The sequence below is a fragment of the Microbacterium sp. IO18 genome (assembly GCF_049099505.1).
In the GTDB taxonomy this organism is placed as follows: Bacteria; Actinomycetota; Actinomycetes; order Actinomycetales; family Microbacteriaceae; genus Microbacterium; species Microbacterium aurugineum.
In genome coordinates this window covers 158254-272187 of the sequence record NZ_JBMJAF010000001.1, presented here as the reverse complement: position 1 = coordinate 272187, position 113934 = coordinate 158254, and the positions used below count along the sequence as shown (strand labels likewise).

Sequence of the window (113934 nt, the reverse complement as noted above, 5' to 3'; positions counted from 1 at the left end):
CACCCACCAGCCGATCGAGCAGCTCGCCACCCTCCGCGCGATCCCGAACTTCACGGTCGTGCGCCCCGCGGACGCGAACGAGACCTCGGCCGCATGGCTGGAGATCCTGCGTCGCCACGGGGGCCCCGCCGGCATCGCCCTGACGCGGCAGAACATCCCGGTGTTCGAGCGCGGCGACGGTGCGGCCTCGGGTGACGTGTTCGCCTCCGCGGACAACGCGTCCAAGGGCGCCTACGTCCTGGCCGAAGCACCGAGCGGAACGCCCGACGTCATCATCATCGCGACCGGCTCGGAGGTGCAGCTCGCCGTGGGCGCCCGCGAGGCACTGGCCGCGGAAGGCGTGAACGTACGCGTCGTCTCCGCTCCTTCGCTGGAGTGGTTCCACGAGCAGGACGAGGCGTACCGTGAGAGCGTGCTCCCGGCTTCCGTCACGGCCCGCGTCTCCGTGGAGGCGGGATCGGTGCTCGGCTGGCGCGAGATCGTCGGCGACCGCGGTCGCTCGATCGGCATCGACCACTTCGGTGCCTCCGCCGACTACAAGACCCTGTTCGAGAAATTCGGGATCACGACTGAGGCCGTCATCGCGGCAGCACGCGAGACCATCGCCGCACACAGCACCAAGGAGAACGCATGAGCACCCCCACCGCACAGCTCGCCGCCGCAGGTGTCAGCATCTGGCTCGACGACCTCTCCCGCACCCGCATCTCCTCCGGCAACCTCGCCGAGCTGATCTCGTCGCGCAACATCGTCGGAGTCACCACGAACCCGACGATCTTCGCGAACGCGATCACGGACAAGAACGACACCTCGTACGACGCGCAGGTGACCGAGCTCGCGGCATCCGGGGCGAGCGCCGAGGAGGCGGTCTTCGCCGCCACCACGCAGGACGTGGCCGCGGCACTCGACGTCTTCCGTCCGGTCTGGGAAGCGTCAGACCACGTCGACGGTCGTGTCTCGATCGAGGTCTCCCCCGACCTCGCCCACGACACCGCGGGCACCGTGGCACAGGCGAAGGAGCTGTGGGCGAAGATCGACCGCCCCAACCTGCTCGTCAAGATCCCGGCGACCAAGGCGGGTCTCCCGGCGATCTCCGAGGCGATCGGCGCCGGGATCAGCGTCAACGTCACGCTGATCTTCAGCCTCGAGCGCTACGCCGAGGTCATCGACGCCTACCTCACCGGACTCGAGACCGCGAAGGCAGCCGGCATCGACCTGTCGACCATCCACTCGGTCGCCTCGTTCTTCGTCTCCCGGGTCGACACCGAGACGGACAAGCGTCTCAGCGCCATCGGGACCGACGCCGCGGAGGCGCTCAAGAGCAAGGCGGGCCTGGCGAACGCCCGCCTCGCCTACGAGCTCTTCGAGCAGAGCTTCGCCGGTGACCGCGCCAAGACCCTGCTCGATGCCGGAGCCAACCCGCAGCGTCCGCTGTGGGCTTCGACGGGCGTGAAGGATCCCGCACTCCCCGACACCCTCTACGTGACCGAGCTCGTCGCTCAGGGCGTCGTCAACACGATGCCGGAGAAGACCCTCGAGGCGACGTTCGACCACGGCGTCGTCACCGGCGACACGATCACGGGCGGCTACGAAGCGGCCCGCGCGGTCTTCGCCGGACTCGCCGAGGTCGGCATCGACTTCACCGATGTCACCCAGGTGCTCGAGGACGAAGGCGTCGCGAAGTTCATCGACTCGTGGCACGATCTGCTGACGCAGGTCGCCGAAGGTCTGGAGTCCCAGCGATGACGTTCTCCATCCACGCATCCGGAGCCGCGCGCGCCGCGATCGATGAGACGGTGCCGAGCCTCGTCCACGATCTCGTCGCTTCCCGCATCACCGGCGGAGATCCCACGCTCTGGGGTACCGCGGCAGAGGCGGAGGCGTCGATCCGGCTCGGATGGGTCGAGGCCGTCTCGGTCTCGCGCCCGCTCGTCGCCGAGATCGTCGCCCTGCGCGACGACCTCCACGCCAAAGGGGTCACGCGGGTGGTCCTGGCAGGCATGGGAGGCTCCTCGCTCGCTCCCGAGGTCATCGCACAGACCGCTGGGGTGCCGCTGACCATCCTCGACTCGACCGCTCCCGGCCAGGTGCTCGCCGCACTCGATGAAGGGCTCGAGGACACCGTTCTGGTCGTGTCGTCGAAGTCCGGGTCCACGGTCGAGACCGACTCGCAGCGTCGTACCTTCGAGGCCGCTTTCCGCGACCTCGGCATCGATCCCGTGGAACGCATCGTCGTCGTGACCGACCCCGGTTCCCCGCTCGATGCGTCGGCGCGCGAAGCAGGGTACCGCGTCTTCAACGCCGACCCGAACGTCGGAGGGCGCTACTCGGCGCTCACAGCGTTCGGACTGGTGCCGACGGGTCTCGCGGGCGTCGACATCGACGAGCTGCTGAACGAAGCCGAGGCCTCGTCGCTCGAGGTAGCCGTCGACTCCGCCGAGAACCCGGCGCTCCGCCTCGGTGCGGCCATCGCCGCGACGAACCCCCGCCGCGACAAGCTCGGTCTGATCACGGACGGCACGCACATCAAGGGTCTGCCGGACTGGATCGAGCAGCTCATCGCCGAGTCCACCGGCAAGGAAGGTACCGGTATCCTCCCGGTCGTTCTCCTTCCGGTCTCGCCGGAGCTCGACCCGGTGCCCGCCGACCTGCAGATCGTGCGGCTCGTCGACGACGCGAACGAGTTCCACCTGCACGAACGCTACGAGGGCGAGATCCTCGTCAGCGGGACGCTCGGCGCGCAGCTCATCGTCTGGGAGTACGCGACCGCGATCGCGGGCCACCTGCTGCACATCAACCCCTTCGATCAGCCCGATGTCGAATCGGCCAAGGTCGCTGCCCGTGGCCTTCTCGACGCACGCCCCGAGCCGACCGCCCCGGCCTTCGTCGAGAACGGCGTCGAGGTGCGCGTGTCCGACCCGGCACTCGCGGCCTCCGGCACCGTCGAGGGCGTCCTGGACGCGCTCTGGGCGCAGCTCCCCGCCGACGGCTACGTGTCGATCCAGGCCTACGTCAACCGGCTCGAGGTGCCTCAGCTCCAGGGGCTGCGCGAACTGGTGGCCGCCGACTCCGGACGACCGACCACCTTCGGATGGGGTCCGCGGTTCCTGCACTCGACCGGCCAGTATCACAAGGGCGGTCCCGCGCAGGGGGTGTTCCTGCAGATCCTCGAGCGCACGGACGTCGATCTCGAGATCCCGGATCGTCCCTTCACCTTCGGGCAGCTCATCCAGGCCCAGGCCGCCGGTGACGCCGCCGTGCTCGCCGAGCACGGACGTCCCGTCGTCACGCTGACGATCACCGAGTCCTCGGACGACGTGCTCGCCCTCTTCGAAGCCGCACAGAAGTAACAGCAGGAGAATCCCCCACTGATGTCTGTTCCCCTCTCGCGCGGGCACAACCCGCTGCGTGACCCCGATGACCGCCGCCTCAATCGGATCGCGGGGCCCAGCGCCCTCGTGATCTTCGGCGTCACCGGTGACCTCTCACGCAAGAAGCTGATGCCCGCGGTCTACGATCTCGCCAACCGCGGGCTGCTCCCTCCGGGTTTCGCCCTGGTCGGGTTCGCTCGCCGGGACTGGGAGGACCAGGACTTCGCGCAGGTCGTCTACGACGCGGTGAAGGAGCACGCCCGGACGCCGTTCCGCGAAGAGACGTGGACTCAGCTGCTGCAGGGCATCCGCTTCGTCTCGGGTGAGTTCGACAACCCGGACTCGTTCCACAAGCTTCGTGAGACCGTCGAGAAGCTCGACCTCGAACGCGGCACCATGGGCAACCACGCGTTCTACCTGTCGATCCCGCCCAAGGACTTCCCGCTCGTCGCCAAGCAGCTGAAGGATTCCGGGCTCGTCGGTGAGAACAGCGACGATGACGAGCGCTGGCGGAGGGTGGTGATCGAGAAGCCCTTCGGACACGACCTCGAGTCCGCGCGTGCCCTCAACGCTGCGCTCGAAGTGGCCTTCCCGGCCGACTCGATCTTCCGCATCGACCACTACCTGGGCAAGGAGACGGTCCAGAACATCCTGGCGCTGCGCTTCGCGAACGAGTTGTACGAGCCGATCTGGAACCGCAACTACGTCGATCATGTGCAGATCACCATGGCCGAGGACATCGGCGTGGGCGGCCGGGCCGGTTACTACGACGGCATCGGCGCTGCGCGCGACGTGATTCAGAACCACCTCCTCCAGCTCCTCGCCCTGACCGCCATGGAAGAGCCGATCAGCCTGTCGGCTGCGGACCTGCGTGCCGAGAAGGAGAAGGTGCTCGCTGCCGTCCACGTCCCGGAGGACCTCTCCCTCGCCACCGCGCGTGGGCAGTACGACGGCGGCTGGCAGGGCGGCGAGCAGGTGACCGGCTTCCTGGCGGAGGAGGGGATGAACCCCGAGTCGACCACGGAGACCTACGCGGCCATCAAGCTCGAGATCGACACGCGCCGTTGGGCCGGCGTGCCGTTCTACCTGCGCACCGGCAAGCGTCTCGGACGCCGTGTGACCGAGATCGCCGTGGTCTTCAAGCGCGCACCCCAGCACCTGTTCGGGCGTGGCAACGCCTCGGAACTCGGACAGAATGCGCTCGTCATCCGGGTGCAGCCCGACGAGGGCGTCACCATCCGGTTCGGCTCGAAGGTTCCGGGCAGCGGATCCAACGTCCGCGACGTCACGATGGACTTCGGCTACGGCCACGCGTTCACCGAGGCGAGCCCCGAGGCGTACGAGCGTCTGATCCTCGACGTCCTCCTGGGCGACCCGCCGCTGTTCCCGCGGCACGAGGAGGTCGAGCTCTCCTGGAAGATCCTCGATCCCGTCGAGAAGTACTGGGCCGCCGAGGGCGGCCCAGTCGAGCAGTACGCGCCAGGCTCGTGGGGACCGGCATCCGCCGATGACCTGCTGGCCCGCGATGGACGAGTCTGGAGACGCCCGTGATCATCGATCTTCCCGACACCACCGTCAGCCAGGTCGCGAAGCAGCTGGTCAAGGTACGCGAGGAGGGCGGCGCCGTCGCTCTCGGTCGTGTCCTCACCCTGGTCATCTCCGCACGCAACGGGGTGGCCGAGGCCGCCATCGATGCCGCCAACGATGCGTCCCGCGAGCACCCCATGCGCGTCATCGTGCTCACGACCGGCGAAGGGGATTCCCGCCTCGATGCGCAGATCCGCGTCGGCGGAGACGCCGGCGCCAGCGAGGTCGTCGTCCTCCGTGCCTTCGGTGACGCCGCCAGCAACGAGGAGAGCCTGATCACCGGCCTCCTCCTGCCGGATGCTCCCGTCGTCGCGTGGTGGCCCGAAGCAGCTCCGGTCGCACCGGCACAGTCACCACTCGGCAAGATCGCCCAGCGACGCATCACGGATGCGGCGACGGCGAGCGACGTCCGCGACCGGCTCGCCCTCCTCGGCGAGACCCACGCCCCCGGTGACACCGACCTCGCCTGGACCCGGCTGACGCACTGGCGTGAACAACTGGCGGCCGTGCTGGATCAGCCGCCCTACGAGCCGATCACCGGCGTCGAGGTCCGTGGAGCCGCGGCTTCCCCGTCCACCGCTCTGCTGGCCGCCTGGCTGCAGATGGCGCTCGAGGTTCGGGTGCGCTGGTCGTACGAGGATCCTGAGCACTGGGAAGAGGGCATCAAGTCCGTGCGCCTGACCCGTGAGTCCGGCGACATCCTGCTGGAGCGCCCGACGCCGGGCGTCGCGGTGCTCACGCAGCCCGGACAGCCGAACCACGACCTCCACCTGCCGCGCCGGACCCTTCGTGAGTGCCTCGCGGAGGAGCTGCGTCGGTTGGACCCCGATGTCCTGTACGGTCGAGTCATCACCGAGGGCTGGGAGAAGCTGGGTCCGCCCGAGACTGGAGAGTGACGTCGATGCAGGTATCATCCGCAGAGAAGCGGGTCGTGGTGGAATCCACACCTGCCGCCCTCGCCCACCGTGTCGCCGATCGATTCCTGACGCGTGTCCGCGCGCGTACGAGGAACGGTCGTCTGGCCCACATCGCCCTGACCGGCGGATCGATGGGTGGAGCGGTGTTGCGCGCGACCCTGGAAGACCCTCGGTCGGCCGAGATCGACTGGTCGCTGGTGCACTTCTGGTGGGGTGACGAGCGATTCGTTCCGCGCGATGACGCCGACCGCAATTCCCTGCAGTCGCGGCAGGCTCTGCTCGACCACATCCCGGTACCCGCCGAGAACGTGCATGAGGTGGCCGGCCCCGACACCGGGCTCACTCTGGACGAGTCTGCCGCAGCCTATGCGGCGGAGCTCGCCCGCTTCGGCACCGAAGACCACGCATGGCCGTCCTTCGCCGTGTGCTTCCTCGGAGTGGGACCTGACGGCCACGTCGCCTCGCTCTTCCCCGACCGCGACGAGGTCACGGTCACGGATGCCGCGGTGCTCGCCGTCCGTGACTCGCCCAAGCCGCCGCCGGAGCGTGTGACGCTCACCCGTCCGGTGCTGAACTCGTCGAAGCGCGTCTGGCTGGTGCTGACCGGCGCAGACAAGGCCTCTGCCCTGGGTCTGGCCCTCGCAGGCGCCAGCTACACGAGCGTGCCCGCCGCCGGCGCCAAGGGACGCAAGCGCACGGTGTTCTTCGTGGACGAGGCCGCCGCCGCCGAGGTCTCCCCCGACCTCATCGATCAGGCGTACTGAACGGACATCGCGGCTAGGGTGCCGCTCTAGGGCTGTTCCGGCGAACCGGAACGCCACGGCTGCTCGCGCGGATCCTCCGGGTTGTCCGGACGATCCGTGGCCCCGGGGGTACCGGGAGAGGCCGGAGGGGGCACGGACGTGCCGGCAGCCGCCGGTGTGGTCTGGGACGTTTCCGGCGAGGTGCTGCCGCGCGCGATCCCCAGTTCCTGGCTCTCGCTGAGTACCTGCGGGTGGTAACGGGCGAGCCCGACGACTCCCCACACCGCGATGGCGCCCGCGATCACGAAGATCGCCATCACCCAGGGGGGAGCTGCCGCGGCTTCGCCGAGGACGACCATGCCGATGACGACGGCGACGAGCGGATCGACGACCGTGAGCCCGGCGATGACGAGGTCGGGCGGACCCGAGCTGTACGCGGTCTGCACGAAGTAGCCACCGACGGCTGCTGCGGAGACGAGCGCGAGCACGCAGATCGCCGTGATCCACTCGAACTGCCCGGCCTCGATGCGCTTGATGACGACCTTCGCGAGCGTGGCGACGAAGCCGTAGAGCACGCCGGCGCCGATCACGTAGAACAGTGCACGCATGCGGTGCCGGAGGATGAGCCAGCCGCCGCCGAGGATGATGATGACCACCAGGAGCAGAGCGAGGATCACGAAGAGCTCACGATCGGTCACCTCCTGCTCGGTCGCATAGATCGCCGCGAAGAAGACGAAGAGGAAGATGCCGCCGACGCAGCACACGATGGCGGTGAGCGACTGTTTCGTCGGAGCGTGACCGGAGACCCGCGCATTCAGGAGGGTCGTGATCACGAGAGCGATCGCCCCGAGGGGCTGGACGACGATCAGCGGAGCCTTCACCAAAGCCGCGAGCTGGCAGACGACGGCGAGCCCGAGCATCAGCGTGCCGATGAGCCACGACGGCCGCGTCAGCAGGCGTCGGATCTGGTCGAAGCTGAGTCCTGACGCGCCGTCGGAGCCGCTGAGACGCTCGACCTTCTCCACGCCGCGGTGCTGATACTGCGCTCCCAGCGACATGAAGACGGCGCCGGCGAGGGCGAGAGGGATCCCCAGAAGCAGACCGGGGTTCTGAAAGGCGCCGACGAGCTGGTCGCCGACGTCTTCCACCGCGTTCATCCACACCCCAGCAGTCACGATATGAGCCTACCTGCCGCATCGTGCCGACTAGGGTTGTGACGTGGCTGTACTACCGATTCGCATCATGGGCGACCCCGTCCTGCACTCCCCCGCTTCACCCGTCGACGAGATCACGGACGAGATCCGCACCCTCGTCGAGGACATGTTCGAGACGATGGACACCGCCCCGGGCGTCGGGCTCGCCGCGCCTCAGGTCGGTGTGCCCCTGCGCATCTACACGTATGCCTACGTCGACGACGACGACGAGCCCTGGCGCGGCGTGCTCATCAATCCGGAGCTCTGGATGGTTCCCCTGGAGCCGGGCGACCCCGACCCGGAGCTGGAGTCGGAGGGCTGCCTGTCTTTCCCCGGCGAGCGGTTCCCGCTTCGACGCTCCGAGCGCGTCCGCGTCACAGCGACCGACCTCGACGGGCAGCCTGTCTCGATCGACGTGGACGGATGGCGTGCCCGCATCATGCAACACGAGTTCGACCACCTCGACGGCATCCTCTACGTGGATCGCCTCTCCGACGGGGACTGGAAGACCGTGCAGAAGATCGCACGCAAGCGTGGATGGGGACGCCCGGGCGCGAGTTGGATGCCCGGCGTGGACGACCTCGAAGGATGACCCGAATGAAGCTACATCCCGGACTCTCCCTGTTCCTCGCCACCGGCGCCCTGACCCTCTCGGTCGTTCTGACCGGTTGTGGTGGATCCGCCTCCGCACCGGAGCCGAGCTCGACGGCGGACGGCGCGGAGACCGGAAACGTCACGACTCCTGCCGTGCAGGTCGGCGATTGCCGCCTCGAAGCCGCCTCCGGGATGCCCGAGGACGCCGAGGTCGTGCCGTGCGACGAACCGCACGATGAAGAGGTCTTCCACCAGGTCACCGTGCGGGAGGAGGACTTCAGCGTCGAAACGGTCGACGCGTACACGACGGAGTGCGTGGGTGAGGCGTTCACCGATTTCGTCGGGGTCGCGCGAGAGGAGTCGGCACTCATCGTCTATCTGATCCCCCCCACGGCCGAGACCTGGGACCAGCCCGACGGACGCGTGCTCTCCTGCCTGCTCGCCGATCCGGCCGGCCCGGTCGAAGGAACGCTCGAGGGCGCGGCCCGCTGACCCTCCGCACCGGGTGCGCAGAGCGCCCGTGGGAATGACGAAAGCCCCCTCCGAAGAGGGGGCTTTCGTCATTGGCTCCCCGGCTTGGACTCGAACCAAGAACCTGCCGGTTAACAGGCAGGTCGTGTGGCTCTCGCCTGTTCCCGAAGACTAGCGATTGCTCCCCGCTCTCCACGTGATTTCGGGGAATCGAGGGCGACTGTCGGCAACCGACGGGAGCCCTCGCGAGCGATCGTTCCCAAACAGTAGCGCTGAATGAGCGCTGAATGAGCGCTGAATCGCGCTCTCGTTTGACCGGCTTGGAATCGTTGTCACGCGCCGCACCAAGCGGCACCGACGAAGGGACACACCATGGATTCCAACGACCTGACCACACAGAAGCAGTGGCACGAGATTACGGCGTCGGAACAGCTGGACGAGGTCAACATCATCGGCCGGATCGATGTCCGCCGAGCACTTCGCAAGGCCTATGACCGACTGAACGAGCTTCCGAGCCTATCAAGGTCTTGTGATTGCGGCATTCATCGACGAAGTGCCGTTCTTCGCACTGCGCGCGTCTCTCACCACGTAGAACGCCCCGATCCTTCTGATCTAGCGGAGGCGGGGCGTTCTGCGTCGAGAGGTCGCTCTACCCGGGCGACCTGCCGCTAGAACGTGGGCAGGCTCAGAAGGTTGTTGTTCCACTGCCCGTCGGCGTAGGTGCGGAGATACGGCTGGCCATTGCTTGGCTTCACCACGCCCACCAGAGATCGCCCGCTGCCGCTCCCAACATACGCTTTGCCATCGTCTTCGACCCACGCCACGAGGCTGGGCTTGTCGTTCTCGCCACTCTCACTCGTTTCGTTGCTACGCCACTTGTATCGAACGATCTCGTCTTCCGACTTTCGCGTGCTCCCGTAACGCACATGAGTGATCTGAATTGACATCTTCGTCCCCAGTCCTGCCGCGCCCATCGCGGCCTTCGATTATCGTTTCACAGGCCACCGACACTGCAAGTCGAAGTTGTCCAGGAATCAGAAACGCTGGGTAATCGCGACTATGTCCGCACCCGTCGCCCGCGTGGTCTGATCCGCGCTTCGGTAGTAAAACTCATCTCCGACAGACGCCGGGCCCCGCTGAGGCGGGACGCCAATAACAATGACGCCGAGACCGTAATAGTTGTTGTAGTCGATTGAGGCGAGGACATCGGACTTGAGAGGCTCGCTCAGTAAGGAGTTTCTGATCTCATCCTTGATACGACTGAAGTAGTCCTCCACCTGCTCCCCGAGGAATGTGGCCTCCCGATCAACCCCAACAACATACCGAGGGCCGACCTTTCGCGGTTCGGTTCCATCGAGAGTCTTGATCTTGTCCGCGTCGGAGGACTTATCCGCCACGCCCAGAACGATAGCGCCCGCGGTCGGGCCATTGTTTGCGATTGCGCAAATGGTACGAACTAGCTTCGGTATCATCCCTGCATCAAGGGCGCGTCCGCTCGGTGCCAGCGTCAGCACGCCCTGTTTCAGCTCGTAATGAGGGAGCTCGATCTGCGAACGCTGGATCAGACCGTCGATGTCGGCTACGGCCTGGCTGCCGTAGATGTTGGTGGCCTTACCCGGAACAAGGTGTGGCTGGATCAGGCCCTTCACGAGGTTGACCTTCTGGACGCGCTTCTCAGTACTCGTGGCCTTCGCTGAGACGTGGACTGCCATTCCGGTCAGCCCCGTCTTGAGGCCCGCGTAGTCGGCAATAACGTTATTACCCTTAACGAGAAGTTCGTGGAAAGCGAAGAACAGGATGGCGAAGACGGAAGGAAACCCGTTCGTGTTGGGCGAAGTGAAGAGCAAGTCGCGGAGCTTAGTGTGCGATCCCGTCGAGCAAACCTTTTCGATCTCTTCGATGCAGAACTTAAACTCATCCGAGAAGGTGTCCACGCCGTATACCTGGAGCGCGTCCTCAATCCTCGTACTCTCTGTCGACCCCGCGTCATATATCTCGTCTAGCGCGGCCTTTGACCGTTCGACGATCGTTCCGCCTGCGACGGAAGCCAGGATGTCGGCGATGTACTGCTCGTCGAGCGAGTCACGCAGGTCAGTCGATCTCAGAATTCCATGCTTGACCCAGAAGACGTCCTCCGCCTGCACGAGGTAGCCGTGTTTGGTCATCGGTAGATCGATGCTGATCGAGGGCATCTCTGACAGCGGCAGCACATCGGTCGAGACATCGCCCCGCATCGTGGTGGCAAGCTCGCGCACAGTGGTCGCGAATTCATTCTGAACGCCGGACTGGCGCCTCTCCTGATCGCTGAGGCGGTGTCCGTAGGTATTGATGCGCTGGAAAACGTCATCGATCTCAGCCTCGGATGCGTCGCGCATCACCGTGATCGCCATGACATAGTCCAAGAACGTGCCGACCTCGCGTTGGCTGAGCTTCTCAGCGTCTTGCTTGGACTCGACAAGGCCCTCATCGACACGAACTTGAGCGCCGGTGAAGTGCGAGATGTCGAAGTATCGCCCGTCCAGCGCGGAGAACCCGTTTTCGATAAACGAGATGATCGTGGAGAGACGCTGAAGCCCGTCGATGATCTCGTAGCCGCCTTCGTCTCGCTCCGCCAGCAATATCGCCGGTACGGGGTACTGGTTCTGGATCGATTCGATCAGTTTCTGCTTCTCGACCTGAGTCCACACGAGCTTTCGCTGGTACCGGCGGTTCACGAAGAGCTCTCCCGCTGCGTGCCAGTTGTACACAGACTGGATGCTCCGCGGGGCTGGGTCGAGAGTAGGCATAGTGGAAGTATGCCAGCCCGACGCGGTTCAATCGGCCCGCGCCGCGGACTCCCGAACACTGTTCCGCTCCCCCCACACAAAGGGATAATAGCTTTACTGACACCCTACGCCCACGACGCTGGCGTACAACTCTGGCCGGGGCGTCACCCCGGAGCGAAGGGTCATCCGAGCGGGCTGGACCACGACCGGCCGTTCGACGTCGAGTCTCTCAAGCGCTACTACTTCAAGCGGAAGGCGTTGGTACCGCTCGGACTGGACTCATTCTCATGGCACGATCTGCGACACTTCTACACCAGCGTGCTCATCGCCACCAAGCGCCTACATGGACGCGGACGACGCAAACGTTACGCTTCTGCGCCCCCGACGGGCCGTCTAGCTAGACCTCCGGAGCTGAACCATTGCACGAGAGGCACGGCAAGTAGGACTGCCGCCTCAGCCTCAGCCTGTGTCGGCTTGCGATACCCGTTGCCTCCGTGGCGACTCTCTTGCCCAATCCACAACGCCTCAGCCATCTTGACTGGCACATCAGCATCTGGAGCGGGGATATCGAGCCTCCAGTCCGTTTGCGCCTTCATATCGCGCACGACCGTGCCGAGCGTAGCCTTCTTGTTGTTGGGCGCCACGATGTGCACGCCCGCTTCCTCGACAGCTTTGATCGCTTTCTCGTACGCCTCTTCGGTGTCTGGTGATCTCCCGAAAGCAGAATGCCATGCCTCAGCCAGCAACGCCCCGGCGTCACCCGCGCTAGCCATCACAGCATCGGCTGCGACCACGACCCCCTCGGGCACTCGCTTCTCTAGAGAGGTATGACCGTCCCTCTCACCCACAGTCCATTCAGAGCCTGAGTCTCGAAGCAACAGTTCCAGCGCATCACGATATTCCTTCGCCTCCCACCCGAGGCGCTGCGTATGGAAAACCAAGAAATCAACGAAGTCCAAAAACTCCTCTACTCCCATCGCCTCATACAGACCCGGGACGTTGGACTGGCGCAGTATAGGAAGCAACGACTTGGACCGCCGCGTTGCCGTCTCGAACTCTTGGAGCAACTCCACGTCGATCTCGTGACCGCCATCCAGCGAGCCGTAGCTGGTCAGCCGAAGTTGCATAACGTGGGTGACCCAGATCACTAGCGGTCGAAGCATCCAGGACGGGACTCCGGCGTGAAGCGCGGCCAGGTCGCCCGGGTCAGAACGTCGTGATCGCCATTGCATGTTCTCATCTTGCCGGATGGCGCTGACATCAGTACTTGCTGAGGGTGCCACGGCCGAAACAAGAGCGCTGATTTCGCGCTGATCGCGGACACTGACCAACGAAAGGGGAGAAGGCCCGGAACCTGATCTTGCTCAGGATTTCCGGGCCTTTTCATTGGCTCCCCGGCTTGGACTCGAACCAAGAACCTGCCGGTTAACAGCCGGCTGCTCTGCCAATTGAGCTACCGAGGAATGCGCCCGCTGCGCGGGCAACTCGACAAGCTTAGCAAACTCCCGACGTAGTTCATGACACCGGGGCGCCGTTCGCGTATGCCGGGCGTGTCGGCGTCAGCGCCGCGAATCCGACTCCGCGTTCGGCACCCAGAGCAGATCCCGGCCGACACCGCGGGCGACCACATGACCGCCACGGAGCATGAGAGTCTCGGCGTTCAGTTCGCGGATGAAGTCCGCGTCGTTGGTGACGAGCAGCGCCGCCATCGACTGTTCCTTGCGGCGACGGGTGATCGCATCGAAGACCACGGGGCGGACCTCGAGGTCGAGGTTGGCGAGCACCTCATCCGCGATGAGCACCCGCGGCTCGAGGACGAAGGATCGGGCGATCGCCACGCGCTGGCGCATACCGGCGCTGAGCTCATAGGGGAACTTCGCCGCCGTCCCGAGCGGAAGGTGGAGTTCGTCCAGCAGCGTGGCCACGCGGATCGACAGAGCCTTGGTGTTGACCCGCCGTTCGCGGATCAGGATCGGTTCGGCGATCACCTCGTTGACCGTCAGGCGCGGCGGAAGATCGGCGCCCGCCCCTTGGGGGACGAAACCGGCGCGATAGGTGAGGATCCGGTGCTTACGTCCGGGGCGGCGGACGTCCACCCCACACACCTGCGCGCTGCCCCCGACGACCTTCACCGAGGGATCGGTGGAGCCGGCGAGGGCCGCCACCAGCGTCGACTTCCCGGATCCGGTCGGCCCCGCGACGCAGATGAGCTCCCCGGGCGCGAGCGAGAACGTGACACCGTCGACGGCCCGCGTCGGCATGCCATGACCGATCCGGTCGATCACCAGATCGGAGCAATCGATGGCGTTCGTGGGTTCGGGCTTGCGGGACATGTCTCCATCCTGCCCGCTGCGCGATGCCGCGCGGGGTTACGACTCGGCGAAGCGTTGACGCTCGGCGTCGATGTCGCGCAGGCGCATGCGCAGCGCACGTCCTCCGTCGGAGTCTGCGGGCACACGCTGCACCGCCCCGAGGAGTTCCTGCTTCTCGGACTCGAGCTGGCGCAGCACGAGTCTGCGGGCCAGGTCTGAAACGGTCGCGACGGCCCGCTCCTCGTCGCGCGCAGGGAACGGAGTCATCAGCAGTTCACCGGCGAGCGAACGATACGGCTCACGCACCGCGTTCACCGCCTCCGTCACCCAGCCCGCCCTCGTCCGATCCGGCGCCCCCACCACGGCTTCGCGCACCGCGTCCAGCCCCGGAGTGCGGAACGGCACGGCCAGTGCCCTGCTCAGCAGCGCCTGGTCGACCTGATGCCCGTACTGCAGGGCGCCCATCAGGGCGTCGCGCTCGACGGCCACATCGGGGCTGCGCGGCAGAGTCGCCAGAGTGACCGGCGCCATCACGGGCGCACCCGTCACGCCATCGACCTGCTGCGGAGCCTCCCGACGCACCGGCGGAGCCATCGAGGCACCGCGGGCCGCGCGCTCGACCTCGCTGCGCACCTCGGTCGGATCCATCCCGAGCCGGCGTGCCAGGACCCGTTCGTAGCCCGGGCGCAGAAGCCGGTCGCGGATCTCCGCCACGATCGGTGCCGCGGCACGAAGAGCACCGACGCGTCCTTCCACCGTGCCGAGGTCGAAGCCGGCCAGCTTGCGGTCGATCGCGAACTCGAACATCGGCTGCTTCTTGTCCATCAGTCCGCGCACGGCGGCGTCGCCCCGCTGGAGTCGCAGATCGCACGGGTCGAGCCCATCCGGTGCGACCGCGACGAAGGTCTGTGCGTTGAATCGATCGTCCTCGGTGAACGCACGCAGCGCCGCCTTCTGACCGGCCTCGTCGCCGTCGAACGTGAACACGACCTCCCCCGAGGCGTTGTCGTCGCCCATCACACGACGCAGCACCTTGATGTGCTCGGTGCCGAACGCCGTGCCACAGGTCGCGATGGCCGTCGTGAGACCGGCCAGGTGGCACGCCATCACGTCGGTGTAGCCTTCGACCACCACGACACGTCGAGGATCGCCCCGCGCGATGTCCCGCTTCGCGAGGTCGAGTCCGTAGAGGACCTGCGCCTTCTTGTAGATCGGGGTCTCCGGGGTGTTCAGGTATTTGGGCCCGTTGTCGTCATCGAAGAGCTTGCGCGCGCCGAATCCGATCGTCTGACCGGAGACGTCGCGGATGGGCCACACCAGACGCCCGCGGAACCGATCGTAGACCCCCCGCTGTCCGGTCGAGACGAGTCCTGCCGTGCTGAGTTCCTCGCGGGTGAACCCCTGCGCCGTGAGGGCCTTGAGCATCCCGTCCCACCCGCGCGGCGCGAACCCCACTCCGAAGTGCGCGGCGGCACCGGCGTCGAATCCGCGTTCTCCCAGGAAGCGACGGCCGGCCTCGGCGTCCGGCGACAGCAGCTGCGCCCGGAAGAACTCCGCCGCCGCCGTGTTCGCCGCGTAGAGGCGACTTCGACCGCTCGTCTCCGGGGCCGCTCCCCCGTCTTCGTAGTGCAGGGTGTATCCGATGCGTCCGGCCAGGCGCTCGACGGCCTCAGTGAAGCTGATGTGATCCATCTCGCGCAGGAACGAGTAGACATCGCCCGACTCGCCGCAGCCGAAGCAGTGGTAGTAGCCCACCTGTTGACGCACGTGAAAGCTGGGGCTCTTCTCATCGTGGAACGGGCACAGGCCCTTGAGCGATCCCACGCCGGCCGACTTGAGAGCGACCCGCTCACCGACGATGTCCGCGATGTTCGTGCGCGCCTTGACCTCGTCGACGTCGGCCTGCCGGATGCGTGGCATCAGTGCGCCCCTTCGGCGACGGGCCGCCGCTCGGCGTGCGCGCGCGCACCGGGTCGTGCGTGACGCGGGGTCCAGATGCCGACCTCGGCCGGATCGATCTCCCCGACCAGGCGATTGTGCCAGTCGATCGCGCTCTGGTCGGTGAGGCTGGCGATCTGATCGACCACGACCCTCGCGCGCTGGGCATCGTCCTCGGCCGCCACGAAGTCCGCGGCGAATGCGGGCTCGAGAACGTCCGAACCGGCGGACCACAGCGCATCCGTCGACCAGAGCGCGTCGGCGAGACGCTTCAGCACCCGCCGCTGCTCCTTGTAGACACCTTTTCGCGCTTCGATCGTCACGATCGCCTGGCCCATGATCCCCTTCAGGACAGCGATCTCGACCTCGACCACCCGCGGCACGATCACGTGCGCGTTGTAGCGCACGAGTGCGGTCGAACCGTACGCGTCTTTGGTGGCGGAGACAGACGCGCGGGCGAATCGGCCGATCAGGTCGCTCGTCAGGTTCTTCAGGCGGGCGAGAGCCTGACGGGAACGGTCGAACGACGCGAGCCACATCGGCTGGGATGCCAGGCGATACAGGGCATCGGCGAGTTCGTCCCTGGTGAAGTCGTATCCGACCCACTGCTGGATGCGTCCGACGAGGGCGTCGTGGGCGAGGGGGTCTGCGAGCTGGGCGACATCGACGTAGCCGTTGACGATCGCGTCCTCGAAATCATGCACCGAGTAGGCGATGTCGTCGGAGAGATCCATGATCTCCGCCTCGATGCAGCGCAGCCGACCGGGCGCCCCTTCGCGCATCCAGCGGAAGACGGCCTCGTCCTCGGGATACACGCCGAACTTCAGGCGGCCCCCGGGATCCGGCACGGGGCTGTCCACCGTCCACGGATACTTGCACGTCGCGTCGAGGCTCGCACGGGTCAGGTTCAGGCCGACGGAGCGGTCGTCATCGTCGAGGACCTTCGCCTCGAGCCGGGTGAGGATGCGCAGCGACTGCGCGTTGCCCTCGAAGCCGCCGATGTGCTCGGCCCACTCGTTGAGTGCACGTTCTCCGTTGTGACCGAACGGAGGGTGCCCCAGATCGTGGCTGAGACACGCGGTATCGACGACATCCGCGGAGACGCCGAGTGCCACCGCGAGTTCCCGTCCGACCTGGGCCACCTCGAGCGAGTGGGTCAGTCGGTTGCGCGCGAAGTCCGCCGTGCTCGCGGGGCTCAGCACCTGCGTCTTGGCGGCGAGACGGCGCAGCGCGGCGGAGTGCAGCACGCGCGCGCGGTCTCTGGCGAAGTCGTTGCGCTCGGATCGATGGGTCTCGGCGAAGAAGCGCTCGGCGTCGCGCGCATCGTAGCCGTCGGCGCGAAGCCCGACCGGGGAGTCAGCCGCCACTGTTCTCGATCTCCGCTCCACGCATCATCTCCGAGGCGGAGGACGCGAGCTCGCGCGACTCCAACCACTTGTCGGGCAGCGCCGTGCGCTTGGGGTGTCCTGCGCGTCCGCGCTGGCCCTCCGCGTCCGCGCCGGGGTACGGCGCCGTGTGATCGAGCCGTCCGAGCAGCTCGTCGATCTCCGCCAGGCTCGACGCGGTGGCGAGTCCCGTCCGGATGTCCCCACCGACCGGATACCCCTTGAAGTACCACGACACATGCTTGCGCACATCCCGGCAGCCCCGGTCCTCGTCCTCGAAGAACTCGACGAGCAGTTCGGCATGTCGGCGGAAGGCGTCCGCCACGAAGCCGAGCGTCGCGTCGACGACCTTTCCCTCGCCCCCGAATGCCGTGGCGAGTTCGCCGAACAGCCACGGGCGTCCGAGACAACCGCGACCGACCACGACCCCGTCGCAGTCGGTCTGGGCCATCATCCGCACGGCGTCGGCGGCCGACCAGATGTCGCCGTTGCCGAGCACCGGGATGCTGGTGACGGCCTGCTTCAGCTCACCGATGGCGTTCCAGTCTGCGTGTCCGGAGTAGAACTCCCCCGCGGTGCGCGCGTGCAGCGCGACGGCAGCCGCGCCGGCATCCTCGGCGGCTCGACCGGCATCGAGGAACGTCAGGTGATCCTTGTCGATGCCCTTTCGCATCTTGACGGTGAGAGGCACGTCCCCGGCGGCTTTGACGGCCTGATCGACGATGTCTGCGAACAGCTTCGACTTCCAGGGCAACGCCGCTCCCCCGCCGCGACGGGTGACCTTCGGCACGGGACACCCGAAGTTGAGGTCGATGTGATCGGCGTGGTCTTCGGCGACGATGATGCGCACCGCTTCCGCGATGGTCTTCGGGTCGACGCCGTAGAGCTGGATGGAGCGCGGGGTCTCGGACTCGTGGTGCCTGATGAGTCGCATCGTCGTGTCGTTGCGTTCGACGAGTGCGCGCGAGGTGATCATCTCGCTCACATAGAGTCCGGCTCCGTACTCACGGCACAGACGTCGGAATGCGGTGTTCGTGATCCCCGCCATGGGTGCGAGGACGACCGGCACGTCGAGATCGATCGGACCGATGCGAAGGGGGCGGGCGGTGGTGGCGAGAGTCATGTCGTCTCTATTCTCCCAGACGCGGAGCCGGGAGGGATGCGGCGATCTAAGCTGTGGATATGACCGAATCCTCGCTCCGCACGATCCCGTTCACCGACGCGAAGGGCGAGCAGAAGACGCTCGACGATCTCGGCGCCGATGTGGTGCTGGTGGTGAACGTCGCGTCGAAGTGCGGCCTCACGCCCCAGTACGAACAGCTCGAGGAATTGCAGCGTCTCTATGGTGACCGCGGGTTCACCGTGGTCGGGTTCCCGTGCAACCAGTTCTTCGGTCAGGAGCCGGGTTCGGTCGATGAGATCCTCGAGTTCTGCTCGACCACCTACGGCGTGAGCTTCCCTGTCACCGACAAGGTCAAGGTGAACGGCAAGAACGCCGCCGAGCTCTACAAGGCGCTCAAGGAGACCCTCGATGCCGGCGGGAAGGCCGGACGGGTGGAGTGGAACTTCGAGAAGTTCCTCGTGCTGCCGGACGGGGACGTCCTGCGCTTCCGTCCGAAGCAGAAGCCGGACGCCCCCGAGATCGTCAGCGCGATCGAAGCGGCGCTGCCCCGCTAGACCGCGGCGGCCTCCGCCTCGGTCTCCCCGCGCTTCGCCCAGAGATCGCGAAGGACGTTCTCGAACGCGGCCGGCGGCTGCGCACCGCTGATGCCGTACTGGCCGTCAACGACGAAGAACGGCACCCCTTGGATGCCGTAGGCGCGCGCCTGAGCCTGGTCCTGACGCACGGCGGGCAGGTACTGCTCACTCTCCAGCGCCGCACGAGCACGGTCGGCGTCGAGACCGACCTCGACCGCGAGCGCGACGAGATCGTCGATGCGCCCGACATGCTTGCCCTCGGTGAAGTAGGCGGACATGAGCCGCTCCTCCATCTCGTGCTGCAACCCCTCGGCCTTCGCGAAGTGGAGCAGCTCGTGCGCCTTCACCGTGTTGGTGTGCTGCAGCAGATCGAAGCGGTACTGGAGCCCCGCGTCGGCGGCGACACCGGTCACGTTCGCCAGCATCTGCTCGACCTGGTCGCGGGGCATGCCCTTGTGGCCGGCGAGGAAGTCGATCTCGTCCCCGTCGAAGTCGACGGGGGTGTCGGGTGAGAGCTCGAACGAGTGGAACGTGATGTCGACCTGCGGCGCGTCCGCGTCGGCAGCTACGGCTTCGAGACCCTTCTCGAGGTTGCGCTTGCCGATGTAGCACCAGGGGCAGGCGATGTCGGACCAGATGTCGATGGAGATGGGTTCAGTCACACTTTCATCCAACCGCATGCGCCTGTGAGCTATTCCGCTGCTGCGGGGACCGGCGGATAGGATTCTCGGATGCTCTTCGTGGACGACCCGCTCCCCTTCCGCCCGAAGAGGGTGCTGGTGGCCGGGGTGTCCGGGTCGGGGAAGACCACACTGGCAGGTCGCATGGCGGAGATGTGGGACCTTCGTCACGTCGAGATCGACGGGCTGTTCCATGGGCCGGGCTGGACTCCGAGGCCGGAGTTCCTCGACGACGTACGCGCCTTCGCTTCGGACAACCGCTGGATCACCGAGTGGCAGTACACGAGCAAGGGCACGGATGCCGTCCTCACCCCGCGCGCGCAGCTCGCGATCTGGCTCGACTATCCGTATCCCGTGGTGCGCAGACGTCTGATCAGACGCACCCTGGCCCGCGGCGCCCTGCGACGAGAGCTCTGGAACGGCAACCGCGAGAAGGGGCGGTGGAACATGCTCAGCCGCGATCCCGAGAAGAACATCCTCGCGTGGCAGACGGCCACGCTCCACAAGTGGGCCGAGCGCTTCCCCGCGTTGCAGGACGACTTTCCCCACCTCACGATCGTCCGGCTGCGTCATCCGCGGGAGACGGAGCGGTGGCTGCGCTCTCAGGCTGAGGCGTCGGGGGTGTCGATCGCGCCCCCGAAGCGACGGTCGCGCGCCACGTAGATCCCGATCGCCCGCCACAGCTCCTCCCGGGAGAAGTCCGGCCAGAGCGTGTCGAGGAACACCATCTCGGCATACGCCGACTCCCAGAGCAGGAAGTTCGAGGTGCGCTGTTCCCCGGAGCTGCGCAGGAACAGGTCGACGTCCGGCATGTCGGGCACATACAGGTGGCGGCGGACCATCTTCTCGCTGATCGCCTTCGGCTTCACACGTCCGGCAGCGACATCCTCGGCGATGGCTCGCATCGCGTCGACCAGCTCCACCCTTCCGCCGTAGTTCACGCACATCGTGAGGGTGAGGACGTCGTTGCCACGGGTCAGCTGCTCGGCGTACTGCAGCTCCTTGATGACACTTCCCCAGAGCCTCGGCTTGCGCCCCGCCCACCGGATGCGCACGCCCCACTCGTTCAGCTGATCGCGTCGCCGGTGCAGCACGTCACGGTTGTATCCCATGAGGAAGCGGACCTCTTCGGGGGAACGCGCCCAGTTCTCCGTCGAGAAGGCGTACACCGAGAGGTGCTTCACGCCGGCCTGGATCGCACCGGCGACCACGTCGAGGAGCACCTCCTCCCCTGCCTTGTGGCCTTCGATGCGATTGAGCCCCCGGCGATTCGCCCATCGACCGTTGCCGTCCATCACGATCGCCACGTGCTCCGGCACCGCCGCGAAAGCGGGAGGATACACACCGGTCCAGTCCAAGGGACGATACGGAACGGCGTCTTTGTGCGTGTACGGCTTGGGAGTCACCGTGCTCCTTCGGAGGGGATGTCGGACACATGCGCGAGCGAGCGGATGCCGCGCTCCAGGTGCCATTGGGCATAAGCGGAGACGAGGCCGGAGGCTGCGGCCGTGTCGGCGTGCGAAGCGGCATCGATCACGTCCCACTCCCCCGCGAGGAGGGAGCGGAGCAGCGCCAGCGTCCTCTCGGCGACGCGCGGGCTTCCCGCCGGGGCGCAGTTCTCGCACACCACTCCGCCCAGCTGTGCGACGAACCGCGCATGCGGGCCGGGGACGCCGCATCGGGCGCACTCGTCGAGGGACGGCGCCCACCCCGACAGGGACATCACCCGCAACAGGTAAGAGTCGAGGATGCTCCGTGCTCCGTGTTCGCCGCGCGACAGAGCACGCAGTCCGCCGACGAGGAGCAGGTACTGGTCGGAGGTCGCTTCGGCATCGCTCAGCCGGTCGGCCGTCTCCACCATGGCGTTCGCCGCGGTGAAGCGGTCGTAGTGCGCCGCGATGTCCGCACCGTAGGAGCCGAGCGACTCGGCCTGCTGCACGATGTCGAGGGAGCGTCCCTGGTAGAGCTGCACGTCGGCCACCATGAACGGCTCGAGCTTGGCGCCGAACTTCGACGAGGTGCGGCGCACCCCCTTCGCCACCGCACGGATCTTGCCGTGACGTCGGGAGAGCAGCGTGACGATGCGATCCGCCTCACCGAGTTTGTGGGTGCGCAGGATCACCGCTTCGTCTCGATAGGTGGGCACCCTTCGATTATCCTCCGTGCGCGAGAATGGACGCGTGACCGAACCGCTCTTCATCATTCCGCTGTGGGCGGACCTGCTCGGCGTCGGCCTGGGCGGGGTCCAGGGTGCGATGTTCGCCTCGGGGTTCCAGGGCCAACGACGGCTCGACTGGCTCGGTGTCGCCATCATCGGGATCATGATCGGGATGGGCGGCGGTCTGATCCGCGACATCCTGCTCGGGCAGACGCCCGCGACTCTGCAGAACCAGTGGTACCTCGTCACGGCCGGTGGTGCGGCCCTCTTCGGGATGCTGCTCGCCGGCCTCTTCACCCGGCTGAACACCGCGATCGTGGTCCTCGACGCCGTCGTGATCGGAATGTTCGGCGCGTTCGGGACGAGCAAGGCTCTCGCGTTCGGGATCCCCGAGGTCCCGGCCGTGTTCATCGGGGTCTGCGCCGCGGTGGGCGGAAGCGTCCTGCGCGACATGCTCATGGGGCTGCCGACCGCGATCATGCACGTCGGATCCCTCTATGCGGTGGCCGCCGGCGCGGGGTGCACCTTCATCGTGATCGCCGTCGCACTGGGGATGCCGATCACGCTCGCGGCGATCATCGGGATCGCGGTCACCGCCGTCATCCGCGTCCTCGCCGTCACCTTCGACGTCTCCCTCCCGGAGCAGCGCCGCATCTACCGACGCAAGGTCGCCGCGGAGACGGGTGCGATCGCGATCGTGAAGCCCAGCGCCGACCTCTGAACCTCGGCTTCCGGGATGCGGCGCGGCAGCAGACGATCAGAGTGATCCGAATGCGAAACGCCCCCGGTACAAGGCCGGGGGCGTTCCACGTCGGAGATCAGACCGCTGCGAGCTCGTGCTGACGAGTGCGGATCGAACGGTTCACACCCGACACGATCGCCTTGAGCGACGCCGTCGAGATATCGCCGTCGATACCGACACCCCACAGCCGCTGGTCGCCGACCTGCAACTCGACGTAGGCCGCAGCCTGCGCGTCTCCGCCCGCGCTGAGAGCGTGCTCGACATAGTCGTACACCGTGATGTCGAAGCCCTGGCCGCGCAACACCTCGACGAAGGCGGCCACAGGTCCGTTGCCGTTCCCCGACACGGCCACCTGTTCGTCATCGTCACGCAGGACGACATCGAGCACGACGTCACCCGACATGTCGCTGCGGGTCTGCGTGGCGAGCAGCTCAAAGCGCCCCCACTTGGCCGTCGAGTCATCGGCAGGCAGATACTCGTCGTTGAAGATCGACCAGATCTGGTCGGACGTGACTTCACCGCCTTCGGCATCGGTCTTGGCCTGCACGACCCCCGAGAACTCGATCTGCAGCTTGCGCGGCAGGTCGATCGCGTGGTCCGACTTCAGCAGGTAGGCGACTCCGCCCTTGCCGGACTGCGAATTGACGCGGATGACCGCCTCGTACGAACGTCCGAGGTCCTTCGGGTCGACCGGCAGATAAGGAACGGCCCACTCGATCTCGTCGACCGTCACGCCCTCGGCGGTCGCCCGCGCCTCCATCGCCTCGAAGCCCTTCTTGATCGCATCCTGGTGCGATCCGCTGAAGGCGGTGAAGACCAGGTCGCCGGCCCACGGGCTGCGCTCCGGCACGGGGAGCTGGTTGCAGTATTCGACCGTGCGCTTGACCTGGTCGATGTCGCTGAAGTCGATCTGCGGGTCGATGCCCTGCGTGAAGAGGTTGATCCCCAGAGCCACGATGTCGACGTTGCCCGTGCGCTCGCCGTTGCCGAACAGGCATCCCTCGATGCGGTCGGCACCGGCCATGTAGCCGAGCTCCGCGGCCGCGATCGCGGTGCCGCGGTCATTATGCGGGTGCAGGGAGAGGATGACGTTCTCGCGGTGGTTCAGGTGCCGGCTCATCCACTCGATGGAGTCGGCGTAGACGTTCGGAGAAGCCATCTCGACGGTGGCCGGCAGGTTGATGATCACCTTGCGGTCCGCCGTCGGCTCGAACACCTCGATGACCTGGTTGCAGATGTCGACCGCGAACTCGAGCTCAGTACCCGTGTAGCTCTCGGGCGAGTACTCGTAGTACACCTTCGTGTCGGGGATCGTCTTCTCGAACTTCCGACACAGGCGCGCTCCTTCGAGCGCGATGTCGATGATGCCCTGCTTGTCGGTGCGGAAGACGACCTCGCGCTGCAGCACGCTCGTGGAGTTGTAGAGGTGCACGATGGCCTGCTTCGCACCGGCGATCGACTCATAGGTGCGCTCGATGAGGTGCTCGCGGGCCTGGGTCAGCACCTGGATGGTCACATCGTCCGGGATCAGGTTCTCTTCGATGAGCTGACGGACGAAATCGAAGTCGGTCTGGCTCGCCGACGGGAAACCGACCTCGATCTCCTTGTAGCCCATGCTCACGAGCAGCTCGAACATGACCCGCTTGCGCTCCGGCGACATCGGGTCGATCAGAGCCTGGTTGCCGTCGCGGAGGTCGACGGCGCACCAGCGGGGAGCCTCGGTGATTCGGGCGTCCGGCCAGGTGCGGTCGGGCAGGTGGACGTTGATCTGCTCGTGGAACGGCCGATACTTGTGGATCGGCATCGCGGACGGGCGCTGAGTGTTCTGCATGATGGGGCTTCTTCTCTTCGTCAAAATGAACGGGCCAACACAAGCGCCGCGACGAGGGAGGCCCTAGCTTGAGGACTCGTCGCGGCAGCTAAGAAGAAGCAGACCGCCGAAAGGCATGTCGTCATGCTAGCAGGGAACACGCCTCCACTTCGACGAATCTGAGACGATTGCGCGCCGCGCGACACTTCCCGCACATGAGCACATCGCTACGTCCTCTGGCCCTCGCCGCGGTATCCGCCGTCGGTCTCCTGTTCCTCGGCGGTTGCGCGTTCGTCCCCGGACCCGCGGCGGCACCCACGAACACCACGGTTCCGTCCGATCAACGGCTGGAAGAGGCGCACCCCGTGCCGCCGGAGGGGCGTGTGGTCGGGGTGGGCATGGTGCTGGACGCGAGCGGGGACGTGCAGTTGTGCCTGGGGGCGATCATGGAGTCCTACCCGCCGCAGTGCCACGGCGTGCCGTTGGACGGCTGGACCTGGGACGGCGTCGAAGGCAGCGACGACAGCGGCGAGACGACCTGGGGCGACTATGCGGTGTACGCCACCTACGACGGCGAGCGACTCACCCTGACCGATCCGCCGATCATGGCCGCACTGTACGACTCGATCGCTCCGGAGGATCCGACGGGAGGAGTCGACGGCGCGACTCCCGAGGATGAGCTCGCACGGGTCCAAGACGACATCGCGGCACGCCTCGGCACGGAAGCGGTCACGGTCGGGACGGATCGCGGATATGTCTGGGTACAGGTCGTCTGGGATGACGGCGCGATCCAGGAAGCGATGGACGCCGAGTACGGAGAAGGAGTGGTGGTCGTCAGCTCCGCACTTCGCGAGACCGACTGACCTCCGGGATCAGAGCCAGCTTCCCTCCGGGGTGTCCCGTCGCCAAGAGGCGGTGGGCGTCTTGGGCTCCCTCGAGCGGGAAGGTCTGCGCGAGGGGCACCACGAGGTCGCCGTTCTGGGCCAGCGCGATCAGCTCTCGCCGCACCTCGTCGCGGAAGCGGGCACTGGCCGGCAGGGAACCCGCGATCGCGAGGAACCCTGCGGCCGCGGCGCGACCGGGGGCCGCGATCGTGACGATGCGGCGAGGGGCGGACACGAGAGCGAGCGACACGTCCACGGCCTCGTCCGTACCGACAGCATCGAGTGCCGCCGAGATGGGCCCCGCCGCCACCTCTCTCACGCGATCGGCGAGCCCCGTGCCGTAGCGGACAGGTATGCCGCCGAATCGGGTCACCTCATCGAAGCGGTCCTCGCTCGCCGTGCCGATGACACGGATGCCTCGCAGCCGGGCCTGTTGCAGGACGCTCACCCCGACCGCGCCTGAGGCACCGTGGAGGAGGATGGTCTCCCCTGGCGTCGCCCCGGTGACCGCGAGCATCTCGGCGGCCGTGGTGCCCACGAGCAGCAGGTTCGCCGCCTCCGGATGCGAGAGGGTCGACGGTTTCGCGAACACCTTCTCTGCGGGAACGGTGAGTGCCGTCGCGTATCCGCCCCGCACCCGGAAAGCCACGACCTCATCGCCCTCCGACGCGGTCCCGGAGCCGATCCGCGTGTCCGGTCCGATCGCGATGATCTCACCGGAGACCTCGTAGCCGATCGGGACCGGAAGAGCGGAGTCGGACCTCGCCGCGGCGACGTGTTTCGCGTCGGCCGGGTTCACCCCCGCTGCGCGCACACGGATCGTCACCTCACCCGCCATCGGCGGCGGAAGGCTGACGTCGGTGAACTCCCATGCCTCGGGCGAGCCCCACGAAGTCGCGACCCAGTGTCGTGCTTCGAGCATCTTCTTCGACGTCGACATCGGCGGACTCGCTCAGGCGGCGCAGCGAAGGTTGTTCACGGCACCGGACACATTCGCCCAGTTTCCGGCGCTCACCGTCTTCAACACGGTGGCACCGTTGCGTGCGTAGACGTATCCGGCACTGCGCGCATTCGCCACGGACCGCACGGTGAAGCTCGGCGGCACGGTGCTGACTCCGCAGCCTCCGAAGGAGAGCGACGCTCCGGCCAGGGAGAGCGCGTTGTATGCGCAGAACCTGCCGGTCGCACAGCTCCCGACGGAGCGCGCCGTCAGGTCCGATACCGACGGCACGCTCAGAGCCATGTCCAGCGCCGGCCACACGGCGTGAGTCGCATCGACGATCACACCACCGGGGACGTCGTCGAGTATCGCCGCGACCAGCGGATCGACGTCATGATCATCGCGCGCCGAAGCCATGATCGGCACCGCTCCCCACGCCAGGACGGCGCCGAACAGGACGGCCGCCAGCACGGTGCGGAGCTTCATCGGACGGTGTCCGCATCGAGGTCCCACATCCGGTAGGAGATGATGGCGCCCGCGGAGAACACCCCGTCGTCCTTCAGCACCGTGCGTTCGATGCCGACGATCCGACCGGTCTCGCGCGACACCAGGATCAGGTCGCTCACGGACCCGTCCGGTGACAGGACGCGGATGCCGGACACCGGTCGGCCCAGTCGATCCGTCGTCGTCCCGAGAGCTTCGCCGCCGCCCGTCTCCGCGAGCAGAACGAGCAGTTCCTCGTGCTGCGCGTCGGTCAGCGTCCACTGGTCGAGCGCCGTGGTCATCGCCGTCTCCACGTCGAAGGCCGTCGGATCCTCCGGCATGCCGAACGCGCGGAGCATGGCGACCATGTCCTCGCCGGTCTCGCCGGGAACCGTCTTCCACGGGGTCTCGAAGTCGCCTTCTCCCATGATCAGATCGGTGACGACCTCGCCGCTGCTGGTGACCTCGGCCCCATTGCTGGCGACCGCGTCTTCCGGATCGTACGGAACACCCGCGATGATGATCATCCGTCCGGAGCCGTCGGGCTCCCAGGTGAGCGTCGACAGTTGGGGGACGACGGTCGTGGTCTTGGTGTCGACCTCGACCGAGAATCCCCACGAGGCCGTCCTGACCGTGCGCGAAGGAATCGAAGGTCCCGTCGAGTTCGCGAGGGCGACGCCCGCCTCATCGACGATCTGGGCGACGGTCGACGAGCCGCTGAAGTCGAGCGGCGACGGCGTTCCGGCGACGGCGGCACCCTGCGGTGCGAAGACGGCGAACGCCAGAGCCGCGGACGCCGCGACCGCGGTGAGACCGCCGGCCCACCCGAGCGTGCGCGCGCGACGTCGTTTCGGAGCACGCGTCGTGCGGAGGATGCGATCGCGGGTCGCGAGTGCCCGTACATCCGGCGACGCGTCACGAGGCGTGGAAGCAGGGTCGGCGTCGGTCAGCATGCGCTCGAGCACCGCGTTCTGCGTCATCACCCGTCATCACCCCCTCCCAGGCCCAGCTCCGCACGCAGGCGATCCTGTGCTCGGCTCAGCCTCTTCCGCACGCGGAACTCGGAAGCGCGCAACAACTGCGCGATCTCCCCCACCGCGAGTCCATCCCAGTACGTCAGCATGATGATACGCCGTTGTTCCTGAGTGAGGACACCCAAAGCACGGATGACTTCGAAACGACCCTGTCGGCCGGATTCCTCGTCCTCCCCGAAGACCCCCTGATGCACGGCCTCGAGCGCACTGTGCGGCATCGACTTCGGTCCGACACGCGCACGCAGGTGCCGGTCGGCGACGCGGAGCAACCAGACCCGGCCGGGTGGACGAGCAGGCCGGAGCCGGGTCCACGCGCTCAGGAAGACCTCCGAGACGATCTCGGTGACTTCCTGGTCATCCGCGACGACACCTTCGATGTGGTGCCGCACAGCTGCCCAGTGCTCATCGAACACTCGGATGAAGACCTCGTCGCGCAGCGGATTCGGGTCTTCGCTGCGCGCGTTCATGTCGCCGGGGTCGGCGGCCTTCCCGCCGCCATCGACGTGTGACCTGCTCGCATGTCAGAAGCCGAGTCTGCCTAGTTGCTTCGGGTCGCGCTGCCACTCCTTCGCGACCTTGACATGCAGGCCCAGGAACACACGGGTGCCGAGCAGTTCCTCGATACCGCTACGGGCACGAGCTCCCACCTCGCTGAGACGCTTGCCCTTGTGACCGATGATGATCGCCTTCTGGCTATCGCGTTCCACCACGATCGAGGCGTGCACGTCGGTCAGGTCGGTGCCCTCGCGCGGCGCGATGTCGTCGATCACGATCGCTATCGAGTGCGGGAGCTCGTCACGCACTCCTTCGAGCGCTGCTTCGCGGATCATCTCGGCGATACGGTCCTCTTCGGACTCGTCCGTCGTGATCCCCTCCGGATACAAGGCGGGGCCCTTCGGCATCAGCAGCAGGATCTCGTCGGAGAGCACATCGAGCTGATCGCGGGTGAGTGCCGAGAGCGGGATGACCGCTGCCCAGTCCTCGCGCAGAGCATCCACCTCGAGCAGCCTCGCGGTGATCTCGTCACGGGCCGCCGCATCGGTCTTCGTCACGATCGCGATCTTCTTCGCCCGCGGGTAGCCGTCGAGCGAAGCCGCGATCCGTCGATCCCCCGGGCCGACCTTCTCATTGGCCGGGACGCAGAATCCGATCACGTCGACGTCACCGAGCACCTGCTCCACGAGGTCGTTCAATCGTTCGCCGAGCAACGTGCGCGGCTTGTGGATCCCCGGGGTGTCGACGATGACGAGCTGCCCTTCCGGGCGGTTCACGATGCCGCGGATGGCGCGCCGTGTCGTCTGGGGCTTCTCGCTGGTGATCGCGATCTTCTCGCCGACGAGAGCGTTCGTCAGTGTCGACTTGCCGACGTTGGGTCGACCGACGAACGTCACGAACCCGCTTCGGGTTTCCTCAGTCATCGTCTCGCTCTCCTTCATCCTGCGTCGCGACAGGTTCCCCTGCCGCCCGTTCCACGAACACCGTAGCGATCCCGCGACCACGACCACGAGATGCCCCACCCGTCAGAACCAGCCCTGCCACGGTGGCCGTCGCGCCAGGCTGCGGAACCTGTCCCAGCGCCTTGCCGAGCAAGCCGCCGATCGAGTCGACGTCTTCATCCTCGAGCTCGAGGCCGAAGAGATCACCCACGTCTTCGAGGGAGAGACGCGCACTCACGCGGTATCGTCCGTGACCGAGGTCGACGAATTCTGCGGATACCTGATCGTACTCATCCGAGATCTCTCCCACGAGTTCCTCGATCAGGTCCTCCAGCGTCACGAGCCCCGAGATTCCTCCGTGCTCGTCGATCACCAGGCACACGTGCACGGCGTCGCGCTTCATCTGCTGCAGCAGGGTCTCCGCGCGCATGGACTCCGGCACGAAGGTCGCAGGCCGTGCGATCGGCCGGATCGACGCGGCCCGCCAGGCACTGTCATCGCGATAGGCGAACTGCACGAGGTCCTTGAGATACAGAACGCCGACGACGTCATCCGCGTCATCATCCACGACCGGCATCCTCGAGACGCCGCGGTTCAGGAACAGCGACATCGCCTCGTCGGTCGTGGCGGTCGCATCGACCGTCACCATCTCGGTCCGGGGCACCATCACGGCGCGGACGAACTGATCGGTGAAATCGAACACCGAGTGGATGAGGTCGCGATCGTCTTCCTCGATGAGGTCGTTCGAGGCGGCCTCGTCGACCATGCTGAGCAGCTGATCCTCACTGGTGAAGGAGCTGCGACCGGTGCCCGGCGTGACCCTGTTGCCCAGCACCACGAGCGCCTGGGCGAGCGGGCCGAGGATGATGCGGAGGCCGCGCACGATCGACGCGGTCCGGCGGATCATGCCTTCGGCGTGCTGGCGGCCGAAGGAGCGCGGACTCGCACCGACGAGCACGAACGTGATCGCCGTCATCAGCACGGCGGCGGCGAGCATCGCCCACCAGTTGTTGTCGATGAGGATCGTGAACGCGACCGTCACGAGGACGGCTGCGGTGACCTCCGCCAGCACGCGGATGAAGGCGACGGCGTTGACGTGCGCATCCAGATCGGCGGCGATGCGTCGCAGAGCCTTCGCTTTGCGCCCCTCATTCGCCATATCGGCGAGACCGACGCGAGAGGTGACACCGTATGCGGCATCGATCGCGGCCATGAGACCGCCGAAGGCGACCAGCAGGACGGCTCCGATGAGCAGGAGGACGGCCGTCATCGGCGGCGTTCGGACGCGGCGAAGCCCTGGATCAGCTCCTTCTGCAGTCCGAACATCTCACGCTCCTCGTCGGGTTCAGCATGATCGAAGCCGAGGAGGTGGAGCAGCCCGTGCGTGGTGAGCAGGATGAGCTCGTCCATCAGCGTGTGCTTCGCCGCCTGAGCCTGCGTCTCGGCCACCTGGGGGCACAGCACGATGTCGCCCAGCAGTCCGGGAGCGGTCGGACGGTCCTCGGTGCCGGGACGGAGCTCGTCCATCGGGAAGCTGAGCACATCGGTGGGACCGGGCTCGTCCATCCACTGCACGTGAAGCGCCTCCATGGCACCCTCGTCCACGAGGACGATGGCGACCTCGGCATCCGGGCTGACGTGGAGCTGCGCGAGGTTGTAGTCCGTGAGCCGCTGCAGCACGGTCTCGTCGACGTCGATGGCCGACTCGTTGTTGATCTCGATCATGAGAGTCCTCGTTTCGGCATGCGGTCCCGCGGTCCGGGGCGCTGCGCCCCTCGGCGGTCGGCCCTGTTGGCGAACTCGGCGGCCTGTTCGCGTTCGAAGCGCTGGGCGGTGCGCTTCTCGTCATACTCGCTGTACGCGTCGACGATGCGGCCGACCAGCGAGTGCCGCACGACGTCGGCGCTGGTGAGCCGCGCGAAGTGGATGTCGTCGATACCGTCGAGCACACGCGTCACGAGTCGGAGACCGGACGAGCCCTGCGGGAGGTCGACCTGGGTGATGTCGCCCGTCACCACCATCCGCGTGCCGAAGCCGAGACGGGTGAGGAACATCTTCATCTGCTCGGGCGTGGTGTTCTGGGCCTCGTCGAGCACGACGAAAGAATCGTTCAGCGTGCGCCCGCGCATGTACGCGAGTGGAGCGACCTCGATGGTCCCCGTCGCCATCAGACGCGGGACGATCTCCGGGTCCATCATCTCGTTGAGGGCGTCGTACAACGGCCGCAGGTACGGGTCGATCTTGTCGGTGAGCGTGCCGGGAAGGAACCCGAGCCGCTCCCCCGCCTCGACCGCGGGCCGCGTGAGGATGATCCGGGTGACCTCCTTGCGCTGCAGCGCCTGAACGGCCTTCGCCATCGCGAGGTAGGTCTTGCCGGTACCAGCAGGGCCGATGCCGAAGACGATCGTGTTCTCCTCGATCGCGTCGACGTACTCCTTCTGGCCGAGGGTCTTCGGACGGATCACCTTGCCACGCGTCGTCAGGATCGCCTCACCGAGCACCTCGCTGGGACGCGGTCCCCCCTCCTGACGCAGCATGCGTGCGGAACTGGAGACGTCGCTCGGAGCCAGATCGTGCCCGGCCCGGGTCATCGCGAGCAGCTCCTCCACGAGTGCCTTCGCCTTCCCGACCGCGTCGATGTCACCGCCGAGGGTGATCTCGTTCCCGCGGACGAGCACCTGGACGTCAGGATGCTCCCTCTCGAGCATCCGCAGCAGACGGTCCTGCGGGCCGAGCAGCTGCACCATGGCGACTCCGTCGGCATAGATCGTCTCGACGGACTCGGGAGGCCGGCCGCCCAGGCTGCGCTCCTGCGGTTCGTGATTCTCAGGCACCGACACTCTTCTCAGTCAATCCTCCGGCCAGCACATGCGCATGGACGTGGAAAACGGTCTGTCCGGCACCGGCGCCGGTGTTGAAGACGAGGCGGAAGTCGCCGTCGTCGCTGTGCTCCGCAGCCAACTCCGTGGCGAACGCGACCATCTCGGCCAGGAGCGACGGGTCTCCGGCAGCAAGCTCGGTGACGTCGCGGTAGTCGGCCGACTTGGGTACGACGAGCAGGTGCACGGGAGCCTGCGGAGCGATGTCCCGCAGCGCGAAGACCCGCTCCGTCTCCCCGAGGATCTCGGCAGGGATCTCCCCGTTCAGAATGCGCGTGAAGATCGAGGGTTCCGTCATGTGCTCAAGTCTACTGATCGCGGCATGCGCGCTCCCCTGTCGCCTCGGCGCGGGAGGTCACCAGCGCCCGAGGGTCACGGAGAGCACGGCGATCGCGGCCGGACCTGCCGTCGATGTGCGCAGCACCGTGTCGCCGAGACGTACGCGCTCGGCACCCGCCTCGGTGAGCCGGTCGAGTTCCTCGTCCGAGATCCCGCCTTCCGGCCCCACCACCAGCATCAGATCCTGGCCGTCGGCTTCGATCTCCGACAGGCGCACCGCCGCGGTGGGGTCGAGCACGAGGACACGCTGTGAGCTCGCACGTTCGGCGAGTCGTCTCGTCGACACCGGCGCGACGACGTCCGGAAGCCACGCGCGGTGGGCCTGCTTGGCGGCTTCGCGGACGATGGTCGCCCACCGCTCGCGGCCCTTCACCGCCTTCGGCCCTTCCCAGCGGGAGACACTGCGCGCTGCCTGCCAGGGCACGATCTCGTCGACTCCGAGCTCGCAGGCCGCCTGCACGGCGAGCTCGTCCCGGTCGCCCTTCGCCAGCGCCTGGACGAGGGTGATCCGGGGAGACGGAGCCGGGTGCTCCGAGCGCCGGGCGATTCGCACCTCCACGCGTGTCGGGGACACCTCCTCCGCTGCACCGGTCAGCCACACTCCTGCTCCGTCACCGACGGTCACCTCTTCACCGACCCGAAGTCGACGGACGACGGCCGCGTGCTTCGCCTCGGCCCCGGTCAAGGAGACGACATCGCCGACAACCGCGTCCGAGGCCGACTCGACCAAGAAGTGCAGCGCCATGATCAGTGGCTGCGGAAACGATCGCGGAGCTTCGAGAAGAGGCCCTGCTGGAACTGCGCGAGCTGGGGGTCCGGGGCCTTGGTCTTCTTCGCGAAGTCCTCGATGAGAGCCCGCTGCGCCGAATCGAGCCTGGTCGGGGTGAGCACCTGGACGCCGACGCGCAGATCACCGCGCTGCGTGCCACGGAGCGGGGTGATGCCTCGCCCCTTGATGGTCAGCACGTCACCGGACTGCACGCCGGCCCGGATCTCGAGATCGACCTCACCATCCAGTCCCTGGATCGTGGTCTCGGTGCCGAGGATCGCGTCGGTCATCGACACTTCGAGCGTCGCGAGCAGGTCATCGCCGTCACGGCTGAACGCCGGGTGGGCGTTGACCGTCACCTCGACGTACAGATCTCCGTTCGGACCGCCCGCCTTGCCGACCTCCCCGGAACCGGGGAGCTGGAGGCGGAGTCCGGTCTCGACGCCGGCCGGGATGTCGAGGGAGACCGTCCGACGCGAGCGCACGCGTCCCTGCCCGCCGCAGGTGCCGCACGGATGCGGGATGGTGGTGCCGTACCCCTCGCAGGTGCCGCACGGCTGGGAGGTCACGACGTTGCCGAGGAGGCTCCGCACCTGTCGCTGCACGTGCCCCGAGCCACCGCAGATGTCGCACGTGACGGGCGAGGTGCCCTCCTGGCAGCAGGACCCCTGACAGGTCTCGCACAGCACGGCCGTATCGACCTCGATGTCGCGATGCGCACCGAACACCACGTCGCCCAGATCGAGGGACACCCGCACGAGTGCGTCCTGCCCGCGCTCCCGACGCGAACGCGGACGCGCGCCGCGCCCACCGCCCTGCGACGCACCGAAGAAGGTCTCGAAGATGTCCCCGAAGCCGCCGAAGCCGCCGAAGCCGCCGGCAGCGCCGTCCCCGCCCCCCATGTCGTAGCGGCGGCGCGAGTCGTCATCGCTGAGGACGTCGTACGCGTGGGTGACGAGCTTGAAGCGCTCCGCTGCGTCTTCACCGGGATTCACATCCGGGTGCAGCTGTCGCGCAAGACGTCGATACGCCTTCTTGATCTCGTCGGTGGAAGCGTCCCGGGACACCCCGAGAACCTCATAGTGGTCCGCCACAATCGCCTTTCTGCGTGTGTTCTCTCGGCGGCCGCGTCAGCGGCCGGCCTCGTCTTCGTCGAGCATCCGCGACAGGTAGCGGGCAACGGCCCGTGCTGCGGCGAGGTTGCTCGGGTAGTCCATGCGCGTCGGCCCCATGACGCCGACTCGCGCCGTACCGCTGGGGGCGGCGTAGTTGCTGGCGACGATCGATGCCTCACCGAGACCGAACGGCGCGTTCTCCGTGCCGATGCTGGCCGCGAGTCCGTGCTCGTCGGTCACCATCTCGCTCATCAGCCGCAGCAGCGTCACCTGCTCCTCGATCGCCTCGAGAAGCGGGTGGATGCTCCCACGGAAGTCCTGTTCTCGACGTGCGAGGGTGGCGGCACCCGCCATCACCAGACGCTCCTGCCGGAACCCGCCGAGTTCATCCATCACGACACCGGCGATCGAGCGCAGCACGCGGTCCTTGGCCACCTCATCCGCCGTGAGCAGCCCCTGAAGCCGATCGGATGCCTCGCCGATGCCCTGCCCCGTGATCAGCGCGGACAGGCGCGCCCGCAGCACCGCCATCTCGGCCTCGTCGATCGCCTCGGGCAGCATGGCCACACGCTGCGACACTCCCCCGGCGTCGGTGACAAGGACGATCAGCAGCCGATTGGGCGCCAGCGCGACGAGCTCCACATGCGTGACGTGTGCGCGGGCGAACGAGGGGTACTGCGCGAGTGCGACCTGGCCGGTGAGCTGGGTCAGCACCCGCACCGTGCGCACCATGAGGTCGTCGAGGTCGGCCGGCTCGCCGAGGAACGACTCGATGGCGGACCGCTGCGCCGAAGAGAGCGGTCGCAGCTGCGCGAGATGATTCACGAAGACGCGATAGCCCTTGTCGGTGGGCACCCGCCCTGAAGACGTGTGCGGTGCCGTGATGAGCTCTTCGTCTTCGAGCAGCGCCATGTCGTTGCGGATGGTCGCCGCAGAGACCCCGAAGGAGTGGCGGTCCACGATGGAACGGCTGCCGACGGGTTCGTGGGTCTCGACGTAGTCCTGCACGATCGCGCGGAGAACCTGGAGTCCTCGCTCTGTGACCATCGCCTTCCCTTCCGCTGGCACTCGGACGTTCAGAGTGCCAATCCTACCCCGTTCAGCTCGGTAATCTCCGTACCGCAGACGCACAACCCTAGGATGACGCTCATGACCACCTCACCCCAGGCCACCCTGTCGTGCGGCATCGTCCGCGGCACCGAGGAGGGCGGGGTCGTCCGTTACCTCGGCATTCCCTATGCGCAGGCGCCGTTCGGGGCGAACCGATTCCGCGCCCCCCAGCCGGTCGATGCCTGGTCCGGCGTCCGCGAGGCCACCCGCTTCGGCCCGACCTCACCGCAGGTGCCGTACGCGGGTCCGATCGGCGAGCTGCTGGGGTCGGTGATCCTCGACGGTGACGACATCCTGACCGCGAACGTGTGGGCTCCGACCGACGCGTCCGATGCCCCCGTGCTGCTGTGGATCCATGGCGGAGCGCTCGAGCGGGGCACTGCCGCGCTGCCGCTCTACGACGGGGCGGTGTTCGCCAGGGCGGGCATCGTCTTCGTCTCCATCAACTACCGTCTGGGTTCCGAGGGCTTCTCCGTCCTCGACGGCGCCCCCCGCAATCTCGGTCTGCGCGACGCCGCCGCGGCCGTGGAGTGGGTGCACCGCGAGATCTCGGCGTTCGGCGGGGATCCGTCGCAGATCACGGCGATGGGGGAATCGGCGGGCGGCGCGATCGTCGCGGCCTTGCTCGCCCGAGACGACTCCCGCGCTCTGATCAGTCGCGCGATCATCGAGTCGGGCCCGCTCCGGGCGCAGACCCCGAAGAAGGCGGGACGTGTGACGGCGCAGCTCGCGAAGCGCCTCGGGGTCCGCGCCGATCGGGACTCGTTCGCCGCGCTCTCGTCCGCGCAGCTCCTCGACGCGAGGAGAGAACAGTCCGCAGGCTCCTCCCCGCTCGGCGGCGCACCCGGCTTCCAGATCGCGATCGATCCGGACAGCCTTCCGCGGTCCCCACACGAGGTCCTCGGCGAGATCGACACGCCGCTGCTCATCGGCAGCAACACCGACGAGTACCGATTGTGGTTCCCGCCCGAGGCGCTCGCCGGCATCGGCGAGTTCAAGCTGCAGGCCGCACGCCTCCTCTCGCGCATCCCGCGCCGCGCGGTGTCCGAGTACCGGTCCGCATTCCCCGGAGCGAACACGGGAGAGGTCTTCGGGCAACTCGTCACCGACATGATGCTGCGCGCACCGCTGAGCCGTGTGGCATCCGCACGCCCCGAGAGCACGCACGTCTACGAATTCGCGTGGCCCAGTCCCGTTCGAGACCTCCGAGCGGCGCACGCGCTCGAACTCGGCTTCGTGTTCGACCGGCTCGACGATGAGGAGGCGCGCCGGCTCGCCGGCACCGCGGCACCGGGCGCACTCGCGACCGAGATGAACACAGCCTGGGTCGGGTTCGTGAGCGGCGGAGATCCGGGCTGGCCCGTGTACGGCTCCGAGCGTCGCACGCGGGTGTTCGATACGGTCAGTGCGACGGTGCCGCAGCGCCGCACCGCGGGCATGGACCTGCTTCCGGGCTGACAGCGCTCCGGCGTCAGTCGGTCAGCGCACGTACCACGGCATCTGCGAGGAGCCGCCCTCGCAGAGTCAGTTGGATGCGCCCCCGGATCGCGGCCGCAGGGTCGACGAGGCCATCGGCGATGAGGCCCGCGACCCGGCTCCGGTTCCCGGCGGGCACCTCATCGACGGCGATCCCCTCGCGGATCCGGCTGAGCAGCAGGATCCGCTCCAGCGTGCGCGACTCCACATCGGGGCGCTCGGTTCCCGCCGCCGGCGACTCGGATGCCGCGAGCCTCTGCGCGTAGGCGGCCGGGTGCTTCACGTTCCACCACCGCAGACCGGCCACGTGGCTGTGCGCACCGGGGCCGAACCCCCACCAGTCAGTCCCCCGCCAATAGGCCAGGTTGTGCCGCGAGCGTCGCTCCGGAATGCGCGCAAAGTTGCTCACCTCGTACCAATCGAAACCCCCGGCCCCGAGGCGGGCATCGGCGAGCTCGTACATGTCGGCCTGCAGGTCATCGTCCGGCGTCGGGACCTCGCCCCGACGAATCTGGCGCGCGAGCTTGGTGCCGTCCTCGATGATGAGCGCGTACGCCGAGATGTGGTCGGGCTCGAGGGCGAGTGCCGCATCGAGAGATGCCTCCCAATCCGCGAGCGACTCCCCCGGTGCGCCGTAGATCAGGTCGACGCTCACCGCCAGTCCGGCGTCCTTCGCCGCAGCCACCGCGGTGCGCACGTTCTCGGGGCGGTGCGTGCGATCGAGGGCCGCGAGCACGTGGGGAACGGCGGACTGCATGCCCACCGACATCCGCGTGACGCCGGCGTCGGCGAGTGTGCGGGCGACCGCGGGGGTCACAGTGTCGGGGTTCGCCTCGACGGTCACCTCCGCCCCGTCTGCGAGGCCGAAGGCTCCGGTCGCCGCCTCGAGCATGCGGGCGAGGTCTCCCGCGGGGAGGAGTGTCGGAGTGCCACCCCCGAAGAAGACCGTGTCCATCGGACGCAGTGCCCCGGCATCAGCCAGCACCCGACGGGCGAGCGCGATCTCGGAGATCAACGTCGATGCGTAGTCTTCCTGCTTCGCCCCGCGCAGCTCGGTCGAGGTGTACGTGTTGAAGTCGCAGTAACCGCAGCGCACGGTGCAGAACGGAATGTGCAGGTAGGCGGAGAACGGGACGTTCGGGTCGATCACGAGGTCGGAGGGAAGATGCCCGTCCGCCGGCGCCGGATCTCCGAGAGGGAGCGGTCCCGCCATCAGACGGGGGTCGCGTAGAGCGGCGAGATCGCCCGCAGGTAGCGCGCGAACAGCTCGCGGCGCCGACGCTTCATGAGGGCGGGAATCGTCCGGTAGATGAGGGCGTTCGGTGCGTCGAACGCTCGCACGGTGAACCACACCTCGTCGTTGTCCTCACGCCAGTCGACGTCGAACGACTCCTCACCGCTGACGACGGACCCGCCGACGGTGCCGAGGACGAATCCGATGCGCCGGGTCTCTTCCGTGACCGAGATCACGCGGAGCTCGGCGTCGGCGCGCATCCCCGCGACTCGTCCGCGCAGGTGCAACGTCATCCCTGCGCCGACGAACGGCATGCCCTCGGCGTCGTAGCGGGGCTCGACATCGCGCTTGCTCGGGGCGATCGGATTCCCCTCCGCGTCGAAGCTCACGCCCGCGTATGCGGGTCCGGGTGCCGGCCGCACGTCTTCGACCGAGAGCCCTGCAGCGCGCTGCGCCGTCCAGGACAGGAGAGCTTCCCCGGCGGTCTGGAACCGCTCGACGCCGCTGCCGATCCGCCAGGATTCCTCCGCCGGGATGCTGCGCTCCGGCGGGTAGTGCATCAGATCGGGCGCATGGGTCGCACCCACGGCCGCATAGTCCACCGTGTCGTCTCGGAAAGTCCCGCGCCGCATGACCTCCACCCTACTTCGCGTTGCCTGAGCGAACACCCCCACGCGCCGCACGAGGTCACATGCCGGCTCCGAACCGCTCAGCGCGGGCTCTCCGCCTCCGCTGCCCTGGCCGCCTCCTGGACGATCCGGACGTACTCGGCGTGGGTCGAGCGCTGCATCCTCCGCAGCGCAGGCGCGAGCATCCGCCAGAACCAGGTCGAAGGGCGCGAGACGGACCGGGCGGTGAACACGCCCCGCTCGTCGATCCGGAACGACTCCTCGCCGTAGATCGGATGCCCCGGACGGGTCTCGTAACCGAAACCACTCGCGTCGGCCCAGACGACGCGCACGGGCTCCGCGAAGCGGATGCCGAAGACACGCTTGGCGAGCACGCCCTCGAGTTCGGGCATCGGTGCACCCGCAGGTGTCTCGAAACCCGCGCGCCGCTTGAACTCCCACGTGCTCACCAGCGCCGCGACCGCGTCGCGTACCGCCGGTGCCACGGTGGTCGAGTTCTCCTCGCCGAGCATGCCCTCGGGCACGGCGACGAGCGGATGACGCGTCATCCCCCGCGGATACGCGGGCAGCGGCACGACTACTTCTTGTCCTTGCCTTCGACGTCTCCCGAGAGCGCGGCGATGAACGCCTCCTGGGGGACCTCGACGCGGCCGACCATCTTCATGCGCTTCTTGCCCTCCTTCTGCTTCTCGAGGAGCTTGCGCTTACGGGTGATGTCGCCGCCGTAGCACTTCGCCAGCACGTCCTTGCGGATCGCCCGGATGGTCTCACGGGCGATGATGCGCGCGCCGATCGCCGCCTGAATCGGGACCTCGAACTGCTGACGAGGGATGAGCTTGCGCAGGCGCTCGGCCATCATCGTGCCGTAGGCGTAGGCCTTGTCCCGGTGGACGATCGAGCTGAAGGCGTCGACCTTCTCGCCCTGGAGGAGGATGTCGACCTTGACGAGGTCGGCTTCCTGCTGTCCGGAGGGTTCGTAGTCGAGAGAGGCGTAGCCCTGCGTCTTGGACTTCAGCTGGTCGAAGAAGTCGAACACGATCTCACCGAGCGGCATGTTGTAGCGCAGCTCGACACGCTCCTCGGAGAAGTACTCCATTCCGAGCAGGGTGCCGCGGCGCGACTGGCACAGCTCCATCACGGTGCCGACGTAGTCCTTCGGCAGCAGGATCGCGGCCTTCACCATGGGCTCCGAGACGGATCCGATACGCCCGTCCGGGTACTCGCTCGGGTTGGTCACGGTGACCGTCTCGCCCGTGTCACTGGTGAGCACCTCGTAGATCACGCTGGGCGCGGTCGTGATGAGGTCGAGTCCGAACTCGCGGGCGAGGCGCTCCGTGACGATCTCCAGGTGGAGCAGACCGAGGAAACCACAGCGGAAACCGAAACCGAGCGCGACCGAGGTCTCGGGCTCGTACTGGAGCGAGGCGTCCGAGAGCTTGAGCTTGTCGAGGGCCTCGCGGAGCTCGGCGTAGTCGCTGCCGTCGATCGGGTAGATACCGGAGAAGACCATCGGCTTCGGGTCGGTGTACCCCGGCAGAGGTTCCGATGCCGGCTTCCGAGACGTGGTGATCGTGTCTCCGACCTTCGACTGGCGAACGTCCTTCACACCGGTGATCAGGTAGCCCACCTCGCCGACGCCGAGCCCCTTCGTCGGGGTCGGCTCCGGGCTCGACACGCCGACCTCGAGCGCCTCATGGTTGGCCCCGGTCGACATCATCTGGATGCGCTCGCGCGGCGAGAGACTGCCGTCCACCATGCGCACATACGTGACGACACCGCGGTACGCGTCGTACACCGAGTCGAAGATCATCGCGCGGGCGGGGGCATCCGCGTCGCCGACCGGAGCCGGGATGTCCTGGACCAGCCGGTCGAGCAGCTCCTCGACGCCGACGCCGGTCTTGCCCGAGACGCGCAGCACATCCTCGGGCTTGCCTCCGATGAGCGAGGCCAGCTCCTTCGCGTACTTCTCGGGGTCGGCGGCCGGCAGGTCGATCTTGTTCAGCACCGGGATGATGTGGAGGTCGTTCTCCAGCGCGAGGTACAGGTTCGCGAGCGTCTGCGCCTCGATTCCCTGCGCCGCGTCGACGAGCAGGATGGCTCCCTCGCAGGCCGCGAGCGAACGCGAGACCTCGTAGGTGAAGTCCACGTGGCCGGGTGTGTCGATCATGTTCAGGGCCACGGTCTGACCGTCGAGTTCCCACGGCATCCGAACGGCCTGGCTCTTGATGGTGATCCCGCGCTCGCGCTCGATGTCCATGCGGTCGAGGTACTGGGCCCGCATGTCGCGGTCCGAGACGACGCCGGTGATCTGGAGCATCCGGTCGGCGAGCGTCGACTTGCCGTGGTCGATGTGGGCGATGATGCAGAAATTGCGGATCTGCGCAGCCGGCGTCGAGGCAGGCTGGAGAGGTGTGAGAGCGCGTGGGGACATGTCCCCTCGATTCTACGGTGAGGGGGCGCTAATCCCCGATTCCCGCATTCCGGTGATAGTCTCCCGAAGTTGCCTGGGAAATTCCGTGACACCGGATCCCGCAAGCGATAAGACTCCATCACAGACCCCGTGGCGGTTGTCGCATCGCAGAGTTCGGTGGATGGCGATTCCGTAATCCAACTGACTCAGCGTTGCGTCGGCTGATCCCGAGCGCGTCTGTAGAAGAGAAAGACTGACCCCTTGATCAAGTACCTCCTGCGCCGAACACTCGGCTGGCTGCTCATGATCGTGGTCGCGACGAACCTCACGTTCTTCCTCGCGTGGGGATTCCTCGACCCGCGCAGCAACTACGTGGGGCGACGCCCACCCCTGACGCCGGAGCAGATCGACAACGTCCTGATCCCGCGCAACCTCAGCGACACCGTGCCGCTCATGGAGCGGTGGTGGAACTGGTTCAGCGGCATCCTGTTCCGCTGGGACTGGGGCACGAGCCCCACCGGGCAGTCTGTCAACGAGCAGGTCGCCTACCGCATGTGGGTCAGCGCGGAGCTCGTGCTCGGTGCGACGATCATCGCCGCCGTGCTCGGCATCTGGCTGGGTGTCTACACCGCGTCCCGCCAGTACAAGCTCGCCGACCGCATCGGGCAGGCGACCTCGATCATCACGATGAACCTGAACATCATCGTCGCCGGTCTCGGTGTCGTGCTCCTCGCCATCGCCCTCAACGAGTGGACAGGGGTGCGGATCTTCTACGTCACCGGCTCCTCCAGCCCGGGCGTGACCGGATTCTTCCCGACGATCATCGATGCGCTCCAGCACGTCACGCTGCCCACGATCGCTCTCGTGCTGGTCGGCTACGCCCAGTACCACTTCCTCCAGCGCTCGCTCCTGTTGGACAACATCAACGCGGACTACGTGCGCACCGCTCGCGCCAAAGGACTGACCAAAGCCCAGGCGGTGCGCAAGCACGCCCTCCGCACGTCGCTCATCCCGGTCGCGACCCAGGTCGCCTTCACGATCCCGACGATCTTCACCGGCGCGATCCTGACCGAGTCGATCTTCGCCTGGCAGGGCATGGGTCGCTATTTCCTCGACACCATCAACCAGAACGACATCAACGGCGTGGTGGCGGTCGCCGCGTTCGGCGCCGTGCTGACGGCGATCGGCGCGGTCCTCGCGGACATCGTCGTCGTCGTCCTCGACCCGCGAGTGAGGGTGAGCTGATATGACCACCGAAATGATCGATCCGCTGGTCGAGCCGTCCACCGAGGCAGCTCCCCGCAAGTCCCTCTCGAAGTGGACGCTCTACACGCGCCGCTACATGCGCAACAAGCCGGCCGTCGGGGGCGTCGTCGTCCTGCTCGTCCTGATCCTGTTCGCGACACTCGCCCCGGTGTTCTCCCCGTACGCCGTCAACGATATGGACTTCCTCGCGCTGAGCACGCCGCCCTCCGCAGCGCACTGGTTCGGAACGAACGGCGCCGGCAATGACACCTACACCCAGACCGCGATCGGGCTGCAGCGCTCGCTCATGATCGCAGTCACGGTGTCGGTCGGAACCACCATCCTGTCGGCCCTCGTCGGCACGGCTGCCGCCTATTTCCGCGGCTGGTTCGAACGCATCGCCCTGCTGGTCATCCACTTCATGATGGTGGTCCCCACCTTCCTGATGCTGTCGGTCATCTCGAACGAGTCCGGCGGCGTCTGGTGGGTCATCGCGCTCGTGATGATCTTCGTGACCTGGTTCTTCCCCGCACGCATCATCTGGACCATGGCTCTGTCGCTTCGCGAGCGGGAGTACGTGCAGGCGGCGCGCTACATGGGCGTCCGCGGCACACGCATCGTCCTGCGACACCTGGTCCCCAACATCGGCTCGCTGCTCGTGATCAACTTCACGCTCGGCATCGTCGCCGCCGTCACATTGGAGACCGGCCTGTCGTTCATCGGCTTCGGGGTGAAGATCCCGGATGTCTCCCTCGGATCGCTGATCGGGGAGGGCAGTACGTCGATCACGAGCTCCCCGTGGCTGTTCTACTTCCCGGCGTTGGCGCTCACGCTGCTGACCGTGTCGATGGCGTTGATCGCCGACGGCCTGCGTGACGCGCTCGACCCCACTTCGGCTGCAGGAGGCCGCGCATGAGCCCCGTACTGTCCGTCCGCGACCTCACCGTCAGCTTCGCGTCCGAAGCCGGCCGCGTCGATGCCGTGCGCGGCGTCTCCTTCGATCTGGAGGCCGGCAAGACCCTCGGCATCGTCGGTGAGTCCGGCTCCGGGAAGTCCGTCACCTCACTGGCCGTCATGGGCCTGCTCGACGAGAACGCGAAGATTTCCGGCTCGATCCTGTTCGATGGACAGGAGCTCCTCGGAAAGACCGACGCACAGCTCTCCAGGATCCGCGGCAACGGCATCTCGATGATCTTCCAGGATCCGCTGACCTCGCTGACGCCCGTGTACACGATCGGGTCCCAGTTGATCGAGGCACTCACGGTGCATCGCAACCTCAGCGTCAAGGAGGCGAACGCCCGGGCGATCGATCTGCTCAAGCTCGTGGGCATCCCTGAACCTGAGAAGCGGATGAAGGCGTTCCCCCACGAGTTCTCCGGAGGAATGCGTCAGCGCGTGGTCATAGCGATCGCGATGGCGAACGACCCGAAGCTGATCATCGCCGACGAGCCGACGACCGCGCTCGACGTCACGATCCAGGCGCAGATCCTCGACCTGATCGACAAGGCGCAAGCCGAGACCGGCGCCGCTGTCATGATGATCACGCACGACATGGGCGTGGTGGCCCGCACCGCCGACGATGTGATGGTGATGTACGCCGGCAAGCCTGTGGAGCAGGCCCCCGTCCGCGAGCTGTTCCACCAGACGAGGATGCCGTACTCCATCGGCCTCCTCGGCGCGATCCCCCGCGTGGACAAGGCCGAGAAGGAACCGCTGACCCCGATCGTGGGCAACCCGCCCCTCCTGATCAACCTCCCCGACGCCTGCCCCTTCGCCGACCGCTGCCCGATCGTGATGGATGCGTGCCGGACGCGTGAGCCGGAGCTCCTCCCCGTCCTGACCAGCGGTGGCGAGGCACATCGCGCTGCCTGCATCCGTTCGAACGAGATCGAGGACGGCGGCATGCTCGGCGGGCTGCCGGTGTATCCGGTCAGGGAGGCGCCGGAGAGCGAACTCACCCGCCTGCCCCGCGAGGAGCGTCCCATCACGCTCGAGGTGAAGAACCTCACCAAGACCTTCCCGCTGCTCAAGGGCGCCTTCCTCAAGCGCAAGGTCGGCGAGGTGCATGCCGTCAAGGGCATCAGCTTCGACGTCCGCGAAGGCGAGACCATGGCGATCGTGGGCGAGTCCGGGAGCGGGAAGACCACGACGCTGCTGCAGATCATGGACATGGTCAAGCAGTCCGAGGGTGACATCGTCATCGCCGGGACGAGTGTCAACGACATCCGGAGCCACAAGGTGGAGCGGGCGTTGCGGCGCGACATCCAGATCGTGTTCCAGGACCCGATGGGTGCGCTCGACCCGCGCATGACGGTCGCGGACATCATCTCCGAGCCGCTGACGGCCATCGGCACTCCGAAGGCGGAGGTGAACCGACGCGTCGGTGAGTTGATGGATCTCGTGGGTCTCAACCCGGCGCACCGTGATCGGTTCCCGCAGGCGTTCTCCGGCGGGCAGAGGCAGCGCATCGGCATCGCCCGTGCTCTGTCGACGAACCCCAAGATCGTGGTGCTCGACGAGCCGGTGTCGGCGCTCGACGTGTCGATTCAGGCGGGCGTCATCAACCTCCTGGACGATCTCAAGGTCAAGCTCGGCCTGTCGTACCTCTTCGTGGCTCACGACCTCTCCGTGGTGCGTCACATCGCGGATCGCGTCGCCGTCATGTACCTGGGCGACTTCGTGGAGCACGGCGACGTGGACGACGTCTTCGACAACCCCCGGCATCCCTACACCAAGGCGCTGCTGTCGGCGATCCCGGTCCCCGACCCCGACATCGAGCGGACGCGGCAGCGGATCGTCTTCGACCCGGAGACCACCTCGGGCCTGTCGAACGTCTCCTGACCGGAGACGGATCACCGTCCGATAACGGTTAGGCGGCATTCACTTGGCTCGGCCGCATTCGTGTACCGGGCGAACTATTCTCCCCTTATGACACGCCGAAAGGCGAAAGGAGCACCATGAAGCAGTACAAGCTGATGGGAGCGCTGGCACTCACCGGCGCTTTCGCACTCGCGCTCAGCGGGTGCGCTGCCGGCAACAGCGGCAGTGGCGACAGTGGCGACAACGGCGAGAAGACCGACGTCGAGATGGCGGACTACAACCCGCAGCCTCGCGAGAACCTCCAGGAGGGTGGCGAGGTCAACTTCGCGATCCGTGAGGTGCCGCCGCAGCTGAACGCCTTCAACAGTGACGGCAGCGCCGACACCGCACGCATCGCCGCGTGGTACACGCCGCAGCTGATCCTGATGAAGCCGGACGGCACGCAGTACAAGAACGACAACTACCTCGACGAGTGGAAGAACGAAGTCAAGGATGGCAAGACGGTCCTGACCTTCACGTTCACCGACGAGGCCCACTGGAACGATGGCACGGACATGGACTGGACCGCCATCGACGCCACGTGGAAGGCCAACCGCTCCTACGACGAGGGCTTCAACCCGAACGCCACCGACGGCTACAAGGACATCGAGTCCGTCGAGCAGGGCGACACCGCCAAGACGGCGATCGTCACCTTCAAGGGCGAGTTCGCCTGGCCGCAGATGCCCTTCAACGGTGGCGTCATCCACCCGGCACTCGCAGACCCGGACACCTTCAACGAAGCGATGATCGAGAACCCGCACCCGGAGTGGGGCGCCGGTCCCTACACGGTCGACGAGTATGACGCGACCAAGGGCTACATCTCGTTCAAGCCGAACCCCGAGTGGTGGGGCGACGCTCCGCTGCTCGACAAGGTCACCATGACGGGTATGGACGGCCAGGCCGGCGTCAACGCCTTCAAGAACGGCGAGGTCGACATGGTGGAGACGGGCTCCCAGGAGCTCATCGACCAGGTCAAGGACGTCGACGGCGCCAAGGTCTACCGCGCGCAGCAGACGGCCAACACGATCCTGCAGGTCGACTCCTCCAAGCCGCAGTTCGAGGACGTCAAGGTCCGCGAGGCGTTCTTCAAGGCCATCAACATCGACCAGCAGAAGCAGATCGCGTGGAACGGCCTCGGCTATGAAGAGGACCCGGCCGGCTCGCTGACCCTGTTCTCGTTCCAGCCCGGCTACACCGACTCGATGAAGGCCGCAGGCTGGGAGTTCGATGTCGAGGGCGCCAAGAAGCTGCTCGACGAGGCCGGCTGGACCGAGGGTTCGGACGGCATCCGTGAGAAGGACGGCGTGAAGCTCTCGGTGGTCTACCCCATCTGGAACGACACGGCCACCTCGAAGGCTCTGGCGCAGTCGCTGCAGGCGCAGGAGAAGGAGGTCGGCATCGACGTCCAGGTCGAGGTCCGTCCCGCCAGCCAGTTCTCCTCGGACTACACCTCGAAGAACTGGGACGTCTCCGGTCTCCGCTTCACCTCGTCCGACCCGTTCGGTGCCGCCTGGTTCTGCCAGCTGTACTGCTCGGACTCGGGTCTCAACCTGTCGGGTGTCGGTGACGCCGAACTCGACGCCGAGATCAAGGACAAGGTCGAGTCGCAGTCCGATCCCGAGGCTCAGACCGCTGCCGCGATGGAGCTCGAGCCCGAGATCTACAAGCGCTGGGGCCTGATCCCGCTGTACAACGGCCCGCAGATCTACACGGTCCAGGAAGGCCTCGCCAACCTGACGCCGGAGCCCTACGTGGGTCTCGACCTGTTCGGCATCCAGCCCGTCGAGAACGTCGGCTGGGAGAAGTAACACCCTCTGACGTTCGCGTCGAAGCGGGGCCGGTGGTTCATCCACCGGCCCCGCTTTCTTTATGCTGTTCGCGTGAGCACCCAGATCGTCCTCGTGCACGGCATCCGCACGTCCGCGACGATGTGGCGCGCACAGACCACGTATCTCGACGAGCAGGAGTATGCGTCGACCGCGGTCGATCTCCCCGGGCACGGGAGCCGCATGGACGAGGACTTCACGCTGCACGAAGCGCTCCACACGATCGATGCCGCCGTACGTGCGGCAGCGGAGAAGGGCCCCGTCGTGCTCGTGGGGCATTCGATGGGTGGGCTGCTGTGTCTCGCCTACGTCGGCGGGGCACAGCGACCGCCGGTGGCCGCGCTCGTCGCGGCGTCGTGCACCTCGCTCCCCCACGGTGCGGGACTCCGCGCCTATCGCCTCTTCGCCCGGGCCGTCGACTCGCTGCCCGATCGCGGGATGTGGCTGACCGGTCGCGTCCTCGAGGCCACCATCCCCACGGAGACCAGATCCGACTTCGCCGCCGGTGGATACGCGCTGGACATGCAGGACACGGCGCTGCGCAGCCTCGCCGCGCTGGACATCGCCGCCGCGGTCCCCCGGATCGCGGTCCCGCTCTGGTTCGTGAACGGGCAGTACGACCAGCTGCGTCTGAACGAGTCCTTGTTCCGACGTCTCGCGCCGCATGCGGAGCTCCTCATCGTGCCCCGCACGACGCACCTGGTCACGGCGATGCGGCCACGGGTCTTCAATGCCGTGCTGCAGCTGGCCATCGCGACGGTGGAAGAGGAGCAGCCCGGCTCATGAGCGCGACGGCTGGCGCGCAAACGCGGTGAGCAGTCCTCCCACCAGCGACAGCACGGCAGCAGCGACGAAGACGAGCCAGAAGCCGCCGACGAGAGCGACCAGTGCCGCACCGAGCACCGGTCCGATCAGCTGTCCCAGGGCTGCGGTGACGTTGACGATCCCGAGATCCCTGGCGTGATCCTGTGCGTCAGGGAGCAGGTCGGCCGCGAACGCGAGACCGACCGTCGAGAAGGCTCCGTACCCCAATCCCATGAGAGCCGCGGCCACCATGGTCATCTCGAACGTAGGCACCAGAGCGATCGCCACGCCCGAGGCCGCCTGGACGACGGTTGCGGCGACGGTGAGCGTGCGCCTGTTCCCTGTCCGGTCCGACACGATGCCGGTGACCACGGAAGCGAGCACGACGAACACGGTGTACACCACGATCAGCAGCAGGAGATTGTCCTGAGCGGCAGCGGTCGGCTGACCGAGACCATGCAGGAGGAAGAAGAGGAACAGCGCGGTGCCGAGAGCATTGCCGACGTTCGTCACGAGGCGTCCCGAGAGCATCCAGGCGAAGTCGCGGTCGCGGAGGGAGGCGAGCGGTCGGCGTCCGCCAGGTTTCGGCCGCAGCGCCTCGGTACTCGGCGGGTCGGGCAGCAGCAGGGCCGCACCGGTGCCGACGACGGCGATCACCGCGGCGAGCAGCAGATAGCCGGCGCGGACGTCGAGCCCGAGCAGTACCACCAGTCCGACACCGAGCACGATGCCCACCGCCTGACTCGATCCCACCGCTGCGGACGCCGCACCGCGCTGCGTCGAGGGCAGCTGGTCGGCGATGAGCGCCGTGAAAGCTGCGGAAGAGACGGCGACGCCGATCGACACGCCCACCCAGCCCGCCCCCACGGCCCAGGGTCCCTCGGCGAAACCGGTGAGGATGAGACACACGGCGGTGAGCAGAACGCCCCCGAGGGCCCAGGGGCGTCGGCGGTGGCGTCCCGCGGCCGCACGATCGGAGAGCGCCCCGGCGGCGGGACCCGCGACGATACCGGCGAGCCCCCCGATCCCGAGGACGAGCCCCGAAGACACAACCCCGCGGATCCAGTCGTCTTCGGGGGTGTCCAGCTGCAGAGGAAGCAGCAGTTGCACGGGAGTGAGCTGCACCGTCCAGATCGCGAGCCACGCCAGCGTGAACACCGACATCCATCGTGCGCCCGCCTTGACCGTGCGGGTGCCGGAGACGCCGGTCACCGCGCCTCCTCCGCGGCGACGGATGCCGCCCGCGACCGCGCGATGAGCTCGCGATACCACTCATACGACGCTTTGGGTGTGCGCTCGCCCGTCTCGAAGTCCACGTGCACCAATCCGAACCGTTGGGTGTACCCGTCGGCCCACTCCCAGTTGTCCAGGAGCGACCACACCGTGTACTCCTCGACCGGCACCCCGGCGTCGATCGCCTCGCCAACCGCCGCGATGTGACCTGAGAGATAGTCGATGCGATCGGTGTCCTCCACGAGTGCAGCCCGCTCGGGCTCAGGGAAGGACGCCCCGTTCTCTCCGATGATCACGGGCGGGAGATGCGGATGCCGCGTGTGCAGGTCGATCAGCAGATCGCGCAGGGCACCGGGCATGATGGGCCACTCGGGTCCGAAGCCGGTGACGGGGACGCCGGGGGTCGGCACGATGTCGAACGGTATCGGGCTTCCCTCCGCCGCAGCGGTGACCGTCGTGGGGATGTAGAAGTTGATGCCGTAGAAGTCGATCGACCGTGCGATCTCCTCCAGATCCCCGTCGCGCACGGGCAGCGGTGGCAGCCCGAATGCCTCGAGATCCGGATAGTGGCCGGCGAGGAGCGGTTCGCTGAACACGCGGTTGTGGATCACGTCGTACACGGCGGCCGCCTGGTGGTCCTCGGCGGTGTCGCGGAGCGGGCGGACCCAGGTGTGATTGTTCACGAGGCCGACGGAGGCGGCGCCGTGGGCGTGCAGCACCGCAGCCGCACGGGCGTGCGCGAGGAGCTGATGGTGGGCGGTGGGCAGGGCTCCGAAGAGCAGTTCCTTCCCGGGCGCGAGCGCGCCGACCGCGTAGCCCTGCAACGTCGTCATCGCCGGCTCGTTGAGCGTGTACCACTGCTCGACCCGATCACCGAGACGGGCGGCGACGATGGCCGCGTAGTCGGCGAAGCGCTCGGCCGTGTCGCGCTGGAGCCAGCCACCGTCGGCCTCGACCTCGCTGGGCATCTCCCAGTGGAACAGGGTCGGGAACGGTGCGACCCCGGCCTCGAGCAAGCGGTCGACCAGCCGGGAGTAATGGTCGAGCGCCGGGCGGTCCCCCGAGCCCCGACCTCCGGGTTGCACGCGTGCCCACGGGATGGAGAACCGGTAACGATCGAGGCCCAGCCCCGCGGCGAGGGCCACGTCGGACTCCGGTCGCCGGTAGCTGTCACATGCAGGGTCCGCCGTCGACCCGTCGATGATCGCGCCCGGCCGTTCGAGGAAGTCGTCCCAGATGGAGCGCCCGGTCGACCCCGTGGGACGGGACCCCTCGATCTGGAAGGCCGAGGTCGCTGCGGACCAACGGAGCCCGACGGGCACAGACGGACGATCACGTGCAGGGATCATGGGGCTCCTTGACATCGATGTCGGGACAGTGATGATTCTGCACCCGGTACCATCGATTGCGCGACCGAGTTTCGCATTCTGCTCGCCGTTTCGCGCGAGCGCCCCGTCTGCTGGTAGACTCGACTCTTGGCTTGCGTGTGGGTTCTTCCCTCACGACCGCTGTGCAGCAGCCCTCTTCTGCTGCCGGCATTCCGAACACTCCTGTACAGAAAGCGTCCACACGTGGCAAACATCAAGTCGCAGATCAAGCGCAACAAGACCAACGCGAAGGCACACGAGCGCAACAAGGCCGTGAAGAGCGAGCTCAAGACCCTCATCCGCTCCACCCGCACGGCAGTCACCGCCGGCGACAAGGCAGCAGCCGAGGCCGGCCTGAAGAAGGCTTCCGTCAAGCTCGACAAGGCCGTCAGCAAGGGTGTCCTGCACAAGAACCAGGCGTCGAACCGCAAGTCGTCGCTCGCCAAGCAGGTCGCTTCCCTCTGAGCCGAAGCTTCTCAGGAAGGCCCGTCCCGTTCATCGGGGCGGGCCTTCTTCGTCCCCTCGGGTTCGAGGCCCCCGCGGGATCGAGAAAGCGGGGGACGGTTACTCGCCGAAGGGCTGGCGCGTGGCGATCACGGTGACCATGCGCTCCAGGGCGAAGATCGGGTCGCGGGCCGCTCCCTTGACCTCACCATCGGCTCGGGCGGTCGCCTGGATGGCCATCCCGAGAGAGCGCTCGTTCCAGCCGGCGAGGTCGCGGCGGGCGCGATCAACCTGCCAATCCTTCATCCCCAGGCGCTGCGCGAGCTGTCGGCTGGGCTCGCGGTTGCCTGCCACGCGCGCCATCGTCCGGAGCTTCATCGCGAAGGCGGCGACCATCGGCACCGGGTCGGCGCCGGACGACAGCGCGTGCCGGAGCGCGACGAGCGCTTCGCCGTAGCGGCCGGCGATCGCCGTATCCGCGACGACGAACGCTGAGACCTCGACGCGACCGCCGTAGTACTTCGTGACGATCTCTTCCGAGATGTCTCCCTCGACGTCGCCGATGAGCTGCTGGCAGGCCGCCGCCAGTTCGGTCAGGTCGTCCGCGAACGCGGAGACGAGCGCACGCAGGGCTGCCGGCGCGATGCGCTTCTTGGCCGCCCGGAACTCTCCGGCGGCGAAGTCCACTCGGTCGCTGTCGCGCTTGACCGCCGGGCAGGCGATCTCGATGCCTCCGCCGGTACCGGCGCGAAGAGCGTCGAGCAGCTTCTTGCCACGCACGCTGGCGCCCGTGTGGCGAAGGATGACCGTCGCCCCCTCCTGGGGGTTGTCGAGGTACGACACGGCCTCCTGAATGAAGGCGTCGGAGCACTTCTCGACACCCGAGACGCGCACCAGTCGCGGTTCTCCGAACAGCGAGGGAGAAGTGAGGGACAGCAGTGTGCCCGGGGCGTAGTCGTCGGCCCGCACGTCACTGACTTCGAGTGCAGGATCTTCCGCGCGCAGGTAGTCGCGCACGCCGGCGATCGCACGCTCTGCGCACACCTCTTCCGGCCCCGACACGAGCACGATCGGCGCGGGGTGCGGTTCACGCCACGACACCTGCGGGATCTTGGTGGGCTTCGCACCACTGCGAGAGGGGGTACGCGAAGCTGCCATGGGTCCAGCCTACCGGCGCTCACCGACACCGCTCGGCTGGCATTCTCCTCACTCCTCACCTGCACGCTCCGTCCACACCTGCAGTTCGTCGCCGTGCACGCCGAGCAGGATCCTCCCCTGCTGGTCCGTGCGCAGATCCTGCGCCCCGGTCGCTGTCAGAAGGTCGAGAGTCTCGATACGCGGATGACCGTAGTCGTTGTCCGCACCGACGCTGAACAACGCCACCCGGGCCCGAAGCGCCTCGTACAGGCCGGGGTCCTGATCCGCGCTGCCGTGATGGGCCACCTTGACCACGTCGTACCCGCCGAGGTCTGCCGCACGCATCAGCATGCGCTGGGAGGCCGCAGCGAGGTCTCCGAGGAACAGGGATCGCGGCACTCCTCCCCCGTCAAACTCCATCACCACACTGGCGTCATTGCCTGAGGGAAAGACAGGAGACCCTCTCCGGGGCCAGAGGACACGCCACGTCGCCTCCCCGAGTTCGCCCTGCTGTCCTGCCCAGGCCTCGTCGACACGTGCACCGCCGTCGAGGAGCGCGGCAAGGAGGCGCCGCTCGGAATCCTCGGTGACGGGTCCGTGCAGCACCGCGTCCACCCGACCGACGACGGCGGTGGTCCCGCCGACGTGGTCGAGGTCGAAATGTGTCAGGACGAGGAGGTCGATCCGCTCCACCCCGAGAGATCGCAGACACGCTTCCAGCGGTTCCGGCGCCGGCCCGGTGTCGATCAGTGCGACGCCGTCGCCGGAGCGCACGATCAGCGCATCTCCTTGACCGACGTCGCACGCGGCGACGGACCATCCCTCCGGCGACGCCACGGTCGCGAGCGGACCGTCGAGGAGAATGCGGGCACCGGCGAGCGACGACACGATGATGAGGACCGCCGCCGCGCCGCGTCGCAGGAACACCATCGCACGCACGGTGGCCGGCCGGCGCGGAACATCAGCGGATCGGAGGAGGACGACCGACACGCACACGCTGACGAGTGCCACCAATGCCGCGCTGCCGAACCCCGCCGGAAGCAGCAGCTGCGCGTTCGGCAGTCGCGCCGTCGTCGTGGCGGTCGTCGCGATCCAAGCGGCGGGAAGCCAGGACGCCGCTGTCAGCAGATCAGCGAGGAACGGCAACGGCGCAGCAAGACACGCCAGCAGACCGATCACCGTGGCGATCGGTGCCGCCGGAGCGGCGAGGAGATTCGCAGCGACCCCGATCAGCGATTGCTGCTCTGCGAACAAGGCGATGATCGGCCCGCATGCCAGTTGCGCGGCGAGCGGGACCGCGATCGCCAGCGCCACCGTGTCGGGCATGACCGTCGCCAGCCCCCGGGCAAGAGGCGGGGCGAGCAGTATCAACGCCCCGGATGCCGCCACCGAGAGCGCGAAACCCGGTGACGTCGCGAGCCACGGATCGGCGAGGAGTATGCCCACGGTGCACAGGGAGAGCATGCCCGCGCCCGCACTCGGACGTCCGAGCAGCACGGTGAGCATCCCGATGGCCGCCATGACCGCTGCACGGATGACGCTCGGCTCCGGAGTGACCAAGACGACGAACCCGGCCAAGCCCGCGAGGGAGAGCACGACGCGCAATGCGCGCCCTCCTCCGCACAACGCCGTCAGCCAGAAGAGCGCGACGACGACGATCGCGCAGTTCGCGCCGCTCACCGCCGTCAGGTGGCTGAGTCCACTCGTGCGCATGTCGTCGTTCAGCTCCGGGGTGACCGCCCTGGTGTCGCCCACCGCGAGCCCCGGCAGCAGACCGGCACCGGGTTCGGGCAGACGCAACGACCGGGCGACGAAGGCGTGCTTGAGGGCCGCCGCAGCAGCGAACACGCCACCCGCTGGCTCGACCACCTCCGCCTCGCTCGCGAAGACGACCAGGGTGGCGCGCTCCCCCGCGTCCGTCGCGGACGCCTCCCCCACGACGCGGATCCGTGCACCGAGTTCGAACCCGTCGCGCGGTTCGATGCCGATGCGCACCGGTGCAGACAACATCGTCGGACGACCGAGAGTACCGATGGTCATCGTCTGCGCGTCAAACCACAGTCGCCCATCTTGGCCGATCGATGCCGACGAGGTCACCGTCCCCGTGACTTCTGCCATGCTCCCCGACCATTCGGCGACTCGCTCGCGTGTGGGGAGGGTGAGGGCCACAGAAAGGCCCGTGGCTGCAAGAGCGGCGAGAACCAGTACAGCAAGACCTCCGCCGCCCGGAAGTCGTCGGACTATTCCACGACGTATCCCGAGCATGAGGATGACCGTGCCAGCGGCACAGCCGCCCACCGTCCACCACGCCGACATCGGGAAGAAGACGCACAGCAGGGCACCCGCCCATACCACTGCGGCCGACGGCACCAGCCGCAGATCACGGGGTTTCACACGCGATCGACGGTCTTCCGTGCGGAACTCTGGCTGCGACACCCCGCCACGCTACGAACGTGCAGCGACCACGCGTCACGGCAAGACCGGCAGCGGCGGACAACCGATACGAATCGCCGCCGGTGCAGAGAGAGATCATCCCTCCTGCCCTGAGGCCGAGAGAAAGCACCGGGACAGCGAGTACCGCCAGGTCTACGTCGGCGCGACGAAGAAGTCCGTCGGGATTGCCAAGCGCAAGTGCTCAGCCAACACTGGGTTCGCCCCGCTGCACCGCTGGGCATCCGCTCAGTCGGTCCATAGCCTGGTCTACACGACCTCCTGACCCAGATGGGGAGCACGATGCGAACGACGCGAACCTTCCTCGCTGCATCATTGATCGCGATGACGTGCATGCTCGCGTCATGCTCCTCATCCGGTATTGCGGACTCGCGAACTAAGGGTGTCCCCGACAGCGTTCAACTCGAGGGGCGCAGTGAGGGTCCATTCGTGATCGCTTACGACGACGGAAGCGTCGATGTCGTCACGCTGGGAAGCGGGAGTTGTCCACCGACTGCCTCGGCGATCGAGGTCGATGACGATCAGCTTGTGGTGACGTTCGAGCCGTCGACGAACGATGTCTGCACGGCGGATATCTCACCCACGACCCACTCGTTCTCGGCCGACAAGGTCGGTTGGAAGGTTCCCGACAAAGCTCTCATCATTTTCACGGACTTTGACGAGGCGGTGGAAGTCGACGTGATCCGAGGCTGACAACCCAATGCTCTCGTCCTGGGTGGATCCTTCGAGTGAGGAGGCCGAGAGAAAGCACCGGAACAGCGAGTACCGCCAGGTCTACATCGGCGCGACGAAGAAGTCCGTCGGGATTGCCAAGCGCATCTGCCAGCACTGGGCAGGTCGGGAGCAGTGTGACCGGCTCATCTGGGGCGGTTCTCTGCGAAATTCACGCTGAACCGCCTCAGGGGTGGTCGCGACGTCCCCCACATCGCTGGGGTCGTCGGGATGGACGTAGTGATGAGGACGCGCGAGTTTACTCCGCTGGCTTCCAATAGACGCTCGGGGACAACTGCTCGTAGCCATCCGGGTTCGTCCCCGTGCTCCCAGTGAACCAGAACGATGGACCTCCCAGAGGGTTCACGCGAACAGGCAGCGATGAGGCGCACTGGCCCTGGTGCTCCTCATCAGTGGAGAAGGCCACGAGACAGTAGGAGACCACCTCATCGACCGCCGCAGCGCGCCCGATGAAGACTCGCCAGCCCTCCTCTTCGCCAGCGAAGCGGAAGGTGGACTCGTCCAGCTGTAGACCGTCCAACTCATCCACCTCCGTCGGCAAGGTATCCTGCGCCCGAGCTTCCTCGCTCAGTTCAGGGGTGAGATCAGGTTGCGCGACGCAGCCGACAAGCAACGCGATCATCAGGGCTGAAGCTCCGAGCAGCGCAGGTCTCTTCATAGGCTCCATCAAAGCCGACATCTGCGCTAAATGTCCCAGGTGCTCCCTGGTGTCGGGGAATGGTGATTCCACTGGCAGTAGCGCCGAGTGGTCCTGGTCGAGTGCGTGACCTCAGCGTGACGGTATGCAACGACGGCGGTACTCCCACGCCGACTCGCCCGTGTGCCACTGCCAGAGCGGTGCCTGCGGCCGCAGAGAGCACGACGACGAGAATCCCAGCCCAAGTAGACGGCCGCGCGAGCGAGCCGCGGCGGTGGAGAAGATGCGCCACGACACCCACCGCCCCGGTTCCGCACACGGCCGCGCACCCCCACGCCGCCGCGGGGAGCAGCACGCACAGCAGCGCCACCGCCCAGACCGCGACGGCGAGAGGCAGCAGCCGCAGGTCACGACGCCTCACACCCGTGCGCCATCGCGAATGCCGGCAAGAAGCTTCTCCCCGATGCCGGGGACGGCGACCAGATCGTCCACGGAACGGAAGCGACCGTTCTCTTCCCGCCAGGCGATGATCCGTGCCGCGAGTGCCGGACCGATGCGCGGGAGAGTCTCCAGCGCCGCCTGGTCGGCGGTGTTGAGATCGATACGGTCGTCCCCGGGCGGGGCGGCTCCCGACTCCGCAGCAGCGGCGCCGACCGTCGGCACGATGATCTGCTCTCCGTCTTCGAGCAGCCGCGCAAGATTGACCGCCGCGAGGTCGGCGACGTCCGTGGTCCCGCCCGCGGCCGCCAGGGCGTCGACGAGTCGCGCGTCCGGATCGAGCACGTAGAGACCGGGAGCCGCCACCGCGCCGAGCACGTGGACGTAGAGCTCTCCGGTGGACCCCACCCTCGCCTCATCGTCTGTGAGCGGCACGGACTCGGTGGGCGGCGTCTGCCCGCGGAGGATACCCAATCCGACAGCCGCCGACAGGACCACGAGTCCCAGCACCACGGCCGCGCCGATGCTCAGCCGCAGCCGATGCCGGAGCGGCGGCGGAGACGGTGCCTGCGGGGATGCCATCCGGCCAAGCTAGGCGAGGTCGCGGATCCCCCGAGCGTCCCGAAACATCCGCGGTGGACAACCCGTCCCGGGCGTCCACCGTGGAGAAGAGGCGATCACCCCTTGACGACGAAACTGACGATCTTGGGCGCCCTCACGACGACCTTCACGATCTCGCGGTCTCCGATGGAACGGATCACACGCTCGTCCGCACGCGCCAGCGCCTCGAGCTCGGACTCGCCGATCCGCGCCGGCACCTCGAGCTGCGCACGCACCTTGCCCCCGACCTGCACGACAGCGGTGACCGTGTCCTCGACCAGAAGCGCCGGGTCGGCGGAGCGCCACGTCACGAGGCCGACGGAAGGCTCGTGTCCGAGCATCTCCCACATCTCCTCCGCGGTGTGCGGCGCGATCAGGTCGAGCATCACGGCGATCGTCTCCGCCGCCTCGCGCACGGCAGGATCCCCTGCACCGGCGGCGCCATCGATCGTCTTGCGGGTGATGTTCACGAGCTCCATGAGGCGCGCGACCAGGACGTTGAACTTCGTCTGCTCGACGAGTGCCGGTGCCTCCGAGAGCAACTTGTGCGTGGCGCGGCGGAGAGCGGCGTCACCGCCGTCGAAGACCACGTCGACGGCGCTCGACACCTCGCCGGCGACGCGCATCGCGCGGGCCAGGAACTTCTGAGCGCCGGTCGTCGAGACGTCGGCCCAGTCCTTGTCGTCTTCCACGGGCCCGGCGAACGCCAGCCCGACACGCAGGGCGTCGGCGCCGTGGGCGTCGAGCTCCTCCTGGAAGAGCACCAGGTTGCCCTTGCTCTTGGACATCTTCTGCCCGTCGAGCAGCACCATGCCCTGGTTGATCAGGTTCGAGAAGGGCTCGGTGAAGTCGATCAGCCCCATGTCGAAGAGCACCTTCGTGATGAAGCGCGCGTACAGCAGGTGCAGGATCGCGTGCTCGACGCCGCCGATGTAGGAGTCGACCGGCGCCCAGCGGGCCGCCTGCGCGGGATCGAACGCCACGGTGTCGCTGTTCGGCGAAAGGAAGCGCAGGAAGTACCACGAGCTGTCCACGAACGTGTCCATCGTGTCGGGGTCGCGCAGCACCGGGTCGCCCGTCCGCGGGTCCGTCGTACGGACCCAGCTCTCGGCACCGCCCAGCGGCGACGTCCCCTTGGGCTTGAGGTCGAGCCCCTCGACGCTCGGCAGCTTCACGGGGAGCTTGTCCTCGGGAACCGGGATGATGCTCCCGTCCTCAGCGTGCAGCATCGGGATCGGTGTGCCCCAGAACCGCTGACGCGAGATCAGCCAGTCGCGCAGACGGTAGTTCTTGGCGGCACGGCCGGTGCCCGATGCCTCCAGCTGCTCGATCGCCCGCGCGATGGCGTTGCGCTTGGACAGACCGTTCAGAGCGCCCGAGTTGATCATGCGGCCCTCGCCTGTGAGAGCGATACCGGTGGCCGCGGGGCTCTGCTCCTCGAGCGCGGCACCGGTGTCGATCGGCACGCCGTCTTCATCGACCTCGATCACGGGCATCGCCCCCGTGACGGGAGCGGTCGTGTCGACGACGACCTTGACGGGCAGGTCGAACGCACGGGCGAAGTCCAGGTCGCGCTGATCGTGCGCCGGGACAGCCATGACCGCCCCGTGTCCGTAGTCGGCCAGCACGTAGTCCGCTGCCCACACCGGCAGCTTCTCGCCGTTGACCGGGTTGATCGCGTAGCGCTCGAGGAACACACCGGTCTTCGGGCGATCCGTGGACTGCCGATCGATGTCGGTCTCCTTCTGCACCTGCTCCAGGTACGTCTGGAAGCGCTCACGCACATCTTCGGAGGCACCGGCGGCGAGTTCGGATGCCAGGTCGGAGTCGGGTGCGACCACGAAGAACGTCGCGCCGTGCAGCGTGTCGGGGCGCGTCGAGAACACCGTGACCGGCTCCTCGCGACCCTCGATCAGGAAGTCGACGTCGGCACCCACCGAGCGACCGATCCAGTTGCGCTGCATCTGCAGCACCTTGTGCGGCCAGAACCCCTCGAGCTGGTTCAGGTCGTCGAGCAGACGGTCGGCGTAGTCGGTGATCCGGAAGTACCACTGCGTGAGCTTCTTCTTGACCACCTCGGCGCCACAGCGATCACAGCGTCCGTCGACGACCTGCTCGTTCGCCAGCACCGTCTGGTCGTTCGGGCACCAGTTGACCGGACTCTTCTTGCGATACGCCAGCCCGCGCTCGTACAGCTTCAAGAACAGCCACTGGTTCCAGCGGTAGTACTCGGGGTCGGAGGTGTGCAGCACGCGGCTCCAGTCGAACGAGACGCCGTACGCCTCGAAGCCCACCTTCTGCTGCGCGATGTTCTGATAGGTCCAGTCCCGAGGGTCGGCTCCCTGACGGATCGCGGCGTTCTCCGCGGGCAGCCCGAACGAGTCCCAGCCGATCGGATTCAGGACGTTGTGCCCGCGGTGGCGCCAGAAGCGCGCCACGATGTCGGAGTAGAGGTAGTTCTCCGCGTGGCCCATGTGCAGGTCGCCGGACGGGTACGGGAACATCGCGAGCACGTATCGGCGCGGCCGGGTGTCGTCGTCGCCGCCCGTGAGGAACGTGCCGTTCTCCGCCCAGTACTTCTGCCACTTGTTCTGGATGGCGTGCGCCGACGGGGCCTCGTCGTCGGCAGGGGCGGTGGACAGGTTCTCAGACAACGAACGCACGACCAATCTGAAGGGAAAAGCGGGATCAGTTCAGGATATCGGAACGCCAGGACACAGGCGTTTCCGCACCGAGGGCGGCGAGCGGCGCCCGCGCCTTGATCGCCACCTCGGCGACCTCGGCAGCGGCGATCGAACCCCAGGTGATTCCGCCGCCCGCACCGACCACCGCCTTCTCTCCGTCGAGGAGGATGCTGCGGATGACCATGGCGAGGTCGAGCACCCCGTCCGCGCCGATGTAGCCGAAGCACCCCGCGTACACTCCCCGCGCGCCGCCTTCGAGTTCATGCAGCCTGGTCATCGCCGAGAGCTTGGGCGCTCCCGTCATACTGCCGGCGGGGAAGGTCGCGTCGAGAAGGGCGCCGACCGTGGCCCCCGGCTCTGCCGTTCCGCTCACGGTGCTCACCAGCTGGTGCACGGCGGGATAGCTCTCGACCACCCAGAGCCCTTCCACGCGGATCGTCCCCGGCACGCACACCCGCGACAGGTCGTTGCGCATGAGGTCGACGATCATGACGTTCTCCGCACGCTCCTTGCGGTCGCCGGCGAGTTCTGCGGCGAGCGCGGCGTCTTCGAGGGGATCGGCGCTCCGGGGCCTCGTTCCCTTGATGGGGCGCGTCCGGATCACTCCCCCTTCGGCGTGGAGGAACTGTTCCGGACTGGCGCTCAGCAGCGTGTGGTCGCCGATGCGGACGAAACCGCCGTGGTGGGCGGGGGTCGCTCCTCGGAGGCGGTCGTACACGGCGACCGGGTCATGGGTGCCGGGAACGGTGAAGCGTGTGGTCAGGCACAGCTGGTAGGCGATGCCTGCGCGGATGAGGTCACGGCAGCGTTCGATGAGTGCGAGGTATTCGTGTGGGGTGTGCCTGGGCTCCGCAACACGTGGGGCCGCGGCCGCGCCCGCAAAGGATCCCTCACTGCCGGGACGCTCAGCGGCTTCCGTCGCTGCGTGGACCTCGTCCGTCCAGACCTCGAGGTCATCTGCGGAGGAGAGAGCCCAGGTGCGACGGCGCGCATGATCGAAGGCGACGACATGCGTGACGAGCAACCAGGACCCTCCTGGCGTCTCCTCCGACTGTGCGACCGGTGCGCCGGACGCCGATGCTCCGCTCTCGTAGTCGAGCCAGCCCACCCACCCCCCGGTGAACGGCGGCCGCGACGGGTCGGTCGAAGGGGCGTCGAGAGGCACGTCCCGCGGGAGGCTCGAACGCTTCCCCGTCCCGATGAAGCTCCAGCCTTCCGTCGCCCGCGCGCCGGCATCCAGCCAGAAGACGTCGATGCCCCGCGCCTCGATCATCCGAAACACCGAAGACGGCTCCACCCAGGTGGGAAGCGGATGAGCAGTCAGCGGTTCGGGCACCTTTCCAGCCTAGGACCGGGCTGCTCCCGTATCCTCATGGGGTGGACGACCTCCTGATCTGGCTCCTCGACACCGTGCAGTCGGTCGATCCGGTCGCTCGCACCCTGATCGCCGGACTCGCTGTCATGCTCGAGACGAGCATCCTGATCGGGCTCATCGTTCCCGGTGACACGATCGTGATCATCGCCTCGATGGGGGTGGCGACTCCCCTGGAGGGCATCGCGATGGGCGTCGCGGTCGTGATCGGCGCCTTGATCGGCGAGAGCATCGGATTCTGGCTCGGGCGCTGGCTGGGACCCCACATCCGTGTGTCCTGGCTGGGACGACGGATCGGCGAGCACAACTGGGTCCGCGCCGAGAACTACCTCGAACGCCGCGGCGGCATCGCGATCTTCCTCTCGCGCTTCCTGCCCGTCCTGCATTCCCTGGTGCCCCTGACCGTCGGCATGAGCGAATACCCGTACCGCAAGTTCCTCGCCTGGACGGCCCCCGCGTGCGTCCTCTGGGCGACCGCCTACGTGAGCGTGACCTCCCTCGCGGCGGGCAGCTTCCGGGAACTCGTCGACCGCGTGCACTTCGCGGGGTACATCTTCGTCGCGGTGATCGCCGTGTTCCTGCTACTGATCTACCTCGGCAAGAAGCTGCTGCAGCGGGCTGAGGCCCGTCACCTGAAGGCTCCGGAGACAGAGGCCGACGCCGACGTGAAAGACTGAGGCAATGGCATCCGCTCCCCCGGCGCCCCGGATCCACTGGTTCGCCCGACTCGAACACCGCCTGCATGTCTGGCGTGAAGGTCGCGCGCGCCGTCGTGGCCGCGTCGCGACGATCCTCCCGTTCCCCGGATACGGGGGTCCCGGCTGGGTGCGTGTCGTAGGCCGCGTGCTGATCGTCCCCCCGCAGCGCCGCACACGCGACGGGGAGCCGGCGAGTGTCCGCGGCTGGCGCAGCTTCGTCGGCATCCCGGTGGGTTTCGCCGCGGTGACCGTGCAGATCGGCGACTCCACGCACCAGGTCGTCGCCGATCGTGGCGGGGTGGTCGACTCGACGATCCACGTCGACCTGGAACCGGGTTGGCAGACGTTCACGTTCTCCGTGGAGGGACAGGAGCCCGTGGAGGCACGGGCTTTCGTCGTCGCCGAGGGCACCAGGTTCGGCGTCGTGTCCGATGTCGACGACACCGTGATGGTGACGGCCCTGCCTCGTCCCTTCATCGCTTTCTGGAACTCCTTCGTGCTCGACGAACACGCGCGCCTCCCCGTGCCGGGGATGGCCGTGCTGCTCGACCAGCTGCTGCGACAGCATCCGGGTGCCCCGATGGTGTACCTCTCGACCGGCGCGTGGAACGTCGCCCCCACGCTGTGGCGCTTCCTCGGACGCCATCTCTTCCCCGCGGGTTCCATGCTCCTCACCGACTGGGGACCGACGCACGAGCGCTGGTTCCGCAGCGGGCGCGAGCACAAGCTCACCAACCTGCGACGTCTCGCGACGGAGTTCCCCGATGTCAAGTGGCTCCTGATCGGGGACGACGGACAGCACGACGAGGCCATCTACTCCCAGTTCATGGACGAGCATCCCGATTCCGTCGCCGGGGTGGCCATCCGTCGCCTTCTTCCCGCCGAGGCGGTCCTGGCCGGCGGCCGGGCCGGCCGCGAGCCGCATTCCGAAGACGTCGCCCCCTGGGTGAGCGCCGAAGACGGCGCCGGGCTGCGCGATCTGCTCGGCGAGGCCGGCATCCTGCACTGACATGTCCCTCGCCCGCCAGGACTGGCTGCTCCGTGAAGAGGCGCATCGCGACCGCGCGGATGCCCTCACCGCTGCCCACCGAGATCGTGCGACCAGGGCCGAGAAGCACCCGGTCTGGGACTTCCTGTTCACGTACTACTCCTACAAGCCCGCACAGCTGCGTCGCTGGCATCCCGGAGCCGGCGTCGAGCTGGCCGACGCCGTCGAACGCCTCGACTGGCGCTGGTACTCCCCCGGACGGTCTGCGGGGAGCGCTGTGCCCGATGCCGCCGCTTTCGGCCAGGAGAAGGCGGAGCTGGCGGCTCTCATCGAGAAGATGCTCCGCCGCACGGCATCGCGTCCCGGGCAGTTCGGCTGCTTCGGTCTGCATGAGTGGGCGATGGTGTATCGCGCCGAGGAGCACCGCCACGCGGTTCCGCTGCGACTGGGGCAGGCCGGGACAGACGCCGTGGTCGAGAATCACGACCTCCGCTGCACCCATTTCGACGCCTTCCGCTTCTTCACTCCCGAAGCGGTCCCCCGCAATCGCACCGCGTTGAGCCGCGACGAGCAGCCTCTGTTCGAGCAGCCCGGCTGTCTGCACGCGGGCATGGACCTGTACAAGTGGGCGACGAAGCTCGGACCCCTGATCCCCGGCGAACTGCTCCTGGATTCGTTCGAACTCGCGCGCGACATCCGACTCCTCGACATGCAGGCGGCACCGTACGATCTCTCCGCGTGGGATGTGGTTCCCGTGCCCATCGAGACACCCGAGGGAAAAACAGAGTATGTGCGCAGGCAGCGGGTCTTCGCGGACCGTGGCGCTGCCCTCCGCACCGCGTTGCTGAACGCCTGGCTCGGCGATGGAGCGCGCGAGGCCGCCTGAGCACCGGTCAGCCCACCGGCGTGCAATCGTCGCAGACCGCCCACCGCGCCGCGGCCGCAGCGAGCTCCAGTCGGAGTGCGACGACGCGCGTCGCTGCCTCTTCGAGCCGCTCCGCCGGCAGGGTGCCCTTCTCCACCGCCGTGGCGATGCCCGCCGCCATCGCGCCCGCCGTACTCGCATCGGAACCGGCGATCATCAGCACGAGGTCGTTTCCCGCCGCGATCGCGGACACTCCGTTCGCCACCGGATCCGCATAGGCGGGATCGCCGGATGACAACAGCATTCCGAGATCATCCGTCACCGCGACCCCGTCGAAGCCGAGCTCCTCCCTGGCGATCTCATGCCACTTTGCGGAAAGAGACGCCGGCGATGCGTCGACGGCCGTGTAGGCGAGGTGGCCGTACATCAGGAGGGATGCCCCGGCGTCGATCCCCGCTGCGAAGGGCACCGCCTCGGTCTCGCGCCACTGGTCGAGGCCCATCGTCGTGCTCGGGATCAGGTGATGCGAGTCGCCGGGCGCCGCACCGTGTCCGGGGAAGTGTTTGAGGGTGGAGGCGACGAACTGCTCCTGGGCGGTGGTCGCGGCGGACACCCGGTCGGCGGCGCTCGCCGGGTCGGTGCCGAGGGCACGGCCGTAGATGAAGGTCCCGGGATCTGCGGTGACGTCGGCGACCGTTCCGAAGTTCACCGTGATCCCCGCGCGCCCGACCAGCGAACCGCGGGCGGTGAACGCCGAGGTCGTCTCGGCGACCGGGAGGTGCTTCAACGACGAGGACGCCGGGTAGTCATCACCGTGCAGGCGCGACACGATGCCGCCTTCCTGATCGACCGCGATCAGCGGTGGGAGCTCTGGATCCACCGTCAGGGCCGTCGTCAGACTCTGCAGTTCGCCCTCGGTGGCCGGAATGTTGGCACCCATGAGGATGAACCCGCCGAGGCCGGACTCCATGTACGCACGGAGCATCGCCGGATCCGTCCCTGCCATATGCCCCATGACCACGGTGGACGCCTGCTCCGCCACCGACATCCCTCGCACGAGCGCGGTCGCATGGGCGGTTAAGTCACCGGGCTCAGCCGCCGTTGCGGCGACGGTCGGAGTCGTCGTCGGCACAGCGCTCGACGCCGTAGTCGCCGGTGAGACGCAGAGAACCGTGGTCGCGACGATGACGAGGGCACCGGCGGCCCATCGTCGGGGTCGGGACATGGTGACTTCTCCGCGGCGCCGCCGTGTCAGCAGCCGAGCGCGTCGGCGATGGGCACCGCCGACGCCGGGTCGCCGTTGCCGAAGCGGATCGTCCGCCCGATCGTGCACGGCCCGTGCAGCGATGCGGCGATGACGGCGGCCACATCGGCTCGAGACACCGCACCCCGCCCCGTGGGGTCGATCTGGATCCGTGAGGTCGGTTCGTCGAAGGTGAGCGCGCCCGGTGCGAGGATCGTGCCCTCGAGCCCGCTCGCGCGCAGGTGTTCGTCCGCAGCCCACTTGGCATCGGCGTAGGGGAAGAAGGAGTCGTCCTCGGGAACGCCGTGGTCCGCCGTCGACCCGAGCCACGAAACCATCACATAGCGCCGCACGCCGGCCCGCTCCGCCGCGTTCATGGAGCGTTTCGCGGCATCGCGATCGACCGCGTACGTGCGCTCCGGGGATCCGCCCCCGGCACCGGCGGACCAGACGACCGCGTCGTGACCGCGGATGATCTCGGCGAGTGCCTCGACGTCCATACTCTCGACATCGGCGACCAGTGCTTTCGCCCCAACGGCTTCGACGTCGGCGACATGGGCCGGGTTTCGGATCACCCCCGTCACCTCATCGCCTCGCTCGACGAGCAAGGGAGCGAGCAGGAGGGCGATGCGGCCGTGGCCGCCGAACACGAGGATGCGTGACATGCCCTCACCCTACGCGCCTGAGCTGACGTCGGCTCGGTCCGGCATCGCCGTCCGCGAGTTTCCGTTCCTCTACACTCGGGGCAAAGGTGCCGACCCGAATGGCATCTTCCCGGACACCAGGACGACGATGCCCACACCGCTGATCGAGCGTGAGATCACCCGACGCGTCTCCCTCACCACTGCACACGGAGCACTGAATCCGGAAGCCCTCGGTTGGTCGCGTACACCGTTGCACGACACATCCGGCATCCCCGGCCGCCGACATTGGGGGCGCAACAAGCGCTGGGAGTACTGGAACGTGATGTCGCCCTCGCACATCATCGCGTTCACGGTCTCGTGCGTCGACTACTTGGCGTTGCATGAAATCTGGGTCCTGGATCGAGCGACGGGCGAGGATGTCGGATCCACCGTGATCTCCGCCGGCGGACGCAGCGCGACGCTGCCTTCCTCGCTCGGAGAGGGGCCTGCCAGGGCGCGCACCCGTCGGCTCACCCTCGAGATCGATGACGCCGTCGACGGGACGCGTCTGCGGGGCAGCGCCCCGAGGCTGTCGTTCGACCTGTTCGCGGCGCGTCCGGTGGGTCACGAATCGCTCGGCGTCGTCGTGCCGTGGCGACGGTCAGAGCGCACCGCGCGGTTTCAGTACACGGTGAAAGACGTGGGTCGGCCCACGACGGGAACTGTCACGGTCGATGACATCGCACACGAGGTGCCCACCGGTAGTTGGGCGGTGCTGGACCACGGTCGTGGTCGCTGGCCGTATCGCGTGCACTGGAACTGGGCGGCCGGAAGTGGCATCGTCGACGGGCGGGTCGTCGGGTTGCAGCTCGGCTCGAAATGGACGGACGGCTCGGGGGCGACGGAGAACGCCCTCGTGGTCGATGGCCACCTGTCGAAGATCAGCGAAGAGCTGGTGTGGGACTACGACTCCGAGAACTTCCTGCGTCCGTGGCGAGTACACGGCGAAACCGCCGATCTGACGTTCTCCCCGTTCTACGACAAGCGTTCCCGCACCAACGCGGTCGTCATCGCCAGCAGAACAGACCAGTTGTTCGGAGTCTGGACGGGGTGGGCGCTGGACGATAGGGGAACGCGGGTGCGCGTCGACGGCATCGAAGGCTTCGCCGAGGATGTGCTCAACCGGTGGTGACGCGGTCGTCCGACGATCGCAGTGCTCGCTGGACACCCTCCGCGGCCGAGCGACCGGCACGGTTCGCACCGATCGTGCTCGCCGAGGGGCCGTAACCGACCAGCTGCACGCGGGGATCGACGACAGCGGTCGTGCCTCGCCCGTTCCGGTCGAGCTGGATACCTCCGGCCGCGCTGCGCAGGTGGAGAGGAGCCAGATGAGTGATCGCGGGGCGGAACCCCGTGGCCCACAGGATGACGTCGACCCGCTCGAAACTCCCGTCCGCCCAGCGCACACCGTCGGGTTCGATCCGCTCGAACAGGGGGCGTCGGTCGGCATACGCTCCGAGACGCTCGGCCTCGCGCTCCTGCGGGCGCAGCATGAGCCCGGTGACGCTGACCACACTCTGCGGAGGAAGCCCGGCCGCGACGCGCCGCTCGACGAGCGCGACCGCTGCGGCCCCCGCCTCAGGGGTGAAGTCGTCCTCCCGCCAGACCGGCTCCCGGCGGGTGACCCACAGGGTCTCGGTGATCGGCGCGAGCGCTCCGAGGAACTGCACGGCGGACGCTCCTCCCCCCACCACGAGCACGCGTTTGCCGATGAAGTGCTCCGGCCCCGGATAGTCCACGGTGTGCAGCTGCTCTCCGACGAACGTCTCCATGCCGGGGAAGTGCGGCAGGAACGGGTGCGACCAGGTACCGGTCGCATTCACGAGCGTGCGGCTCGTCCACTCCCCCTCCCGGGCTCGCACGACGAGCACTCCATCCTGGTCTTCCACGCGCTCGACGTGCACCGGGCGGAGCACGGGAAGCGCATGGGTCTTCTCGTATCGGGCGAAGGAGGCGGGCACGGCCTCGTTGGCGCGTGCACCGTCACGCGGCGGCGGAGTGTCGCCCGGGAGCTCCGCGACACCGTGCACGTCACGCATCGTCAGCGCGTCCCATCGGTGCTGCCACGCGCCGCCGGGCCGCTCGTCGGCGTCGAGGACCACGTGCGAGATCCCGAGCCGCGAGAGGTGGAACGATGCCGAGAGACCGGCCTGCCCTGCGCCGATCACCAGACTGTCGAGGATGCTCACGCCGACTTCAACGTCGCGGTCGGTGCGCTTGTTCCTGCACACTCCTGCCGCACACGAGGACGCGCCCGGGATGCTCACCCGGATTGGTGCTCGCGTCGATTCGTGTAGTACTCTTTTCAAGTTGCTCCGGCTGGTTCGGAACAGCGTCTGGGCCTGTGGCGCAGCTGGTAGCGCACCTGCATGGCATGCAGGGGGTCAGGGGTTCGAGTCCCCTCAGGTCCACCGAAAAGCCCCCGGTTCTCCGGGGGCTTCTTCCGTTCGCGGAGCCGTCCTAGCGCGCGTCCTCACGACCGTCAACCCGGTTCAGCCCGCGCACGGTCCGTCGTATCGTCGACACATCTCGACGAAAGGATGCGATCATGTCGAACCCGATCATTCCCCCGATTCCGCCGATCCCCGACGACGAGGACCGCGAGGGAGCACCCACCCAGGAAGTCGACGGTGAGCGCATCCTCGACCCGGACGTGGACGACGCGCTCATCGACAGCGCCGAGGCCGACCGCGTCGCCGCCGGAGCCGACGACGACGCCGACGACACCGAGGTCTGACCCGGCGACCGCCTCCCTCCCGGGCGATCACTTACACCTGGGCCCGTAGACTTACTTTCATGGCATCGGTGGCGGCGACGTGGTCCGGAAGGAGCTCATCGAGCGTCTTCCGAGGCGTGCTGTCGGGCGTGCTGCTCGTCGCTGCGATCATCGTCGGGCTCATCGGCATGCACACCCTGAATCTGCACGGAACCGCGGCGGCGGACGCCCCCGCAGCGGCGGCGATCTCGGGGGGCCACCCCGCGTCGATCTCGGGGGAACACCCCGCGTCGGTGCAACACGGCATCATGCAAGCACCCCCGGCCGGGAGCCCCACCGACACGACCCAGATGTCGTGCCCGGCGTGCGGAACCGACGATCACGTCAGCATGGCGATGATGTGCGTCCTCGGGCTCCTCCTCGCCCTCGTGCTCCTTCTCGTGCCGAGCCTGATCCGAGGCTGGCTCCAGCCACTCCTCCAGTCACGATTCCTTCCTTCCTTCCGCGCACAGGCCTTGCCCCGCGCTCCCTCTCTTCACGTTCTCTGCATCAGTCGCACCTGAGCAGTTGTCGAGCCCGCACTCCTCCGCCGGCTCCCGGCTTCTCACCTCGCGCGGCGCCGTCCGGCGCGCGCGCAACGACCATGCATATTGGAGATATCCCATGAAGATTCGTGCTGCGGCAACAGCCGCGCTCACCGTGTCCGCTGCCCTGCTTCTGTCCGGTTGCGGAACCGGCACCGACGACGTTTCCATGCCCGGCATGGATCACGGATCCGCGTCGCCCTCGACCGGCGTCAACGATGCCGACGTCATGTTCGCATCGATGATGGTCGTCCACCACGAGCAGGCGATCGAGATGAGCGACCTCGTGCTCGATGCGGAGGGCGTAGACCCCGCGGTGACCGACCTCGCCGAGCGAATCAAGGCCGCTCAGGGGCCGGAGATCGACCAACTCCAAGGGTGGTTGGGCGAGTGGGGTATCCGCTCGGACGATCGCGACATGAGCGGGATGGACCACGGGGACGGGATGATGAGCGAGGACGACCTCGCTCAGCTGCGCGCCGCCGACGGCCTCGAAGCATCCCGCCTCTTCCTCGAACAGATGATCGTGCACCATGAGGGCGCCGTCGAGATGGCGCAGGTGCAGGTCGAGGACGGAAACGACCCGGAGGCGATCGCACTCGCCGAGGCGATCATCGAGGCCCAGACCGACGAGATCCAGGAGATGAACGACCTCCTGGCCGCTCTCTGATCCCGCTCAGGGGCCGGTGTCGGCGTGCTCCGCTGACACCGGCCCCACCTCGTACGAAGGACTTCATCCTGAATCAGCCTCTCCGCACGACCACGCCTGTTCTCTCCGCCTCGCGCCGACGGAGATGGAAGCCATCCACGGCATTCGCCGCGCTGGCCGTCGCTGCGATCGCGCTTGCCGGATGCGCGGCTTCCCCTTCCCCCACCGATGTCGACTCAGCGGCGCAGGAGATACTCGCCGCGCACGGCCTCACCGGGCTCGAGGTCGGCGACGTCGTCGAGCGACTGGATGCGATGCCCGTCGCGGACCGGCCGGCCGATCTCCTTGCGTCCGTCGAACCGGACGCACTCGTCCTTCGCGATGCGAACGGCCGTGAAGGCCGACTGCCGTTGCCCCGCGACGCGGTGTATATCTCCGTCGCGCCGTTCCGTGATCAGACCCATGAGTGCCACTTCCACAGCCTCACGACGTGCATCGGCGAACTCTCCGACACCGAGGTGCGGATAACCTTGACCGCTGCTGACGGAACAGTGCTCGTCGACGAGACACGGCGCACTCAGGACAACGGCTTCACGGGTCTCTGGGTGCCTCGGGGCATCGAGGCAACGCTGAGCGTCGAGAGCGCGGGCTTCACCGGAGCGGTACCGATCTCCACCACGTCGCCGGATGACCCCACCTGCATCACCGACCTGCAGCTGCTCTGACCCGGAGCGTCGCCGGCAGGGTCTCTAGGTCGCCAGCAGCGGTGGCTGACCAGGGATGGAGATCGGGCGTGTCGCTCGATTCGAGTCGCCCAACCGTTCGACGTCCTCGAGCACCTCGAACACCGTCCCGTAGCGTGTCGCGAGCGGCAGATCGCGCAACCACGTGACCTCGACTTCGGTCTCGGCGAGTTCGTACACGCACGCTACCACGTGACGCGGATCGTTCGGCGAGTAGCGAAGGTCGTTGATCACCCACTCCGACGCCGTGATGCGGTTGAGCATGAAACGCGGATCCGGCAGTTCAGACATGTAGGCCCTCCAGGACTTCCTCTCTGAAGAGAGTGCGCCACGCAAGCGTGGCGCGGAAGCCCCTTGACACCACGCGCCGAGGGTGCCGTCGGCCTACGACCCGGACTCGGCAGACCCCGCCGAGGCGACCTGAGCCCGCCACCACGGCGTCTCGATGAAACCGCGCTTCATGAAGACCAGCTCCATCGCCGCGTTCCAGCCTCTGACGCCCTTGAGGTGCGCGATGGTCCCGGTGAGGAAGTCGTGCAGCGTCTCGGTGCTCGGCAGGATGATCTCGCAGTAGAGCGAGTTCTCCTCGAGCGCGGCCGCGAGGAATCGCACGGACACGTGCTGCGCCAGAGTCTGCGCCACGGAAGCGATCCGCGACGGCTCGACCCGCAGGATCAGCAGGGTCTCCGCGCTCATGCCCAACGCCGACGCCGGCACCATGGTCACCGTGGTCAGGCACCCGGCGTTGCGCATGCGCTCATAGCGACGGCGCACACTGCTCTCGTTCATGTCGAGCGTGTCGCCGATCGACTGGAACGACGCGCGTCCGTTGTGGCGAAGCTCCTCCACGATGGCACGATCGGCATCGTCGAAGTGCGTGGGATCACACGTGTTCGGCGCCGGCATGTACGACTGCGGGTCGCTCGCGGCTTCGGCATGGGCGTCGTAGAGCTGTCGCCCCCAGTCGAAGCTCACCTTGTAGGTGTGCACGACCAGGTCGCTGCGCCAGCGTTCGACTCCCGGAATGGCCTGCAGATCCGTGAGCACGTGTGCATAGGTCGCCGAGTCGCCGGGGATGACGACCTCCGCGAAGACGTCGAACTTTCCGGTGACCAGGGTCACGAACCGCACGTACGGCGAGCCGATCAGCGCCTGCGCGACGGTCAGCTGCGATCCGGGCGTGCAATTGATGCGCACGAAAAAAGTCTCGACGTGCCCTTCGCTGCCCAGGGTCGGCACGATGCCCACCCGGACCAGCCCTTCGGCGAGCAGTTGCTGTCCGCGACGGGTCACGGTGGAGACGGGGGCCCCCGCGAACTCCGCGATCGACGTCCAGCTCGCCCGGCCGTCCTGCTGCAGAGCGACGACGATCCGTCGATCGAGATCGCTCACTTCCCTCGTCAGGTGAACGCTGCTCATCGGGTCGGCGGGTACACCCGGTGCAGGAACGAGCGCACGGTCTTCGTCCACGCCTCTGCCTCCTCGATCTGCGGGGAGTGCCCCGATTTCTCGAACACCACCATCTCGGAGTCCGGGATGAGATCGGCGATCGTCTGGCTACACGATACTGGCGTGATCCAGTCCGTCCGCCCCACCGTGATGAGTGTCGGCACACCGATCTCCGGCAGCCGCGGCTTGAGATCGTAGTTCGGGAGGTTCACCGAGAAGGCGTAGTTGTGCGCGCGATAGCGATACGGCGTCGCCTGCACTTTGCGTTCGGTGGCCTCCGGGTCGTAGACGAAGTCGTACAACGGGAGGATCTCGCGCCAGCAGTCCTTCAGGTCCTCGTCGTCGTACACCTGCCCCACGTCGATGCGGTCGAACTTCTCCATGTCGATCGTGACGCGGTCGGAGGCCAAGGCGTTCTCGCGCGCGAGGTGGGCGTTGGAGTTGTCGGGCGACGTGTCGCGCAGCACGATCGCGGCCACGCGCTCCGGATACCGCAGGGCGTATTCCATCGCCATGAACCCACCGTAGGAGCCACCCGCCATCACGATCTTCTCGGCACCGATCCACTCCCGCAGCCCGTCGATGTCCGCAGCCCACTGTTCATGGCTGTAGATCCCCTCGCCCTCGCTCACCCCGCTGCCGCGTGCATCGAACGCCACGACGCGGTACTCGTCGGCGAGGCGGCCGAAGCTGGCGCGCGGTTCGGCGCGCGACCCGAGCCCCGGTGCGCCGTGATGGGTGATGATGACCGGCGCACCCTCTGGGCCCAGTACCTCGACGGCCAGGTGGTTTCCGTTGATCTCGACCCATTCGTGGTCACTGGTGGCTGCGGCGAACTCCGGGGACACCGGCGGGGTGGTCGTCATGGTTCTCTCTCTCGAATTCCGGGGCGTCAGAGCGCGATGGTGCAGTCGTCGAGGCTGCGGGGGAAGGAGGTCAACGGCTCGGCACCGGTGTCGGTCACGAGCATGCTGTCGCTGATGCGGTACCCGGCATGCCCCGGTACGTAGATGCCGGGCTCGTTCGAGACGACCATGCCCGCTTCCAACGGCGTGGGATCGCCGTCCTCCAGCCAGGGAGCCTCGTGCATGCCGAGGCCGATTCCGTGCCCCTGGCGGTGGCGGATGAACTCGCCCAGACCCGCATCGCGGATCACGTCGAGGCACAGCCGGTTCGCCTCACGGCATTCGAGCCCGGCGCGGATGGTCTCGCGTCCACGCAACTGGGCCGCATGGATCGTGTCGTGAAAACGGCGTTGCTCCGCTGTGGGCTCGCCCAACACGAAGGTGCGCTCGCCTTCGATGAAGCGACCACCGACTGCGCAGCCCAGCGACAGCATGAACGTGTCGCCGGCTTTGAGGCGGTTGACCGACGGAAGACCGTGCGGGAACGCGGAGTTCGCGCCCGAGTAGACGAGCCCACCGGCGAGCAACGCGGCCACCACCACGTTATGGTGCTCGGCGTACATGATGCCCGTGCCTGCCGCGGTGACGTGACGTTCGAGTTCGGCCTCGGTCGGCAGGTCTCCCCCGGCGCCGATGGCCTCCGTCACCAGCGCCACACCGGCGTCGAGCATCCGATCGGTGATGCGAGCGGCCTCGCGGTGCAGCACGACTTCTTCGGGGAACTTCACGAAGCGGGTGCGGGTGACCAAGTCCGACCCGACGAGGTCAGCACCGGGCATCGCTTCTCGTGCAGCCGCGAGTCGTGAATACGGCATGGTCGAGGTGAACCCCACCCGGCCCCGCGGTGTGACTGCACGGGCCAGCACCTCGAACGGTGCGACGACTCCGGGGAACTCGAAGAACGAGACCAGCTCCGCCCGGGAGGACTGGGACTGGGCGTACTCGCGCTCGAGCTCCGGCAGCAGCATGACGACCCTGCCCGTCGCTTCGAGCCAGACCGCCACGGGGCGCTCGGACGGATGGTGGAAGAAGCCGGTGAGGTACGCGATGTCCTCCGGACTGTCGGTGAGGAACGCGTCGAAGCCTTCCTCGGCCATGCGCTCGCGCACGCGTGTCTGCACACGGTCGAAGAACTCGGGTGCGAGTCGCTGGTCGAACTCGGTCATCACAGGCTCCTATCGGGCGAGGTGGCGCGGGTTGCGCGCGTCGTTGTAGGCGATCGAGAGCAGCGTGGCCGAGAGCACCAGGATCAGGATCGCGATCGAGGGGAAGAGCGTCAGCCACCAGGCGCTCACCATGGCACCGGCCTGCTGCGCTTCGTAGAGGATGCGCCCCCAGGACCAGGTGGTCGGATCCCCGAGGCCCAGGAAGGCGAGTCCCGCCGCCGAGAGCACCGCCCGCGACGCCGTCACGACCACCGAGACCACGACAACCGGGGTCACGGCGGGGAGGATGTGTTTCGTGATGATCCAGACCGGCGAGGTGGTCATCAGGCGCGAGGCATCGACGTAGGGCAGCCCGACGACGGTCAGCGCCTGTGAACGCACGAGTCGGGTCACTTCCGGCCACGAGAACGCCGCGACGACGAAGATGATCGTCGACGTGCTCGGCCCCACGAGCGCGGCGATGAGGATCATGAGCGGCAGCACCGGCAGCGAGAGCGTCATGTCGACGATCACGCTGATGACACTGTCGAGCTTGCGGAAGTAGGCGCCGAGCACGGCGATGATCGTGCCGAAGACGATCGCGATCAGTGAGGCGGCGACCGCGACGAGAACGCTCTGCTGCGTGCCCCAGATCACTTCGGCGAACACGTCGCGCCCGAGGGCGTCGGTGCCGAACCAATGGTCGCCGCTCGGCGGCCGCAGCACGTCGGGGCCGTAGCTGGCCGGATAGGGCGCGATCAGCGGAGCAGCGAGCGCGACGACGACGAGCAGGATCAGAAGGCCGAGTGAGATCATCCCGAGCGGGTCACGGCGGAACGCGCGCCAGGTGTGCGCGCTCGCCCGTTCGCTGCCCGTGGCGGTCGGTTCGCTCGGTGCGAGGGTCTCGGAGGAGGGCATCGGAGCGGTCATGAGGTCTTCACTCTCGGGTCCAGGTAGCCGTAGATGATGTCGGTGATCGTGTTCGCGACCACGACGGTGATGGCGAGCATGAGGAAGGCCCCTTGCAGCACGGGGAAGTCGAGCTGGGTGACCGCCTCGTAGATGCCACGGCCGATACCGGGGTAGGCGAAGACGGTCTCGGTGAGCACCGCGCCCCCGACCAGGAATCCGAGCTGCAGGCCGATCAGCGTGGTCGTGGGAAGCAGCGCATTGCGCAGCGCGTGCTTCCAGAGAATGCGGCTGCCGCGGATGCCGTTCGCCTTGGCCAGGAGGATGTAGTCCTCCCCGAGCGTCTCGATGAGTGTCGACCGCATGGTGAGCACGTACGAGCCGACTTGGATGAGCATGAGTGACACCGCGGGGAGGACGAGGTGCTGCGCGACGCTGAGGTACCAATCGAACCCGTAGGTGTTGTTGGTGTAGGCACCGCCGATCGGGAACCAGCCGAGGTTCAGCCCGAACACGAACAGCAGGAGGATCGCGACACTGGGGACGAACAGCGACTGTCCCGTGACCCCGACGACCTGCACGGCCCTGTCGATGAACCGTCCCTTGTGGGAGGCGGCGGCGACACCGAGCGGCACGCCGATGACGATGGTGAGCACCAAGGCTGTGACGGTCAGGAGCAGCGTCCACGGCAGCCGTTGCATGAGCACATCGGTCACCGGGATCGACTGCGTGAACGAGATTCCGAGGTTGCCCTGCAACAGCTGCCACATGTAGAGCCCGTACTGCACGATCAGGGGCTGGTCCAGCCCGTACTGCTCGAGGATGGTCGCCCGGATGTCGTCCGTCATGTTCGGGCTCGCCAGCGCCAGCGCCGGGTCGCCAGGGAGCAGACGCAGGAGCAGGAACGTCACGGTCACGGCGAACCAGATCGTGAGCAGACCTCGACCTGCGCGACGGAGAATGAACGATGCTCGGGACACCCGGGCGACCTTCCTCGAGAGTGCAGTGGTGGTTACTCGACCGGGTACGCGCTCGCGAGCGAGAGCGGGTTCACGATCGAGAGCAGTTCGCTCGGCTTCGAGATGAAGCCGGCCCATTCATCGCTGGCCGCGAAGAACAGATTCTGCGTGTACATGATGTTGTCGTAGACCTGCTCGTGCACGATCTTGTTCGCCTCGCGCATGATCGAGATCTTCTCGTCTTCCTCGAAGGTGACCATGCCCTCCTCGATCAGCGCGTTGAGGTCGGGGTCGTCCACGTGGGTGTAGTTGATCGCTCCGCCGGGGAGATACGAGAGCGCGAAGTTCGTCACCGGGTCGTCCATGATGGCGAAGTTGCCCGCATAGATGTCGTAGTCCCCCTCATTGGTCATGGAGAGGTAGGTGTTGCGCTCCGTGCCCTGCAGCTCGATCGTGATGCCGGCTTCCGCCGCGCTGTCCTTCACCATCTGCGCCCACTGGCTGGTCACGCTGTCCTGCAGCGAGTAGATCAGCCGGAACGAGAGGGGGAACTTGCCGCTCGCGTCCGCCGTGTAGCCGGCCTTCTCCATGAGGGAGCGTGACTTCTCGGGATCGAACTCGTACTCCTTCACCGAGTCGTCGTAGTACTTCGCGAGCACCGGCATCAGCGCACTCGAACCCGTCGAGACGGCCTGCCCCTGGAGCACCACGGTGCGGATCGCGTCGTAGTCGACCGCGTGGGCGAGCGCCTGGCGAACCTCGGTCTTCGCGAGGTCGGGCTTGTCCATGTTGTAGACCAGGTGGGCGTACCCGAGTCCCGGCGCCTCCATGACCTGCAGGCCGTCGGTGCTGCTGAGCTGTTCGACCTGCGCCGGCGGCAACGCGTTCGCGATCACGTCGATCTCGCCGCTCTGCAGCGCCAGGATCTCGGTGTTCACGTCGGGATACACGCGGTACACGACCTCTGCGGGTCCGGGCACTCCGCCCTCGACGAGAGGATAGTCCTCCACGCGCTCCAGGGTGTAGTGCTGGCCGACCTGGAAGTCGCTCATGATGAAGGGCCCCATGCCGACCCAGCCGCCGTCGCTGCCGTCGTTCGCGAACTCCGCGATCGACCCCTGCGGCTCGAACACGTGCTGCGGAACGACGACACCCCAGAACCCGATCTCCTCGATGATCGACGAGTCCGGCTGGGTGAGCGAGAGCTCGACCCTCGTGTCCGATACGGCGGTCGCGGTGTCGAGGTTGCCCAGCTGTCCGTAGAACGTGCCGGGTGCCTGGTCGCGCTTGACGGCGTTGAGCGTCCACGCGACGTCCTCGGCGGTCAGGGGCTCGCCGTCGCTCCAGGTCAGATCGTCGCGGATCTCGTAGAAGCCGGTGGTGCCATCCACGTAGCCCCAGTCGGTGGCGACATGCGCTTCCTTGGTGCCGTCGTCACTGATGCTCAGCAGATGCGGATACATCAGGTTCGTGATCCACGAGTCCGTGCGGCTGTTGCCGAGGACCGGATTGAAGTTCACGACGTCCGTCGTCGTGCCGATGCTGATCGTCTCCTCGCTGGGGCCGGAGGAGCCGGACGACTCCCCCGGTTCCGGCGCAGACGGGGCGCACGCGGCGAGACCGACGGCGAGAGCCGCGGCCGCACCGAGGGCGAGGAACTTGCTGTACTTCATCAGACCCAGACCTCCTCGAGTACGCGCAGGGTGTTCCCTCCGACGACGGCGCGAATCTCGTCGTCGGAGTAGTCGTGCTTCACGAGCCAGCCGATGATGTTGTAGAAGGCCTCGGCCGGGTTCTCGATGCCGTCGACGTACGGCTGCTTCTCGTAGTCGACGTTGGCGTGCGCCTGTCCGAGCGACAGGTTCGACGAGAACGCGTCGTGCAGGCCCACGTGATCGCCGAACAGCGTGTCGGGACCGAAGCTGACGTGCTCGAGGCCCACCAGGTCGACGCAGTACTGGAAGTGATCCATGACCGACTCCAGCGAGTGCCGCGGGTGCTGGGGCGAGATCGTCGTGTGCGGGGCCGCCTCGATACCGATCACGCCGCCGCGCTTCGCGCACTCGATGATCGTCTCATCGGTCTTCATGCGGTTCGTCGGCCACAGCCCGCGCGCACCGGCATGTGTGATGAACACCGGCTTGGTGGAGTGGGCGATCACGTCGAGGCACGTCTGGTCTCCGGAGTGGGAGATGTCGATCGCGATGCCGAGCTTGTTCATCCGCTCGACGGCGCGCTCGCCGAAGTACGTCAGACCGCCGTCGCCGCGCTCCTTGAGCCCACCGCCGAGCATGTTCGCCTCGGAATAGGCGATGCCCATCTGACGCACGCCGAAGCCGTAGAGGACGTCGAGGCGGTCGACCTCGTTCTCGATCATCGTCGAGGCCTCGAGAGCGAAGATGTGTGCGACACGGCCGGTCTCAGCGGCGTGGCGGATGTCCTTGATCGACTCGGCCTTGATCACGAAGTCCTGGTGCGCGAGGTCGGCCATGCGCACACCGAGGTCGAACAGCACGTCCTGGTACTTCCATCCGGCGTCACTGGAGATGCAGCAGGTGCCGTCCATGCCGTTGTCGAACACGGCCGTGAGACCCGAGCGGGCCAGGCCCTGGTAGGCGGTGGGTTCGCGGCCCTGGCGGATGTGGTCGCGCAGCTCGCCCATGTCCTCGGGGAACACCTGCACATGCTCGTGCAGGGAGATCACGGTCTCCTCGCGGAGCAGACGCTCGGTGCGTTCCTGCTGGGCGTCGCTCAGCCCGAGGTCATACGCCGGCACGCGGCCGATCTGCGGGGCGTAGCGGAACTCGCGGTAGTCCTTGCCGGCTTCGAGATAGTCGTACGCGGTGTAGCCGGTATACCGGCCAGCTTGTTCGAGCACGAATGCGCTCCTTCGGTTCGATGATGCGGGTGCCACTCCCGATCGACGAGCGGGAGATTCCTCGAATCTGAAGGAATTCGGCACAGAAGTCAACCCTCGTGATTATCTTCGGCTGAAATGTTTCCTGTTCGAAACATTTCAGAGCCAGGATGCTGGCATGATGGCATCCATGGAGAACACATCCGCCCCCCAGAACGCCGTGGTCCTGGACGTGAAGGGACTCACCGTCACCCTCACCGGCGAGGGACGCCGGCACCGCGTGGTCGACGACATCGATCTCGTCGTGCGACGCGGCGAGGTGTTCGCGCTGCTCGGTGAGTCAGGCTCGGGCAAGTCGATGACCGCACGCGCGATCATGGGACTCCTCGACGACGGAGACGTCGAGGCATCGACCATGTCGCTGAGCGGAACCGACCTCCTCTCCCTCTCCGCCGAGCAGCATCGACGCCTGCGTGGCGTGCGCGTCAGCCTGGTCATGCAGGATGCCCTTTCCGCTTTGAACCCGGTCCTCAGCATCGGCGACCAGATCATCGACCTCCTCCGCGCTCATCGCAGCATCGGCCGCCGCGCTGCCGAAGCACGCGCGGTCGAGCTGTTGACCCTCGTCGGTATCCCCACCCCCGACAAGCGCGTGCACGACTATCCGCACCAGTTCTCCGGCGGTCAGCGCCAGCGCATCCTGATCGCCATGGCGATCGCACTGGATCCTGATCTCATCATCGCGGATGAACCGACGACCGCGCTCGATGTGACGGTGCAGGCGCAGATCCTCGACCTGCTGCTCTCCTTGCGCGAGCGGCTGGGGATGGGCATCCTGCTCATCACGCACGATCTCGGTGTGGTGATGGAGGTCGCCGATCAGGTCGCGGTCATGCGCACCGGACGCATCGTGGAGTCAGGGTCCGCCGATGAGGTGCTGACGAAGCCGCAGCATCCGTACACGGTGCAGTTGCTGAACTCGATGCCGCGGGATGTGAGCGCCGCCGCAGAAGACGACGGTGGCGCCCCCATCCTCGAAGGACGCGGCCTGGAGCGCACGTTCCGCTCGGGCAGTGGTCGCCGCGCGCATCGCGTCGCCGCGGTCGCCGGTGTCGACCTCGAGCTCCGACACGGCGAGATCCTGGCAGTCGTCGGCGAATCAGGCAGTGGCAAGTCCACACTGGCGCGCATGCTCGTGGGTCTGGATTCCCCCGACGCGGGCACCCTGCGCTACCGCGATCAGGACGTGACCAAGGGACGACTGCGCGACCGGAAGATCCTGCGACGCGGAGTGCAGATGGTGTTCCAAGACCCGTACCTGTCGCTGAATCCACGGATGACCGTGCAGCAGATCATCGCGGAACCACTCGCCGCCACTCATACCGGGACACCGGCGACCCGACGTGCACGTGTCGCAGAGCTGCTCGAACTCGTGGGCCTGACTCCGGAGATGGGCTCGCGATTCCCCCACCAGTTCTCGGGCGGTCAACGTCAGCGGATCGGTATCGCGAGGGCGCTCGCCCTCGACCCCGACGTCCTGGTGTGCGACGAACCGGTGTCTGCGCTGGATGTCTCGATCCGCGCGCAGATCATCGACCTGCTGTGCGACCTGCGTGAACGCCTGGGCATGTCGATCGTCTTCATCGCACACGACCTCTCGCTCGTGCGTCATATCGCCGATCGCGTCGCGGTGATGTACCTGGGCAACCTGGTCGAGATCGGAGACACGGAAGAGGTCTACCGTCGTCCCGAGCACCCGTACACGCGGTCGCTCCTTTCGGCGATTCCCCCGCAGACGCGCGCCGATCGCGGCATGCTCGCCCGTCGCACACGGCTGACGGCCTGACCCCGACCCGGCGCCGGGTCAGCGGCTCGGTCGCACCGTGAGGTCGGTGATCTCCGCGTCGCGCGGGAGGTCGAGTGCGGTCAGGATCGTCGTGGCGACAGACTCCGGCGTGATGAATCGCTCGGCGTCGTAGTCCTGCCCCTCCTGCTGATGCACGCGCTCCTGCATCGGGGTGGCCGTACGCCCCGGGTAGATCGACGTGACGCGAACACCGTGCTGCGCCTCTTCGGCCCGCAGCGCATCAGCGAGAGCGCGGAGCCCATGCTTCGACGCCGCATAGGCGGACCAGCCGGCGTGGGCGCGGAGTCCCGCACCGGAGTTCACGAACACGATCTGTCCCTGCGACACACGGAGGACCGGAAGCAGGAGACGTGTGAGTTCGGCTGGCGCGACGAGGTTCACCGCGAGCTGCTGCTCCCAGAGCGCGGGCGGCAGGTCGGCCACCGCGCCGAGATCGACGACTCCCGCGACATGGATCAATGAGTCGATGCGATCCGGGAGCTGCTGCTTCGAGAGCGCCCACGACAGACGGCCCGGTTGCGCGAGGTCGCCGACGAGCACACGAACGCCCGGTAGCGCCGCCGCGACCTCCCGGGCACGCCCGGCGTCGCGCACGAGGGCGACCACGTCATCCCCGCGATCCCGAAGACGACGGGCGAGGACCGCTCCGATGCCGGACCCTGCACCGGTGATGAGGTGCGTGGGCATGTCAGCTGGCGTCTGCGGCGGGCTCGACCACGTCGATCGGAACGACGGGGCAATCCTTCCAGAGACGCTCGAGGCCGTAGTACACGCGCTCTTCCTGGTGGAAGACGTGCACGATCAGGTCTCCGAAGTCCAGCAGGACCCACCGGGCCTCCGCACGACCCTCGCGACGGACACGCTTGTGCCCAGACTCGATCAGACGGTCTTCGATCTCATCGGCGATAGCGGCGACGTTCCGCTCACTGTTCCCGGTGACGAGAAGGAAGATGTCGACGAGCGGGAGGGGCTCGGAGACGTTGAGCGCGACGAGGTCCTCACCGCCCTTGTCGACGGCGGCTTGTGCTGCGAGGCGCAGCATCTCTTCGGCAGTTTCAGGTGATTGCATCAAATCAATTTCGTGGTGAAGGCGATGACGAGAACGACGCCGATCGCGAGGGCGAGGCCGCCGGCGATGATGGCGAGGGTCACCATCAGTCGGTTCCCCTTCTCGGGGGCAGGAGGTCGGATGACCTCACCCGCGGGCTTGATGGTACTGATCGCCGAACTCGCGGCGATCGGTGTGGGCGAGGACGCCGGCGGGAGCTCCCCGTCGATGAGGACAGCGTCGATGTCCTTGCCATCGGTCGTTCCGAGTGCATGTCCTTGCGAGCCCATGCCCTGCGGGAGCTCATAAGACCCGGTGACCAGGATCTCGCCCGTGGACGCGACGGGCCCCGAGAGCGAACCCTCCCCCGGCGACGGGGTGAAGATCAGAGCGTTCGGAGCGGAGTGCTGCGAACCGGTGGAATCGCCGACGGCGAGCAGTTCGTCGAACGACGGACGGAACGGCGCATGTGCATCGGAGGCATCCGCAAGGATTCCCTCGCCGAACGCGGAGTTGACCGTGGGACGCTCCTCGATGGGTTCGTCGTCAGCACCCACATCGGCCAAGACATCCTCATCGGCCGCCTGGTCGTCGCCGTCGGTCGTGAGACCGAGAACGGCTTCGACGTCGTCGGTCACGGGCTGTTCGGCCGGTTCTTCCGTGGTTTCGGCTTCGGTTTCGGCTTCGGCTTCGGCTTCGAGGGGGACGTCGCCCACAGCATCCGCCGCGACGGACGCACTGACCGGCGCCACAGCGACCTCGTCGTCCGCATCATCGTCGTCGGCGTCGCCGGGCTCTTCGTTCACGGAGATGAAGGTCGGGATCCCCGAGACGATCTCCGCTGCCTCGTCCGCACCGGCCGTCGTCTCAGACGGCTCTTCGACGTCGGCCTCTTCCGTGACCTCCGCCTCCACGACGGGTACCGACGCGGTCCGGACCTTCTCGAGCTCACGCGCTTGGCGTCGGGTCAGCGGGGCTTCACCGCGCTTCGACTCGACGCTGCCTTCGTCGGCGTCGGGGGCCGACCGCGGTGCCGCGTCCGGTTCCGCCGCGGCGGACTCTTCGACCTCTGCGGGTGCGACGACAGGCGGGAGCGGGGGCGGGAGCGGGGGCGCGGGCGGTGCCGCTTCGGCCGCCGCAGCGGCTTCCTCCGAGGAGATCACCGGGGTGGAACCCGTCAACCGGATCTCTCGCAACTGCTTGCGCGTCAGCGGACCCTGCCCCTGCTGATCCGATGTACTCATGCCTTGCTCCGATACAGATGATGCTTCGCGATGTACTGTACGACCCCATCAGGGACCAGATACCAGACCGGCTGATCGTCGCGAACGCGTTCACGGCAGTCCGTCGACGAGATCGACAGCGCCGGCACTTCCAGTTGGCTGACGTTGTCGCTCGGGAGGCCGTCTGTGCTCAGGACATGTCCTGGCCGAGAGACCGCGACGAAGTGGGCCAACTCCCACAGCTCATCATGGTCCCTCCAACTGAGAATTTGCGCCACGGCATCCGCGCCGGTGATGAAGAAGAGCTCCGCATCCGGCCGATCCTTCTTCAGGTCACGCAGCGTGTCGATCGTGTAGGTCGGGCCCTCGCGGTCGACATCGACCCTGCTCACGGTGAACTGCGGGTTCGAAGCGGTGGCGATCACGGTCATCAGGTAGCGGTGTTCGCTCGGCGAGACGCCCGACTTCTGCCACGGGTGCCCGGTGGGGACGAAGACGACCTCATCGAGCCCGAAGGAGTTCGCGACCTCGCTCGCTGCGACCAGGTGGCCGTGATGGATGGGGTCGAACGTACCGCCCATCACGCCGATGCGCGGGGTGCGCGGGGTCGCAGCGTCGCTCATGGGGGCCTAGTGGCCGTGTCCCGCCTCGTGGCCGTCCTTGCCGTGCTTCGCCGCCCAGGCCTCCGCCTTCGCCGAGTGCCGGTTGGCGACGTTCTTGTAAGACAGGGTCACCAGCGCGAGGAAGGCGAACACGATCGCGGCGATGACTCCGAAGATCACCGTTTCGAGCGCGACGTTGCCGTGGTGCTCGGTTTCGGCAGCGGCCATCGCGATCTGTGCGACGAGGTTCATCCTGACTCCGTTTCGTGGCGTGCTGTTCGGGATCCTGTGAGGTACAGCGTCTCCCAGTCTAGCGCTCAGCCGCGGGTCTGCCCCGATCCACGCGCAAGCCATTTCGTGCTGGTCAGTTCAGCGAGGCCCATCGGTCCCCGCGCATGCAGCTTCTGGGTCGAGATGCCGACTTCCGCGCCGAAACCGAACTCGCCGCCATCGGTGAAACGGGTGGAGGCATTCACCATCACGACAGCCGAGTCCACCTCCGCGAGGAAGCGCTCCGCGTTGCGTGAGTCCGTCGTGATGATGGACTCGGTGTGACCGGTGCTGTACCGACGGATGTGGTCGAGTGCCTCGTCGAGCGAGTCCACCACCTTCATCGCGATATCGAGGCTCAGGTACTCGGTGGCCCAGTCCTCCTCCGTGGCGGGGATCACGTTCGACATGAGACCCGCCACCACGTCGTCACCGTGGATCGCGACACCCTCACTCTGCAGGGCGCTGGCCACCAGCGGCACGAGCCGCGGTGCCGCCTGTCGATGCACGAGCACCGTCTCCACCGCGTTGCACACGCTCGGCCGCTGCACCTTGGCGTTCACGACGATGTCGCGCGCCCACTCGTCAGGGGCGGTCTCGTCGAGCACGATGTGCACGTTCCCCGCTCCCGTCTCGATGACCGGCACGGTGGACTCCGTCACGACCGCCTCGATCAGGCCGGCGCTCCCCCGCGGGATCAGGACGTCGATGAACCCACGACCGTGCATGAGGGCCTTCGCGCCGTCGCGCCCGAAGTCGTCGACGGTCTGGATCGCCTCCGCCGTGAGCCCTGCCCGCTCGATCGCTCCGCGCATGACCTCGACGAGCACCGTGTTGGACTCGCGTGCAGCACTGCCACCTCGCAGCACCACGGCGTTCCCGGAGCGGAGTGCGAGCGCGGCGATGTCGACGGTCACGTTGGGACGCGCCTCATAGATCGCGCCGACCACCCCGAACGGCACCCGCACCTGTTCGAGGGCCACCCCGTTGGGCATCCGGTGCCCGCCCACCACACGGCCGACCGGGTCGGGCAGCGAGGCGACCTCGCGCACGGCCGCGGCCAGCGCGGCGACGCGCTTCTCATCGAGGCGCAGACGATCGATCAATGACTCCCCGATACCGTCCGCACGGCTACGTTCGATGTCGCGACCGTTCGCTTCGATGATGCGCGGCGCAGCTTCCTGGAGCGCGACGGCGATCGCTTCGAGCACCCGGGCCTTGTCGTCGCTCGTGAGGGCTGCGGTGGCTCGGGAGGCCTCTTTGGCGCGCTCCAGGCGCACCTGCGGGGTCTGGTCGGTCATCCGCCCAGTTTAGGAGGTGGCGGGTTCGAACCAGGTTCCTATTTCCGCACCGGAGAGTGCCTGATCCACCAGGTCGGCGCTGGTGACGAGGACACCGATACCCGAGGCCGCGGCGAGGCGCGCTGCCGAGACCTTGGTGGCCGCGCCGCCGGTGCCGACGCTGTTGACCACGGTCGATCCGAACTCCAGTCCAGTGAGGTCGGCGTCAGGCGCGACGATGTCGATCGGCTCGGCGTCGGGGTCCGTCGGAGGCTTCGTGTACAGCGACTCGATGTCGCTGAGCAGGATGAGCGCATCCGCCTCGATCAACTGGGCGACCAGGGCGCCGAGGCGGTCGTTGTCTCCGAACCGGATCTCCTGTGTGGCGACGGTGTCGTTCTCGTTCACGATCGGGAGGGTGCGCAGTCCGAGCAGACGCTCCATCGCACGTCGCGCATTGGAGCGCGAGGTGGGGTTCTCGAGGTCACCGGTCGTCAGGAGCACTTGTCCCGCGACGATGTCGAACGGGCGCAGCGATTCCTGATACCGATACAGGAGGATGTTCTGCCCCACGGCCGCCGCAGCCTGCTGCGTCGCGAGGTCGGTCGGACGCGCATCCAGCCGGAGGAACGGGATCCCGGACGCGATCGCCCCGGACGACACCAGCACGACCTCGGCACCGCGCGCATGGGCAGCGGCCAACGCCTCGACGATGACGGGGATCCGCCACGACGAGTCACCGCTGATCGACGACGAGCCGACTTTGACGACGATGCGGGACGCGGTCGCGAGATCCGCGCGGGTTCGTGCGGTCACTCGCCGTCCTCGCGGTATGCGGCGAGACGCTGTGCTTCGACCTCGGCACGCGCTTCCGCCTTGGCGTCCATGCGCTCGTAGTACTGCTCGCGGCGCTCCGACGTCGTCCGACGAGCGTTGGGGGCGAGGCGAGGGTCTGTTCCACGGGGAGCACTCATCAGTTCCGCGGCAGAGGACATGGTGGGCTCCCAGTCGAAGACGATGCTGTCGCCCTCGCCGATCACCACGGTCGAGCCCTGGACCGCGCCGAGGCGGAAGAGCTCATCCTCGACACCGAGCTTCTCCAGACGGTCGGCGAGGTATCCCACGGCCTCCTCGTTCTGGAAGTCGGTCTGCTGCACCCACCGCACCGGCTTCTCCCCCAGGATGCGGTACACGTTGCCGTACGTGCCGCCCTCGACACGGATGGAGAAGTCCTTCTTGGAGCCGCGCGGGCGGATGACCACGCGCTCCGGCGGCGTCTCGACCGCCGCTTCTGCGCGGTGCTTCTCGACAAGCTCACCCAGTGCGAAGGTGAGCGGACGCAGTCCCTCGTGCGAGACCGTGGAGATCTCGAACACCCGGAACCCGCGGGCCTCGAGGTCGGGACGCACCAGCTCAGCGAGATCGCGGGCTTCGGGGACGTCGACCTTGTTCAGCGCGACGAACTGCGGCCGCTCGAGCAGAGGGGTCTGCCCTGCGGGAACCTCGTAGGCGCCGAGCTCGGCGAGGATGACGTCGAGATCCGAGATCGGGTCGCGTCCAGGCTCCAGCGTGGCGCAGTCGAGCACGTGCAGCAGTGCGGAGCACCGCTCGACGTGACGGAGGAACTCGAGACCGAGCCCGCGCCCCTCGCTCGCGCCCTCGATGAGACCGGGCACGTCGGCGACCGTGTAGCGGAAGTCGCCGACCTGGACGACTCCGAGGTTCGGGTGGAGCGTCGTGAACGGGTATTCGGCGATCTTCGGGCGGGCCGCGGAGATGGCACCGATCAGGCTCGACTTGCCCGCGGACGGGTAGCCGACGAGAGCGATGTCGGCGACCGTTTTCAGCTCGAGGACGACGTCGCCCTCGTAGCCGGGAGTGCCGAGCAGGGCGAAACCGGGAGCCTTGCGCTTCGGGGTGGCCAGCGCAGCGTTGCCGAGTCCGCCCATTCCCCCCTTGGCGACCACGAAACGCTCGCCGGGGATGATCATGTCGATCAGGACGTCACCTGCGGTGTTCTTCACCACGGTGCCGACCGGGACGGGGAGCTCGAGCGTCTCGCCCAGGAATCCGGATCGGTGATCGCCCATACCGGGGCCGCCGTTGCCGGAGGAGCGGTGCGGCGAGTGGTGGTAGGAGAGCAACGTGCCGGTCTGCGGGTCGGCCACGAGGACGACGTCACCGCCGTCACCGCCGTTGCCGCCATCCGGGCCGCCCAGCGGCTTGAACTTCTCGCGGTGCACGGAGACGCAGCCGTTGCCGCCCTTACCCGCACGAAGGTGCAGTGTGACGGTATCGACGAACGTGACCATGTCCTGGTTCCCCTGAGTTCCTGTGTTGTTTCGGTGTGCAGATACACGGACGGGGCGAGCCGAAGCCCGCCCCGAACCGGATGACTAGTGTCGCGCTGAGATCACTCAGCTGCAGCGACGATGTTGACGACCTTGCGGCCGCCCTTCGCGCCGAACTCGACCGCGCCTGCGGCCAGAGCGAACAGCGTGTCGTCGCCACCACGGCCGACGTTGACGCCGGGGTGGAAGTGCGTGCCGCGCTGACGGACGATGATCTCGCCGGCGAGAACCTGCTGACCGCCGAAGCGCTTCACGCCGAGGCGCTGAGCGTTGGAGTCACGACCGTTACGGGTTGAGCTTGCGCCCTTTTTATGTGCCATGTCCTAGTCCCCTCGGGCTTACTTGATGCCGGTGATCTTGACGCGCGTGAGCTCCTGGCGGTGGCCCTGACGCTTCTTGTAGCCGGTCTTGTTCTTGTACTTCTGGATGATGATCTTCGGGCCGCGGAGGTTGCCGATGACCTCAGCCGTGACCTTGACCTTCGCCAGCGAGTCAGCGTCGGTGGTCACCGTGGCGCCGTCGACGAGCAGCACAGCGGCCAGCTCGATCTTCTCGCCCTGGGCAGCCTTGACACGGTCGAGCTGAACGATCGTGCCGACCTCGACCTTCTCCTGCCGCCCACCGGCGCGCACTACTGCGTAAACCACTTCATACCTTGTTTCGTTGGGGAGCACGTCGGCTCCGAGAATGTCACGGGAAGACTGTTGCTTGCATGCGTCGCAGGACGACGGGCGCGAACGCAAGGCTCTCCGCCTCAACCGACGAGGAAGACGCGGCATACGCACCAAGGGACTACTTTACCGGATGCGGGTCGGTGTCGCAAAGCCACGCCGACTCCGGCGGTTCTCGCTCGCGTTCAGCGTCCCGACCCGACGGCACGGTCGTAGGCTGACCAGGTGACCGTGCTCGTCGACGCCCCCCTCTGGCCCGCTCACGGACGCCTGTGGGCGCATCTGGTGAGCGATGAGAGCCTCGATGAGCTGCACGACTTCGCGAGGGCGCACGACGTCCCCGCGCGCGCCTTCGACCTCGACCACTACGACGTGCCGCAGGAGATGATCCCCCGACTCGTCGCCGCCGGCGCCCAGCAGGTGCAGGGCAAGGAGCTGGTGCGCCGGCTGATCGCGTCAGGACTCCGAGTCCGCGCCCGCGACCGGCGCTGACGGCTCGGAGTTCACCGACACCGGGGTACCGGTCAGCGCCGCCGTGCTCACCCGACGGCGTCCTCGACCCTGCCCCGGAGCCTTCGGCTCGGGAAGCGCGTCGAGCACCGAATCGAGAAGCTCTTCCGCGGGACTCTTGGGCCCCTTGCGATCCCCGCCGCGCTTCTTGCGTGCCTTCTTGGGGCGCTCCGCCGCCGCAGGTGCCTCGTCCGCTGCGACCGGCGCCGGCGTCTCCGCCGTCCCGTCCGCGGCGGGAGCGATGGTCGACGCCGCGATCTGAGCCAGCGCGGACTTCGCGCCCTCGGTGATGCTGTGGGTGACGTGCGGGGCCGCCGGAGCACTCTGGCTCTGACCGTTCCCGCCGTTGCCGCCGCGCTGGCGACGACCGCCCTGACCGTTTCCGTTGCTGCCGCCGTTGCTGTTGCCCGAGCGGTGCTTCACGACCGGATCATGATGCACGATGACGCCGCGGCCGGCGCAGACCTCGCACGCCTCGCTGAAGGTCTCGAGTAGGCCCAGACCGAGCTTCTTGCGGGTCATCTGCACCAGACCGAGCGAGGTCACCTCGGCGACCTGGTGCTTCGTCCGGTCACGGCTCAGGCACTCGATCAGACGACGGAGCACGAGGTCACGGTTGGATTCCAGCACCATGTCGATGAAGTCGACCACGATGATGCCGCCGATGTCGCGCAGCCGCAGCTGGCGGACGATCTCCTCGGCCGCCTCGAGGTTGTTCTTGGTGACCGTCTCCTCGAGATTTCCCCCCGAGCCGACGAACTTGCCGGTGTTGACGTCGACGACCGTCATAGCCTCGGTCCGGTCGATCACGAGCGACCCACCCGAGGGCAGCCAGACCTTGCGGTCGAGGGCCTTCTCGATCTGCTCCGTGATGCGGAAGGCATCGAACGGGTCCGTCTCGTCTTCGTACGCCTCGACCCGCTCGAGCAGATCGGGGGCGACGCTCTCCAGGTAGGCGCGGATCGTCTGCTGCGCGTCCTCCCCCTGGATCAGCATCTTCGTGAAGTCCTCGTTGAAGACGTCACGCACGATCTTGACGAGCAGGTCCGGCTCGGCGTGCAGGAGCGCAGGCGCCTGCTGGCTCTCGACCTGCTTCTGGATGTGCTCCCACTGCGAGGTGAGACGCTGCACGTCGCGCGTGAGCTGGTCTTCGGTCGCTCCTTCGGCCGCGGTGCGGACGATCACGCCGGAGGACTCGGGGAGGACCTCCTTGAGGATGCGCTTGAGGCGCGCCCTCTCGTTGTCGGGGAGCTTTCGGCTGATGCCGTTCATCGACCCGCCGGGGACGTACACGAGGTAGCGGCCGGGGAGGGAGATCTGGCTCGTCAAGCGCGCGCCCTTGTGTCCGACCGGATCCTTCGTGACCTGCACGAGCACACGGTCACCCGGCTTCAGCGCGAGCTCGATGCGCCGCGGCTGATTGCCCGTCTCGACGCCGTCCCAGTCGACCTCACCCGAGTAGAGCACGGCGTTGCGACCACGACCGATGTCGACGAACGCGGCCTCCATGCTCGGGAGCACGTTCTGGACACGACCCAGGTACACATTGCCGATCAGCGACGCATCCTGGTTGCGGGCGACGTAGTGCTCGACGAGGACGCCGTCTTCCAGCACACCGATCTGCGTGCGACCGTTCTTGGAGCGCACGACCATCTTGCGGTCGACGGACTCGCGGCGCGCGAGGAATTCGGCCTCGGTCACGACCGGACGACGACGGCCGGCGTCGCGTCCATCGCGGCGGCGCTGCTTCTTCGCCTCGAGACGGGTCGAACCCTTGATGGCCTTCGGCTCCGTGATGTACTCGACGACACGCTGACGCTGGCGCGGCTCGTCGCGCTGGTCATCCCCGTCAGAGCCCCCACGACGGCGCCGTCCGCGACCGCGCGGCGCGGACTCGTCTTGCGGCTGATCGCGGTCGGCGATGCGGTCGAAGACGCGCTCGCGACCGGGACGCGCCGGCAGCGGCACGATCTCGGGAGCGTAGAAATGCAGCTGGGTGGAGACCTGCGAGACGAAGACCTCGGGAAGCAGGCCCAGCGATACAGCGGTCACCGGAGCCGGCGCCTCGGGAGCAGCGGCCTCGGGAGCAGCGGCTTCGAGAGCAGCAGTCTCGGCGGCAGCAGCGGGCGCTTCCTCGACAGGGGGTTCGTCCGTCGAGGGCTTCTCCTCCGCCGGCTCCGTCTTCGCAACCTGCTCGTCCGCAGCGGCCTCGGCCTCGGCGCTCTCGCCAGCGTCGGAGGAGCTCTCGGCGTCGGTGCTCTCGGGGTCAGTGCTCTCGGAGTCGGTGCTCTCGGGGTCAGTGCCCTCACGTGCCTCGTCGTGATCGGCGGCGTCGCGTGCGACCGCATCCGCCGCGTCATCGGCGGCGGCCGCGGCGTCCTCGGCGGCGGCGTACCCTGCGGCGACATCGTCCGCGGCAGCGTCCGCGGCGGCATCGGCTGCGTCTGCGGCGGCCTCCGTTGCCGCGGCGGCGTCGCTCGAAGACCCGGTGAGCTCGTCGGCCTCCGGAGCAGCGGGCTCCGTCAGCGCATCCGCGGCGTCAGCCGGGAGATCGAGGGCAGGTACGTTGGTGTCATTGTTCTCATCGGCCATCTCTGGCTTACTCCCTGCACGGAGCACTGGGTGCTCCATGAAATCTCATGCGGTACCCGCGGGTTCCGCGAACTCACTCGGTGTGCGACCGGCTCATGGCTCTGATCGCGTGGGGCATAGGACCCCGAAGTCTGCGTCGACGCGTGTCGCGGCGGGGCCGTTCATCGCGTCACAGGCCATTATCGCACCAAGTGGCCCCGTTCATGGCATCAGGTCGTGACCAGCGCGTTTTCTCCGGCCTGTTGTCGTCCTATCCATAGCCGTCGCTGAGATAATCGCCCGTATGAGCGAGCAGCGCACCCGCCCCGTCTTCTATGCCGTGTGGTTGATCATCGCGAGCGTCATCGGGTGGTTCGCCGCTTTCGAGCTGACCGTCGAGAAGTTCGCACTGCTGGAGAACCCGAAGGAAGCCCTCGCCTGCGACCTGAGCCCCTTCATCCAGTGCAGCACGAACCTCGAGTCGTGGCAGGGATCGGTCTTCGGCTTCCCCAACCCGATCATGGGCCTCACCGGATGGATGGCGCCCCTGGTGGTGGGCGTCGCGATCCTCGCCGGCGCACGGTTCCCCCGCTGGTTCTGGGCGGCGTTCGGACTCGGCATCACGTTCGCCTTCGGCCTCGTGTGCTGGCTCATCGGCCAGAGCCTCTACGACCTTTTCGTCCTCTGCCCTTGGTGCATGGTCACGTGGGCGGTCACGATCCCCACCTTCTTCGCGACGATGGTCCATCTGACCCGCAACGGCACGTTCACCCGGAACGAGAAGGTCATGGCCCGCGCCGACACGCTCATGCCGTGGGTGCCGCTCGCCACGATCGTCGCCTATGCGCTGATCATCCTCCTCGCACAGCTCCAGGGGCTCGACTTCCTGGGCGAGATGAGCAGGATCCTCTTCTGATCCGCGGTCTCCGCAGACGAGAAGCCCGCCCGCCGAGATTCGGCGGGCGGGCTTTTCGTCGGCGTGCGGGCGGACGGACTCAGTCGAACCAGATGCCGAGCTCGCGTGCCGCCGACTCGGGGCTGTCCGAACCGTGCACGAGGTTCTGCTGCACGGGGAGTCCCCAGTCGCGGCCGAAGTCTCCGCGGATCGTGCCGGGCGCGGCGGTCGTCGGGTCGGTGGTTCCCGCGAGCGAGCGGAATCCTTCGATCACCCGGTTGCCCGCGAGGCGGATCGCGACGGACGGGCCGGAGAGCATGAACTCGAGCAGCGGCTCGTAGAACGGCTTGCCCTCGTGCTCGGCGTAGTGCTCGGCGAGAAGGTCGCGGTCGGGCTCCACCAGGCGGATGTCGACGAGGGCGTACCCCTTCGCCTCGATGCGGGCGAGGATCGCGCCGGTGAGGCCGCGGGCGACGCCATCGGGCTTGACGAGGACGAGGGTTTCTTCGGTGGCCATGTCATTCACTCTCTGTCTGAGTCTCGGTCGTGGGAGCCGCGGAACGTCGTGCGTCCAATCGAGCCCCTCCGATGGTCGCATACGCCCACATGCCGCCGAAAATCAGGACGACCAGCAGGATCGCCGGCACGAAGAACGCCGACAGGGCGACAAGGGCCTGGACGACCCATCCGGCGGTGAGTGCCCACGGCTTCGTGATCATGCCGGCGATGAGGATGCATACGAGTGCGAGGACCGCCCCGCCGACGATCCCCCACCACTGCTCGATGCCCTCGGGAAGCTGTCGAAGCCCGAAGATCGTGAGCCCGACCAGGAACACCACGATCGCCTCGAACCCCAGCACGACGGGCGCGAGCTTCTGCACGAGGGTGCGCGGCGGCCGAGGCGAGCGCGCGGCAGGCGCATCGGCGGTCATGCGCGCCACCCCGACTTCCAGTCCTCTTCCTCGGCCAGGGCGATCGCCTCGCCGGCGAGCACGACGGAACCGGCGATGATCACGGCACGACGATCGGAGGATGCGGCCCACTCCCGGGCGGCGTCGGCGGCGTCGGCGAGCGAGTCATGCACGGTCGCGCGCTGTCCGGTCTGCTCGACGAGGTCGGCGATCGCATCCGCGTCGCTCGCGCGTTCGGACTCCGGAGCCGTGGCGAACACGTGCGCGGCCCGTGGTGCCAGCTCCGCGACGATGCCCGCGGCGTCCTTGTCGGCGAGTACGCCGAGCACCAGACCCCACTCATCGAAGTCGAAGCTGTCGTCCAGAGCCTGCGCGAGCGCCTTGGCACCGTGCGGGTTGTGGGCGGCATCGACGATCACGGTCGGCGCGATGCCGAGCAGCTGCAACCGGCCGGGCGAGGTCGTGCCCTGCAGGCCGTCGGAGATGATGTCAGGGGCGATCGCCTGAGACGCACCGCCGATCAGCGATTCCACGGCGGCGACGGCGAGTGCGGCGTTGTGACCCTGGTGAGCGCCGTACAGCGGGAGGTACTCCTCGGCGTATTCCCCGGCCAGTCCCCGGACGCTGAGCAGCTGTCCGCCGACCGCGAGCTTCTGCTCGGTGAGGCCGAACTCCTCGCCCTCGAACGCGATGGTCGCGTTGCGCTCGGCCGCCACCCGGCGCAGGACCTCGGCGGCCTCCGGGGGCTGCTGCGCGGATACGACAGCGGCACCTTCCTTGATGATGCCGGCCTTGGTCTGCGCGATCTCCGCGATCGTCCCGCCCAGGCGGTCCGCGTGGTCGATGTCGATCGGCGCGAACACCGCGACGTCGCCGTCTGCCGTGTTCGTGGAATCCCACTCACCGCCCATGCCCACCTCGAGCACCAGCACGTCGACGGGAGCATCCGCCACCGCGACGAAGGCCAGCACCGTGAGCAGCTCGAAGAACGTCAGCGGCGCGTCTCCCGCGGCCTCGAACTCGGCGTCCACGATGTCGACGAACGGCTCGATCTCGTCCCACGCATCCGCCACCGCCTCGTCGGAGATCGGCTCTCCGTCGATCATGATCCGCTCCGTGAAGCGCTCGAGGTGCGGGCTGGTGAACAGACCCGTCCGCAAGCCGTGCGCGCGGAGGAGGCTCTCGATCATCCGTGCCGTCGACGTCTTGCCGTTCGTGCCGGTGAGGTGCACCACGCGATAGGTGCGCTGCGGGTCGTCGAGGAAGGCGAGGATGCGCGCGGTGCGCTCCTTGCGAGGCTGCACCCACCGCTCGCCCGCCCTGCTCAGCAGCGCGTCGTAGACGGCATCCGCCCGTTCCCTGTCACTCATGCGCCTGCTCCGATCCTGGTGACGGCGATCGTGAAGTCGCCACGGTTGGCGTAGGTCCCGCTCGGGATGTCCGCCGTGAACTCGGCCGCGGGGAGCACGGCGTCGTCACGGTGAAGCGCGTGCTCCAACGCGAGGGTCTCCCCCGCGACATCGGCGACCTCGAAGGCGGCTGCCACCGCATCCGCGTCCTCGGCACTCGCGAAACGCAGTTCCAGTCGGATGCGGTCGCTGACGTCGAAGTCCGCGTTCTTGCGGGTCTCCTGCACGGCGCGGATGACGTCGCGGGCCAGTCCTTCGGCCTCGAGGTCGGGCGTCGTCTGCGTGTCGAGCAGGACGAACCCTCCGCTCGGGACGATCGCGAGTGCTTCGCCGTCGGGACGACCCGTCGTCTCGAGCACGAGCTCGTACTCCGCCGGCTCCAGCGCGATGCCGCCGGCGATGACCACGCCGTCCACCTCGTTCCAGTCGCCCGAGCGTGCGGCCTGGATCGCCTTCTGCACGTCCTTGCCGAGGCGCGGACCGGCCGCGCGAGCGTTCACACTCAGTCGGTGGTCGATGCCGTACTCGACCGCGGTCGTGTCCGTGAGCGGCACGACCTCGACGGACTTGACGTTGAGCTCCTCGCGGAGGATGTCCTCGAACTGTCCGAGCGTCCCCGCGAGCGGCGACACGACGGTGAGGCGCGCGAGCGGCAGACGCACGCGGAGCTTCTCCTTCTTGCGCAGGGCGTTGCCGACGCTGGAGAGTTCGCGGACCGCGTCCATCGCATCGCGGATCTCGTTCGCGGCCGGGTACTGCGCGTCGTCGGGCCAGTCGGTCAGGTGCACGCTGCGTCCGCCGGTGAGCCCCTGCCACACGCGCTCGCTGACGAGCGGCACGAGGGGTGCCGCCACGCGGGTGAGCGTCTCGAGCACGGTGTAGAGCGTGTCGAAGGCCTCACGGCTCTTCGGATCGTCCGTGACGCCGGTCCAGAAGCGATCACGGGAGCGACGGATGTACCAGTTGGTCAGCACCTCGGCGAAGTCACGCAGACGCGCGGAGGCCGTGGTCGAGTCGAGACCCTCGAGATCAGCACGCACCTCGCGGACCAGATCGCCGAGCCTGGCGAGGATGTAGCGGTCGAGGACATCCGAGGAGTCCGTGCGCCAGGACGCCTCGTACCCGTCGGCGCCGGAGGCGTTGGCGTAGGTCGCGAAGAAGTACCAGGAGTTCCACAGCGGCAGCAGGAACTCGCGGACGCCCGAACGGATGCCCTCCTCGGTGACCGCGAGGTTTCCGCCTCGCAGCACCGAGCTCGACATCAGGAACCAGCGCATCGCGTCGGAGCCGTCGCGGTCGAGCACCTCGGACACGTCCGGGTAGTTGCGCAGCGACTTCGACATCTTGTAGCCGTCGCTGCCGAGCACGATGCCGTGGCAGCTGACCCCCGTGAACGCCGGGCGGTCGAACAGCGCGGTCGAGAGCACGTGCATGACGTAGAACCAGCCGCGGGTCTGGCCGATGTACTCCACGATGAAGTCCGCCGGTGAGTGCGAGTCGAACCACTCCTGGTTCTCGAACGGATAGTGCACCTGCGCGTACGGCATCGATCCCGAGTCGAACCACACGTCGAAGACGTCCTCGATACGGCGCATCGTGCTCTTGCCCGTGGGATCGTCCGGATTCGGACGCGTCAGGTCGTCGATGTAGGGGCGGTGCAGGTCGATCTCGCCCTCGGGGTTGCGCGGCAGCGTCCCGAAGTCCCGCTCGAGATCCTCCAGGGACCCATAGGCGTCGACGCGCGGGTACTCCGGGTCATCGCTCTTCCAGATCGGGATCGGCGAGCCCCAGTAGCGGTTGCGGCTGATCGACCAGTCGCGGGCGCCCTCGAGCCACTTGCCGAACTGTCCGTGCTTGACGTTCTCGGGCACCCAGGTGATCTGCTCGTTGTTCGCGAGCAGGTCGTCCTTGATGTCGGTGACCCGGATGAACCAGCTCGACACGGCCTTGTAGATCAGGGGGTTCCGGCAGCGCCAGCAGTGCGGGTACGAGTGCTCGTAGCTCTGGAGCCGGATGAGGCGGCCGTGCTCCCGGATCAGGCGCACCAGCGGCGTGTTCGCCTCCATCCACAACTGACCCGCGACATCGGTGACGTTCGGGAGGAACCGGCCACCGTCGTCCAGCGAGAGGATCGTGGGGATGCCGGCAGCGCCCGCGACCCGCTGGTCGTCTTCACCGTAGGCCGGAGCCTGGTGGACGATGCCCGTGCCGTCGCTCACGGTGACGTAGTCGTCGACCAGGATCCGCCAGGCGTTCTCGGTGCCGTAGGTCTCGGCGTCGGCGTAGTAGTCGAAGAGGCGGTCGTACGTGACGTCCTGCAACTGCGCGCCACGCACGGTCGCGTCCACCGCGGCGAGCGCGTCCTCCGTGCTCTCGTAGCCGAGGTCCTTGGCATAGCCACCGAGGAGGTCACGGGCGAGGAGGTAGCGATGTGCGGACGACTCGATGGCGGCGTCCTCGGTCCCCGCCGTCTGATGGACGTCGGCGGCACCTGCCGGCCCCGCGGGGAGCGCCACGTACTCGATGTCTGGACCGACGGCGAGCGCGAGGTTGGTCGGCAGGGTCCAGGGCGTGGTCGTCCAGGCGAGGGCGCGGACGCCCGTGAGCCCGAGCGCCTCGGCCTTGGCTCCCGTGAGCGGGAAGGTCACCGTGACGGACGGATCCTGCCGCATCTGGTACACGTCGTCGTCCATGCGCAGCTCATGGGCGCTGAGCGGCGTCTCGTCTCGCCAGCAGTACGGCAGGACGCGGTATCCCTCGTACGCGAGGCCCTTGTCGTACAGGGTCTTGAACGCCCAGAGCACGCTCTCCATGTACCCGAGGTCGAGCGTCTTGTAGCCGCGGTCGAAGTCGACCCAGCGCGCCTGGCGGGTGACGTAGTCCTGCCACTCGCGCGTGTACGTGAGCACCGAGTCCTTCGCCTTCGCGTTGAAGACGTCGATGCCCATGTCCTCGATCTCCGACTTCTCGGTGATGCCGAGCTGCTTCATGGCCTCGAGCTCGGCCGGCAGACCGTGGGTGTCCCATCCGAAGACCCGATCGACCTTGTGGCCGGTCATGGTCTGGAAGCGCGGGAAGACGTCCTTGGCGTAGCCGGTCAGGAGGTGTCCGTAGTGCGGCAGGCCGTTCGCGAACGGCGGACCGTCGTAGAACACCCATTCCGGTGCGCCCTCACGCTGCTCGATCGAGGCGCGGAAGGTGTCGTCGGACTTCCAGAACGCAAGCACCTCTTCCTCGATCTGCGGGAAGCGGGGGCTGGGCGCGACGGAGTCGGCGGCGGGGCCGAAGGAGGAACGGGGGTAGGTCATCGTGTCTCGCAGTGTTCGTCGTGGCGGATGCTCCTGCGAGGACGACCCTCACGGACCGCGGTACCACCTCGCGTGCCACGCCGTACGACGCGACCACTCTCACTGCGGCTGTGACGGGCCTGCCCCGCTCGGTTCTACTGAGCGCCGCCCGGGGGCTGCACCGTTCTTCCGAGAGCTCCCCGGTGATGGCCGGATCGATGCTCGTCCCTCCAGTGTACGCGGCATCCGACCTCCGACGCTGTCCGTGGCAGCACCTACCCTCGAAGGATGGCCCGCACCTCGGAATCACCGGCCCCGCCCCGCGTGACCGCTCCCGACCTCCCGTCCGTCCTCGAGCAGGCCACCGCTGCGCGCAGTGCCGACATCCTGGGGTCGAGCCTCGAGCTCACCGGCACCGTCGACCTCGCCTACGCGACGCTCGAACAGTGCGCCGTGAGGGCCGATGCCGACGCCGTCGATCTCACCGGAGCGACCGTCATCGACGTCGACATGTCGGGCGCGCGGATCGCCTCACTCCGCCTGCGTGACGCCGGAGTGCGGCGGATGCGGATCAGCGGAGGACGCATCGGCACACTCGACCTGAGCGAGGCGCGTATCTCGGAACTCGACCTGCGCGACGTGCGCATCGACTACCTGAACCTCGGCGCGTCGAAGGTCACCGACCTCGAGATCTCGGAGTGCACCATCCGCACGATCGACATGCCCCAGGCCGAGCTCACCCGCGTGCGGTTCACCGCCACGTCGACCGAAGAGGTCGATTCCCGAGGCATGCGGGCGAAAGACCTCGATCTGCGCGGCCTCGACGCCGTCGCGTTCCTCGATGCCAACAGCCTCCGCGGGGCCACCCTCACCTCGTTCCAGGTGCAGCAGCTCGCTCCGGTGATCGCGGCGGGCATCGGCATCCAGATCAAGGACTGACGGGCGGTCAACGACCGGCAGCGCCGCCGGCATCGAGCAGCTCCCGAGTGAACGGGTGCTGAGGCGTCGCGAACACCGCCGCGGTGGTGCCCTGCTCGACGATCCGCCCGTCCTGCATCACTAGCACCTCGTCTGCGACCGCTCCGACCACGTCGAGGTCGTGCGAGACGAAGATCATCGTCAGCTGCCGTTCCTGCTGCAACCGTGCGAGCACCCGCAGCACCCGCTCCCGTACCGACGGATCGAGCGCCGAGACGGGTTCGTCGAGCACGAGCACCTGCGGATCCGCCGCGAGCGCCCTCGCGATGGCCGCGCGTTGCCGCTGCCCGCCGGAGAGCGCGCTCGGACGCCGCTCGGCGAGTTCCGGTGCGAGGTCGACCTCGGCGAGGAGCCCGGCTACGCGCGCCGGCCGCTGAGCGCGAGGCACTCCCCCGGCTTCCAGCGCCTCACGCAGCGAACGGCCGATCGTCCAGCGCGGGTCGAAAGCCCCGAGCGGATTCTGGTGCACGAGCTGCACCCTGCGCTCCGTGGTCCACTGCAGAGAGCCGGAGTCCGGTGCGTCGACGCCGACGATCATGCGCGCCAGCGTCGTCTTGCCCGACCCCGATTCGCCGACGATGCCAAGCGTCCGCCCGTCTTTCAGCGTGAACGAGGCGTCGATGACCGCAGGCACCGTGCCGAAGCTCCGTGACACCCCGTCCGCGATCAGCACCGGCGGGAAGTCGGCGGGGACCGAGGCTCGCGGTTCGTGGATCGTGGCCGCGAGGAGCTGCTTCGTGTACTCGTGCCGTGGATTCTCGAGCACCTCGGCCACCGGCCCGGACTCCACGATGACGCCGCCCCTCATCACCAGGACGCGGTCGGCGATCCGGCGGACGGCCGCGAAGTCATGACTGATGAACACGAGAGCTGTTCCGGCATCCGTGATCTCGCGCAGCAACCCGAGGACCCGCGCCTGCACGGTCGCGTCGAGAGCGGTCGTCGGCTCATCCGCCACCAGCACGGCCGGAACCGCAGCGAGCGCGGAAGCGATGAGCGCGCGCTGCCGCAGCCCGCCGGAGAGTTCGTGCGGGTGCTGGCGGGCACGGCGATCGGGATCCGGCATCCACACCTTCCGCAGGAGATCCCGCACCCGAGCCGCCCGCTCCGCGCGTCCGCGGACGAGCCGATGAAGGAGCAGCGGCTCGGCGATCTCGGTTCCGATCCGTCGCAGAGGATCGAGAGAGACCAGTGCATCCTGGGAGACGAGGGCGATCCCGGCGCCGCGCACCGCACGCCACGCGTGCTCCGTGAGCCCGGCGGTGTCCGTGCCGTCCACGATGAGCTCATCCAGCGCGACGTCGGCCTCCGCGGGCGTCAGACCCAGCAGTGCGCGTGCCGTGAGGGACTTGCCCGCCCCGGACTCCCCCACGATCGCGATGCACTCTCCGCGGTCGACGGTGAAGGACACGTCGTCCACGACCGGCTCACCCTCGAAGGAGATGCGCAGACCCCGCACCTGCAGTGCAGCGCTCATGCCGTCCTCCCGTCTCCGCGCGCGCGGAGGATGCGCCCGACCACGGTCGCCGAGACGACGGTGAGGGTGATCGCGATGCCAGGGAAGACCGAGATCCACCATGCCTGCCCGAGCACGTTGCGGCCGCCCGCCAGCATCAGTCCCCACTCCGGTGTCGGCTCGGACGGCCCGAGACCGAGGAAGCTGAGCCCCGCCGCGGCGAGGATGCTCGACCCGATGCCGATCGTCGCCAGCACGCTCAGCGCCCCGAGCACACCGGGAGCGACGTGTCGCAGGAAGGCCGTCGCTCGCGGCACCCCGAGGATGCGCGCAGCCTCCACGTGCTCGGCGGCCCGGAGGGTCTGCGTCTGCACCCGTGCCAGTCGGATGTACACGGGAACCGCCGCCAGCGTCACCGCGATCGCGATGTTCACCGTCCCCGGGCCGAGCACCGCGACGACGACGAGCGCCACGAGGAACTCGGGAAAGGCCATCAGGATGTCGTTCACCCGCATCACGGTGGCGTCGACGCCCCGCGGCGCGACCCCCGCGAAGGCTCCGAGAAGCAGACCGACCGTGAGGGCGACGACGGTCGCGAGCAGTCCGATGCCGAGGGAGCGTCCGGCTCCGTACACGACCCGGGAGTAGACGTCGCGCCCGCTCTGGTCGGTGCCGAACAGGTGCTCCGTGCTCGGCGGGAGCAGGGCGGATCGCACCTCCGTCTGGAGGGGGTCGTGGGTCGCGAGGGCAGCGGGCCAGAGCGCCGAGAACGCGATCACGGCGAGGACGGCGACGGCGGCCCACAGCAGCACGCGTTGCGCCCGCTTCATCGGGTGCCTCGACGGGTGCCTCGACGGGTGCCTCGCGACGGAGCCGCGACCACCCGGGGATCGATAAGCGGATGCACGAGCTCGACGACGAGGTTCACCACGACGAACGCCAGGGCGCTCAGCAGGATGATGCCCGTGATGACGGGAAGATCGCGGTCGTTGATCGCGGCGAGCGTGACCCTGCCCAGACCCGGGCGCGCGAACACGGTCTCCACGAGCACGGCACCCCCGAGGACGGATCCCGTGAGGTACGCGGTCAGGGTGACGCCGGAAGCGGCGCCGTGTCTGAGCCCGTGCCGCAGCGTGAACCACGAAGGGCTCGCCCCACGGGCCCGGACGGTCTCGGCGAACGGCATGCGCTCCGCCTGCACCAGTCCGTCGCGCAGCACCTGACTCAGCAGCGCAGCCACGGGAAGCGCCAGAGTGATCGCCGGCAGCACGAGGGTGGCGGGGTTACGGGCACCCGACACCGGGAACCAGCCCAGCCCGAAGGCGAAGACACTGAGCAGGACGAGCCCGATCCAGAACACCGGCGAGGAGAGGATGACCAGCTCGATGCCGGCGGCGACCGTGCGTCCGACCTGCCCGCGGACGAACACCGCCACGGCGAGCGCGAGGACGACGGCGATCAGCAGCGCCAGCACGGACAGCTGCACCGTCGCACCGAGTTGACGCCCGATCACCTCGGTCACCGGCATCCGCAGCTGGTACGACTCCCCCAGGTCGCCCCGCGCGAGCTGACCGATGAAGCCGAGGTACTGCTCGAACGGTGGTCGATCGAGCCCGAGATCGGCCCTGATGCCGTCCTTGACCGCTTCACTCACCTGCGCCTGGGGTCCCAGCATCACCGACACCGGGTCTCCGGGGACCACCCGGAACGCGAGGAAGGCGACGGTCGCCGCACCCCACAGGACGAGCACGACGGAGGCGGCGAGGCCGGCGATGCGGACGAGAGCAGTCTTCACCACTCGTGCCCTCCGCTCAGCCGGTGGTTCAGCCGACCGTCACATCGTAGAACAGCGGCCGACCGTAGAGGTCGTACTGCAGGCCCTCGACGCGGTCGCCGACAGCCGTGATCGCCGAGGGGCTGTAGAGCGGCACGATGGCCGTGTACTCGGCGTTCCACTGCTGCAGCTGCGTGTACAGCTCATTGCGCTGATCCTGGTCGCTGGTCGCCACGGCCTGCTCCAGCAGTGCGTCGATCTGCGGGTCGCTCACCTGCGACGCGTTCTGGAATCCGTCGGTGTGCAGGTGGCTACGCAGGAGATCAGGGTCGACGCCCGAGAAACCCCAGTCGGTGAGGTCGAAGGTCTTCGGCTCGTACTGCTCGTTGTACGCACCGGGCTCGAGCACCTCGCGCTCGACCTCGAAGCCGATCCCCTTGAGGTCGGACTGGATCGCGTTCGCGAGAGCGGCACGGTCATCCGGCACCGGGGTCCAGGCGATCCAGCGCACCGAGAGCCGCTCGCCGTCCTTCATGCGGATGCCGTCGGTGTCGCGTGCGGTCCACCCGGCCTCGTCGAGGAGCGTGTTCGCGGCGTCCTGGTCGAACGGCCAGCTGCCCTCGAGCGACGAGTCATAGCCCGGGGTCGTCGAACCGAGGATGCTCCATGCACGCGGGAACTGGCCGAAGTAGATCTCTTCCACCGCGGCGTCGATGTCGATGCCGCGGGCGAACGCCTGACGCACCTTCTCGTCGGCGAACACCCCGTACTTCTCGTTCAGGTAGAGCGAGTACGGCAGACCGGGGTACTCGATCGAGTCGACCGTGATGCCGTCGCCGAGGTCTTTCGCGAGGTTCGGCGGGATGTTGCTGGCGAGGTCGGCCTCACCGCTCGTCACCACGCCGGTGCGGACGGCGGCCTCCGGCTGGATCTCCACGCGGAGCGTCTCGAACTTCGGGGCCTTCGTATCGTGCGGACCCCACGCGTAGTCGTCGTTGCGGGTGTAGACGATCTCCTGATCCGGGGTGTACTCGGTGAGTTCGAACGGACCGGTGCCGACGGTGATGTCGGGCCCGCCCGCCTTCAGCTTGTCCGCCGAGGTCTCGAGGACGGCCGGCGAGTAGAAGCCCAGCTGCGGCGTGCTCGCGGCCTGCAGGAAGGGGGCGTACGGCTGCGTGAAGGTCACCGTCACCGTGTGCTCGTCGACGACTTCGGTGCCTTCGTAGAAGTCGGCGCCGAGCATGCTGGCCGCCTGCGCGGACGCGGTCTCGGGGTCGACGATGCGGTCGAAGTTCGCCTTGACCGCGGCGGCGTCGAACTTCTCACCGTCGGTGAAGGTCACGTCGTCGCGGAGGGTGAACGTGTACTCGGTGCTATCGTCCGAGACGGTCCAGTCCTTCGCGAGCCAGGGTGAGAAGGATCCGTCGTCCTCCTGGAACACGAGCGAGTCGAGCACCGCCCGCTGCACCATGCCGGAGACGTCGAGCTGACTCACCTGCGGATCCATGTGCCCGGCCGAGAGGTTCGCCCCTTCGATGGACCAGACGAGCTCTCCGCCGTCCCCGTCGGAACCGGGGGTGGCGCAGGCGCTCAGCACCAGAGCGGTGGTGGCGGCGAGCGCGGCAAAGGGCAGCAGGCGGCGCGCGGGGTGTGCGGGCATGACGATTCCTCAGAAAGAACGGGTCGGGGTGCTCCCATCCTACGGCGAATTGTTGGACTGGGTCGATATGCCAGGTCGGCCGCTCTCCGGGACGCTCGGTAGACTGATCGGCACACCCACACTCAGGCACGCTCACACAGTGCCGCATACATCGTTCGAGGAGACCTTCCATGCCTGCATCCGAATCGACGCAGAACCAGATTCCCGACAAGCCCGTTCTCGAAGGCCTCGAAGCGAAGTGGGACTCCACGTGGGCGGAGCAGGGCACGTATCTGTTCGACCGCCTGCGTGCGGCACAGGCCGGCCGTGAGGGCGTGTACTCGATCGACACCCCGCCGCCGACGGCCTCCGGCAGCCTGCACATCGGCCACGTGTTCTCGTACACCCACACCGACGTGAAGGCGCGATACGAGCGCATGCGCGGCAAGACCGTGTTCTACCCGATGGGCTGGGACGACAACGGCCTGCCCACCGAGCGCCGTGTGCAGAACTACTACGGCGTGCGCTGCGACCCGTCCCTCCCCTACACCCCGGACTTCGTCCCGCCGTTCGAGGGCGGCGACAACAAGTCGAGCCGTGCCGCCGACCAGCAGCCGATCAGCCGTCGCAACTTCATCGAGCTCTGCGAGCGCCTCACGATCGAGGATGAGAAGCAGTTCGAGGCGCTGTTCCGCCAGCTCGGGCTGAGCGTGGACTGGACGCAGACCTACCGCACGATCTCGGACGACACGATCCGTCAGAGCCAGCTCGCGTTCCTCCGCAACATCGAGCGCGGCGAGGCCTATCAGGCCCTGGCCCCGACCCTGTGGGACATCGACTTCCGCTCCGCGATCGCGCAGGCCGAGCTCGAGGACCGCGATCAGCAGGCGGCCTATCACACGATGGAGTTCCCCTTCGCCGACGGCTCGGGATCGATCGCCATCGACACCACCCGCCCGGAGCTGCTCCCCGCCTGCATCGCTCTCGTGACGCACCCGGAAGGGCCCCACAAGCACCTCATCGGCACCAAGGTGAGGACGCCGTTCTTCGGTGCGGAGATCGAGATCCACGGTCATCACCTCGCCCAGCCCGACAAGGGCACCGGCGCGGCGATGGTCTGCACCTTCGGTGACGTGACCGACATCGTGTGGTGGCGCGAGCTGCGGACCACCGAGGACCAGCCGCTGCCGAACATGACCACGATCGGCCTCGATGGCCGCTTCCTGCCCGAAGCACCCTCCTCTGTCGCGAACAGCGACGCGATCGCCTGGTACGCCGAGGAGCTCGCGGGCAAGACCGTCTTCAGCGCGCGCAAGGCGATCGTCGAGAAGCTGCAGGCGACCGGCGACATGACCGCGGTCGGCAAGCCCTTCAACCACGCCGTCAAGTTCTTCGAGAAGGGCGACCGTCCGCTCGAGATCGTCTCCACGCGTCAGTGGTACATCCGCAACGGCGCCCGTGACGGCGAGCTGCGCGACAAGCTCCTCGCACACGGTCAGGAGCTGGCCTGGCACCCGGAGTTCATGCGGGTGCGGTACGAGAACTGGGTCGGTGGCCTGACCGGCGACTGGCTGGTGTCCCGTCAGCGCTTCTTCGGCGTGCCGATCCCCCTCTGGTACGCCCTCGACGAGAACGGGGAGCGCGACTACGACCGCGTGCTCACCCCGGATGCGGCGACGCTCCCGATCGACCCGACGACCGATGTGCCGGCGGGGTACACCGAGGACCAGCGCGGTGTGCCGGGCGGGTTCGAGGCCGAAGCGGACATCCTCGACACCTGGGCGACCTCGTCGCTCACGCCGCAGCTGGCCGGGGGTTGGCAGCGCGACGAGGAGCTCTGGCAGCTCACTGCGCCGTTCGATCTCCGCCCGCAGGGACAGGACATCATCCGCACCTGGCTCTTCTCCACGATGCTGCGTTCCACGCTCGAGGATGACCGGACGCCGTGGCGCAACGCCGCGATCTCCGGCTTCATCGTCGACCCCGACCGCAAGAAGATGTCGAAGTCGAAGGGGAACGTCGTCACTCCCGCCGACGTGCTCGACGCCCACGGCTCGGACGCGGTGCGCTACTGGGCCGCATCGAGCCGCCTCGGCATGGACGCCGCCTTCGACCCGCAGAACCCCACGCAGGTGAAGATCGGCCGCCGTCTGGCGATCAAGGTGCTCAACGCCGCGAAGTTCGTGCTGTCGTTCCCCGTGCCGGAAGGTGCGCAGGTGACCCACGCACTGGATGCGTCGATGCTGACCGCGCTCGACGACGTGGTCATCGAAGCCACGAAGGCCTTCGACCGGTATGACGCCGCGCGGGCCCTGGAGCTCACGGAGGCGTTCTTCTGGACGTTCTGCGACGACTACCTCGAGCTCGTCAAGGAGCGTGCCTACGACCAGACCGACGTGGGGCAGGCATCCGCGGCACTCTCGCTGCGGCTGGCGCTCTCGACGCTCCTCCGTCTGCTCGCCCCGGTGCTCTCGTTCGCGACCGAGGAGTCCTGGTCGTGGTTCGAGGAGGGCTCGGTGCACACGGCCGCGTGGCCCACGCCCCTCGGCATCGACGGCGATCCGGCGGTCCTCGCCGCCGCGAGCGAGGCGCTGATCGGCATCCGTCGTGCGAAGACCGAAGCCAAGGCGTCGCAGAAGACCCCGGTGTCCCGCGCCGCGATCTCCGCGCCTTCCGTGAAGCTCGACGCGCTCCGTGCAGCGGCGGATGATCTGCGTGCGGTCGGCCGCATCGCCGAGCTCGAGTTCAGTGAATCGGAGGAGTTCGCGGTCACGGCGATCGAGCTCGCCCCGGTCGAGGCATCCTGATGCAGCTCGGTACGCGCTGGGCCGCAGGGTCGGAGGCTCCGGCCTCGGTGCCCGCCTCCCTCCGGGCCGCCATCGCGGAGGTGGAGTCGAAAGGCTTCACGGGCCACTGGACGCTGACGTGGCTCGAGGGCCGCGCGATCGCAGAGCTCGATGCCGGCTGGGAGGTCTTCCAGGACCGCTCCGGCGAGATCATCGCGCGCCCCTTCGAGGACTGACGCGAGACCCCCGTGCAGCGCCGAGACCCCCCTGCTGACCGCGTAGGCAGCAGGGGGTCTCGGCATTCAGCGGGGGCGTCGGCGCGTGTCCGGACGAGTCAGCGGCGGGGAGCCCCCAGCTGCGCGAGCAGGTGGTCCACCGCGCGGGGATCGTGTCGGCGCGCCTGCTGTTCGCGAAGGAGGTCGAGCGCGAGCACGCGCTTCTGCGCACGTCGGGCAATCCGGTGCTCGACGTAGGCCGTGAGGCGGTCGGCCAGCTTCAGCAGCCCCCGCTCGGTCTGCGTCGGCGCCGTCAGGTGAAGTGTCGCACTGGTCATGATTCCTCCACAGCATCGTCGGTCGAGCCCTGCACCGCGGTCGACGGCGTCGGCAGGTCGAAGAGTTCCGCGCGGAGCGATACCCGCCGCACGTCGGGTCCGGTCTGACCTCGGTAGCGCTCGATGGCACTCTCGACGACCGCCTCGAGCTCCTGCCGGAGGGACATCGCCTGGTCGGGAGTCATGTCGAGGTGGGTCGTGATCGTGATTCCCACCTCGCTCCAGGCCTCGGGCACCTCCGACTGCGGGCGGTTCAGGTACGACATCAACGTCTCATGACGCAGGCGGAAGAACTCCGAGGTCACGATCTGTGCCGCCGCGCGATTGGCCGGCGACGTCATGTCATCGGGCCCGGGCACGTCGATGCGCCCCTTGGGCCGCTCCCACCAACGCTCTCGTGCGGTGCCGCGCCCCTCGACCTCGCGGATCAGGTCATGGGCGGCGAGAGCGCGGAGGTGATAGCTCGTGGATCCGGAGGTCTCTCCCACGAGGGCCGCGAGTGAGCTGGCGGTCTGCGGGCCGCGTGAGGCGAGCAGGTCGAAGATCTTCACTCGGAGCGGATGCGCCAGAGCCTTCAGTGCACCGGCGTCGAGGGTGCGTACCTGCGTCTCGTTCGTCATGCATGCAAAGATACTCTTGCAAAGATTTCTTTGCAAGTACTTCTTTGCAAGGTTTCCTTTGCACTCCCGTCTAGGCTACGGCAGCACGGGCCGCGACGAACGCCGCGACACATCTCTCCACCTGCTCCGGCGTGTGCGCCGCCGAGAGCTGCACCCGTATCCGCGCCAGGTCGCGGGGGACGACCGGGAAGCTGAAGGCGGTGACGTAGACCCCCCGCTCCTGCATCTCGCGAGCGATCCGTGCTGTCTTCGCGGCGTCCCCGAACATCACCGGGACGATCGGATGCTCACCGGGAAGCAGGTCGAATCCCTCGGCTTCCATCCGCTCGCGGAAGAGCGCCGCGTTGCTGCGCAGACGCGACCGGAGGTCTGCCGAGCCCTCCACGAGATCGAGTGCGGTCAGGGTCCCGGCGACGATCGCGGGCGCGAGCGTGTTCGAGAACAGGTACGGGCGCGAACGCTGACGCAGCAGCGCGACGATCTCCGCATGCGATGCGACGTAGCCGCCGGATGCTCCGCCCAGGGCCTTCCCGAATGTTCCGGTGTAGATGTCGACGCGGTCGGCGACCCCGCACAGCTCCGGCGTCCCCCGCCCGTTCTCGCCCACGAACCCGACGGCATGGGAGTCGTCCACGAACACCAGGGCGTCGTAGCGCTCGGCCAGGTCGCAGATCGCAGCGAGGGGTGCGATGTAGCCGTCCATCGAGAAGACCCCGTCGGTCACGATGACCCTGTGCCGCGCATCCGACGCCGCCCGCAGCTGCTCCTCGAGGTCGGCCAGGTCACGGTTGCGGTAGCGGAGCCTGCGCGCCTTCGAGAGCCGGATGCCGTCGATGATCGACGCGTGGTTGAGCTCGTCCGAGATGATGGCGTCCTCCGCGGAGAAGAGCGTCTCGAACACTCCCCCGTTCGCATCGAAGCACGACGAGTAGAGGATCGCTTCGTCCGTCCCGAGGAAGTCGGCGAGACGGCGTTCGAGCACGAGATGCTGCTCCTGCGTACCGCAGATGAAGCGGACGCTCGCGAGCCCGTAGCCCCACTCCTGCAGTGCCCCGGTCGCCGCAGCCAGGATGCGCGGGTCATCCGCGAGGCCGAGGTAGTTGTTCGCGCAGAAGTTCAGCACCTCCGCGCCGTCCGCCGTGATCTCGGCACTCTGGGGGCCGCGAATGCCACGCTCATGCTTGGTGAGCCCGGCCTCCTCGATGGCCGCCAGCTCTCCCGCCACGTGGTCCTTGAAGGTTCCGTACATCACAACTCCGTCCAGTCGAGGATGATCTTGCCTGTTCCCGCTGACTCCGCCGCAGCGAAGCCCCGTCGCCAGTCGCGCACCGGGACGACGTCGGCGATCACACGTCCGATGGCATCGCGCAGGGTCGCGCTCGTCTGGAGCATCGCTCCCATCGCGTTCCAGGTCTCGAACATCTCGCGACCGTAGATCCCCTTGATCGTGAGCATGTGGGTGACCAGCTTGCCCCAGTCGATCTCGAAGCCACTGCTCGGCAGACCGAGCATGGCGATGCGCCCGCCGTGGTTCATGTTGTCGATCAGAGCCGGGAGCGCCGATGCCGCGCCGCTCATCTCGAATCCGATGTCGAAGCCCTCCCGCATGCCGAGGGCCTGCTGCGCGTCGCGGACGTCCCGCACCGAGACGTCGACGACCTCGTCGGCACCCATCCGGCGAGCCATCTCCAGCCGCGGGGCGCTCACATCGGTCGCCGCGATGAAACGGGCTCCGGCGTGCCGGGCGACGGCGATCGCCATGAGTCCGATCGGGCCGCAGCCCGTCACCAGAACGTCTTCGCCGACGAGCGGGAAGGTCAGCGCCGTGTGGACGGCGTTCCCCAGCGGATCGAAGATCGCTCCGAGCTCCGGTGTCACATCGGCGTGATGCACCCAGACGTTCGCGGCGGGCAGCGCGAGGAACTCCGCGAAGGCGCCGTCCCGCTGCAGCCCGAGGCCGATCGTGCGGATGCACATCTGACGACGACCTGCTCGACAGTTGCGGCACGTGCCGCACACGATGTGCCCTTCTCCCGAGACGCGGTCCCCGACTGCGATGTCGTGCACCGAGGGTCCCACCTCGACGACCTCGCCGTAGAACTCATGGCCGGGGATCAGCGGGGCGGCGATCGCCGAGGCCGCCCAGTCGTCCCAGCGGAGGATGTGCAGGTCGGTGCCGCAGATCCCGGTGCGCAGGACCCGGATCACGACCTCATCGGGGCCGGCGGTCGGGTCCGGACGCTCGACGAGCTCCAGCCCGGCACCCGGTGCGTCCTTGAACAGTGCCTTCATGCTTCCGATCCCACCGCATCCGACCATGTAGAACAATCGCCATCGTCTGCAGTGATCATTTAGCGAATGCTAATGTTTTGCGGATGGAGCTCCATCAGTTGCAGATCCTGCGCGAACTCGGCGCGCTCGGAAGCGTCACGGCCGTGGCCGACGCCCTCCGGGTCACCCCCTCCGCGGTCTCGCAGCAGCTCACGGCACTCCAGAGAGGCTTCCCCACACCCCTCACCAAGAAGCAGGGACGGACCCTCTCCCTCACGCCTGCGGGCGCGGTCCTCGCGGCGGCGGCGACCGAGGCGATCGATGCCATGGCCGCAGCCCGGCATGCCGTGGAGGAATTCGAGGACTCCCCGACCGGGGTCGTCAGCGTCAGCGGATTCCACAGCGTGGGGCAGGCCCTGTTCGGACCGTTGTTGCGCGAGTTCACGGGCGACGCGTCCGCACCGAGCGTGCAGGTGACCGACGAGGATGTCGCACAGAGCGAGTTCCCCGCATTGACAGCGCGCTACGATCTCGTCCTGGCGCATCGCATGGAGCATTCGGCACCCTGGCCGACAGCGGGGATGCGGAGTCTGACGCTCGTACGCGAGCCCCTCGACGTCGCCCTGTCGAAGTCGCACCCGCTCTCCACCCGGTCGACCCTCATACCGGCCGATGTCGCTGGGGAACGGTGGGTCACCAGCCGCATCGGCTACTCCCCCGACGACGTGCTCCGCGCCGTGTCCGCCGTCGCCAGCCGGCCCGTCGAGATCCATCACCGCATCAACGACTACGGTGCCGTCTCCGCCGTCGTCGCCGCCGACGGGGTGCTCGGGATGCTGCCGCGATACACGTCGCGCAGCGTCGACGACCGGGACATCGTGCGCATCCCGCTCGAAGGGGTGAGCACCCATCGGATGATCGACGTGCTCGCACGTCCGGAGAACCTGCGTCGACGCTCGGTCCGCACGGTCGTGGAAGCACTGCGGCGGGTGATGACGCGCCTGAGCGAAGACGGTTCCTGAGCCTGCGCAGGTCGATGGATAGGCTCGGAGGATGACCGACGCCACGAACCCGTTGCTGCAGCCGTCGCCCCTCCCGTACGGCCTCCCCGACTACCCGGCGATCCGGCCCGAGCACTATCTCCCGGCGTTCCAGGCGGGGTTCGACGAGCAGCTCCGCGAGATCCAGCGCATCACGATGGTCCGGTCGATGCCGACGTTCGAGAACACCGTGGAGGCTCTGGAGCGCTCCGGCGAGTTGCTCGACCGCGTCGCACACGTCTTCTACACCGTGAGCTCAGCAGACGCGACGCCGGAGATCCAGGAGATCGACGAGCAGCTCGCGCCGCTCATGGCCGCACACCAGGACGCGATCACGCTCGACGGCGCCCTGTACTGGCGGATACGGCAGGTGTACGAGCAGCGCGATGCTCTGGACCTCGACGCCGAGCAGCGGTATCTGGTGGAACGTCATCACCGGGAGATGACGCACGCGGGCGCGGGCCTGGACGACGAGGCCAAGACGCGGCTGACCGCGCTGAACCAGCGGCTGTCCACTTTGACCAACACCTTCGAGCGCAACCTGCTCAACGACACGAACGACCTCGCCATCGTCTTCGACTCCGCGGCCGAGCTGGAGGGTCTGAGCAGCGGTGAGCTCTCAGCGGCCACACGTGCGGCGGCCGACCGCGGGCTGGAGGGGAAGTTCCTCATCACGCTTCCGCTCTTCACCGGGCACCCGGCGCTGGCCCAGCTGCGCGTGCGGGAGTCTCGACGTCGCATCATGGCGGCATCGCTCGCACGCGCTTCCCGAGGAAACGCGAACGACAACCGTGCCGTGCTGACCGAGATCGTGCGGCTGCGCGCGGAGCGAGCGGTTCTGCTGGGGTACGAGTCGCATGCCGCCTACGTCACCGCCGACGAGACGGCCGGTACTCCGGACGCTGTCGAGCAGATGCTGCGTCGTCTCGCCGGCGCCGCAGCGCGGAATGCGCGCGAAGAGCGGGCGGCGCTCCAGGCGATCGTCGACGAGACCGAGCCTGCGCCGTTCGACGTCGAAGCCCACGACTGGGCGTTCTACACCGAGCGGGTCCGCACCGCGCGCTACGACATCGACTCCCGCGCCCTGCGCCCCTGGTTCGAAGCGGAGCGTGTCCTGCAGGACGGTGTCTTCTATGCGGCGACGCGGCTGTACGGCGTCACCTTCGCCGAGCGTGAGGATCTCATCGCCTACCACCCGGGTGCGCGGGTCTTCGAGGTGCGCAACGCCGACGGCTCACCTGTCGGCCTCTACGTGCTCGACCTCTACACGCGTGACTCGAAGCGCGGCGGCGCCTGGATGAACGCGATCGTGAGTCAGTCGCGACTGCGCGGCACGGCTCCCGTCGTCGTCAACAACCTGAACGTGCCGCTGCCGGGCGACGGGGAGCCGACCCTGTTGACGCTCGACGAGGTGACGACGCTGTTCCACGAGTTCGGGCATGCCCTGCACGGACTCTTCGCGCGCGTGACGTACCCGCACTTCGCGGGGACGAACGTGTTCCGCGACTTCGTCGAGTTCCCGAGCCAGGTGAACGAGATGTGGATCCTGTGGCCGGAGGTCCTCGACAACTACGCGCGTCATCATGAGACCGGCGCCCCTCTGGATCCCGCGATCGTGGAGCGTCTGCGCGCCACCGAGACGTTCGACCAGGGGCACGCGACGAGCGAGTACCTGGCTGCTGCCTGGCTCGACCAAGCCTGGCACCGGCTCGGCACCGACGCGAAGGTCATCGACGTCGCCGCGTTCGAGGCTGCCGCGTTGGCCGACATCGGCCTCGATGACCCCGCGGTGCCGACGCGCTACTCCTCCACCTACTTCGCCCACGTGTTCTCCGGCGGATACAGCGCGGGCTACTACTCGTACATCTGGAGCGAGGTGCTCGACGCCGATACCGTCGAGTGGTTCCGCGACAACGGCGGTCTCACTCGTGGCAACGGCGACCGGTTCCGCGAGCGGCTGCTCGGTGTCGGGGGCTCGAAAGATCCTCTCGCCGCCTACCGTGACTTCCGTGGACGCGACGCCGAGATCGCACCGCTCCTGAAACGGCGGGGACTCAGCGACGGAATCGTGGGACGCTGACCGCTTTCGTGCCTATCGCGACGATCCCCGCGCCATGCCGATACTCCTCGACGAGGATGGCATCATCGGTCCTCGACGATGGTCTCGCTCGACGGCGTCGTCCAGGGCGCCGGGCGTCCGGTCACGCGCTCTTGCGCTTGCGCTCCATCACGATGGTCGGCGGCGCGCCCTCTTCGACGGCCGCCCGAGTCACGATGACCTTGGCGACGTCTTCCGCCGACGGGATCTCGAACATGATGGGTCCGAGGACATCCTCGAGGATCGCGCGGAGGCCACGCGCGCCGGTCTTGCGCTCCACGGCGAGGTCGGCGATCGATCGCAGTGCGTCCTCTTCGAACTCGAGCTGCACACCGTCGATCTCGAACATGCGCTGGTACTGCTTCACCAGCGCATTGCGAGGCCCCGTGAGGATGTCGATCAGGGCGTCCTGGTCGAGGGGCGAGACGTTCGTGACGACGGGGAGACGCCCGATGAACTCGGGGATCAGGCCGAACTTGTGCAGGTCTTCCGGGAGCACTTCGCTGAAAAGATCGAGGTCCTTGCCCTTGTCATGCAACGGGGCGCCGAAGCCGATGCCGTGCTTGCCGACCCGCGCCGACACGATGTCTTCCAGGCCGGCGAAGGCTCCCGCGACGATGAACAGGACGTTCGACGTGTCGATCTGCAGGAACTCCTGATGCGGATGCTTGCGTCCGCCCTGCGGGGGCACCGAGGCCACCGTGCCCTCGATGATCTTGAGCAGTGCCTGCTGCACACCCTCGCCCGAGACATCACGCGTGATCGACGGGTTCTCCGCCTTGCGGGCGATCTTGTCGACCTCGTCGATGTAGATGATGCCCTGTTCGGCGCGCTTGACGTCGTAGTCCGCGGCCTGGATGAGCTTGAGCAGGATGTTCTCGACGTCTTCACCGACGTAGCCGGCCTCGGTCAGCGCCGTGGCATCCGCGACGGCGAAGGGAACGTTGAGGCGCTTGGCGAGCGTCTGCGCGAGATAGGTCTTCCCGCAGCCCGTCGGGCCGATGAGGAGGATGTTGCTCTTCGCGATCTCGACCTCTTCGGCGCGCTGCTCCGCCGTCTGAAGTGTGCCGTGCGCGCGGACGCGCTTGTAGTGGTTGTAGACCGCGACCGAGAGAGCGCGCTTCGCAGGCTCCTGGCCGACGACGTACTCCTCGAGGAAGGAGAAGATCTCACGAGGCTTGGGCAACTCGAATTCCGCTGCCCCGTCGGCGGACGACTCCGCCATCCGCTCCTCGATGATCTCGTTGCACAGCTCGACGCACTCGTCGCAGATGTACACGCCGGGGCCGGCGATGAGCTGCTGGACCTGCTTCTGACTCTTTCCGCAGAAAGAGCATTTGAACAGGTCAGCGCTTTCACCGATGCGTGCCATGCGCGTCCTCCTATGGGGGGATCAGAGATCGTCCTTCGAGCCTAACCGCTGCATGTGACACAGGGCCGCATTGGCGCGGACACGTCGGAAGCCGGACGACGTTGCGGCGTCTCGACCGGTGCGCACCGGTC

General features: G+C 67.6%; 107 protein-coding genes and 2 tRNA genes (1 of these 109 only partly in view). 37 read left to right on the top strand and 72 right to left on the bottom strand.

Features of this window, described 5'->3' with window-relative positions:
- The 6 genes in view from tkt to pgl are tightly spaced (at most 21 nt apart) and all read left to right on the top strand, a layout consistent with a single transcriptional unit that may run on beyond the window.
- Nucleotides 1-634 carry the final stretch of a transketolase gene (tkt, locus tag ACLF6J_RS01350; protein WP_134354025.1) on the top strand. The gene continues 1478 nt to the left of window position 1, outside the view, so 634 of the gene's 2112 nt are visible here — the last part of the coding sequence; its start codon lies beyond the left edge, outside the window; the stop codon is at nt 632-634.
- Entirely contained in the window at nt 631-1743 is a 1113-nt protein-coding gene (gene tal, locus ACLF6J_RS01345) for a transaldolase (protein WP_134353830.1), read from the top strand. Before tkt ends, tal begins: the two co-directional genes overlap by 4 nt.
- The gene (locus tag ACLF6J_RS01340) at nt 1740-3347 is read left to right on the top strand and encodes a glucose-6-phosphate isomerase (RefSeq protein WP_134353831.1); all 1608 of its coding nucleotides are present in this window, start codon (nt 1740-1742) and stop codon (nt 3345-3347) included. The genes tal and ACLF6J_RS01340 overlap by 4 nt, the downstream gene beginning before the upstream one ends.
- Nucleotides 3348-3368: 21 nt before the next feature.
- Nucleotides 3369-4919, top strand: coding sequence for a glucose-6-phosphate dehydrogenase (zwf, locus tag ACLF6J_RS01335; RefSeq protein WP_047519990.1), 1551 nt, complete (start codon nt 3369-3371; stop codon nt 4917-4919).
- Nucleotides 4916-5851, top strand: coding sequence for a glucose-6-phosphate dehydrogenase assembly protein OpcA (locus ACLF6J_RS01330; protein WP_047519988.1), 936 nt, complete (start codon nt 4916-4918; stop codon nt 5849-5851). Before zwf ends, ACLF6J_RS01330 begins: the two co-directional genes overlap by 4 nt.
- A 5-nt stretch (nt 5852-5856) precedes the next feature.
- The gene (gene pgl / locus ACLF6J_RS01325) at nt 5857-6636 is read left to right on the top strand and encodes a 6-phosphogluconolactonase (RefSeq protein ID WP_194239242.1); all 780 of its coding nucleotides are present in this window, start codon (nt 5857-5859) and stop codon (nt 6634-6636) included.
- A 26-nt stretch (nt 6637-6662) separates the two neighbouring features.
- On the opposite strand, the gene ACLF6J_RS01320 is transcribed toward pgl, so the two are convergent.
- Nucleotides 6663-7772 (bottom strand): DMT family transporter, encoded by a 1110-nt coding sequence (locus tag ACLF6J_RS01320; protein ID WP_134354026.1) that lies wholly within the window; start codon nt 7770-7772, stop codon nt 6663-6665.
- A 61-nt stretch (nt 7773-7833) separates the two neighbouring features.
- Here ACLF6J_RS01320 and def point away from each other — a divergent pair, with 61 nt between their 5' ends.
- Together def and ACLF6J_RS01310 are read left to right on the top strand one after the other, a co-directional pair.
- Nucleotides 7834-8400 carry a peptide deformylase gene (gene def, locus ACLF6J_RS01315; protein ID WP_131491181.1) on the top strand — a complete coding sequence of 189 codons (567 nt, stop codon included), beginning with the start codon at nt 7834-7836 and terminating at the stop codon, nt 8398-8400.
- Nucleotides 8401-8405: 5 nt separating this feature from the next.
- The gene (locus ACLF6J_RS01310; RefSeq protein ID WP_134353832.1) at nt 8406-8894 is read left to right on the top strand and encodes a septum formation family protein; all 489 of its coding nucleotides are present in this window, start codon (nt 8406-8408) and stop codon (nt 8892-8894) included.
- Between the two features lie 647 nt (nt 8895-9541).
- On the opposite strand, the gene ACLF6J_RS01305 is transcribed toward ACLF6J_RS01310, so the two are convergent.
- The 8 genes from ACLF6J_RS01305 to dusB all read right to left on the bottom strand — a co-directional run bounded on the left by ACLF6J_RS01305 (nt 9542) and on the right by dusB (nt 18396).
- Nucleotides 9542-9820, bottom strand: a complete 279-nt coding sequence (locus ACLF6J_RS01305; RefSeq protein WP_166804729.1) for a DUF3892 domain-containing protein — start codon at nt 9818-9820, stop codon at nt 9542-9544.
- Between the two features lie 87 nt (nt 9821-9907).
- Nucleotides 9908-11659, bottom strand: a complete 1752-nt coding sequence (locus ACLF6J_RS01300; RefSeq protein ID WP_134353834.1) for a GmrSD restriction endonuclease domain-containing protein — start codon at nt 11657-11659, stop codon at nt 9908-9910.
- 344 nt (nt 11660-12003) lie between these two features.
- Nucleotides 12004-12786 carry a hypothetical protein gene (locus tag ACLF6J_RS01295; RefSeq protein ID WP_134353835.1) on the bottom strand — a complete coding sequence of 261 codons (783 nt, stop codon included), beginning with the start codon at nt 12784-12786 and terminating at the stop codon, nt 12004-12006.
- Between the two features lie 239 nt (nt 12787-13025).
- Nucleotides 13026-13101 (bottom strand) — tRNA-Asn (locus tag ACLF6J_RS01290).
- Between the two features lie 96 nt (nt 13102-13197).
- Nucleotides 13198-13971, bottom strand: a complete 774-nt coding sequence (locus ACLF6J_RS01285) for an ATP-binding cassette domain-containing protein (RefSeq protein WP_047519982.1) — start codon at nt 13969-13971, stop codon at nt 13198-13200.
- A gap of 36 nt (nt 13972-14007) precedes the next feature.
- Entirely contained in the window at nt 14008-15870 is a 1863-nt protein-coding gene (dnaG, locus tag ACLF6J_RS01280) for a DNA primase (RefSeq protein ID WP_134351373.1), read from the bottom strand.
- Nucleotides 15870-17255 (bottom strand): deoxyguanosinetriphosphate triphosphohydrolase, encoded by a 1386-nt coding sequence (locus ACLF6J_RS01275; RefSeq protein ID WP_131491185.1) that lies wholly within the window; start codon nt 17253-17255, stop codon nt 15870-15872. The genes dnaG and ACLF6J_RS01275 overlap by 1 nt, the downstream gene beginning before the upstream one ends.
- On the bottom strand, nt 17245-18396 hold the full coding sequence (dusB, locus tag ACLF6J_RS01270; protein ID WP_134351375.1) for a tRNA dihydrouridine synthase DusB: 1152 nt from the start codon (nt 18394-18396) through the stop codon (nt 17245-17247). The genes ACLF6J_RS01275 and dusB overlap by 11 nt, the downstream gene beginning before the upstream one ends.
- Nucleotides 18397-18455: 59 nt before the next feature.
- Between dusB and ACLF6J_RS01265 the strand changes: the two genes are divergently transcribed.
- Entirely contained in the window at nt 18456-18950 is a 495-nt protein-coding gene (locus tag ACLF6J_RS01265) for a glutathione peroxidase (RefSeq protein ID WP_421076805.1), read from the top strand.
- Here ACLF6J_RS01265 and ACLF6J_RS01260 read toward each other — a convergent pair.
- Nucleotides 18947-19633: a DsbA family oxidoreductase gene (locus ACLF6J_RS01260; protein ID WP_047519972.1), complete on the bottom strand. Its 687-nt coding sequence runs from the start codon at nt 19631-19633 to the stop codon at nt 18947-18949. The genes ACLF6J_RS01265 and ACLF6J_RS01260 overlap by 4 nt on opposite strands.
- A 69-nt stretch (nt 19634-19702) precedes the next feature.
- On the opposite strand from ACLF6J_RS01260, the gene ACLF6J_RS01255 reads away from it, so the two are divergent.
- Entirely contained in the window at nt 19703-20314 is a 612-nt protein-coding gene (locus tag ACLF6J_RS01255) for an AAA family ATPase (protein ID WP_134351377.1), read from the top strand.
- Here the strand turns inward: ACLF6J_RS01255 and ACLF6J_RS01250 are convergent.
- Both ACLF6J_RS01250 and recO read right to left on the bottom strand, forming a co-directional pair.
- Nucleotides 20254-21057, bottom strand: a complete 804-nt coding sequence (locus tag ACLF6J_RS01250) for an isoprenyl transferase (protein WP_131491188.1) — start codon at nt 21055-21057, stop codon at nt 20254-20256. The two genes, ACLF6J_RS01255 and ACLF6J_RS01250, sit on opposite strands and share 61 nt — an antisense overlap.
- Complete coding sequence (recO, locus tag ACLF6J_RS01245; protein ID WP_134351379.1) at nt 21054-21797, bottom strand: DNA repair protein RecO; 744 nt, start codon at nt 21795-21797, stop codon at nt 21054-21056. The genes ACLF6J_RS01250 and recO overlap by 4 nt, the downstream gene beginning before the upstream one ends.
- Nucleotides 21798-21831: 34 nt before the next feature.
- Between recO and ACLF6J_RS01240 the strand changes: the two genes are divergently transcribed.
- A complete protein-coding gene (locus tag ACLF6J_RS01240; protein WP_047520132.1) occupies nt 21832-22530 on the top strand; it encodes a trimeric intracellular cation channel family protein in 699 nt (232 codons plus the stop codon).
- A 97-nt stretch (nt 22531-22627) separates the two neighbouring features.
- On the opposite strand, the gene leuA is transcribed toward ACLF6J_RS01240, so the two are convergent.
- Nucleotides 22628-24382, bottom strand: coding sequence for a 2-isopropylmalate synthase (gene leuA / locus ACLF6J_RS01235; protein WP_131491189.1), 1755 nt, complete (start codon nt 24380-24382; stop codon nt 22628-22630).
- A gap of 194 nt (nt 24383-24576) precedes the next feature.
- On the opposite strand from leuA, the gene ACLF6J_RS01230 reads away from it, so the two are divergent.
- Complete coding sequence (locus ACLF6J_RS01230; protein ID WP_134351381.1) at nt 24577-25224, top strand: hypothetical protein; 648 nt, start codon at nt 24577-24579, stop codon at nt 25222-25224.
- On the opposite strand, the gene ACLF6J_RS01225 is transcribed toward ACLF6J_RS01230, so the two are convergent.
- The 12 genes from ACLF6J_RS01225 to hrcA form a co-directional block, all read right to left on the bottom strand.
- Nucleotides 25196-26185 (bottom strand): NADP-dependent oxidoreductase, encoded by a 990-nt coding sequence (locus ACLF6J_RS01225; RefSeq protein WP_208526466.1) that lies wholly within the window; start codon nt 26183-26185, stop codon nt 25196-25198. The genes ACLF6J_RS01230 and ACLF6J_RS01225 overlap by 29 nt on opposite strands.
- Nucleotides 26186-26197: 12 nt before the next feature.
- The gene (locus ACLF6J_RS01220) at nt 26198-26671 is read right to left on the bottom strand and encodes a hypothetical protein (RefSeq protein WP_134351383.1); all 474 of its coding nucleotides are present in this window, start codon (nt 26669-26671) and stop codon (nt 26198-26200) included.
- Nucleotides 26668-27648, bottom strand: coding sequence for a hypothetical protein (locus tag ACLF6J_RS01215; RefSeq protein WP_134351385.1), 981 nt, complete (start codon nt 27646-27648; stop codon nt 26668-26670). Before ACLF6J_RS01215 ends, ACLF6J_RS01220 begins: the two co-directional genes overlap by 4 nt.
- Nucleotides 27648-28169, bottom strand: coding sequence for an RNA polymerase sigma factor (locus tag ACLF6J_RS01210; protein WP_047519953.1), 522 nt, complete (start codon nt 28167-28169; stop codon nt 27648-27650). Before ACLF6J_RS01210 ends, ACLF6J_RS01215 begins: the two co-directional genes overlap by 1 nt.
- A gap of 54 nt (nt 28170-28223) precedes the next feature.
- Nucleotides 28224-29138, bottom strand: coding sequence for a GTPase Era (gene era, locus ACLF6J_RS01205; RefSeq protein ID WP_081996895.1), 915 nt, complete (start codon nt 29136-29138; stop codon nt 28224-28226).
- A complete protein-coding gene (locus ACLF6J_RS01200) occupies nt 29113-30408 on the bottom strand; it encodes a hemolysin family protein (RefSeq protein WP_047519951.1) in 1296 nt (431 codons plus the stop codon). The genes era and ACLF6J_RS01200 overlap by 26 nt, the downstream gene beginning before the upstream one ends.
- Nucleotides 30405-30863 carry an rRNA maturation RNase YbeY gene (ybeY, locus tag ACLF6J_RS01195; RefSeq protein WP_047519949.1) on the bottom strand — a complete coding sequence of 153 codons (459 nt, stop codon included), beginning with the start codon at nt 30861-30863 and terminating at the stop codon, nt 30405-30407. Before ybeY ends, ACLF6J_RS01200 begins: the two co-directional genes overlap by 4 nt.
- A complete protein-coding gene (locus ACLF6J_RS01190; protein ID WP_134353839.1) occupies nt 30860-31885 on the bottom strand; it encodes a PhoH family protein in 1026 nt (341 codons plus the stop codon). The genes ybeY and ACLF6J_RS01190 overlap by 4 nt, the downstream gene beginning before the upstream one ends.
- A 79-nt stretch (nt 31886-31964) precedes the next feature.
- The gene (locus ACLF6J_RS01185) at nt 31965-32315 is read right to left on the bottom strand and encodes a histidine triad nucleotide-binding protein (protein WP_047519947.1); all 351 of its coding nucleotides are present in this window, start codon (nt 32313-32315) and stop codon (nt 31965-31967) included.
- A gap of 57 nt (nt 32316-32372) precedes the next feature.
- Entirely contained in the window at nt 32373-33101 is a 729-nt protein-coding gene (locus ACLF6J_RS01180) for a 16S rRNA (uracil(1498)-N(3))-methyltransferase (protein WP_134351387.1), read from the bottom strand.
- A 2-nt stretch (nt 33102-33103) separates the two neighbouring features.
- Nucleotides 33104-34219 (bottom strand): molecular chaperone DnaJ, encoded by a 1116-nt coding sequence (gene dnaJ / locus ACLF6J_RS01175; protein ID WP_134351389.1) that lies wholly within the window; start codon nt 34217-34219, stop codon nt 33104-33106.
- A gap of 36 nt (nt 34220-34255) precedes the next feature.
- Nucleotides 34256-35287: a heat-inducible transcriptional repressor HrcA gene (gene hrcA / locus ACLF6J_RS01170; protein ID WP_134351391.1), complete on the bottom strand. Its 1032-nt coding sequence runs from the start codon at nt 35285-35287 to the stop codon at nt 34256-34258.
- A 102-nt stretch (nt 35288-35389) separates the two neighbouring features.
- On the opposite strand from hrcA, the gene ACLF6J_RS01165 reads away from it, so the two are divergent.
- Complete coding sequence (locus ACLF6J_RS01165; protein ID WP_244093451.1) at nt 35390-36808, top strand: carboxylesterase/lipase family protein; 1419 nt, start codon at nt 35390-35392, stop codon at nt 36806-36808.
- Between the two features lie 13 nt (nt 36809-36821).
- Here the strand turns inward: ACLF6J_RS01165 and hemW are convergent, their stop codons facing one another.
- From hemW to lepA, 4 genes are all read right to left on the bottom strand, one after another.
- Entirely contained in the window at nt 36822-38039 is a 1218-nt protein-coding gene (gene hemW, locus ACLF6J_RS01160) for a radical SAM family heme chaperone HemW (protein WP_134351395.1), read from the bottom strand.
- Nucleotides 38039-38692, bottom strand: coding sequence for a DUF1990 family protein (locus ACLF6J_RS01155; RefSeq protein WP_047519935.1), 654 nt, complete (start codon nt 38690-38692; stop codon nt 38039-38041). Before ACLF6J_RS01155 ends, hemW begins: the two co-directional genes overlap by 1 nt.
- A gap of 77 nt (nt 38693-38769) precedes the next feature.
- A complete protein-coding gene (locus ACLF6J_RS01150) occupies nt 38770-39237 on the bottom strand; it encodes a DUF1990 family protein (protein WP_134351397.1) in 468 nt (155 codons plus the stop codon).
- Between the two features lie 29 nt (nt 39238-39266).
- Nucleotides 39267-41120, bottom strand: a complete 1854-nt coding sequence (gene lepA, locus ACLF6J_RS01145; protein ID WP_047519933.1) for a translation elongation factor 4 — start codon at nt 41118-41120, stop codon at nt 39267-39269.
- A gap of 240 nt (nt 41121-41360) precedes the next feature.
- On the opposite strand from lepA, the gene ACLF6J_RS01140 reads away from it, so the two are divergent.
- The 5 genes from ACLF6J_RS01140 to ACLF6J_RS01120 all read left to right on the top strand — a co-directional run bounded on the left by ACLF6J_RS01140 (nt 41361) and on the right by ACLF6J_RS01120 (nt 47815).
- On the top strand, nt 41361-42344 hold the full coding sequence (locus tag ACLF6J_RS01140; protein WP_131491199.1) for an ABC transporter permease: 984 nt from the start codon (nt 41361-41363) through the stop codon (nt 42342-42344).
- Between the two features lies 1 nt (nt 42345).
- A complete protein-coding gene (locus ACLF6J_RS01135) occupies nt 42346-43260 on the top strand; it encodes an ABC transporter permease (RefSeq protein WP_240740438.1) in 915 nt (304 codons plus the stop codon).
- Nucleotides 43257-45185 carry an ABC transporter ATP-binding protein gene (locus ACLF6J_RS01130; protein ID WP_134351399.1) on the top strand — a complete coding sequence of 643 codons (1929 nt, stop codon included), beginning with the start codon at nt 43257-43259 and terminating at the stop codon, nt 45183-45185. Before ACLF6J_RS01135 ends, ACLF6J_RS01130 begins: the two co-directional genes overlap by 4 nt.
- Before the next feature lie 116 nt (nt 45186-45301).
- On the top strand, nt 45302-47011 hold the full coding sequence (locus ACLF6J_RS01125; protein WP_134351401.1) for an ABC transporter family substrate-binding protein: 1710 nt from the start codon (nt 45302-45304) through the stop codon (nt 47009-47011).
- Nucleotides 47012-47083: 72 nt separating this feature from the next.
- The gene (locus ACLF6J_RS01120) at nt 47084-47815 is read left to right on the top strand and encodes an alpha/beta fold hydrolase (protein WP_131491202.1); all 732 of its coding nucleotides are present in this window, start codon (nt 47084-47086) and stop codon (nt 47813-47815) included.
- Here ACLF6J_RS01120 and ACLF6J_RS01115 read toward each other — a convergent pair.
- Nucleotides 47810-49045: an MFS transporter gene (locus ACLF6J_RS01115; RefSeq protein ID WP_134351403.1), complete on the bottom strand. Its 1236-nt coding sequence runs from the start codon at nt 49043-49045 to the stop codon at nt 47810-47812. The genes ACLF6J_RS01120 and ACLF6J_RS01115 overlap by 6 nt on opposite strands.
- Complete coding sequence (locus ACLF6J_RS01110; protein WP_134351405.1) at nt 49042-50415, bottom strand: GH1 family beta-glucosidase; 1374 nt, start codon at nt 50413-50415, stop codon at nt 49042-49044. Before ACLF6J_RS01110 ends, ACLF6J_RS01115 begins: the two co-directional genes overlap by 4 nt.
- Nucleotides 50416-50637: 222 nt before the next feature.
- Between ACLF6J_RS01110 and rpsT the strand changes: the two genes are divergently transcribed.
- Nucleotides 50638-50898, top strand: a complete 261-nt coding sequence (gene rpsT / locus ACLF6J_RS01105) for a 30S ribosomal protein S20 (protein ID WP_047519918.1) — start codon at nt 50638-50640, stop codon at nt 50896-50898.
- A gap of 99 nt (nt 50899-50997) precedes the next feature.
- On the opposite strand, the gene holA is transcribed toward rpsT, so the two are convergent.
- A complete protein-coding gene (holA, locus tag ACLF6J_RS01100; RefSeq protein WP_134351407.1) occupies nt 50998-52035 on the bottom strand; it encodes a DNA polymerase III subunit delta in 1038 nt (345 codons plus the stop codon).
- 48 nt (nt 52036-52083) lie between these two features.
- Entirely contained in the window at nt 52084-54132 is a 2049-nt protein-coding gene (locus ACLF6J_RS01095; RefSeq protein WP_244093453.1) for a ComEC/Rec2 family competence protein, read from the bottom strand.
- Nucleotides 54133-54894: 762 nt separating this feature from the next.
- On the opposite strand from ACLF6J_RS01095, the gene ACLF6J_RS01090 reads away from it, so the two are divergent.
- Nucleotides 54895-55158, top strand: coding sequence for a hypothetical protein (locus tag ACLF6J_RS01090; protein ID WP_134351409.1), 264 nt, complete (start codon nt 54895-54897; stop codon nt 55156-55158).
- A 277-nt stretch (nt 55159-55435) separates the two neighbouring features.
- Here ACLF6J_RS01090 and ACLF6J_RS01085 read toward each other — a convergent pair whose 3' ends face one another.
- The 4 genes from ACLF6J_RS01085 to ACLF6J_RS01070 all read right to left on the bottom strand — a co-directional run bounded on the left by ACLF6J_RS01085 (nt 55436) and on the right by ACLF6J_RS01070 (nt 60892).
- Nucleotides 55436-55855, bottom strand: coding sequence for a hypothetical protein (locus tag ACLF6J_RS01085; RefSeq protein WP_134351411.1), 420 nt, complete (start codon nt 55853-55855; stop codon nt 55436-55438).
- A gap of 396 nt (nt 55856-56251) precedes the next feature.
- Entirely contained in the window at nt 56252-56854 is a 603-nt protein-coding gene (locus tag ACLF6J_RS01080) for a helix-hairpin-helix domain-containing protein (protein WP_134351412.1), read from the bottom strand.
- Between the two features lie 95 nt (nt 56855-56949).
- Nucleotides 56950-59526 carry a leucine--tRNA ligase gene (leuS, locus tag ACLF6J_RS01075; protein ID WP_134353841.1) on the bottom strand — a complete coding sequence of 859 codons (2577 nt, stop codon included), beginning with the start codon at nt 59524-59526 and terminating at the stop codon, nt 56950-56952.
- A gap of 34 nt (nt 59527-59560) precedes the next feature.
- Nucleotides 59561-60892 (bottom strand): anthranilate synthase component I family protein, encoded by a 1332-nt coding sequence (locus ACLF6J_RS01070; RefSeq protein ID WP_244093455.1) that lies wholly within the window; start codon nt 60890-60892, stop codon nt 59561-59563.
- A gap of 41 nt (nt 60893-60933) precedes the next feature.
- Here ACLF6J_RS01070 and ACLF6J_RS01065 point away from each other — a divergent pair, with 41 nt between their 5' ends.
- From ACLF6J_RS01065 to ACLF6J_RS01055, 3 genes are read left to right on the top strand one after another with little or no spacing between them, the layout of a single operon-like run.
- On the top strand, nt 60934-61605 hold the full coding sequence (locus ACLF6J_RS01065; RefSeq protein ID WP_134351414.1) for a DedA family protein: 672 nt from the start codon (nt 60934-60936) through the stop codon (nt 61603-61605).
- Nucleotides 61606-61609: 4 nt separating this feature from the next.
- Nucleotides 61610-62635 carry an App1 family protein gene (locus tag ACLF6J_RS01060; protein ID WP_134351417.1) on the top strand — a complete coding sequence of 342 codons (1026 nt, stop codon included), beginning with the start codon at nt 61610-61612 and terminating at the stop codon, nt 62633-62635.
- A gap of 1 nt (nt 62636) precedes the next feature.
- Nucleotides 62637-63500, top strand: a complete 864-nt coding sequence (locus ACLF6J_RS01055; protein WP_134351419.1) for a 3-methyladenine DNA glycosylase — start codon at nt 62637-62639, stop codon at nt 63498-63500.
- Nucleotides 63501-63507: 7 nt separating this feature from the next.
- Here ACLF6J_RS01055 and ACLF6J_RS01050 read toward each other — a convergent pair whose 3' ends face one another.
- Together ACLF6J_RS01050 and ACLF6J_RS01045 are read right to left on the bottom strand one after the other, a co-directional pair.
- Nucleotides 63508-64704, bottom strand: coding sequence for a glycoside hydrolase family 3 N-terminal domain-containing protein (locus ACLF6J_RS01050; RefSeq protein ID WP_244093457.1), 1197 nt, complete (start codon nt 64702-64704; stop codon nt 63508-63510).
- Nucleotides 64705-64730: 26 nt separating this feature from the next.
- Nucleotides 64731-65387 (bottom strand): SDR family oxidoreductase, encoded by a 657-nt coding sequence (locus ACLF6J_RS01045; RefSeq protein ID WP_131491210.1) that lies wholly within the window; start codon nt 65385-65387, stop codon nt 64731-64733.
- Here ACLF6J_RS01045 and ACLF6J_RS01040 point away from each other — a divergent pair.
- Nucleotides 65386-66537: a DUF2804 domain-containing protein gene (locus ACLF6J_RS01040; protein ID WP_244093458.1), complete on the top strand. Its 1152-nt coding sequence runs from the start codon at nt 65386-65388 to the stop codon at nt 66535-66537. The genes ACLF6J_RS01045 and ACLF6J_RS01040 overlap by 2 nt on opposite strands.
- Here ACLF6J_RS01040 and ACLF6J_RS01035 read toward each other — a convergent pair.
- Nucleotides 66524-67594, bottom strand: coding sequence for an NAD(P)-binding domain-containing protein (locus tag ACLF6J_RS01035; protein ID WP_134351421.1), 1071 nt, complete (start codon nt 67592-67594; stop codon nt 66524-66526). The two genes, ACLF6J_RS01040 and ACLF6J_RS01035, sit on opposite strands and share 14 nt — an antisense overlap.
- A gap of 149 nt (nt 67595-67743) precedes the next feature.
- Here ACLF6J_RS01035 and ACLF6J_RS01030 point away from each other — a divergent pair.
- The 5 genes from ACLF6J_RS01030 (at nt 67744) to ACLF6J_RS01010 (ending at nt 70079) form a co-directional block, all read left to right on the top strand.
- Nucleotides 67744-67816, top strand: a tRNA-Ala gene (locus tag ACLF6J_RS01030).
- A gap of 137 nt (nt 67817-67953) precedes the next feature.
- Complete coding sequence (locus ACLF6J_RS01025) at nt 67954-68142, top strand: hypothetical protein (RefSeq protein ID WP_131491214.1); 189 nt, start codon at nt 67954-67956, stop codon at nt 68140-68142.
- 59 nt (nt 68143-68201) lie between these two features.
- Nucleotides 68202-68684, top strand: coding sequence for a DUF6153 family protein (locus ACLF6J_RS01020; protein WP_131491215.1), 483 nt, complete (start codon nt 68202-68204; stop codon nt 68682-68684).
- Between the two features lie 100 nt (nt 68685-68784).
- On the top strand, nt 68785-69375 hold the full coding sequence (locus ACLF6J_RS01015) for a DUF305 domain-containing protein (protein ID WP_134351423.1): 591 nt from the start codon (nt 68785-68787) through the stop codon (nt 69373-69375).
- Between the two features lie 293 nt (nt 69376-69668).
- Nucleotides 69669-70079: a CueP family metal-binding protein gene (locus tag ACLF6J_RS01010; protein WP_244093460.1), complete on the top strand. Its 411-nt coding sequence runs from the start codon at nt 69669-69671 to the stop codon at nt 70077-70079.
- Nucleotides 70080-70103: 24 nt separating this feature from the next.
- Here ACLF6J_RS01010 and ACLF6J_RS01005 read toward each other — a convergent pair whose 3' ends face one another.
- The 8 genes from ACLF6J_RS01005 to ACLF6J_RS00970 form a co-directional block, all read right to left on the bottom strand.
- The gene (locus ACLF6J_RS01005; RefSeq protein ID WP_047519894.1) at nt 70104-70388 is read right to left on the bottom strand and encodes a hypothetical protein; all 285 of its coding nucleotides are present in this window, start codon (nt 70386-70388) and stop codon (nt 70104-70106) included.
- A 93-nt stretch (nt 70389-70481) separates the two neighbouring features.
- A complete protein-coding gene (locus ACLF6J_RS01000) occupies nt 70482-71489 on the bottom strand; it encodes an Lrp/AsnC family transcriptional regulator (protein WP_232761694.1) in 1008 nt (335 codons plus the stop codon).
- 23 nt (nt 71490-71512) lie between these two features.
- The gene (locus ACLF6J_RS00995) at nt 71513-72412 is read right to left on the bottom strand and encodes an alpha/beta fold hydrolase (RefSeq protein ID WP_134351427.1); all 900 of its coding nucleotides are present in this window, start codon (nt 72410-72412) and stop codon (nt 71513-71515) included.
- A 26-nt stretch (nt 72413-72438) separates the two neighbouring features.
- Nucleotides 72439-73617: a M24 family metallopeptidase gene (locus ACLF6J_RS00990; protein ID WP_134351429.1), complete on the bottom strand. Its 1179-nt coding sequence runs from the start codon at nt 73615-73617 to the stop codon at nt 72439-72441.
- A 9-nt stretch (nt 73618-73626) separates the two neighbouring features.
- The gene (locus ACLF6J_RS00985; protein WP_231554951.1) at nt 73627-74526 is read right to left on the bottom strand and encodes an ABC transporter permease; all 900 of its coding nucleotides are present in this window, start codon (nt 74524-74526) and stop codon (nt 73627-73629) included.
- Nucleotides 74523-75485, bottom strand: a complete 963-nt coding sequence (locus ACLF6J_RS00980) for an ABC transporter permease (RefSeq protein ID WP_047519888.1) — start codon at nt 75483-75485, stop codon at nt 74523-74525. The genes ACLF6J_RS00985 and ACLF6J_RS00980 overlap by 4 nt, the downstream gene beginning before the upstream one ends.
- Nucleotides 75486-75517: 32 nt before the next feature.
- Complete coding sequence (locus tag ACLF6J_RS00975; protein ID WP_134351431.1) at nt 75518-77137, bottom strand: ABC transporter substrate-binding protein; 1620 nt, start codon at nt 77135-77137, stop codon at nt 75518-75520.
- On the bottom strand, nt 77137-78342 hold the full coding sequence (locus tag ACLF6J_RS00970) for a dipeptidase (protein ID WP_131491222.1): 1206 nt from the start codon (nt 78340-78342) through the stop codon (nt 77137-77139). The genes ACLF6J_RS00975 and ACLF6J_RS00970 overlap by 1 nt, the downstream gene beginning before the upstream one ends.
- Before the next feature lie 169 nt (nt 78343-78511).
- Between ACLF6J_RS00970 and ACLF6J_RS00965 the strand changes: the two genes are divergently transcribed.
- A complete protein-coding gene (locus ACLF6J_RS00965) occupies nt 78512-80167 on the top strand; it encodes a dipeptide ABC transporter ATP-binding protein (protein WP_208526468.1) in 1656 nt (551 codons plus the stop codon).
- Between the two features lie 18 nt (nt 80168-80185).
- Here the strand turns inward: ACLF6J_RS00965 and ACLF6J_RS00960 are convergent, their stop codons facing one another.
- From ACLF6J_RS00960 to rplU, 10 genes are all read right to left on the bottom strand, one after another.
- The gene (locus ACLF6J_RS00960) at nt 80186-80875 is read right to left on the bottom strand and encodes an SDR family oxidoreductase (RefSeq protein WP_134351435.1); all 690 of its coding nucleotides are present in this window, start codon (nt 80873-80875) and stop codon (nt 80186-80188) included.
- A gap of 1 nt (nt 80876) precedes the next feature.
- Entirely contained in the window at nt 80877-81257 is a 381-nt protein-coding gene (rsfS, locus tag ACLF6J_RS00955; RefSeq protein ID WP_047519881.1) for a ribosome silencing factor, read from the bottom strand.
- Nucleotides 81257-82480 carry a hypothetical protein gene (locus ACLF6J_RS00950; RefSeq protein ID WP_134351437.1) on the bottom strand — a complete coding sequence of 408 codons (1224 nt, stop codon included), beginning with the start codon at nt 82478-82480 and terminating at the stop codon, nt 81257-81259. The genes rsfS and ACLF6J_RS00950 overlap by 1 nt, the downstream gene beginning before the upstream one ends.
- A complete protein-coding gene (gene nadD, locus ACLF6J_RS00945; RefSeq protein ID WP_047519877.1) occupies nt 82477-83082 on the bottom strand; it encodes a nicotinate-nucleotide adenylyltransferase in 606 nt (201 codons plus the stop codon). Before nadD ends, ACLF6J_RS00950 begins: the two co-directional genes overlap by 4 nt.
- Nucleotides 83083-83088: 6 nt before the next feature.
- Nucleotides 83089-83313, bottom strand: a complete 225-nt coding sequence (locus ACLF6J_RS00940) for a hypothetical protein (RefSeq protein ID WP_047519875.1) — start codon at nt 83311-83313, stop codon at nt 83089-83091.
- Nucleotides 83314-83378: 65 nt separating this feature from the next.
- The gene (locus ACLF6J_RS00935; protein ID WP_134351439.1) at nt 83379-84632 is read right to left on the bottom strand and encodes a glutamate-5-semialdehyde dehydrogenase; all 1254 of its coding nucleotides are present in this window, start codon (nt 84630-84632) and stop codon (nt 83379-83381) included.
- A gap of 9 nt (nt 84633-84641) precedes the next feature.
- Nucleotides 84642-85427 carry a glutamate 5-kinase gene (gene proB / locus ACLF6J_RS00930; RefSeq protein WP_047519871.1) on the bottom strand — a complete coding sequence of 262 codons (786 nt, stop codon included), beginning with the start codon at nt 85425-85427 and terminating at the stop codon, nt 84642-84644.
- Nucleotides 85424-86923, bottom strand: a complete 1500-nt coding sequence (obgE, locus tag ACLF6J_RS00925) for a GTPase ObgE (protein WP_134351441.1) — start codon at nt 86921-86923, stop codon at nt 85424-85426. Before obgE ends, proB begins: the two co-directional genes overlap by 4 nt.
- A gap of 101 nt (nt 86924-87024) precedes the next feature.
- The gene (gene rpmA / locus ACLF6J_RS00920) at nt 87025-87282 is read right to left on the bottom strand and encodes a 50S ribosomal protein L27 (RefSeq protein WP_017202370.1); all 258 of its coding nucleotides are present in this window, start codon (nt 87280-87282) and stop codon (nt 87025-87027) included.
- An 18-nt stretch (nt 87283-87300) separates the two neighbouring features.
- A complete protein-coding gene (gene rplU / locus ACLF6J_RS00915; RefSeq protein WP_028501602.1) occupies nt 87301-87609 on the bottom strand; it encodes a 50S ribosomal protein L21 in 309 nt (102 codons plus the stop codon).
- Nucleotides 87610-87858: 249 nt separating this feature from the next.
- Here rplU and ACLF6J_RS00910 point away from each other — a divergent pair, with 249 nt between their 5' ends.
- A complete protein-coding gene (locus tag ACLF6J_RS00910; protein ID WP_047519866.1) occupies nt 87859-88125 on the top strand; it encodes a DUF4031 domain-containing protein in 267 nt (88 codons plus the stop codon).
- Here the strand turns inward: ACLF6J_RS00910 and ACLF6J_RS00905 are convergent.
- Complete coding sequence (locus ACLF6J_RS00905) at nt 88090-90735, bottom strand: Rne/Rng family ribonuclease (RefSeq protein ID WP_134351443.1); 2646 nt, start codon at nt 90733-90735, stop codon at nt 88090-88092. The two genes, ACLF6J_RS00910 and ACLF6J_RS00905, sit on opposite strands and share 36 nt — an antisense overlap.
- Before the next feature lie 283 nt (nt 90736-91018).
- Between ACLF6J_RS00905 and ACLF6J_RS00900 the strand changes: the two genes are divergently transcribed.
- Complete coding sequence (locus ACLF6J_RS00900) at nt 91019-91630, top strand: vitamin K epoxide reductase family protein (RefSeq protein ID WP_131491229.1); 612 nt, start codon at nt 91019-91021, stop codon at nt 91628-91630.
- Between the two features lie 79 nt (nt 91631-91709).
- Here ACLF6J_RS00900 and ndk read toward each other — a convergent pair whose 3' ends face one another.
- From ndk to ileS, 4 genes are read right to left on the bottom strand one after another with little or no spacing between them, the layout of a single operon-like run.
- Nucleotides 91710-92126: a nucleoside-diphosphate kinase gene (ndk, locus tag ACLF6J_RS00895; protein WP_047524000.1), complete on the bottom strand. Its 417-nt coding sequence runs from the start codon at nt 92124-92126 to the stop codon at nt 91710-91712.
- Between the two features lies 1 nt (nt 92127).
- Nucleotides 92128-92541, bottom strand: a complete 414-nt coding sequence (locus ACLF6J_RS00890) for a DUF4233 domain-containing protein (RefSeq protein ID WP_231555074.1) — start codon at nt 92539-92541, stop codon at nt 92128-92130.
- Complete coding sequence (locus ACLF6J_RS00885) at nt 92538-93890, bottom strand: bifunctional folylpolyglutamate synthase/dihydrofolate synthase (protein WP_131491231.1); 1353 nt, start codon at nt 93888-93890, stop codon at nt 92538-92540. The genes ACLF6J_RS00890 and ACLF6J_RS00885 overlap by 4 nt, the downstream gene beginning before the upstream one ends.
- A complete protein-coding gene (gene ileS, locus ACLF6J_RS00880; protein WP_134351445.1) occupies nt 93887-97237 on the bottom strand; it encodes an isoleucine--tRNA ligase in 3351 nt (1116 codons plus the stop codon). Before ileS ends, ACLF6J_RS00885 begins: the two co-directional genes overlap by 4 nt.
- Nucleotides 97238-97504: 267 nt before the next feature.
- Here ileS and ACLF6J_RS00875 point away from each other — a divergent pair, with 267 nt between their 5' ends.
- Nucleotides 97505-98155: a pentapeptide repeat-containing protein gene (locus tag ACLF6J_RS00875; RefSeq protein ID WP_134351447.1), complete on the top strand. Its 651-nt coding sequence runs from the start codon at nt 97505-97507 to the stop codon at nt 98153-98155.
- A gap of 7 nt (nt 98156-98162) precedes the next feature.
- Here the strand turns inward: ACLF6J_RS00875 and ACLF6J_RS00870 are convergent, their stop codons facing one another.
- From ACLF6J_RS00870 to ACLF6J_RS00855, 4 genes are read right to left on the bottom strand one after another with little or no spacing between them, the layout of a single operon-like run.
- Entirely contained in the window at nt 98163-99671 is a 1509-nt protein-coding gene (locus ACLF6J_RS00870) for a dipeptide ABC transporter ATP-binding protein (protein ID WP_134351449.1), read from the bottom strand.
- Nucleotides 99668-100480 carry an ABC transporter permease gene (locus ACLF6J_RS00865; protein ID WP_047524006.1) on the bottom strand — a complete coding sequence of 271 codons (813 nt, stop codon included), beginning with the start codon at nt 100478-100480 and terminating at the stop codon, nt 99668-99670. Before ACLF6J_RS00865 ends, ACLF6J_RS00870 begins: the two co-directional genes overlap by 4 nt.
- Complete coding sequence (locus ACLF6J_RS00860) at nt 100477-101445, bottom strand: ABC transporter permease (RefSeq protein WP_244093461.1); 969 nt, start codon at nt 101443-101445, stop codon at nt 100477-100479. The genes ACLF6J_RS00865 and ACLF6J_RS00860 overlap by 4 nt, the downstream gene beginning before the upstream one ends.
- 28 nt (nt 101446-101473) lie before the next feature.
- Nucleotides 101474-103084, bottom strand: a complete 1611-nt coding sequence (locus ACLF6J_RS00855) for an ABC transporter substrate-binding protein (RefSeq protein ID WP_134351453.1) — start codon at nt 103082-103084, stop codon at nt 101474-101476.
- A 170-nt stretch (nt 103085-103254) separates the two neighbouring features.
- Between ACLF6J_RS00855 and valS the strand changes: the two genes are divergently transcribed.
- Both valS and ACLF6J_RS00845 read left to right on the top strand, forming a co-directional pair.
- Nucleotides 103255-105870: a valine--tRNA ligase gene (valS, locus tag ACLF6J_RS00850; RefSeq protein WP_134351455.1), complete on the top strand. Its 2616-nt coding sequence runs from the start codon at nt 103255-103257 to the stop codon at nt 105868-105870.
- Nucleotides 105870-106085 (top strand): hypothetical protein, encoded by a 216-nt coding sequence (locus ACLF6J_RS00845; protein WP_134351457.1) that lies wholly within the window; start codon nt 105870-105872, stop codon nt 106083-106085. Before valS ends, ACLF6J_RS00845 begins: the two co-directional genes overlap by 1 nt.
- Before the next feature lie 98 nt (nt 106086-106183).
- Here the strand turns inward: ACLF6J_RS00845 and ACLF6J_RS00840 are convergent, their stop codons facing one another.
- The 4 genes from ACLF6J_RS00840 to tdh all read right to left on the bottom strand — a co-directional run bounded on the left by ACLF6J_RS00840 (nt 106184) and on the right by tdh (nt 109314).
- A complete protein-coding gene (locus tag ACLF6J_RS00840; protein ID WP_047524010.1) occupies nt 106184-106402 on the bottom strand; it encodes a hypothetical protein in 219 nt (72 codons plus the stop codon).
- Nucleotides 106399-107022, bottom strand: a complete 624-nt coding sequence (locus ACLF6J_RS00835) for an ArsR/SmtB family transcription factor (RefSeq protein WP_134351459.1) — start codon at nt 107020-107022, stop codon at nt 106399-106401. The genes ACLF6J_RS00840 and ACLF6J_RS00835 overlap by 4 nt, the downstream gene beginning before the upstream one ends.
- Nucleotides 107023-107092: 70 nt before the next feature.
- Nucleotides 107093-108271 (bottom strand): glycine C-acetyltransferase, encoded by a 1179-nt coding sequence (locus ACLF6J_RS00830; RefSeq protein ID WP_134351461.1) that lies wholly within the window; start codon nt 108269-108271, stop codon nt 107093-107095.
- Complete coding sequence (gene tdh / locus ACLF6J_RS00825) at nt 108271-109314, bottom strand: L-threonine 3-dehydrogenase (RefSeq protein WP_134351463.1); 1044 nt, start codon at nt 109312-109314, stop codon at nt 108271-108273. The genes ACLF6J_RS00830 and tdh overlap by 1 nt, the downstream gene beginning before the upstream one ends.
- 83 nt (nt 109315-109397) lie before the next feature.
- On the opposite strand from tdh, the gene ACLF6J_RS00820 reads away from it, so the two are divergent.
- Entirely contained in the window at nt 109398-110315 is a 918-nt protein-coding gene (locus ACLF6J_RS00820) for a LysR family transcriptional regulator (RefSeq protein WP_134351465.1), read from the top strand.
- A 31-nt stretch (nt 110316-110346) separates the two neighbouring features.
- On the top strand, nt 110347-112413 hold the full coding sequence (locus ACLF6J_RS00815) for a M3 family metallopeptidase (RefSeq protein WP_134351467.1): 2067 nt from the start codon (nt 110347-110349) through the stop codon (nt 112411-112413).
- 121 nt (nt 112414-112534) lie between these two features.
- Here the strand turns inward: ACLF6J_RS00815 and clpX are convergent, their stop codons facing one another.
- Complete coding sequence (gene clpX / locus ACLF6J_RS00810) at nt 112535-113803, bottom strand: ATP-dependent Clp protease ATP-binding subunit ClpX (RefSeq protein ID WP_047524015.1); 1269 nt, start codon at nt 113801-113803, stop codon at nt 112535-112537.
- Nucleotides 113804-113934 lie beyond the last annotated feature (131 nt).

What these genes read in the sequence shown, in the direction of transcription:
- tal (WP_134353830.1), top strand. Translation starts at nt 631, where the DNA reads ATGAGCACCCCCACCGCACAGCTCGCCGCCGCAGGTGTCAGCATCTGG.
- ACLF6J_RS01340 (WP_134353831.1), top strand. Translation starts at nt 1,740, where the DNA reads ATGACGTTCTCCATCCACGCATCCGGAGCCGCGCGCGCCGCGATCGAT.
- zwf (WP_047519990.1), top strand. Translation starts at nt 3,369, where the DNA reads ATGTCTGTTCCCCTCTCGCGCGGGCACAACCCGCTGCGTGACCCCGAT.
- pgl (WP_194239242.1), top strand. Translation starts at nt 5,857, where the DNA reads ATGCAGGTATCATCCGCAGAGAAGCGGGTCGTGGTGGAATCCACACCT.
- ACLF6J_RS01320 (WP_134354026.1), bottom strand. Translation starts at nt 7,772, where the DNA reads ATGAACGCGGTGGAAGACGTCGGCGACCAGCTCGTCGGCGCCTTTCAG.
- ACLF6J_RS01310 (WP_134353832.1), top strand. Translation starts at nt 8,406, where the DNA reads ATGAAGCTACATCCCGGACTCTCCCTGTTCCTCGCCACCGGCGCCCTG.
- ACLF6J_RS01305 (WP_166804729.1), bottom strand. Translation starts at nt 9,820, where the DNA reads ATGTCAATTCAGATCACTCATGTGCGTTACGGGAGCACGCGAAAGTCG.
- ACLF6J_RS01300 (WP_134353834.1), bottom strand. Translation starts at nt 11,659, where the DNA reads ATGCCTACTCTCGACCCAGCCCCGCGGAGCATCCAGTCTGTGTACAAC.
- ACLF6J_RS01285 (WP_047519982.1), bottom strand. Translation starts at nt 13,971, where the DNA reads ATGTCCCGCAAGCCCGAACCCACGAACGCCATCGATTGCTCCGATCTG.
- dnaG (WP_134351373.1), bottom strand. Translation starts at nt 15,870, where the DNA reads ATGCCACGCATCCGGCAGGCCGACGTCGACGAGGTCAAGGCGCGCACG.
- dusB (WP_134351375.1), bottom strand. Translation starts at nt 18,396, where the DNA reads ATGACTCTCGCCACCACCGCCCGCCCCCTTCGCATCGGTCCGATCGAT.
- ACLF6J_RS01265 (WP_421076805.1), top strand. Translation starts at nt 18,456, where the DNA reads ATGACCGAATCCTCGCTCCGCACGATCCCGTTCACCGACGCGAAGGGC.
- ACLF6J_RS01255 (WP_134351377.1), top strand. Translation starts at nt 19,703, where the DNA reads ATGCTCTTCGTGGACGACCCGCTCCCCTTCCGCCCGAAGAGGGTGCTG.
- leuA (WP_131491189.1), bottom strand. Translation starts at nt 24,382, where the DNA reads ATGCAGAACACTCAGCGCCCGTCCGCGATGCCGATCCACAAGTATCGG.
- ACLF6J_RS01230 (WP_134351381.1), top strand. Translation starts at nt 24,577, where the DNA reads ATGAGCACATCGCTACGTCCTCTGGCCCTCGCCGCGGTATCCGCCGTC.
- ACLF6J_RS01225 (WP_208526466.1), bottom strand. Translation starts at nt 26,185, where the DNA reads ATGTCGACGTCGAAGAAGATGCTCGAAGCACGACACTGGGTCGCGACT.
- ACLF6J_RS01220 (WP_134351383.1), bottom strand. Translation starts at nt 26,671, where the DNA reads ATGAAGCTCCGCACCGTGCTGGCGGCCGTCCTGTTCGGCGCCGTCCTG.
- ACLF6J_RS01215 (WP_134351385.1), bottom strand. Translation starts at nt 27,648, where the DNA reads ATGACGCAGAACGCGGTGCTCGAGCGCATGCTGACCGACGCCGACCCT.
- ACLF6J_RS01210 (WP_047519953.1), bottom strand. Translation starts at nt 28,169, where the DNA reads ATGAACGCGCGCAGCGAAGACCCGAATCCGCTGCGCGACGAGGTCTTC.
- era (WP_081996895.1), bottom strand. Translation starts at nt 29,138, where the DNA reads ATGAAGGAGAGCGAGACGATGACTGAGGAAACCCGAAGCGGGTTCGTG.
- ACLF6J_RS01200 (WP_047519951.1), bottom strand. Translation starts at nt 30,408, where the DNA reads ATGACGGCCGTCCTCCTGCTCATCGGAGCCGTCCTGCTGGTCGCCTTC.
- ybeY (WP_047519949.1), bottom strand. Translation starts at nt 30,863, where the DNA reads ATGATCGAGATCAACAACGAGTCGGCCATCGACGTCGACGAGACCGTG.
- ACLF6J_RS01190 (WP_134353839.1), bottom strand. Translation starts at nt 31,885, where the DNA reads ATGGTGCAGCTGCTCGGCCCGCAGGACCGTCTGCTGCGGATGCTCGAG.
- ACLF6J_RS01185 (WP_047519947.1), bottom strand. Translation starts at nt 32,315, where the DNA reads ATGACGGAACCCTCGATCTTCACGCGCATTCTGAACGGGGAGATCCCT.
- ACLF6J_RS01180 (WP_134351387.1), bottom strand. Translation starts at nt 33,101, where the DNA reads ATGGCGCTGCACTTCTTGGTCGAGTCGGCCTCGGACGCGGTTGTCGGC.
- hrcA (WP_134351391.1), bottom strand. Translation starts at nt 35,287, where the DNA reads ATGGTCACAGAGCGAGGACTCCAGGTTCTCCGCGCGATCGTGCAGGAC.
- ACLF6J_RS01165 (WP_244093451.1), top strand. Translation starts at nt 35,390, where the DNA reads ATGACCACCTCACCCCAGGCCACCCTGTCGTGCGGCATCGTCCGCGGC.
- hemW (WP_134351395.1), bottom strand. Translation starts at nt 38,039, where the DNA reads ATGGCGGGACCGCTCCCTCTCGGAGATCCGGCGCCGGCGGACGGGCAT.
- ACLF6J_RS01155 (WP_047519935.1), bottom strand. Translation starts at nt 38,692, where the DNA reads ATGCGGCGCGGGACTTTCCGAGACGACACGGTGGACTATGCGGCCGTG.
- ACLF6J_RS01150 (WP_134351397.1), bottom strand. Translation starts at nt 39,237, where the DNA reads ATGACGCGTCATCCGCTCGTCGCCGTGCCCGAGGGCATGCTCGGCGAG.
- lepA (WP_047519933.1), bottom strand. Translation starts at nt 41,120, where the DNA reads ATGTCCCCACGCGCTCTCACACCTCTCCAGCCTGCCTCGACGCCGGCT.
- ACLF6J_RS01135 (WP_240740438.1), top strand. Translation starts at nt 42,346, where the DNA reads ATGACCACCGAAATGATCGATCCGCTGGTCGAGCCGTCCACCGAGGCA.
- ACLF6J_RS01130 (WP_134351399.1), top strand. Translation starts at nt 43,257, where the DNA reads ATGAGCCCCGTACTGTCCGTCCGCGACCTCACCGTCAGCTTCGCGTCC.
- ACLF6J_RS01125 (WP_134351401.1), top strand. Translation starts at nt 45,302, where the DNA reads ATGAAGCAGTACAAGCTGATGGGAGCGCTGGCACTCACCGGCGCTTTC.
- ACLF6J_RS01110 (WP_134351405.1), bottom strand. Translation starts at nt 50,415, where the DNA reads ATGATCCCTGCACGTGATCGTCCGTCTGTGCCCGTCGGGCTCCGTTGG.
- holA (WP_134351407.1), bottom strand. Translation starts at nt 52,035, where the DNA reads ATGGCAGCTTCGCGTACCCCCTCTCGCAGTGGTGCGAAGCCCACCAAG.
- ACLF6J_RS01095 (WP_244093453.1), bottom strand. Translation starts at nt 54,132, where the DNA reads ATGGCAGAAGTCACGGGGACGGTGACCTCGTCGGCATCGATCGGCCAA.
- ACLF6J_RS01085 (WP_134351411.1), bottom strand. Translation starts at nt 55,855, where the DNA reads ATGAAGAGACCTGCGCTGCTCGGAGCTTCAGCCCTGATGATCGCGTTG.
- ACLF6J_RS01080 (WP_134351412.1), bottom strand. Translation starts at nt 56,854, where the DNA reads ATGGCATCCCCGCAGGCACCGTCTCCGCCGCCGCTCCGGCATCGGCTG.
- ACLF6J_RS01060 (WP_134351417.1), top strand. Translation starts at nt 61,610, where the DNA reads ATGGCATCCGCTCCCCCGGCGCCCCGGATCCACTGGTTCGCCCGACTC.
- ACLF6J_RS01055 (WP_134351419.1), top strand. Translation starts at nt 62,637, where the DNA reads ATGTCCCTCGCCCGCCAGGACTGGCTGCTCCGTGAAGAGGCGCATCGC.
- ACLF6J_RS01050 (WP_244093457.1), bottom strand. Translation starts at nt 64,704, where the DNA reads ATGTCCCGACCCCGACGATGGGCCGCCGGTGCCCTCGTCATCGTCGCG.
- ACLF6J_RS01040 (WP_244093458.1), top strand. Translation starts at nt 65,386, where the DNA reads ATGCCCTCACCCTACGCGCCTGAGCTGACGTCGGCTCGGTCCGGCATC.
- ACLF6J_RS01045 (WP_131491210.1), bottom strand. Translation starts at nt 65,387, where the DNA reads ATGTCACGCATCCTCGTGTTCGGCGGCCACGGCCGCATCGCCCTCCTG.
- ACLF6J_RS01025 (WP_131491214.1), top strand. Translation starts at nt 67,954, where the DNA reads ATGTCGAACCCGATCATTCCCCCGATTCCGCCGATCCCCGACGACGAG.
- ACLF6J_RS01020 (WP_131491215.1), top strand. Translation starts at nt 68,202, where the DNA reads ATGGCATCGGTGGCGGCGACGTGGTCCGGAAGGAGCTCATCGAGCGTC.
- ACLF6J_RS01015 (WP_134351423.1), top strand. Translation starts at nt 68,785, where the DNA reads ATGAAGATTCGTGCTGCGGCAACAGCCGCGCTCACCGTGTCCGCTGCC.
- ACLF6J_RS01010 (WP_244093460.1), top strand. Translation starts at nt 69,669, where the DNA reads ATGCCCGTCGCGGACCGGCCGGCCGATCTCCTTGCGTCCGTCGAACCG.
- ACLF6J_RS01005 (WP_047519894.1), bottom strand. Translation starts at nt 70,388, where the DNA reads ATGTCTGAACTGCCGGATCCGCGTTTCATGCTCAACCGCATCACGGCG.
- ACLF6J_RS00995 (WP_134351427.1), bottom strand. Translation starts at nt 72,412, where the DNA reads ATGACGACCACCCCGCCGGTGTCCCCGGAGTTCGCCGCAGCCACCAGT.
- ACLF6J_RS00990 (WP_134351429.1), bottom strand. Translation starts at nt 73,617, where the DNA reads ATGACCGAGTTCGACCAGCGACTCGCACCCGAGTTCTTCGACCGTGTG.
- ACLF6J_RS00985 (WP_231554951.1), bottom strand. Translation starts at nt 74,526, where the DNA reads ATGACCGCTCCGATGCCCTCCTCCGAGACCCTCGCACCGAGCGAACCG.
- ACLF6J_RS00975 (WP_134351431.1), bottom strand. Translation starts at nt 77,137, where the DNA reads ATGAAGTACAGCAAGTTCCTCGCCCTCGGTGCGGCCGCGGCTCTCGCC.
- ACLF6J_RS00965 (WP_208526468.1), top strand. Translation starts at nt 78,512, where the DNA reads ATGGAGAACACATCCGCCCCCCAGAACGCCGTGGTCCTGGACGTGAAG.
- ACLF6J_RS00960 (WP_134351435.1), bottom strand. Translation starts at nt 80,875, where the DNA reads ATGCCCACGCACCTCATCACCGGTGCAGGGTCCGGCATCGGAGCGGTC.
- rsfS (WP_047519881.1), bottom strand. Translation starts at nt 81,257, where the DNA reads ATGCAATCACCTGAAACTGCCGAAGAGATGCTGCGCCTCGCAGCACAA.
- ACLF6J_RS00950 (WP_134351437.1), bottom strand. Translation starts at nt 82,480, where the DNA reads ATGAGTACATCGGATCAGCAGGGGCAGGGTCCGCTGACGCGCAAGCAG.
- nadD (WP_047519877.1), bottom strand. Translation starts at nt 83,082, where the DNA reads ATGAGCGACGCTGCGACCCCGCGCACCCCGCGCATCGGCGTGATGGGC.
- ACLF6J_RS00940 (WP_047519875.1), bottom strand. Translation starts at nt 83,313, where the DNA reads ATGAACCTCGTCGCACAGATCGCGATGGCCGCTGCCGAAACCGAGCAC.
- ACLF6J_RS00935 (WP_134351439.1), bottom strand. Translation starts at nt 84,632, where the DNA reads ATGACCGACCAGACCCCGCAGGTGCGCCTGGAGCGCGCCAAAGAGGCC.
- obgE (WP_134351441.1), bottom strand. Translation starts at nt 86,923, where the DNA reads ATGGTCACGTTCGTCGATACCGTCACACTGCACCTTCGTGCGGGTAAG.
- rpmA (WP_017202370.1), bottom strand. Translation starts at nt 87,282, where the DNA reads ATGGCACATAAAAAGGGCGCAAGCTCAACCCGTAACGGTCGTGACTCC.
- ACLF6J_RS00905 (WP_134351443.1), bottom strand. Translation starts at nt 90,735, where the DNA reads ATGGCCGATGAGAACAATGACACCAACGTACCTGCCCTCGATCTCCCG.
- ACLF6J_RS00900 (WP_131491229.1), top strand. Translation starts at nt 91,019, where the DNA reads ATGAGCGAGCAGCGCACCCGCCCCGTCTTCTATGCCGTGTGGTTGATC.
- ndk (WP_047524000.1), bottom strand. Translation starts at nt 92,126, where the DNA reads ATGGCCACCGAAGAAACCCTCGTCCTCGTCAAGCCCGATGGCGTCGCC.
- ACLF6J_RS00890 (WP_231555074.1), bottom strand. Translation starts at nt 92,541, where the DNA reads ATGACCGCCGATGCGCCTGCCGCGCGCTCGCCTCGGCCGCCGCGCACC.
- ACLF6J_RS00885 (WP_131491231.1), bottom strand. Translation starts at nt 93,890, where the DNA reads ATGAGTGACAGGGAACGGGCGGATGCCGTCTACGACGCGCTGCTGAGC.
- ileS (WP_134351445.1), bottom strand. Translation starts at nt 97,237, where the DNA reads ATGACCTACCCCCGTTCCTCCTTCGGCCCCGCCGCCGACTCCGTCGCG.
- ACLF6J_RS00875 (WP_134351447.1), top strand. Translation starts at nt 97,505, where the DNA reads ATGGCCCGCACCTCGGAATCACCGGCCCCGCCCCGCGTGACCGCTCCC.
- ACLF6J_RS00870 (WP_134351449.1), bottom strand. Translation starts at nt 99,671, where the DNA reads ATGAGCGCTGCACTGCAGGTGCGGGGTCTGCGCATCTCCTTCGAGGGT.
- ACLF6J_RS00865 (WP_047524006.1), bottom strand. Translation starts at nt 100,480, where the DNA reads ATGAAGCGGGCGCAACGCGTGCTGCTGTGGGCCGCCGTCGCCGTCCTC.
- ACLF6J_RS00855 (WP_134351453.1), bottom strand. Translation starts at nt 103,084, where the DNA reads ATGCCCGCACACCCCGCGCGCCGCCTGCTGCCCTTTGCCGCGCTCGCC.
- valS (WP_134351455.1), top strand. Translation starts at nt 103,255, where the DNA reads ATGCCTGCATCCGAATCGACGCAGAACCAGATTCCCGACAAGCCCGTT.
- ACLF6J_RS00845 (WP_134351457.1), top strand. Translation starts at nt 105,870, where the DNA reads ATGCAGCTCGGTACGCGCTGGGCCGCAGGGTCGGAGGCTCCGGCCTCG.
- ACLF6J_RS00840 (WP_047524010.1), bottom strand. Translation starts at nt 106,402, where the DNA reads ATGACCAGTGCGACACTTCACCTGACGGCGCCGACGCAGACCGAGCGG.
- ACLF6J_RS00835 (WP_134351459.1), bottom strand. Translation starts at nt 107,022, where the DNA reads ATGACGAACGAGACGCAGGTACGCACCCTCGACGCCGGTGCACTGAAG.
- ACLF6J_RS00830 (WP_134351461.1), bottom strand. Translation starts at nt 108,271, where the DNA reads ATGTACGGAACCTTCAAGGACCACGTGGCGGGAGAGCTGGCGGCCATC.
- tdh (WP_134351463.1), bottom strand. Translation starts at nt 109,314, where the DNA reads ATGAAGGCACTGTTCAAGGACGCACCGGGTGCCGGGCTGGAGCTCGTC.
- ACLF6J_RS00820 (WP_134351465.1), top strand. Translation starts at nt 109,398, where the DNA reads ATGGAGCTCCATCAGTTGCAGATCCTGCGCGAACTCGGCGCGCTCGGA.
- ACLF6J_RS00815 (WP_134351467.1), top strand. Translation starts at nt 110,347, where the DNA reads ATGACCGACGCCACGAACCCGTTGCTGCAGCCGTCGCCCCTCCCGTAC.
- clpX (WP_047524015.1), bottom strand. Translation starts at nt 113,803, where the DNA reads ATGGCACGCATCGGTGAAAGCGCTGACCTGTTCAAATGCTCTTTCTGC.